This window comes from Frondihabitans sp. VKM Ac-2883, from assembly GCF_015350875.1.
Lineage (GTDB): Bacteria > Actinomycetota > Actinomycetes > Actinomycetales > Microbacteriaceae > Frondihabitans.
Genome location: NZ_JADKSF010000006.1, coordinates 1 through 113,192, shown reverse-complemented (window position 1 = coordinate 113,192; position 113,192 = coordinate 1). Strand labels below are relative to the sequence as shown.

The 113,192-nt window shown below is 67.8% G+C and carries 105 protein-coding genes and 1 tRNA gene (1 of these 106 running past the window's edge); 69 read left to right on the top strand and 37 right to left on the bottom strand.

Annotation, left to right across the window (positions count from 1 at the left end):
* Positions 1–643: the 5' portion of a YqjF family protein gene (locus tag ITJ49_RS12390; RefSeq protein ID WP_194605747.1), read on the bottom strand. It extends 146 nt beyond the left edge of the window; the window shows 643 of its 789 coding nt (coding positions 1–643); it begins with the start codon at positions 641–643; the stop codon falls past the left edge of the window.
* Between the two features lie 104 nt (positions 644–747).
* On the opposite strand from ITJ49_RS12390, the gene ITJ49_RS12385 reads away from it, so the two are divergent.
* Positions 748–1,413: a peroxiredoxin-like family protein gene (locus ITJ49_RS12385; RefSeq protein ID WP_194605745.1), complete on the top strand. Its 666-nt coding sequence runs from the start codon at positions 748–750 to the stop codon at positions 1,411–1,413.
* Positions 1,414–1,521: 108 nt separating this feature from the next.
* Positions 1,522–1,740 (top strand): hypothetical protein, encoded by a 219-nt coding sequence (locus tag ITJ49_RS12380; protein WP_055959041.1) that lies wholly within the window; start codon positions 1,522–1,524, stop codon positions 1,738–1,740.
* A 157-nt stretch (positions 1,741–1,897) separates the two neighbouring features.
* Here ITJ49_RS12380 and ITJ49_RS12375 read toward each other — a convergent pair whose 3' ends face one another.
* Both ITJ49_RS12375 and ITJ49_RS12370 read right to left on the bottom strand, forming a co-directional pair.
* Entirely contained in the window at positions 1,898–2,098 is a 201-nt protein-coding gene (locus ITJ49_RS12375) for a hypothetical protein (RefSeq protein WP_194605743.1), read from the bottom strand.
* Complete coding sequence (locus tag ITJ49_RS12370) at positions 2,095–2,253, bottom strand: hypothetical protein (RefSeq protein WP_157510008.1); 159 nt, start codon at positions 2,251–2,253, stop codon at positions 2,095–2,097. The genes ITJ49_RS12375 and ITJ49_RS12370 overlap by 4 nt, the downstream gene beginning before the upstream one ends.
* Positions 2,254–2,480: 227 nt before the next feature.
* Here ITJ49_RS12370 and ITJ49_RS12365 point away from each other — a divergent pair, with 227 nt between their 5' ends.
* Positions 2,481–2,996 carry a MarR family winged helix-turn-helix transcriptional regulator gene (locus ITJ49_RS12365; RefSeq protein ID WP_055959036.1) on the top strand — a complete coding sequence of 172 codons (516 nt, stop codon included), beginning with the start codon at positions 2,481–2,483 and terminating at the stop codon, positions 2,994–2,996.
* Between the two features lie 519 nt (positions 2,997–3,515).
* Here ITJ49_RS12365 and ITJ49_RS12360 read toward each other — a convergent pair.
* From ITJ49_RS12360 to ITJ49_RS12350, 3 genes are read right to left on the bottom strand one after another with little or no spacing between them, the layout of a single operon-like run.
* The gene (locus tag ITJ49_RS12360) at positions 3,516–4,001 is read right to left on the bottom strand and encodes a cupin domain-containing protein (protein ID WP_194605741.1); all 486 of its coding nucleotides are present in this window, start codon (positions 3,999–4,001) and stop codon (positions 3,516–3,518) included.
* The gene (locus tag ITJ49_RS12355; RefSeq protein ID WP_370544502.1) at positions 3,998–5,335 is read right to left on the bottom strand and encodes an amidohydrolase family protein; all 1,338 of its coding nucleotides are present in this window, start codon (positions 5,333–5,335) and stop codon (positions 3,998–4,000) included. Before ITJ49_RS12355 ends, ITJ49_RS12360 begins: the two co-directional genes overlap by 4 nt.
* Positions 5,332–6,906 (bottom strand): adenosylhomocysteinase, encoded by a 1,575-nt coding sequence (locus ITJ49_RS12350; protein WP_194605739.1) that lies wholly within the window; start codon positions 6,904–6,906, stop codon positions 5,332–5,334. Before ITJ49_RS12350 ends, ITJ49_RS12355 begins: the two co-directional genes overlap by 4 nt.
* Positions 6,907–7,142: 236 nt before the next feature.
* On the opposite strand from ITJ49_RS12350, the gene ITJ49_RS12345 reads away from it, so the two are divergent.
* The 5 genes from ITJ49_RS12345 to ITJ49_RS12325 all read left to right on the top strand — a co-directional run bounded on the left by ITJ49_RS12345 (position 7,143) and on the right by ITJ49_RS12325 (position 11,663).
* The gene (locus ITJ49_RS12345; RefSeq protein ID WP_194605737.1) at positions 7,143–8,018 is read left to right on the top strand and encodes an ABC transporter substrate-binding protein; all 876 of its coding nucleotides are present in this window, start codon (positions 7,143–7,145) and stop codon (positions 8,016–8,018) included.
* A complete protein-coding gene (locus tag ITJ49_RS12340) occupies positions 8,015–8,887 on the top strand; it encodes an amino acid ABC transporter permease (RefSeq protein WP_194605735.1) in 873 nt (290 codons plus the stop codon). The genes ITJ49_RS12345 and ITJ49_RS12340 overlap by 4 nt, the downstream gene beginning before the upstream one ends.
* Positions 8,884–9,684: an amino acid ABC transporter ATP-binding protein gene (locus ITJ49_RS12335; RefSeq protein WP_194605733.1), complete on the top strand. Its 801-nt coding sequence runs from the start codon at positions 8,884–8,886 to the stop codon at positions 9,682–9,684. Before ITJ49_RS12340 ends, ITJ49_RS12335 begins: the two co-directional genes overlap by 4 nt.
* A 75-nt stretch (positions 9,685–9,759) precedes the next feature.
* Positions 9,760–11,010 (top strand): Nramp family divalent metal transporter, encoded by a 1,251-nt coding sequence (locus tag ITJ49_RS12330; RefSeq protein WP_194605969.1) that lies wholly within the window; start codon positions 9,760–9,762, stop codon positions 11,008–11,010.
* An 11-nt stretch (positions 11,011–11,021) separates the two neighbouring features.
* Complete coding sequence (locus ITJ49_RS12325) at positions 11,022–11,663, top strand: metal-dependent transcriptional regulator (RefSeq protein WP_194605731.1); 642 nt, start codon at positions 11,022–11,024, stop codon at positions 11,661–11,663.
* Between the two features lie 114 nt (positions 11,664–11,777).
* On the opposite strand, the gene ITJ49_RS12320 is transcribed toward ITJ49_RS12325, so the two are convergent.
* From ITJ49_RS12320 to chvE, 4 genes are all read right to left on the bottom strand, one after another.
* Complete coding sequence (locus ITJ49_RS12320; RefSeq protein ID WP_370544501.1) at positions 11,778–12,791, bottom strand: LacI family DNA-binding transcriptional regulator; 1,014 nt, start codon at positions 12,789–12,791, stop codon at positions 11,778–11,780.
* Between the two features lie 145 nt (positions 12,792–12,936).
* Positions 12,937–14,175 (bottom strand): multiple monosaccharide ABC transporter permease, encoded by a 1,239-nt coding sequence (gene mmsB / locus ITJ49_RS12315; RefSeq protein ID WP_123944493.1) that lies wholly within the window; start codon positions 14,173–14,175, stop codon positions 12,937–12,939.
* Positions 14,159–15,712 carry a multiple monosaccharide ABC transporter ATP-binding protein gene (gene mmsA / locus ITJ49_RS12310; RefSeq protein ID WP_194605727.1) on the bottom strand — a complete coding sequence of 518 codons (1,554 nt, stop codon included), beginning with the start codon at positions 15,710–15,712 and terminating at the stop codon, positions 14,159–14,161. Before mmsA ends, mmsB begins: the two co-directional genes overlap by 17 nt.
* A 91-nt stretch (positions 15,713–15,803) precedes the next feature.
* On the bottom strand, positions 15,804–16,928 hold the full coding sequence (chvE, locus tag ITJ49_RS12305; RefSeq protein ID WP_194605725.1) for a multiple monosaccharide ABC transporter substrate-binding protein: 1,125 nt from the start codon (positions 16,926–16,928) through the stop codon (positions 15,804–15,806).
* 326 nt (positions 16,929–17,254) lie between these two features.
* On the opposite strand from chvE, the gene ITJ49_RS12300 reads away from it, so the two are divergent.
* Together ITJ49_RS12300 and ITJ49_RS12295 are read left to right on the top strand one after the other, a co-directional pair.
* Positions 17,255–17,716 (top strand): DUF2510 domain-containing protein, encoded by a 462-nt coding sequence (locus tag ITJ49_RS12300; protein ID WP_194605723.1) that lies wholly within the window; start codon positions 17,255–17,257, stop codon positions 17,714–17,716.
* Between the two features lie 104 nt (positions 17,717–17,820).
* The gene (locus ITJ49_RS12295; protein WP_194605721.1) at positions 17,821–18,264 is read left to right on the top strand and encodes a VOC family protein; all 444 of its coding nucleotides are present in this window, start codon (positions 17,821–17,823) and stop codon (positions 18,262–18,264) included.
* Here ITJ49_RS12295 and ITJ49_RS12290 read toward each other — a convergent pair.
* From ITJ49_RS12290 to ITJ49_RS12275, 4 genes are read right to left on the bottom strand one after another with little or no spacing between them, the layout of a single operon-like run.
* Entirely contained in the window at positions 18,261–19,103 is an 843-nt protein-coding gene (locus ITJ49_RS12290; RefSeq protein WP_370544500.1) for a glycosyltransferase family 2 protein, read from the bottom strand. The genes ITJ49_RS12295 and ITJ49_RS12290 overlap by 4 nt on opposite strands.
* Positions 19,100–20,128 (bottom strand): glycosyltransferase, encoded by a 1,029-nt coding sequence (locus ITJ49_RS12285; RefSeq protein ID WP_194605719.1) that lies wholly within the window; start codon positions 20,126–20,128, stop codon positions 19,100–19,102. Before ITJ49_RS12285 ends, ITJ49_RS12290 begins: the two co-directional genes overlap by 4 nt.
* On the bottom strand, positions 20,125–21,312 hold the full coding sequence (locus tag ITJ49_RS12280; protein WP_370544499.1) for a glycosyltransferase: 1,188 nt from the start codon (positions 21,310–21,312) through the stop codon (positions 20,125–20,127). Before ITJ49_RS12280 ends, ITJ49_RS12285 begins: the two co-directional genes overlap by 4 nt.
* Before the next feature lie 2 nt (positions 21,313–21,314).
* On the bottom strand, positions 21,315–22,424 hold the full coding sequence (locus ITJ49_RS12275; protein ID WP_194605717.1) for a glycosyltransferase: 1,110 nt from the start codon (positions 22,422–22,424) through the stop codon (positions 21,315–21,317).
* Between the two features lie 130 nt (positions 22,425–22,554).
* On the opposite strand from ITJ49_RS12275, the gene ITJ49_RS12270 reads away from it, so the two are divergent.
* The 3 genes from ITJ49_RS12270 (at position 22,555) to ITJ49_RS12260 (ending at position 25,889) form a co-directional block, all read left to right on the top strand.
* Positions 22,555–23,580: a hypothetical protein gene (locus ITJ49_RS12270; RefSeq protein ID WP_194605715.1), complete on the top strand. Its 1,026-nt coding sequence runs from the start codon at positions 22,555–22,557 to the stop codon at positions 23,578–23,580.
* Positions 23,577–24,866, top strand: a complete 1,290-nt coding sequence (locus ITJ49_RS12265) for a glycosyltransferase (protein ID WP_194605713.1) — start codon at positions 23,577–23,579, stop codon at positions 24,864–24,866. Before ITJ49_RS12270 ends, ITJ49_RS12265 begins: the two co-directional genes overlap by 4 nt.
* Before the next feature lie 174 nt (positions 24,867–25,040).
* The gene (locus ITJ49_RS12260; RefSeq protein ID WP_055958996.1) at positions 25,041–25,889 is read left to right on the top strand and encodes an alpha/beta fold hydrolase; all 849 of its coding nucleotides are present in this window, start codon (positions 25,041–25,043) and stop codon (positions 25,887–25,889) included.
* A gap of 89 nt (positions 25,890–25,978) precedes the next feature.
* Here ITJ49_RS12260 and ITJ49_RS12255 read toward each other — a convergent pair whose 3' ends face one another.
* Positions 25,979–26,221 (bottom strand): hypothetical protein, encoded by a 243-nt coding sequence (locus tag ITJ49_RS12255; RefSeq protein WP_194605711.1) that lies wholly within the window; start codon positions 26,219–26,221, stop codon positions 25,979–25,981.
* A gap of 58 nt (positions 26,222–26,279) precedes the next feature.
* Positions 26,280–26,402 (bottom strand): ribosomal protein bL36, encoded by a 123-nt coding sequence (locus ITJ49_RS12250; protein WP_055958990.1) that lies wholly within the window; start codon positions 26,400–26,402, stop codon positions 26,280–26,282.
* 57 nt (positions 26,403–26,459) lie between these two features.
* Here ITJ49_RS12250 and ITJ49_RS12245 point away from each other — a divergent pair, with 57 nt between their 5' ends.
* Positions 26,460–27,545, top strand: a complete 1,086-nt coding sequence (locus ITJ49_RS12245; protein ID WP_194605709.1) for a GTP-binding protein — start codon at positions 26,460–26,462, stop codon at positions 27,543–27,545.
* Between the two features lie 135 nt (positions 27,546–27,680).
* Here ITJ49_RS12245 and ITJ49_RS12240 read toward each other — a convergent pair whose 3' ends face one another.
* From ITJ49_RS12240 to ITJ49_RS12225, 4 genes are all read right to left on the bottom strand, one after another.
* Entirely contained in the window at positions 27,681–28,343 is a 663-nt protein-coding gene (locus ITJ49_RS12240; RefSeq protein ID WP_194605707.1) for an SDR family NAD(P)-dependent oxidoreductase, read from the bottom strand.
* A 266-nt stretch (positions 28,344–28,609) separates the two neighbouring features.
* Positions 28,610–29,269: a methionine ABC transporter permease gene (locus ITJ49_RS12235; protein ID WP_194605705.1), complete on the bottom strand. Its 660-nt coding sequence runs from the start codon at positions 29,267–29,269 to the stop codon at positions 28,610–28,612.
* Entirely contained in the window at positions 29,269–30,309 is a 1,041-nt protein-coding gene (locus tag ITJ49_RS12230; protein WP_194605703.1) for an ATP-binding cassette domain-containing protein, read from the bottom strand. The genes ITJ49_RS12235 and ITJ49_RS12230 overlap by 1 nt, the downstream gene beginning before the upstream one ends.
* Positions 30,309–31,250 carry a MetQ/NlpA family ABC transporter substrate-binding protein gene (locus ITJ49_RS12225; RefSeq protein WP_194605701.1) on the bottom strand — a complete coding sequence of 314 codons (942 nt, stop codon included), beginning with the start codon at positions 31,248–31,250 and terminating at the stop codon, positions 30,309–30,311. The genes ITJ49_RS12230 and ITJ49_RS12225 overlap by 1 nt, the downstream gene beginning before the upstream one ends.
* Positions 31,251–31,574: 324 nt before the next feature.
* On the opposite strand from ITJ49_RS12225, the gene ITJ49_RS12220 reads away from it, so the two are divergent.
* The 5 genes from ITJ49_RS12220 to ITJ49_RS12200 are packed head-to-tail and all read left to right on the top strand — an operon-like array spanning position 31,575 to position 35,798.
* Complete coding sequence (locus tag ITJ49_RS12220; RefSeq protein ID WP_194605699.1) at positions 31,575–32,060, top strand: hypothetical protein; 486 nt, start codon at positions 31,575–31,577, stop codon at positions 32,058–32,060.
* On the top strand, positions 32,047–32,985 hold the full coding sequence (locus tag ITJ49_RS12215) for an FAD:protein FMN transferase (protein ID WP_194605697.1): 939 nt from the start codon (positions 32,047–32,049) through the stop codon (positions 32,983–32,985). The genes ITJ49_RS12220 and ITJ49_RS12215 overlap by 14 nt, the downstream gene beginning before the upstream one ends.
* Complete coding sequence (locus ITJ49_RS12210) at positions 32,982–34,553, top strand: FAD-dependent oxidoreductase (RefSeq protein WP_194605695.1); 1,572 nt, start codon at positions 32,982–32,984, stop codon at positions 34,551–34,553. The genes ITJ49_RS12215 and ITJ49_RS12210 overlap by 4 nt, the downstream gene beginning before the upstream one ends.
* Before the next feature lie 16 nt (positions 34,554–34,569).
* On the top strand, positions 34,570–35,094 hold the full coding sequence (locus ITJ49_RS12205; protein ID WP_055958967.1) for a sigma-70 family RNA polymerase sigma factor: 525 nt from the start codon (positions 34,570–34,572) through the stop codon (positions 35,092–35,094).
* Positions 35,091–35,798: an anti-sigma factor gene (locus ITJ49_RS12200; protein ID WP_194605693.1), complete on the top strand. Its 708-nt coding sequence runs from the start codon at positions 35,091–35,093 to the stop codon at positions 35,796–35,798. Before ITJ49_RS12205 ends, ITJ49_RS12200 begins: the two co-directional genes overlap by 4 nt.
* 136 nt (positions 35,799–35,934) lie before the next feature.
* On the opposite strand, the gene ITJ49_RS12195 is transcribed toward ITJ49_RS12200, so the two are convergent.
* Positions 35,935–38,550, bottom strand: a complete 2,616-nt coding sequence (locus ITJ49_RS12195; protein ID WP_194605689.1) for an MMPL family transporter — start codon at positions 38,548–38,550, stop codon at positions 35,935–35,937.
* Between the two features lie 90 nt (positions 38,551–38,640).
* On the bottom strand, positions 38,641–39,312 hold the full coding sequence (locus ITJ49_RS12190; RefSeq protein WP_194605687.1) for a TetR/AcrR family transcriptional regulator: 672 nt from the start codon (positions 39,310–39,312) through the stop codon (positions 38,641–38,643).
* A 129-nt stretch (positions 39,313–39,441) separates the two neighbouring features.
* Between ITJ49_RS12190 and ITJ49_RS12185 the strand changes: the two genes are divergently transcribed.
* Both ITJ49_RS12185 and ITJ49_RS12180 read left to right on the top strand, forming a co-directional pair.
* Positions 39,442–40,443, top strand: coding sequence for a patatin-like phospholipase family protein (locus tag ITJ49_RS12185; protein WP_194605685.1), 1,002 nt, complete (start codon positions 39,442–39,444; stop codon positions 40,441–40,443).
* A 135-nt stretch (positions 40,444–40,578) separates the two neighbouring features.
* Positions 40,579–41,190 carry a TMEM175 family protein gene (locus ITJ49_RS12180; protein WP_194605683.1) on the top strand — a complete coding sequence of 204 codons (612 nt, stop codon included), beginning with the start codon at positions 40,579–40,581 and terminating at the stop codon, positions 41,188–41,190.
* 115 nt (positions 41,191–41,305) lie between these two features.
* Here ITJ49_RS12180 and ITJ49_RS12175 read toward each other — a convergent pair whose 3' ends face one another.
* Positions 41,306–42,874 carry an amino acid permease gene (locus ITJ49_RS12175; protein ID WP_194605681.1) on the bottom strand — a complete coding sequence of 523 codons (1,569 nt, stop codon included), beginning with the start codon at positions 42,872–42,874 and terminating at the stop codon, positions 41,306–41,308.
* A gap of 147 nt (positions 42,875–43,021) precedes the next feature.
* On the opposite strand from ITJ49_RS12175, the gene ITJ49_RS12170 reads away from it, so the two are divergent.
* Together ITJ49_RS12170 and ITJ49_RS12165 are read left to right on the top strand one after the other, a co-directional pair.
* Positions 43,022–43,258: a hypothetical protein gene (locus tag ITJ49_RS12170; RefSeq protein ID WP_123944545.1), complete on the top strand. Its 237-nt coding sequence runs from the start codon at positions 43,022–43,024 to the stop codon at positions 43,256–43,258.
* A 19-nt stretch (positions 43,259–43,277) separates the two neighbouring features.
* Complete coding sequence (locus ITJ49_RS12165) at positions 43,278–44,444, top strand: mechanosensitive ion channel family protein (RefSeq protein WP_194605679.1); 1,167 nt, start codon at positions 43,278–43,280, stop codon at positions 44,442–44,444.
* Between the two features lie 81 nt (positions 44,445–44,525).
* On the opposite strand, the gene ITJ49_RS12160 is transcribed toward ITJ49_RS12165, so the two are convergent.
* Entirely contained in the window at positions 44,526–44,705 is a 180-nt protein-coding gene (locus ITJ49_RS12160) for a hypothetical protein (RefSeq protein WP_055958951.1), read from the bottom strand.
* 76 nt (positions 44,706–44,781) lie between these two features.
* On the opposite strand from ITJ49_RS12160, the gene ITJ49_RS12155 reads away from it, so the two are divergent.
* Positions 44,782–45,966 (top strand): SLC13 family permease, encoded by a 1,185-nt coding sequence (locus ITJ49_RS12155; RefSeq protein WP_194605677.1) that lies wholly within the window; start codon positions 44,782–44,784, stop codon positions 45,964–45,966.
* A gap of 42 nt (positions 45,967–46,008) precedes the next feature.
* On the opposite strand, the gene ITJ49_RS12150 is transcribed toward ITJ49_RS12155, so the two are convergent.
* Positions 46,009–46,707, bottom strand: coding sequence for a hypothetical protein (locus tag ITJ49_RS12150; RefSeq protein WP_194605675.1), 699 nt, complete (start codon positions 46,705–46,707; stop codon positions 46,009–46,011).
* Between the two features lie 143 nt (positions 46,708–46,850).
* Here ITJ49_RS12150 and ITJ49_RS12145 point away from each other — a divergent pair, with 143 nt between their 5' ends.
* Complete coding sequence (locus tag ITJ49_RS12145; RefSeq protein ID WP_370544498.1) at positions 46,851–48,071, top strand: HupE/UreJ family protein; 1,221 nt, start codon at positions 46,851–46,853, stop codon at positions 48,069–48,071.
* 125 nt (positions 48,072–48,196) lie between these two features.
* Positions 48,197–50,329: an Ig-like domain repeat protein gene (locus tag ITJ49_RS12140; RefSeq protein ID WP_194605671.1), complete on the top strand. Its 2,133-nt coding sequence runs from the start codon at positions 48,197–48,199 to the stop codon at positions 50,327–50,329.
* Between the two features lie 108 nt (positions 50,330–50,437).
* Here the strand turns inward: ITJ49_RS12140 and ITJ49_RS12135 are convergent, their stop codons facing one another.
* Both ITJ49_RS12135 and ITJ49_RS12130 read right to left on the bottom strand, forming a co-directional pair.
* Positions 50,438–51,268, bottom strand: coding sequence for a sugar phosphate isomerase/epimerase (locus ITJ49_RS12135; RefSeq protein ID WP_194605669.1), 831 nt, complete (start codon positions 51,266–51,268; stop codon positions 50,438–50,440).
* A gap of 52 nt (positions 51,269–51,320) precedes the next feature.
* A complete protein-coding gene (locus ITJ49_RS12130) occupies positions 51,321–52,289 on the bottom strand; it encodes a magnesium transporter CorA family protein (RefSeq protein ID WP_194605667.1) in 969 nt (322 codons plus the stop codon).
* Between the two features lie 208 nt (positions 52,290–52,497).
* Between ITJ49_RS12130 and ITJ49_RS12125 the strand changes: the two genes are divergently transcribed.
* From ITJ49_RS12125 to ITJ49_RS12045, 17 genes are all read left to right on the top strand, one after another.
* Positions 52,498–52,767, top strand: a complete 270-nt coding sequence (locus tag ITJ49_RS12125) for a hypothetical protein (RefSeq protein ID WP_194605665.1) — start codon at positions 52,498–52,500, stop codon at positions 52,765–52,767.
* 19 nt (positions 52,768–52,786) lie between these two features.
* Positions 52,787–53,557 (top strand): fructosamine kinase family protein, encoded by a 771-nt coding sequence (locus tag ITJ49_RS12120; RefSeq protein ID WP_194605663.1) that lies wholly within the window; start codon positions 52,787–52,789, stop codon positions 53,555–53,557.
* A gap of 127 nt (positions 53,558–53,684) precedes the next feature.
* Entirely contained in the window at positions 53,685–55,253 is a 1,569-nt protein-coding gene (locus ITJ49_RS12115) for a trehalose-6-phosphate synthase (RefSeq protein ID WP_194605661.1), read from the top strand.
* A complete protein-coding gene (gene otsB, locus ITJ49_RS12110; protein WP_194605659.1) occupies positions 55,250–56,068 on the top strand; it encodes a trehalose-phosphatase in 819 nt (272 codons plus the stop codon). The genes ITJ49_RS12115 and otsB overlap by 4 nt, the downstream gene beginning before the upstream one ends.
* Before the next feature lie 224 nt (positions 56,069–56,292).
* Positions 56,293–56,574 carry a type II toxin-antitoxin system RelE/ParE family toxin gene (locus ITJ49_RS12105; protein ID WP_194605963.1) on the top strand — a complete coding sequence of 94 codons (282 nt, stop codon included), beginning with the start codon at positions 56,293–56,295 and terminating at the stop codon, positions 56,572–56,574.
* Between the two features lie 40 nt (positions 56,575–56,614).
* Positions 56,615–56,911: a HigA family addiction module antitoxin gene (locus ITJ49_RS12100; protein ID WP_055958923.1), complete on the top strand. Its 297-nt coding sequence runs from the start codon at positions 56,615–56,617 to the stop codon at positions 56,909–56,911.
* Positions 56,912–56,963: 52 nt separating this feature from the next.
* Positions 56,964–57,770 (top strand): hypothetical protein, encoded by an 807-nt coding sequence (locus ITJ49_RS12095; protein WP_194605657.1) that lies wholly within the window; start codon positions 56,964–56,966, stop codon positions 57,768–57,770.
* A gap of 10 nt (positions 57,771–57,780) precedes the next feature.
* On the top strand, positions 57,781–59,565 hold the full coding sequence (gene ilvD / locus ITJ49_RS12090) for a dihydroxy-acid dehydratase (RefSeq protein ID WP_228514434.1): 1,785 nt from the start codon (positions 57,781–57,783) through the stop codon (positions 59,563–59,565).
* A 74-nt stretch (positions 59,566–59,639) separates the two neighbouring features.
* On the top strand, positions 59,640–61,502 hold the full coding sequence (locus ITJ49_RS12085; protein WP_194605655.1) for an acetolactate synthase large subunit: 1,863 nt from the start codon (positions 59,640–59,642) through the stop codon (positions 61,500–61,502).
* Positions 61,499–62,005: an acetolactate synthase small subunit gene (gene ilvN, locus ITJ49_RS12080; protein ID WP_055958918.1), complete on the top strand. Its 507-nt coding sequence runs from the start codon at positions 61,499–61,501 to the stop codon at positions 62,003–62,005. Before ITJ49_RS12085 ends, ilvN begins: the two co-directional genes overlap by 4 nt.
* Before the next feature lie 79 nt (positions 62,006–62,084).
* Positions 62,085–63,110 carry a ketol-acid reductoisomerase gene (gene ilvC / locus ITJ49_RS12075; RefSeq protein ID WP_194605653.1) on the top strand — a complete coding sequence of 342 codons (1,026 nt, stop codon included), beginning with the start codon at positions 62,085–62,087 and terminating at the stop codon, positions 63,108–63,110.
* A 122-nt stretch (positions 63,111–63,232) separates the two neighbouring features.
* Positions 63,233–64,405, top strand: a complete 1,173-nt coding sequence (locus ITJ49_RS12070; RefSeq protein ID WP_194605651.1) for a mannitol-1-phosphate 5-dehydrogenase — start codon at positions 63,233–63,235, stop codon at positions 64,403–64,405.
* Positions 64,402–64,914 (top strand): hypothetical protein, encoded by a 513-nt coding sequence (locus tag ITJ49_RS12065; RefSeq protein ID WP_194605649.1) that lies wholly within the window; start codon positions 64,402–64,404, stop codon positions 64,912–64,914. Before ITJ49_RS12070 ends, ITJ49_RS12065 begins: the two co-directional genes overlap by 4 nt.
* A complete protein-coding gene (locus ITJ49_RS12060; RefSeq protein WP_194605647.1) occupies positions 64,911–65,312 on the top strand; it encodes a hypothetical protein in 402 nt (133 codons plus the stop codon). The genes ITJ49_RS12065 and ITJ49_RS12060 overlap by 4 nt, the downstream gene beginning before the upstream one ends.
* Positions 65,313–65,766: 454 nt before the next feature.
* Complete coding sequence (gene serA, locus ITJ49_RS12055; protein WP_194605645.1) at positions 65,767–67,356, top strand: phosphoglycerate dehydrogenase; 1,590 nt, start codon at positions 65,767–65,769, stop codon at positions 67,354–67,356.
* Positions 67,357–67,485: 129 nt separating this feature from the next.
* Positions 67,486–68,559, top strand: coding sequence for a 3-isopropylmalate dehydrogenase (locus ITJ49_RS12050; RefSeq protein WP_194605643.1), 1,074 nt, complete (start codon positions 67,486–67,488; stop codon positions 68,557–68,559).
* A 12-nt stretch (positions 68,560–68,571) separates the two neighbouring features.
* Entirely contained in the window at positions 68,572–69,693 is a 1,122-nt protein-coding gene (locus tag ITJ49_RS12045; RefSeq protein ID WP_194605641.1) for a branched-chain amino acid aminotransferase, read from the top strand.
* Between the two features lie 91 nt (positions 69,694–69,784).
* On the opposite strand, the gene ITJ49_RS12040 is transcribed toward ITJ49_RS12045, so the two are convergent.
* On the bottom strand, positions 69,785–70,426 hold the full coding sequence (locus ITJ49_RS12040) for an MBL fold metallo-hydrolase (protein WP_194605640.1): 642 nt from the start codon (positions 70,424–70,426) through the stop codon (positions 69,785–69,787).
* Between the two features lie 130 nt (positions 70,427–70,556).
* Here ITJ49_RS12040 and ITJ49_RS12035 point away from each other — a divergent pair.
* Positions 70,557–70,629 (top strand) — tRNA-Glu (locus tag ITJ49_RS12035).
* Between the two features lie 455 nt (positions 70,630–71,084).
* Here the strand turns inward: ITJ49_RS12035 and ITJ49_RS12030 are convergent.
* Entirely contained in the window at positions 71,085–72,707 is a 1,623-nt protein-coding gene (locus ITJ49_RS12030) for a PQQ-binding-like beta-propeller repeat protein (RefSeq protein WP_194605638.1), read from the bottom strand.
* Between the two features lie 38 nt (positions 72,708–72,745).
* Positions 72,746–74,320 carry a PQQ-binding-like beta-propeller repeat protein gene (locus ITJ49_RS12025; protein ID WP_194605636.1) on the bottom strand — a complete coding sequence of 525 codons (1,575 nt, stop codon included), beginning with the start codon at positions 74,318–74,320 and terminating at the stop codon, positions 72,746–72,748.
* A gap of 124 nt (positions 74,321–74,444) precedes the next feature.
* Here ITJ49_RS12025 and leuC point away from each other — a divergent pair, with 124 nt between their 5' ends.
* The 6 genes from leuC to ITJ49_RS11995 all read left to right on the top strand — a co-directional run bounded on the left by leuC (position 74,445) and on the right by ITJ49_RS11995 (position 81,088).
* Positions 74,445–75,911, top strand: a complete 1,467-nt coding sequence (gene leuC / locus ITJ49_RS12020) for a 3-isopropylmalate dehydratase large subunit (RefSeq protein ID WP_194605959.1) — start codon at positions 74,445–74,447, stop codon at positions 75,909–75,911.
* Positions 75,911–76,537 carry a 3-isopropylmalate dehydratase small subunit gene (gene leuD / locus ITJ49_RS12015; RefSeq protein WP_194605634.1) on the top strand — a complete coding sequence of 209 codons (627 nt, stop codon included), beginning with the start codon at positions 75,911–75,913 and terminating at the stop codon, positions 76,535–76,537. The genes leuC and leuD overlap by 1 nt, the downstream gene beginning before the upstream one ends.
* Positions 76,537–77,904 carry a UDP-N-acetylglucosamine 1-carboxyvinyltransferase gene (gene murA / locus ITJ49_RS12010; RefSeq protein ID WP_055958884.1) on the top strand — a complete coding sequence of 456 codons (1,368 nt, stop codon included), beginning with the start codon at positions 76,537–76,539 and terminating at the stop codon, positions 77,902–77,904. The genes leuD and murA overlap by 1 nt, the downstream gene beginning before the upstream one ends.
* 94 nt (positions 77,905–77,998) lie before the next feature.
* A complete protein-coding gene (locus tag ITJ49_RS12005; protein WP_194605632.1) occupies positions 77,999–78,790 on the top strand; it encodes a 1-acyl-sn-glycerol-3-phosphate acyltransferase in 792 nt (263 codons plus the stop codon).
* Between the two features lie 49 nt (positions 78,791–78,839).
* On the top strand, positions 78,840–79,880 hold the full coding sequence (locus ITJ49_RS12000) for an NAD(P)H-dependent glycerol-3-phosphate dehydrogenase (protein WP_370544497.1): 1,041 nt from the start codon (positions 78,840–78,842) through the stop codon (positions 79,878–79,880).
* A 74-nt stretch (positions 79,881–79,954) separates the two neighbouring features.
* Entirely contained in the window at positions 79,955–81,088 is a 1,134-nt protein-coding gene (locus tag ITJ49_RS11995) for a D-alanine--D-alanine ligase family protein (protein WP_370544496.1), read from the top strand.
* An 84-nt stretch (positions 81,089–81,172) separates the two neighbouring features.
* Here the strand turns inward: ITJ49_RS11995 and ITJ49_RS11990 are convergent, their stop codons facing one another.
* On the bottom strand, positions 81,173–81,661 hold the full coding sequence (locus ITJ49_RS11990) for a DUF3515 family protein (protein WP_194605631.1): 489 nt from the start codon (positions 81,659–81,661) through the stop codon (positions 81,173–81,175).
* Positions 81,662–81,685: 24 nt separating this feature from the next.
* Here ITJ49_RS11990 and thiL point away from each other — a divergent pair, with 24 nt between their 5' ends.
* Entirely contained in the window at positions 81,686–82,678 is a 993-nt protein-coding gene (thiL, locus tag ITJ49_RS11985; protein ID WP_194605629.1) for a thiamine-phosphate kinase, read from the top strand.
* 117 nt (positions 82,679–82,795) lie between these two features.
* Here thiL and ITJ49_RS11980 read toward each other — a convergent pair whose 3' ends face one another.
* Complete coding sequence (locus tag ITJ49_RS11980; protein WP_194605627.1) at positions 82,796–83,365, bottom strand: RsmD family RNA methyltransferase; 570 nt, start codon at positions 83,363–83,365, stop codon at positions 82,796–82,798.
* 212 nt (positions 83,366–83,577) lie between these two features.
* Between ITJ49_RS11980 and ITJ49_RS11975 the strand changes: the two genes are divergently transcribed.
* The 11 genes from ITJ49_RS11975 to ITJ49_RS11925 all read left to right on the top strand — a co-directional run bounded on the left by ITJ49_RS11975 (position 83,578) and on the right by ITJ49_RS11925 (position 98,463).
* Positions 83,578–85,812, top strand: coding sequence for an ATP-dependent DNA helicase RecG (locus ITJ49_RS11975; RefSeq protein ID WP_194605953.1), 2,235 nt, complete (start codon positions 83,578–83,580; stop codon positions 85,810–85,812).
* 76 nt (positions 85,813–85,888) lie between these two features.
* Positions 85,889–86,416: a pantetheine-phosphate adenylyltransferase gene (gene coaD, locus ITJ49_RS11970; protein ID WP_194605625.1), complete on the top strand. Its 528-nt coding sequence runs from the start codon at positions 85,889–85,891 to the stop codon at positions 86,414–86,416.
* Between the two features lie 38 nt (positions 86,417–86,454).
* Positions 86,455–87,414, top strand: coding sequence for a MoxR family ATPase (locus tag ITJ49_RS11965; RefSeq protein ID WP_194605951.1), 960 nt, complete (start codon positions 86,455–86,457; stop codon positions 87,412–87,414).
* Between the two features lie 2 nt (positions 87,415–87,416).
* Positions 87,417–88,700: a DUF58 domain-containing protein gene (locus tag ITJ49_RS18235; RefSeq protein ID WP_194605623.1), complete on the top strand. Its 1,284-nt coding sequence runs from the start codon at positions 87,417–87,419 to the stop codon at positions 88,698–88,700.
* Positions 88,693–90,987, top strand: coding sequence for a DUF3488 and transglutaminase-like domain-containing protein (locus ITJ49_RS11955; protein WP_194605597.1), 2,295 nt, complete (start codon positions 88,693–88,695; stop codon positions 90,985–90,987). The genes ITJ49_RS18235 and ITJ49_RS11955 overlap by 8 nt, the downstream gene beginning before the upstream one ends.
* 47 nt (positions 90,988–91,034) lie before the next feature.
* On the top strand, positions 91,035–91,583 hold the full coding sequence (locus ITJ49_RS11950) for a DUF177 domain-containing protein (protein WP_370544495.1): 549 nt from the start codon (positions 91,035–91,037) through the stop codon (positions 91,581–91,583).
* Between the two features lie 74 nt (positions 91,584–91,657).
* The gene (rpmF, locus tag ITJ49_RS11945) at positions 91,658–91,861 is read left to right on the top strand and encodes a 50S ribosomal protein L32 (protein WP_055958861.1); all 204 of its coding nucleotides are present in this window, start codon (positions 91,658–91,660) and stop codon (positions 91,859–91,861) included.
* 30 nt (positions 91,862–91,891) lie between these two features.
* On the top strand, positions 91,892–92,617 hold the full coding sequence (rnc, locus tag ITJ49_RS11940; RefSeq protein WP_194605595.1) for a ribonuclease III: 726 nt from the start codon (positions 91,892–91,894) through the stop codon (positions 92,615–92,617).
* Positions 92,618–93,580, top strand: coding sequence for a bifunctional DNA-formamidopyrimidine glycosylase/DNA-(apurinic or apyrimidinic site) lyase (gene mutM / locus ITJ49_RS11935; RefSeq protein ID WP_194605593.1), 963 nt, complete (start codon positions 92,618–92,620; stop codon positions 93,578–93,580).
* Positions 93,581–93,744: 164 nt separating this feature from the next.
* Complete coding sequence (gene smc, locus ITJ49_RS11930; protein ID WP_194605590.1) at positions 93,745–97,431, top strand: chromosome segregation protein SMC; 3,687 nt, start codon at positions 93,745–93,747, stop codon at positions 97,429–97,431.
* A gap of 9 nt (positions 97,432–97,440) precedes the next feature.
* Positions 97,441–98,463: a PrsW family glutamic-type intramembrane protease gene (locus ITJ49_RS11925; RefSeq protein ID WP_194605588.1), complete on the top strand. Its 1,023-nt coding sequence runs from the start codon at positions 97,441–97,443 to the stop codon at positions 98,461–98,463.
* A gap of 79 nt (positions 98,464–98,542) precedes the next feature.
* Here ITJ49_RS11925 and ITJ49_RS11920 read toward each other — a convergent pair whose 3' ends face one another.
* The 4 genes from ITJ49_RS11920 to ITJ49_RS11910 all read right to left on the bottom strand — a co-directional run bounded on the left by ITJ49_RS11920 (position 98,543) and on the right by ITJ49_RS11910 (position 101,200).
* Positions 98,543–99,196, bottom strand: coding sequence for a hypothetical protein (locus tag ITJ49_RS11920; RefSeq protein WP_194605586.1), 654 nt, complete (start codon positions 99,194–99,196; stop codon positions 98,543–98,545).
* Between the two features lie 4 nt (positions 99,197–99,200).
* Entirely contained in the window at positions 99,201–99,335 is a 135-nt protein-coding gene (locus ITJ49_RS17885) for a hypothetical protein (protein WP_255521749.1), read from the bottom strand.
* Positions 99,336–99,491: 156 nt separating this feature from the next.
* Positions 99,492–100,121, bottom strand: a complete 630-nt coding sequence (locus tag ITJ49_RS11915; RefSeq protein WP_228514432.1) for a histidine phosphatase family protein — start codon at positions 100,119–100,121, stop codon at positions 99,492–99,494.
* Positions 100,122–100,198: 77 nt separating this feature from the next.
* Positions 100,199–101,200, bottom strand: a complete 1,002-nt coding sequence (locus ITJ49_RS11910) for a TerC family protein (protein WP_194605584.1) — start codon at positions 101,198–101,200, stop codon at positions 100,199–100,201.
* Between the two features lie 242 nt (positions 101,201–101,442).
* On the opposite strand from ITJ49_RS11910, the gene ftsY reads away from it, so the two are divergent.
* Together ftsY and ffh are read left to right on the top strand one after the other, a co-directional pair.
* Positions 101,443–102,312: a signal recognition particle-docking protein FtsY gene (gene ftsY / locus ITJ49_RS11905; protein WP_055958824.1), complete on the top strand. Its 870-nt coding sequence runs from the start codon at positions 101,443–101,445 to the stop codon at positions 102,310–102,312.
* 188 nt (positions 102,313–102,500) lie between these two features.
* Positions 102,501–104,063 (top strand): signal recognition particle protein, encoded by a 1,563-nt coding sequence (gene ffh / locus ITJ49_RS11900; protein ID WP_194605582.1) that lies wholly within the window; start codon positions 102,501–102,503, stop codon positions 104,061–104,063.
* 29 nt (positions 104,064–104,092) lie between these two features.
* Here the strand turns inward: ffh and ITJ49_RS11895 are convergent, their stop codons facing one another.
* Positions 104,093–105,247 (bottom strand): glutamate--cysteine ligase, encoded by a 1,155-nt coding sequence (locus tag ITJ49_RS11895; protein WP_194605580.1) that lies wholly within the window; start codon positions 105,245–105,247, stop codon positions 104,093–104,095.
* A gap of 145 nt (positions 105,248–105,392) precedes the next feature.
* On the opposite strand from ITJ49_RS11895, the gene aroA reads away from it, so the two are divergent.
* From aroA to rpsP, 5 genes are all read left to right on the top strand, one after another.
* A complete protein-coding gene (gene aroA, locus ITJ49_RS11890; RefSeq protein WP_194605578.1) occupies positions 105,393–108,545 on the top strand; it encodes a 3-phosphoshikimate 1-carboxyvinyltransferase in 3,153 nt (1,050 codons plus the stop codon).
* The gene (locus ITJ49_RS11885; protein ID WP_123944625.1) at positions 108,542–109,720 is read left to right on the top strand and encodes an acyl-CoA dehydrogenase family protein; all 1,179 of its coding nucleotides are present in this window, start codon (positions 108,542–108,544) and stop codon (positions 109,718–109,720) included. The genes aroA and ITJ49_RS11885 overlap by 4 nt, the downstream gene beginning before the upstream one ends.
* A 35-nt stretch (positions 109,721–109,755) precedes the next feature.
* Positions 109,756–110,616 carry an SDR family oxidoreductase gene (locus ITJ49_RS11880; RefSeq protein WP_194605576.1) on the top strand — a complete coding sequence of 287 codons (861 nt, stop codon included), beginning with the start codon at positions 109,756–109,758 and terminating at the stop codon, positions 110,614–110,616.
* Positions 110,588–112,702 carry an FAD-dependent oxidoreductase gene (locus ITJ49_RS11875; RefSeq protein ID WP_228514431.1) on the top strand — a complete coding sequence of 705 codons (2,115 nt, stop codon included), beginning with the start codon at positions 110,588–110,590 and terminating at the stop codon, positions 112,700–112,702. The genes ITJ49_RS11880 and ITJ49_RS11875 overlap by 29 nt, the downstream gene beginning before the upstream one ends.
* Before the next feature lie 233 nt (positions 112,703–112,935).
* Positions 112,936–113,192, top strand: a 257-nt coding sequence (gene rpsP, locus ITJ49_RS11870) for a 30S ribosomal protein S16 (protein ID WP_194605574.1), incomplete at its 3' end; no start/stop codon positions are given.

Below are 113,192 nucleotides of genomic sequence, written 5' to 3'. Positions count from 1 at the left end.
CCGGGTGGTTGTTGGGCCAGAAGCGCGTCCGGCCAGCACGCCCGACATGCATGCCCCAGCGCGCCGTCAAGAAGTCGGCGAGCGGGTCGCCCGTGATCGTCTCGGATCCTGCGCGGATCTTCACGTGCGTGCGGGGGAGAGGCGCGCCCGTCGTCGCCCGGGGCCAGCGCCGCCGGCTGTCGTAGGTGATGGTGCCGCCGCCACGGCCGATGCTCATGTCGGCCCAGGTGTAGGGCAGGCCGAGACCGAGGCGCGCCGTCAGCACGGGAACGAGCTTTGCAGCCTCGAGGGTGCGGAAGACGACGCTCCGACGGCCGTCCGGGCCGACGCCGTAGAGCCGGACGTTGGTCTCGGCGAAACGGCCGAAGTAGGGCACCGGCGGCAACGGGCCGAACGCCGATCGCGACAGCTCGAAGGGAATCAGCCCGACCCAGCTCGAGCCGTCGAAGACGTCGGGGCGGACTCCGGGCGGCAGATGCGGCTCGACGAGAGCGGCGTCGACGCGCCAGTGCAGAAAGGCGAGGTCGCCCCAGAACTGCGAGATGACGGCGGGTCCGGCGAGATCGGGTGCCTGCGTCGAGACCGGTTCGGCACCGTGTCGATCGGCGCCGTGTCGATCGGCGTTGGGCGGGGTGGCAGGCATACGCCGAGCGTACGCATGACTTCGCGTTACGGGCGGGAGGGCGGATCCTGAAGCGCAGTCGTACTGTCGATTCACCAGCTCACCCGACCCGAACAGGACGACCCATGACCGGCACCGCGACGACCACCCTGAAGACGCAGATCGACAAGTTCAACGACGGATTCACCGCGCAGATCGGACCGCGGCTGAGCGGCGTATTCGCTGACGAGCAGGCCGCCCTGACGGCCTCCGGTGTGCCGGATACCGCAGTGACGGTGGGGTCGCGGCTGCCGGACGCCAGCCTCGTCGCACCGGACGGCACGGCTGTGGCGCTCGCCGACGCTCTCGGCGATGGGGGAGCCGTCGTCGTCTTCTACCGAGGATCCTGGTGCCCGTACTGCAACCTGACTCTGAAGCACTACCAGGAGGCGCTGTTGCCGACTCTTCGCGAGCGGGGCATCGAACTGGTCGCCATCAGCCCGCAGACTCCCGAGGGCAGCGAGCTCTCGGTCGCGAACGGGTCGCTCGAGTACACCGTGCTCTCCGACCCCGGCAACGTGCTGGTCCGTCAGCTGGGGCTCCTGACCGAGCCCAGCGCCGACGCGCGCGCCGCCCACACCGACCTCGGATTCGACGTGGCCGACAGCAATGCCGATGCCACCGGCGACATCCCGTTCCCGACCGTGATCGTCGTCGACGCCGACCAGGTCGTCACATTCGCCGACGTGCACGTGGACTACACGACCCGCACCGAGGTCGACACGATCGTCGCCGCCCTGCCGGGCGTCTAGCGCTCGACGCTGGTCTGCTTCTCTCGGGCCGGAGACTTTTCTTGGACCGTGGCTAGCTCCGAGGAGTGGAGTGAAGCTATCTCGACCACCTCACTCCTAGGAGCTGCCATGAACCCCATCAAATTTCTCTCCGACGTCGGCATCAAGAGCGAGCACGCCTACTGGGGCGGTTTCGCCTCCATCGTGATCGCTCTCGTCGCCTGGCTCGCCTCGCAGGGTAAAGACGCGTCTGACAAAGCGCAGTCCGACCGCTGGGGCATCTTTATCGGGCACTGGGCGCCGACCTTCTTCGCCCTGGGTCTCGCCCTCAAGCACGAAGAGAAGTAGCTCCGGCTCCCTTCCGCCTCAGCTCTCCCGCCTGTCTGCCGCTGCGATGCGGTGGGGAGGTGCCGAGACTCCACGAATGGCCCATGCCGCTTGCGCGACATGGGCCATTTGTGGAGTTTCGACGCCCGGCCTAAAAGAGCAGGAGGGGCCGAAAGGGTCAGGCGGTTGCCAACTCCTCCGCCGCGGGGGCGAAGAAGTCGGCGTAGCAGACCTCGACGGGCTGCTTAGGGCGGGGCTGACGCACCGGCATCGTATCGACGGTGGAGAGTCGCACTTCGTTCAGAAAGCCGCGGTGGCGCTTGGGGTAACCGGAGATACGAACGGGCGGGACGTTCTCGGCGCGACGGTACATGCTCATGCGAGCACGCCCAGTGCCACGAGGACGGCAGTGATGAGGCAGCTCGTCGCGACGACTGTGGAGGCCGCAATGACCGCGAGGGTCTTGTTGCGCTCGATCTGGCGGATCTCGGAGAAGGGCGAGACCTGTGTGGTGGGGGGTCGGAGAAGGGACATCTGTTCATCTCATTTCTGACAGCCTGCACTGCCTGAGGGGAACTACTCGAAATTGACCCCGCCGTGAACCGGGGCCGGCACCGCCGTGAACCGGCGCCTGAGATGAGTATGGCCGGAGGTACCTAGCCGGTCTAGCTACAGCGACAAAGGTGCGTAATTCGGATAATCGCGCCCGGTAAGGCCCCGATTCTTCGATTCCTGCAGCGTCTAGCAATTACTGTGTGGCCATGGAGAATTCCACGCCATCAGCGGCCTCGGGCACCTTCGACGCGTCCGGTTTCTGGTACGACGTCACCGCCGAAGAACGTGCCACCGAGGTGCTCAACGCTCTTCGGCGTTACCGTCAGGCCGAGAAAGAGATGCGCGAGCGCACCCGCACGTCGATGAAGATGGGCGAGACGGATCTCGCAGCGATTCGCTTCCTCCTCCGGGCTCAGCGGGCTGGCGAGACGGTCTCGGCGAAGACGCTCTCGGAGCATCTCGCGATCACTACCGCGTCGACTTCGGTGCTGATCAACCGACTGGTGAAGAGCGGCCACCTGCAACGTCACGCGCACCCGACCGATCGGCGGGGCGTGCTGATCACCGCCACGGGCGGCTCGGATGACGAAGTGCGCGCCACGATGGCGGGAATGCACGCGCGAATGATCTCGGCGGCCGAGAACCTCGACGCTGATGCGGCCCGGGCCGTGACGGAGTTTCTGCGCGAGATGACCGCGGCAATCGACGTCACCGACCAGTGACTGCGCTCGGCCGAGAGCGCATCTGAATAGAGCAACTAGCTAAGTCAACTAGCTATCTCAACTAGCGAAAAGCGGACTTGACCTGGGATAAAGTACCGCGTGAGCAGCACGGTGTACAGGGGTAGAAATCGGATTCCGTTGTCTCGTACGGTGGGTGAGTCCGCCAAGTCTGGTCGGCAACGACGTTCCGCGGGCCCGTGGGTAGCTTCACGGCAGGGCACCGGGTTCGCGGACGTCTCGATCGCACCCGTTATCGACGGGTGACCGCATCACCGAAGCGACACGCTTCGGGCGATGAGAAGGGCCGCACCTCTCAACACGAGGTACGGCCCTGACGTTCGAGCGGGGCACTAGCTTCACGGGCAGGGGCGCCCGACGGTCGTCGCAAAGAATAAAATTCTTTGCACAGAGAAACCTACGCCGTTCTCGCTGCCCGGTCGAGCAGACTCCCACCGGGTATCCAGCGGAAAGCTCGGGCACCCAGCGGAAAGCACGGGCACCCAGCGGAAAGCCCGGGAGTCAGTCGGCCAGTGAGAAGTCGGCAAACGAGAAGCCCGGCGACACGACGCACGACACCAGCGCCTCGCCGTCCGAGGGCACGGTCCGTTGCCAAACTCCCGCAGGCACGAACCCCTGCGTCGACGAGCCATCGAGAAGGATCCCGGTCGACGCCCCGGGGGCCTCACCATCGCCGCCGAGTTCGAGCAGCACGGCATCCGGCCCGTGCCACAGCCAGATCTCGTCCGACGTCACCCGGTGCCACGCCGATGCCTCGCCGGGCGGCAGCAGGAACAGGATCAGCGTGGCTGCGGGGCGTTCGCCGCCGGGAGTCGAGATCGCGGCGCCGGAAGTCCAGGTACGTCGGTACCAGCCGCCCTCGGGGTGGGGTTCGAGGTCGAGGGCCGAGGCTCGCGGCGGGACGGCGAGCCACTCGAGGACGACGCCCTCGACCGAACGCCGGGCGACTGCACCGGCGAATGGGGGCACGGGGGGAACGGCGTTCATGTGGGCTCCTTCTGGTGGCGGACGACGCCGCGGATGATCGTGGCGACGCATCGACCGGCGCCGTCCTCGACGAGTTCGGCGTAGGCGTCGGGCACGGTGCGCGCATCGACGTCGAACACGGCGAGGTCGGCCCGGGCTCCCACGGCGAGATGGCCGACGCGGTCGGGCCCGACGTCGAGCCCCATCGCATGGGCGCCGCCGAGAGTCGCCGCAGTGAGCAGGCGCTCGTGAAGGTCGTGCCGGGCGTAGCCCTGCGACCGGGCGATCAGGTGCAACGCGGTCACATCGGCCAGCGGGTCGAGCGAAGGCGACGACGACAGCGAGTCGGTGCCCACGGCGATGGCACTGCCCTCGAGCAGGTAGTCGGCGACGGGGGGAGGATCGAGGCCGATCACCGCGTTCGATCGGGGGCACAGGGCGACCGTGGTGCCGCGGGCCCGGAGCAGAGCGCGGTCGTCGGCGGTCATGTAGACGCCGTGTGCCACGTGGCAGTCGGGGCCGAGCACGCCGAGCCGGTCGACGAACGCCGTGGCGCTGGCGCCGAACCCTAGCTCGCGGAGTGCCCGGAAGCTCGGCACGCCGACGAAATGCCAGGCGTCATGCCCACCCGCGGCCGAGTCGCCGGTCGACGAGCCACCCGGCTCCATTCCACGTTCGCCCTCGAACGCCGACTCGCCCAGGTGCAGGTGCAGGCGGAGCCCGCGCTGCCGGACGATGTCGGGCAGCTCGAGGAGCGGTTCGACGTCGAGCGAATACGGCGCGTGCGGCGAGAGGCCCACGCCCGGGTCCGCCGGGATCCTGGTCAGCTCGTCCAAGATCTGGTCGCGCCCGCGCTCGGCCCAGGCCTCGTTCTCCCAGTCCATCACCTCCCAGTAGGCGATGCCACCGAGCCCGGCGTCGCCGAGCGCCGAGGCCGCCTCCATGTCGGTGACAACGTCGGAGACGCTCGTGACGCCCGCGACAATGGACAGCTCGGCGCCGCGAGCGGCCTCGGCGGCCCAGTCGTGCGGGCCCGAGTAGACGGCTCCGAACGACTTCGCCCAGTCGTCGAAGCCTTCGTACGAGCCCTTGCCGACGCTCGCCATTCCGGTGTACTGCAGGTGCGAGTGTGCGTTCACGAGACCGGGCAGAATCGCTCCGGGCCAGTGCCGCTCGCTCCAGCGGAGCCGGCTCGCGCCGAGCCGATCGAGCACCCACGAACGCTCTCCGACGTGGAGGATTCGACCGCTCTGCACGGCGACCGCCCCGTCGAGGATCGGCGGCGCAGTCATCGGCACGACGATGCGTGCCGAGTGCACGACGACGGGCGAGAAGTCGCGGGCGGGGGTGGTCACGAGCGCGCCTCCGGGCCGAGGGGCCCAAAACGGGTGGTCCGAGGATCCGCGGAATCGCCGTCGGGATCGCCGTCGCGGGGCGCCCTGGCCTCGGCGACCGCCCCCGGAGCCGCGATGCCCTGCGCTGCCAGGGCCTCGGTCGCGATCACCCGATCCGCTTTCGGGCCAAGTGCATGCACCCCGGGCTCGAGCGTCGAGCCGCTGTCAACGAGCATGCGTACCGCCTCGAGCTGCACCGCGAACGAGAGATCCATGATCTCGATCGGGTTGCCCTCGGCGGCGGTGATGTTGATGCAGCCGCCGTCGTCGAGCAGGAGGAGGCTTGGGCCACCCGATATCGTCAGCCGTTCTATCTTGGGCACGACGGGCTCGCGAGTGGCCCCGGCCTCGGCAGCCGCGTCGATCGCGACCTCCTGGTCGACGCCGCCCGCGACAGCGACCACGGCGCCCTCGCGGGCGGCTCGCAGCACCTCGAGCGAGAGCGTTTCGCGAATGCCGGTCGCCGAGACGATCAGGTCAGACTGGCTGGCAGCGACCGTAAGCTCTGCGACGTCGTACCCCGCGTACACGGCCTGGAGCGCCCGCACCGGATCGGTCTCGGCCACGGTCACGGTGAGGCCCAGTGCCGCGAGCACCTGGGCGACGCCCTCGCCCACGGGGCCGAATCCGGCGACGGTGGCGCGGGATCCTGCTCGAACCGGCGTCTCGGGCAGCGTGTCGAGCAGATCGAGGATCGCGAACACGCACGACTGGCCCGTGCCGTAGCGGTTGTCGAAGTACGTCTTCGTTCGCGCGTCGTTCACCGCGATCACGGGGATCACGAGTTCGTTTCGCCGGGCGAGGATCCGCAACGGCCGCAATCCGCTCGTCGTCTCTTCTGCTGCTCCGACCATCGTGTCGAGCGCTGGATGTCCGATCTCATGAGCGAGCCGGATCACGTGCGATCCGTCGTCGAGAAGAATTGCGGGTCGTCGATCGAGCAACTGCACTGCGAGGGCGCGCTGCTCGGCGAGCGTGGCGCGGGAATCGGCGAACACTTCGAGCCCCTGCGTGCGGAGGGCGTCGGCGACCTCGTCGTCGGTCTCATCGGCGTGCGCGTACACGACGACCTCGGCGCCGGCGTCGCGCAGCAGGAGGGCGAGCACGGCGGTCTTCGGTTCGAGCACCATCGCGATGCCGATCCGTACTCCGCGCAGGATCCCGTCGTGGGTGAGCGCGGCTGCCAGCCGGCCCGACACCGTCATGTGTCGTCGAGCCCAGTCGATGCGGCCCCTCGCGTCGCCGCGGTCCGGGAGGGCGATGGTCGGCTCGGCGTCGTGGTCGATGGCCGCGAGCCAGTCGAGATCGGCGTCGTGCCCCGCGGCGGCCGGTCGGGCGCCGAGATCGCGCAGGAGTCGGTCGAGTGCGGGGGCGGTTGCGCGGATCCTGAAGGTCTTTCCGGCGATGACCTGGTTCGTCGCCCGAGCAAAGCGACGGACCGCGGCCGAGGAAAAGTCGGTGTCGGTCTTTCGGGTGGCGTCCGTGCGGGTGTCGGTCTCGTCGTATGGTGCGGCGGCATCCGGCTCGGGCATGGCATCAGTATGGCAAGGGTCGAGGCGTGCCCGGTCGTGGGGAGTAGCACCACGGCGGGGCCGACCCCCGCGAGATGGCCGAATCTGCGGGGAGCACCGGCAGAAGCCGTTGATAAGGCCATCTCGCGGCACACGTCCGGCACCCGCCATCCGAGACGCTCTATGACGCGACCGTCACACGCGTGGGGTGCGGGACGGTACTATCCAGACTTCACCCCCTGACCGAAGGCCCTCCCGTGACCCGACTCAGCCCCCGTTCCAGCCCCCGCACCCCGCGCCGCGTCAGCCGCCGCACCGCGGCCCTCGCCGGTGCCGCAGCGCTTCTCGCGGCCGTGGCCCTCACCGCCTGCTCGAGCGGCGGCACCGGCAACGGTGGCAATGGCAGCAGCGACACCGTCACCGACGGCAAGCTGACGATCGCGACCGGCCAGCCCGCCTACTCGCCTTGGATCGACGACAACAAGCCCGAGTCGGGCAAGGGGTTCGAGTCGGCCGTCGCCTACGCGGTCGCCGACGAGCTCGGCTACAAGAAGTCCGACGTGGTGTGGACGCGCACCACCTTCGACTCGGCCATTGCGCCCGGGGCGAAAGACTGGGATCTCAACATCCAGCAGTTCTCGATCACCGCTCAGCGCGAGAAGGCCGTCGACTTCTCTCCGGCCTACTACACGACCACGCAGGCCGTCGTCACGACGAGCAAGTCCGCCGCCGCGGGCGTCACCGACATCGCCGGCCTCAAGGGCCTCAAGGTCGGCGTCGCGACCGGCACGACGAGCCTCACCGTCGCCAAAGACGAGCTCGGCACGACCCCGCAGGTGTTCAACTCGAACGACGACGCCGTGCTGGCGCTGAAGTCCGGTCAGATCGATGCTGTCGTCACCGACCTCCCCACCGCGTTCTACATGTCGTCCGCCCAGCTCGACGACGGCAAGATCATTGGCCAGTTCGCCGACGACGGTAACGGCGACAAGTTCGGCATCGTCCTGCCCAAGGGATCGGCGCTCACTAACAAGGTGAAGACCGCGGTCGACACGCTGAAAAGCGACGGCACGTTGGAGGCCCTGACGAAGAAGTGGCTGTCGACCGAGGTCGACGTGCCGATCCTCAAGTGACAGCGGGCGATGGCGCCGCCGTCGTAGCGGCGCCTCCGTCTCAAATCGAGGTCGAGCGGCGTCTCTACCGGTCGCGGCGAGGGCGCCAGTCGATCCTGGTGAGCATCGTGTCGACCGTGGTCGTCGTGGCGCTCGTCTGGGTTGGTGTCGTCAACACCCCGGGCTGGGCGACGGTGCAGCAGTCGTTCTTCGATCCGGGCGTGGCGGTCGACACGTTCCCGAGCATCCTGCAGGGCTTGTGGCTCAACGTGCGGATCCTCTTCTTCGCGAGCATCGGCGTGGCGCTCTTCGCCACGCTCCTCGCCGTGATCCGCGGTCTTCGCAGCCCGGTGTTCTTCCCGCTGCGGGTCGTCGCCACCGGCTACACCGACCTCTTTCGCGGTCTGCCGCTGATCATCGTGCTCTATCTCGTCGGCTACGGAATCCCGGGGCTCGGCATCTTTCCGCGGCTCCCGGCCGAGGTGTGGGGCACGGTCGCGATCATCGTCACCTACTCGTCGTACGTGGCCGAGGTGCTCCGTGCCGGCATGGAGGCGGTTCACCCGTCGCAGCGTCTTGCGGCCCGGTCGCTGGGGCTCTCGCACGCTCAGACGCTCCGCCTGGTCGTGCTGCCGCAGGGGCTTCGCAAGGTCACGCCCGCGCTCATGAACGACTTCGTCTCGATGCAGAAAGACGTCGGTCTGGTGTCGATCCTCGGGGCGGTCGACGCGGTCCGCGCGGCCAACATCGCGCAGGCCGAGACCTTCAACTTCACGCCGTACTTCGTCGCGGGGCTCCTGTTCGTGCTGATCAGCCTGCCGTTGATCCGCCTGACGGACGGCCTAGCGAGACGCCAGCAGCGCCGCGAGCAGATCGGCGGTGCCGTATGAGCCCCGACACCCAGAGTCACCAGAACCAGAGCCGCGACGACGGGACATCAGGATCCGGCACACCCGCCCCCGTCCTTGAGCTTCGCGGCATCCGCAAGTCGTTTGGCGACGTCGCCGTGCTCCGCGGAATCGATCTGACGCTGCACGCGCACGAGGTGATCGTCGTGATCGGAGCCTCAGGATCCGGCAAATCCACGCTCCTCAAGACCGCGAATCTGCTCGAATCCATCGATGACGGCCAGATCCTGCTCCAGGGGGCCGACATCAGCGACCCCCGCATCGACGTCGACCGCACGAGGTCGCGCATCGGCGTCGTCTTCCAGCAGTTCAACCTCTTTCCGCACCTCACCGTGTTGGCCAATGTCACGCTCGCGGCGCGCAAGGTGCACGGCATGGCGAGGGCCGCGGCCGAGACGGAGGCCAGGCGATTGCTGGAGCGGGTCGGTCTCGGATCCTTCGCTTCGTCGTATCCGGACCGCCTCTCGGGCGGCCAGCAGCAGCGGGTCGCGATCGTGCGCGCTATCGCCACGAACCCCGAGCTGCTGCTGCTCGACGAGGTGACGAGCGCTCTTGACCCGCTGCTCGTGGGCGAAGTGCTCGACCTGGTGACCGAGCTCAAAGAGCAGGGCTCGACCATTCTGATGACGACGCACGAGATGTCGTTCGCCCGGAAGGTCGCCGACCGCATCGTCTTCTTGCATCTCGGGGAGGTCGTCGAGCAGGGCCCGCCCGCCGAGCTGCTCGACTCGCCGCAGCACCCCGCTTTGAAGGAGTTCCTGTCGCGCGTCTCGCACTGACAACCTCGGCGGCGCCGAGGTGGACGGACGCCGACAGTTTAAGTTAGCTTAACTTTCGTGAGCGACCCCGAGACGATGACCCTGGCGCGCGAGCGCGGCCCGAAGCCCGGTGCGCGCCCCGAGGCCCGACTGCTGTGGCTGCTCGGCCCCGCGTTCGTCGCCGCGATCGCCTACGTCGACCCCGGCAATGTCGCCGCGAACCTCACCGCCGGTGCCTCGTATGGCTACCTGCTCGTCTGGGTGCTCGTCGCCGCGAACGTGATGGCCGTGATCATCCAGTACCTGTCGGCGAAGCTCGGTCTCGTCACCGGCCGCAGCCTGCCCGAGCTGCTGGGGGAGCGACTGCCTCGACGGCGACGACTCCTCTTCTGGGCGCAGGCCGAGGTGATCGCCGCGGGCACCGACCTCGCCGAAGTAATCGGCGGCGCCATCGCGCTGCAGATCCTCTTCGGCCTTCCGCTACCCCTCGGCGGCCTGATTGTCGGCGTCGTCTCGATGGTGCTGCTGTCGATCCAGTCGCGTCGAGGGCAGCGACCGTTCGAGTTCGTGATCATCGCGCTCCTCGCAATCATCGCGATCGGATTCCTCGCCGGGGTCGTCGTCAGCCCGGTCTCGTGGAGCGACGCGGCCGCCGGCATCGTGCCGCGCTTCGAGGGCACGCAGACGGTGCTGCTGGCCGCCAGCATGCTGGGGGCGACGGTGATGCCCCATGCCATCTACCTGCACTCGGGGCTCGCTCGTGACCGGCACGGCGCCACCCTCGAAGAGCCCAGGATCCGACGGCTCCTCAAAGCGACACGCGTGGACGTCGTGCTCGCGCTCGTGCTCGCCGGCACGGTCAACGTCGCCATGCTGCTGCTCGCCGCCTCGAGCCTTCGCGGTGTCGACGGCACCGACACGATCGAGGGGGCGCACGCCGCGGTGGTGGCGGCCCTCGGCCCGGCCGTCGGGGTGATCTTCGGTGTCGGGCTCCTCGCGTCCGGCCTCGCCTCGACGTCGGTCGGGTGCTACGCCGGCTCCACGATCATGGCGGGGCTGCTGCACCTCCGAATCCCCCTCCTGGTGCGCCGAGTCGTCACCCTCATTCCGGCACTGGTGATCCTGTCGACGGGATTCGAGCCGACCCGGGCGCTCGTTCTCAGCCAGGTTCTGCTGAGCATCGGCATCCCGTTCGCGCTGGTGCCGCTGGTGAAGTACACCAGCGACCACTCGATCATGGGGGTGTTTGCAAACCACCGGATCCTGACCGTCGTCGCCTGGGTCGTCACTGCGCTGATCGGCCTGCTCAACGTGGTGCTCGTCGTGTTGACCGTGGCCGGGCCGTAGAGTCGACAGCCGTGGACACCGATTCGATCAGCTCCGTCGCCCAGGACTACGTCAAGGCGATCTGGGCGGCGACGGAGTGGGGCGATCCGCCGATCTCGGCCAAGGGCCTCGCCGAGCGGTTCGGCACGACTCCCGCCAACGTCACCGACACGATGCGCCGGCTCGCAACCCAGGGACTCGTCGACTACGAGCCCTATCGACCGGTCAGCCTCACGTCGCGCGGCACCGCCTTCGCGCTCGACATGGTTCGGCGACACCGGCTGATCGAGACCTTTCTCGTCACCAGCCTCGGCTACGGCTGGAGCGAGGTGCACGACGAGGCGGAGCGGCTCGAGCATGCTGTGTCGACGACGCTGATCGATCGGATCGACGACTTCCTCGGGCGGCCCGTCGCTGACCCGCACGGCGATCCGATTCCGTCGCGGGAGGGGGCGACGGCCGTGCCGGGTGGTGCCCTGCGTCTGGCGGTGGCGCCTCCCGGGGAGTACCGGGTCGTGCGCGTCTCGGACGCCGACCCGTCGGAGCTCGTGCGGGCGGAGGAGCTCGGCCTCGTGCCCGGGGCCGTCGTGCGCGCGGGTGTTGGCGCCGGCGAGGGTGTGGGCGATGTCTGGGTGGTTCCCGTGGCGCCGGCCCCTGCCGGGCCCGCGGCCTGACCTGATTCACCCCGGCGACCTCGCGTGTATCGGCCAGTGTCACAGCGCCGCGGCGCGCGAGGTCGGCCGATTCGCGTCACCTCGCCAACGAGCCCGCGTGCAGCCACCCACATGCTATCGAAGCGCCCGCACCGACTCCCGCACAACGAGCGACGGCACGAAGCGGGTCGGCGACGGAGCGGAAGGATCCCGCAGCACCTCGAGCAGATGCCCCATGATCTGGCGACCCAGCGCGTCGAAGTCCTGCTTCATCGTGGTCAACGGGGGAGTGAAGTACGCGGCCTCGGGGATGTCGTCGTAGCCGATCACGCTGATGTCGTCGGGCACGCGGATGCCGGCACGCTCGAGCGTGTGCATGAAACCGAGTGCCATCTGGTCGTTGGCGACGAACACGGCCGTGCCGCGATCGGACCGGGCGAGCAGTTCTGTGGCCGCGTCGGATCCTGAGTCGGGTGTCCAGTACCCCTGCAGGGGGCGCGGGGCCGCAATGCCGGCCTCACCGAGCTCGTCCCGCCAGCCGCGCAGTCGCTCGAGTGCGTCGAGGGAGTCAGAGGGCCCGGCCACGTGCTCGATGCGCGTGTGGCCGAGGTCGATCAGGTGCCGAACCGCCAGGCGGGCACCGCGGTACTGGTCGAGCGAGACGCTGTGGAACCCGGGCCGACCGGCCGACTCGATCGTCAGCAGGGGGATGTCGAGGTCGATGCCCGAGAGTGCCTCGAGACTCGCGGTGCGGGCAGCGATCACGACGATGGCCTCGACGTTCTGTCGCACGAACTGCACGATCACGGAACGAATGGACTCAGGATCCGACCCACCCGAGTTCGACATCGTCACGGTGTAGTTCGCGGGCCCCGCGGCCTCGCACAGACCGATCGCGATGCTCGCCGGACCGAAGTCGGCTGCCCCAGTGTTCAAGACCGCGATGGTGGCAGAGCGTCGGGTGACCAGCGCCCGCGCCGCGGGGGAGGGGGTGTAGCTGAGCTGCCGGATGGCGACCTCGACTTTTTCGCGGGTCGTCGGGCGGACGTTCGGCAGGTTGTTCAGTACGCGCGAGACGGTTTGGTGCGAGACCCCGGCCAGTCGCGCCACGTCGAAGATCGTCGCCTGTCGCGTCTTGAGTGCCTTCACGGGGTGTCCTTCGGGTGACATGTGATCGCTCACATCGGGCTGGCCGACGGGTGTCGGGTGAATCTCGGGTCGGGTCGTCCGACGAAAGGCGATCGGCCCCGAACGACGAGCGTTCGGGGCCGATAGACGGGGGTGGTGCGCTTCGCTACTTGATGGACGAGGCGGCGCGGCGCTTGTTGAAGACGTCGAACGCGACCGCGGCCAAGAGCACGAGTCCCTTGATGAGCGACTGGTACTCGGTTCCGACGCCGAGGATCGACATACCGTTGTTGAGGATTCCGATGATCAGACCACCGACGATGGCGCCCGGCACGGTTCCGATACCACCGGTGACGGCAGCGCCACCGATGAAGACGGCCGCGATGGCGTCGAGCTCGAAGCCGGTACCGGCCGACGGGCTGGCGAGGTTCAGCTGTCCGGTGAAGACCAGGCCGGCGAGAGCCGAGATGACACCCATGTTGACGAACAGGAGGAACGTGACGCGCTTCGTCTTGACACCCGAGAGGGCGGCGGCCTGGAGGTTGCCACCGATCGCATAGGTGTGGCGGCCAAAGACCGAGTTGCGCATGACCGAGGCGTAGATGATCACCAGCGCGCCGAGCACGACGAGGACGATCGGGGTTCCCGAGTAGCTGGCGAGCAGGAAGGCCACGTAGACGACGAGCGCCACGGTGAAGGCCATCTTGACGATGAACCACAGGAACGGTTCGTCTTCGAGTTCGTACTTGCGACGCACGGCACGACCGCGGAGACCCGACAGGATGATCGCGATCGCGGCCACCGCGCCGATGATGAGGGTCAGCGGCTCGTAGCCGCTTTCACCGATCGACGGGAGGAAGCCCGAGCCGAGGGCGCGGAACTGCGACGGGAAGGGCGAGATCTGCTGGTTCTGCAGGGCGATCTGCGCCGCTCCGCGGAACGCGAGCATTCCGGCCAGGGTGACGATGAACGCCGGTATGCCGAAGTACGCCACCCAGAACCCCTGCCAGGCGCCGACGAGGGCTCCGAGGATGAGACAAAGGATGATCGCAGCCCACCAGGGCAGACCCCACTGGGTGATCATGACACCGGACATGGCGCCGATGAACGCGACGACCGAACCGACCGAGAGGTCGATGTGGCCGGCGATGATGATCATCACCATGCCGATCGCGAGGATCAGGATGTAGCTGTTCTGGATCACCAGGTTCGACACGTTGATCGGACGGAGGGTGATGCCGTTGGTTGCGACCTGGAAGAACAGCACGATCACGATCAGCGCGATGAACAGGCCGATCTGACGGAGCTGGCCGGTCAGGTAGCTGACGGCAGAGCCGATCGGACCGGGCTGCTTTCCGGGGACCAGGTCTTGGCGGGGGGATTTGAGGTCAGATGTCGCGCTCATTGACCGGGGCCTCTCGTTCTTGAGTCATGTATTTAAGGAGGTACTCGGGGGTCGCCTGGTCACGGGGGACGTCCGCCGTGATGCGCCCTTCCGAGAGCGTGTAGATGCGGTCGCAGATGCCGAGAAGCTCGGGCAGCTCGGAGGAGATGACGATGACGCCCTTCCCCTGATCGGCGAGGCGGTTGATGATCGTGTAGATCTCGTACTTCGCGCCGACGTCGATGCCGCGGGTGGGCTCGTCGAGGATGAGGACCTCAGGATCCGAGTACATCCACTTCGAGAGGACGACCTTCTGCTGGTTGCCGCCCGACAGCTTGCCGGTGAGCACCGAGACGTTAGGGGCCTTGATGTTCATGTCTTTGCGGTACTTATCGGCGACGGTCGTCTCTTTCGAGGCATCGACGAAGCCGAGGTGCTCGAGCTTGTTCAGCGCCGCACCGGAGATGTTCCGCTTGATGTCGTCGATCAGGTTGAGTCCGTACCGTTTGCGGTCTTCGGTGGCGTATGCCAGGCCGTTCTCGATCGCATTCGAGACGGTGTTCGTCTTGATCGGTGTGCCCCGCTTGTAGACGGTGCCCGAGATGTTGGTGCCGTAGCTGTGGCCGAACACGCTCATCGCGAGCTCGGTGCGACCGGCGCCCATGAGGCCGGCGATACCGACGATTTCACCGGCGCGCACGTTGAGATTGGCGTGGTGAACGACCTCGCGGGTGGCGTCGAGAGGGTGGTGAACTGTCCAGTCCTCGATCCGCAGCAGCTCTTCGCCGATGCTCGGCGTGTGGTCGGGGTAGCGGCTCTCGAGGTCACGGCCGACCATCGCCTTGATGATTCGGTCTTCGGAGACCTCGTCGCCGTGCATGTCGAGCGTCTCGATGGTCTTGCCATCGCGGATGATCGTGACCTTGTCGGCGATCGCCTTGATCTCGTTGAGCTTGTGGCTGATGATGATCGACGTGATGCCCTGGCCCTGCAGGCTCTTGATGAGGTCGAGCAGGTGAGCCGAGTCGTCGTCGTTCAGCGCGGCGGTCGGCTCGTCGAGGATCAGGATCTTGACCTTCTTGGAGAGCGCCTTCGCGATCTCGACCAGCTGCTGCTTGCCGACTCCGATATCGACGATCTTCGTGATGGGGTTGTCGCGCAGACCAACCCGGGCGAGCAGCTTCGCCGCCTCGAGGTTGGTGTCGTTCCAGTCGATGAAGCCGCGCTTCGCTCGCTCGTTGCCGAGGAAGATGTTCTCGGCGATCGACAGGAACGGGCTGAGGGCCAGCTCCTGGTGGATGATGACGACGCCCGCGTCTTCGGAGTCGTTGATGTTCTTGAAGTCGACGGGCTTGCCGTCGAGGAGGATCTGGCCGTCGAAGCTTCCGGCGGGGTAGACGCCGGAGAGCACCTTCATGAGCGTCGACTTGCCGGCGCCGTTTTCACCGCAGATCGCGTGGACCTGGCCGCGTTCGACCTCCAGAGTGACGTCTTGGAGGGCTTTGACGCCGGGGAAGGTCTTGGTGATCTCACGCATCTCGAGGATGGTGTTCGCCACAGGGGCTCCTTGCTCGGGTTCTGAGTGGGGATGTGGGGCAGAAGAGCGAGGCGGGCCGCGGAGTGCGCGGCCCGCCTCGCCCCGGGGCGACCTACTTGAGGTCGGCCTCGGTGTAGTAACCGCTGTCGATCAGGACCTTCTTGTAGTTGTCCTTGGTGACGACGGTGGGCTGGAACAGGAAGGTCGGAACGACCTTGACCTTGTTGTCGTACGTCTTCGTGTCGTTGACCTCGGGGGTCTTGCCGGTCAGCAGGTCGTCGGCCATCGTGACGGACTCGGTCGCCAGCTGGCGCGTGTCTTTGTAGATGGTGGAGTACTGCTCACCCGCGATGATCGACTTGACCGAAGCGGCCTCGGCGTCCTGGCCGGTGATGACCGGGAGCGGCTTCGACGACGTGCCGTAGCCGGCGCCCTGGAGCGCCGAGATAATGCCGATCGAGATGCCGTCGTAGGGCGAGAGGACGCCGTCGACGTTCTTTCCGCCGGAGTACGACTTCGCGATGAGGTTCTGCATGCGCGCCTTGGCGGTTGCCGGGTCCCACTGCAGGGTTGCGGCCTGAGTGAAGCCGGTCTGGCCCGATCCGACGATGAGCGTGCCATCGGCGATGTAGGGCTTGAGGGTGTCCATCGCGCCGTTGAAGAAGAACGTGGCGTTGTTGTCGTCGGGGCTACCGGCGAAGAGCTCGATGTTGAGGCCCTTCTTGTCGCCGGTCTTCTTGCCGTCGGCGTCGAGGACGCCGAGTCCGGTCAGAAGGCTGGTGGCCTGGTCGACGCCGACCTTGTAGTTGTCGAACGAGACGTAGTAGTCGACGTTCTTGTTGCCCGTGAGAAGGCGGTCGTACGAGATGACCTTGATGCCGGCCTTCGCCGCCGCGTCGAGCTGGTCGCTGAGCGAGCCACCGTCGATCGAGGCCACGATGAGGACTTTGGCACCCTTGGTGATCATGTTGCTGACCTGCTGCGCCTGGGTGGGGATCTTGTTGTCGGCGTACTCGAGGTCGACCTTGTAGCCCTTTTTCTCGAGGTCGCTCTTGACGGCGTTGCCGTCTTTGATCCAGCGCTCCGAGACCTTGGTGGGCATCGCGACGCCGACGAGGGCGCCTTTGTTGTCGTCGCCACCGGTGTTACCGGAGCCGCCGCGACCACCGGAGCAGGCGGCGAGGGAGAAAGCGAGTCCGATGGCTGCGACGCCGACGAAGAACTTCTTTGTCTTCATGTTGTTCCTTTTGTGTTGTGTGGTGTTGTTCGGGAGGTGGTGATCTGTGATTGCGAGATGGGGCAACGCAGGGGTGCGCGACCCGGGTGAAGGTGGAGATGCGTGTGATCGCGGGTCTGCCTGGTGGCCGGACCGGAGCGGGCGAAGCGCGAGGAGTCTCAGGTGAAGACGAGTGTCGTCATGGCAAGACTCCAATGTCAAGGTGGCGATTCGGTCGTTGTGAGCGCTCACAAGCTGTGGGCAATCGTAAGCGGTATCGTCACCTGAACACAAACATCTGTGTCTCAATCAGGTAACGGCGGCGTCGCCGGAAAGGGGCGAGACTTGTGAGCGACCTTCCTCCGCCGGGTGCACCGGCGGGCTGGTACCCCGACGCCGACCCCGAGGTCGAGCGGTGGTGGGACGGCACGAGCTGGACCAATCGGACGCGGGCCGGATCCTCGTCGTCACCGGCTCCCTCATCACCCGAATTAGCCCCGGCCGCACCCGCCGCCACTCTCGTCGTCCGCGGCGTGACGGGGTACGTCGAGCTCGTCGGCGACACGCTCCTGTATCGGTCGAAGCTCGACCGACCGCCCCTCCAGCGCATCGCTCTCAGCACCGTTTCCGAGGTGCTCGTGTCGCGGAACGGCGACACGTTCGACCTTCTTCTCATAGGTGCGCGCCCGCGTTCTCGGCCGAGTCTGTTCTCTGAGACGTCGATCCGGCGGAGCAGCCGTACGACGCCCACCGAGTGGGGCACCTTTCTCGAGGCCCTCGGTCTGGCCGTGCTCCGCGCGCGCCCCTAGGGGTACATGGTGACGCGCTCGAAGCACCCCCGAGTGTCCAGGAAACCCTCGTCTGCCAGGGGTGCCGTGGCCATCCGAGGGTGCGTCGCGCTTAGCTGGAAAGCATGAACGACGCCATTGTCACGCCGAGCGGGTTCGCCCACGTTCGCCTCACCGTCACCGACATCCACCGCAGCAAGGCCTTCTACGAGCAGCTGTTTGGCATGGCACCGGGCAGCGACTTCAGCGACCAGATCGACGACCCGACCATTCACGACGACCCGTGGCGCACCTACGGCGGCTGCTCGTTCACGTTCCAGGGGCAGACGCTAGGCCTGCGTCCGGTGGCGAAGCCGGGCGATACCTTTGATCCGAACCGGGTGGGGCTCGACCACGTGAGCTTCCGGGTGGAGAGCGTCGACGACCTGCACCGGGCGGCCGAACGGCTTTCAGAGGCCGGCATCGAGCACGGCGAGGTCACCGACCTGCCGACGTTCAACCAGGTGGTGCTGTCGCTGCAGGATCCCGACGACATCAACCTCGAGCTCAGCGCCCCACGACGCCCCTAGCGCCTAGCCCAGCCCGCTCCCGTGCGCCGCACGAGCCCGTCACGCTCGAAGGCCTCCAGCCAGCCGAGCATCGGCCACTCGCCCCAGGTGCGCGCGAACAGGGCACCGTTCCGAAGAATGTCGTCGAGGTGCGCGACCGGAGGCGAGGTGGTCGGGTGATGCTGGTGGTAGGCGTCGGCGCCGCCCACCCAGGCCAGTGGCACCCCGGCCGATCGCAGTCGGTAGGCGAAGTCGGTGTCTTCCCCGCCGTACCCCTCGAACGTCTCGTCGAACCGCGGCCCAGTACTCCACGCGGTCGACGTCAGCGCGAACGACAGCGACCAGAACAGGCGGTAGTCGTCCGCCGGGGCCAGCACGACCTGGCCCTTCGGCGGTGCCGGGCGTGCCGCGTGGGGCGACCGGTGCCGGTCCAGGGCGGCCGGGTCGAGGGAGTCGACGCCGGGCGGAAGGTACGTCACCGGCCCGCACAGCACGGCCTCCGGGTGCGTGGCCGAGGCGGCGGCGTAGGCGGAGAAGAGCGAAGGATCCGGCACGCAGTCGGCATCGAGGAAGACGACGAGCCCGGCACCGTCTGCCACGGCCCGATCGGCGCCGGCGTTGCGGGCGGCGGCGAGGCGCAGGCCATCGGGCCCGGGCGGCACAGAGAGCACGACGTCGGCGTCGATGCCGGTGGGGGAGTCATTGCCGAGCCAAACGAGGATCCGGCGTACCTCGCTCGACCGACCGACCACCGCCAGCTGGTTGTCGACGTGGGCCCGCCGGGCTGCCGAGGCCAGCGTCACCACGGCGATCGCGGGTGGCGGGGATGGAACCGCCGGATCAGTCGTCGACGCCGTCACCGCGACCACTCCTGTGCCAGGTCGAGGATCGCAGCCGCGGCGCGCTCGGCCGCACCGGTCGTCTGCCAGGCCGACCACGTGGGATCCTGCGCTCGCGCCCGGTCGAGCACCGACGGCCACCGCCACGCTTCGGGCCAGCCGCCCTCGACGACTGCGAGTCCGGCGTGTTCGAGGGCAGTTGCCATCTCGACCTGTTCGTCGAAGGGGCGGTGCTGCGGAATCACGATGCCGCGCGCGCCGGCCGCGGCCAGGTCGGCGATCGAGTTCTGACCGGCCCACGAGACGACGATCTCGGCCGACGAAAGCGCCTGCCACGGGTCGTCCTGCCAGTCGCGTCCGGGCCCGAGCACGGTGATCGTCTCCTCGGGCAGGGCCTCGTCGAGGGCTCGCAGGTCGTCGTCGCTGACGTCGCCGCCGCCCGACCCGAGCATCACCAGCACTCCCGATCGTGTGTCGTCGGACAGGGGCTGCCGGCCGTCGTAGCGAGAAATGCCGCCCGTATGGACGACATCGACGCCGTCGCCGAAGTCCGGCTGGGTGACGACGCCCGCGGGCCACGGGGCGAGGATCCGACTGGCCGCCCGGAACGCCAGCCTGTGCGCCTCGTCGGTGCGACGCCCGGGCTGCCCGACGAGCACCACGGGGATTCCCAGCAGGCGCACGAACAGGGTCACCTCGGCTGAGACATCGACGACGAAGGCGGCTACGGGGCGCTTCACGGTCTCCGCCGCGATGCGGGCCAGCCGCGAGCGGTGCCCGCGATGGCCGAGCGGAGCCCAGTGCAGCAGACCCGTAGCGGTGGGGTCGGCGTCTGCCGGTTCGGAAAGGCTGCCGCCGGAGTCGGTCTCGGCCAGGTCGTCACGGTCGAGCTGGATCCAGGTTGTCCGATCGGGAAGCGGGCTCGGCGCTTCGAGAGTGCTGAAGCAGATCACGTCGGCGTCGAGCTGAGGCCGAATGGCGAGGAACCGAGTGATGTGCCCGTGGCCGTGATGGTGCACGTACCAGCCGATGGTCGGACGGCTCATGCGGCGGATGCTCGCTCGAGAGCACCGCTGTCGGAGTCGTCGTCGTCGTCGCTGCCGTAGTCCGGGCGACCGTTCTCCGTGAGGGCTTCGTCGGCGATAGCCTCGGCGAAGATCCGCTCGAGGGCCACGATGCGACTGGAGAGCGAGAATCGCAGGGCGGCGGCGTGACTCACCATCGCCCGGAACGCGGGGTCGGCGTCGCTCTGGGCGATGAGTGCGGTCGCGGCTGCGGCGAGAGCGGCGACGTCGCCGACCGGAACCGTCGTGAGTCCGATCGACCCGACGGCGAGCTCGGTGATGCCGCCGATCGCGAATGCGGCGACGGGGGTTCCCGAGAGGAGTGCCTCCGGGGTGACCAGGCCGAAGGGCTCTTCCCACAGCGGCGTCGTCAGGGCGCACGCACTCCGACGAACGAGGCTCGCGAGCTCGGTCGTACCGAGCGGTCCCACGTACTGCCGGTCGCCGTCGAGGAGGGGAGCGACCTCCTCGTCGAAGTACGTCTGATCGCCGATCCGCCCGGCGATGGTCAGCGGGCGCCCCATCAGGTGAGCGGCCTGCAGAGCGAGGTGAGGTGCCTTCTCGTGGTTGATCCGGCCGAACCAGACCAGGCCTTCTCCGCCGTCGCCCCGGGGCCACACGTCGGTGTCGACGCCGTTGTGCAAGACCTCCGAGTGGACGCCCTCGACCGACCAGGTGCGAGACGTGTGTCCGCTTACCGCGAGGAACCGGCTGCCGCGCCCCCGACCGGTGGCGTGCGAGGCGACGAGCTCCGGCACGATGGGCGTGTGGAGAGTGGACACCATCGGCACGCCGATCTCTCCGGCGCGGGCGAGGGGAAGGCCGTGCAGGCAGTGGTTGACGACGATGTCGATGTCGCCGGCCGCGGCGCGCTCGGCCACCACGGCGAGAGCGCGGTCGAGAGCGGGCAGGGCGCGGCCGAGGTACCCCGGCGGGTAGGTGTCGTCAGCGGCTGCGGGGTCGCCGTGCCAGTCGACCGCGGGCAGCACGAACTCGCGCGGGCCGCCCTCGAGGTAGTCGGATCCTTCGGTTGCGATCAGTTCGACCCGGTGCCCGCGGGCACGAAGCAGTCGGATCTCGTTCCAGACGGCCGATTCCAGGCCTCCCGCGAAGGGAGCGTGGATCGGAAAGCGCAGGGGGGCGATCATGATGATGCGCAGAGCCACCGTCACGATCGTTCGGCCAGAAGATCGGAGTAGAGGTCGGCGTGGGCGCGCGCCGTCATCTCGTCGGTCGTGGTGCGCTCTTCAAGGCGACGAACGGCCAGATCGTGACGCGCCTCGCTGCCGGGCTCGGGAGCCGAGTCGAGGAGACGCGCGATTGCGCCGGCCAGCGATTCGACACGATCGTCGTCGAGGCCCTGCCGCGAGAAGCCCGCGATCGTCGCTTCGTCGTCGTGCTGCTCGCGGAGGTACCCGACGTCGGGCACGGCGACGGCGACGCCGAGATCCCAGCAGAGTTCGAGCCAGCCCGAGTGGGTGCCCGAGTGATACGGCAGCACGCACACGTCGAGGTGCGCGAGGGCATCCGCGAGAGCCTCGTCGTCGAGGCGGTCGTGTTCGATCAGCACGACGTCGGAGCGCTCCGCGCAGAGAAGACGGATCTGCTCTCGCTGCTCGTCGTCGCGCACACGCCGGTGCAGGCGGACTTCACCGGTGGTGCTGACACCCCGGTCTCGGAGGATGTCGAGCGCGCCGAGGAGGATTCGCACGGAGGCGGCCCCATCAACGCTCGGGCGCAGGTCTTTCAGATGGACTCCGATCACGGGAAGGTCGTGCGCGAGACCGCGGGGCGGTTCGACATCGTCGGGCAGGAGGCGCGGGTGGGGGAGCACGAGGGCCGTCCGGCCCCAACGCTCTGAGATCTCTCTCGCAGCGCCGGGAGTGAGGGTCACCACAGCGTCGACGCGGGGAAGTAGCGCGTCGAGCTGTCGGACGTGGGGTGCCTGGTCGACCAGCTGGGGATTCTCGAGATCGTGCACGGTGTAGACGACCGGCCAGCCCGCGTCGTGAGCGGCATCCACTGCGGCGACGAGTTCGACGACGGTGAACGACTCCAGGCCGAAGTGGAGGTGCAGCAGGTCGGCGTCGGCGCGGTGCGAGTCGATCCACCCGGAACCGACGATCGCGGGCGGCCACCACTGGCCCGCCGGTGCACCCACGGGCTGGGGATCCGGCAGAACCCGAACCCGCACTGGACTACCGATCGGGGCTGCCAAAGCACGAGCGACGTAGGGATGACCTGCGGGTACGGAAGCGACGCAGAGGGTCTGCGTCATAGGGGCTCCATAGGGGTCGAGTCGGCACGCCCGGTAGGCACTCTGTGCACGCTACGCAGTGAATGTGAATTCGGATCTTCTTTGTCTACCCCCTTGACGAAGGGCCAGTGGCCGTGCAATGTTCGCCCGAGTGTCTACTTCACCTCCCGCCCAGATCCTTGTCGGCCCACTCCACCACGGGGTCACGGAATACGCCCGAGAAACGGCGGAGGCGGTGGCTCGCCTTCTGACGGGTGAAGACATCCACCATGTCGACTCGGCTGACGACGCCGAGGCGCTCATCCGTCGCTATAACCGCGTTCACCTGCACGTCACCGATGGTCTCTACGGCGCCACGCTAGAGGAGGCGACCGCCCGCGTAGTGCGCCTCCTCGGGGCCGGACGGGTCACGGTCACACTCCACGATGTTCCTCAGGCCTCCGACGGCGAGCGCAACGTGGCCCGGAGGTCGACGGCCTATCGGGCGATTGCCGACGCAGCGGCCGGCGTGGTGGTCAACAGCCACCACGAAGAGTTGCTCGTGCACGAGCATCTCGGTGCCGACCTCCGGGTGGCCGTGATCCCGCTGGGTACCCGTCACCCCCTGTCGCCTCCTACCCCGACAGTCCCTCCGACACCGGGCGCTATCGAAGTGCTCCTCGCCGGCTACGTCTACCCGGGTAAGGGGCACGAGGACGCGATCGAGGCGGCGGCCCTCGTGTCGGCGCGCACCGGCGCGTCGGCATCTGTCACGGCCCTCGGTGGAATCTCGCCAGGCCACGAGGTCGAAGCCGACCGGTTCGCGGCCCGAGCCACCGAACTCGGCGTCGACTTCACGGTCACCGGCTACCTCGAACCCGCCGAGTACCGTGCTCGTTGCCTCACCGCGGGCATCCCCCTGGTCGCGCACCGGCACTACTCGGCGTCCCGCTCGCTCCTCGATTGGGCCGAGCAGGGGCGGAGACCAATAGTGGTCGACACCCGCTACACCCGCGAGATGGCCGCACTGCGCCCCGGAACCCTGCATCTGACCGCCCTCGACGACCTGGCCGACGCGATACAGGCGAGACATCAGGATCCGGCGTCCACGTTCCTCTACCCGGGCCACCCCATCGGGCCGACGCTCGATGACGCCGCCGCCTCATACCTCACCTGGTGGGAGAGCATCGCGTGGTGACGAACGCCGCGGCTTCCAGGCCCTTGGGTATCGCTCTGCCGCGGAACGAGTGGGACCGTCTCGACGGCGTGCGACCGGACGAGCCACCCCTCATCTCGGTGATCATCGCCCACTACGAGCAGCAGAGCCAGCTCGACCGGACACTCCTCGCGCTGAAGCGACAGGACCACCCGCCCGAGCGGCTCGAGATCATCGTGGTCGACGATGGGTCGATCACGCCGCCGACTGTGCCGGACGGAGTCATCCTCATCGTGCAGGAGGACCGCGGGTTCCGGCTCGCAGCCGCTCGGAATGCGGGGGTGGCTCGGGCGTCGGGCCGGATCCTGTGCTTTCTCGATGCCGATACCGCGCCCGAGCCGTCGTATCTGATCGAGTTGACGAGGCTTCCGGCGCTCGCACCCGACGTCGTGACGGTCGGACGCCGCCTGCATGCCGTGTTCGACGAGGTCGACGCCGACGCACGCATCGAAGTCGTTGCACCGCTGACCGCGCTGCCCGCCCCGCGCTGGCTCGACGACGCCTACGCCCGCAGCCGCAACCTGCTCGACGCCGATGACCGCTCGTACCGCTTCGTGATCGGCGCCGTCGTCGCCTGCAGCGCCGAGCTGTTCGATGCCAGCGGCGGCTTCGACGAATCATTCGACCGCTATGGGGGAGAGGACTGGGAGTGGGCCTACCGCGCCTGGCTCGCCGGCGCCGTTCTCGCCCACGTGCCGACGGCGACCGCCTGGCACGACGGACCCGAGTGGTCGGGGCGCCCCGAAGCCGCGCTCGCGCGCAAGAACGAGGAGTCAGTGCGGCTCGCAGAGCTGATCCCGGTGCCGGGGTCGGGGCCACGCGGGCTGCCCGGGCGGTTCGCCGATGTGCTCGTGTCCGTGCCCGATGCCGTCACTGTGCCTGAGGGAGTCACCGGGTGGGATGCCGCGTGGTTCGTCACGCTCGACTCGCTAGCCGAGGCCTTGCCGCTGGCCGGGTTGCCCGGGGACGGTTCGTCGAGTGCGAAGTGCAGGATCCTCGTCGACGTCCTCCGCCCCCTCCGAGTCAGGGGCTCCGCGCTTGCCGAGGCCGTCGTCCGGCTCGGCGTCGAGTCGCTCGGATCGCTGGAGGTCGTGGATGCCGACGACGGCGAGCCGCTCTGTGTCGTGCGGTCGACGCGGGCCGCTGCCCGGGCCTCTCGCTGGGGTCGGGACGACCTGTTCGAGCGTGCGTCGGTCGTGCTGCCCGGCGTCACGGCGCTCGACCCTGCGGCCGTTGACGTCGAGGCGTACCTCGGCGGCTGGGGGTAGGGCGCGAGCGGGGTGTTCTGCTGTGCCCGGCTTGGCCCCGGTCGGCCCCGAGCCGCTCCGGGAGGCGCACCTTCAAGCCGGCCCGGGGGACAACCCTGCGCATCGCATCCGAGGGCAGGATTCCGCGCGGCGTACCGTCAGAAGTCCCAATCCCGACATGAGAAGGAGCATTCCATGCCTTTCGTCACCGTTCCCCAGTCTTCCGGCTCCGCCGTCGAACTCCACTACGAGGACTACGGCCAGGGCAAGCCCGTCGTCCTCATCCACGGTTGGCCGCTGAGCGGTCGCTCGTGGGAGGGCCAGGTTCCCGCCCTCGTCGAGGCCGGCCACCGCGTCATCACCTACGACCGCCGCGGTTTCGGCCAGTCGTCGCAGCCATGGAACGGCTACGACTACGACACCTTCGCCGCCGACCTCAAGGCTGTGCTCGACGAGCTCGACCTGCAGGACGTCACCCTTATCGGCTTCTCGATGGGTGGAGGCGAGCTGGCCCGCTTCGTCAGCCTCTACGGCACCGAGCGTATCGCCAAGCTGGTCTTCGCCAGCGCCGTGCCGCCGTACCTCTACAAGGCGAGCGACAACCCCGAGGGTGGCGTCGACGACGACCTCGCCGCGTGGTTCCACGATGGCATCGTCGGCGATCGACCCAAATTCCTCAACGAGTTCGTCAAGATGTTCTTCACGGCCGGCAAGCCGTCGCTGATCAACAAGCCGCTCGTAAGCGACGAGCAGGTCGCCTACAACCTGGCGATCGCCGAGCTGGCTTCGCCGAAGGGCACCCTCGACTGCACCGTTGCCTTCGCCACGACGGACTTCCGCGACGACCTCACCAAGATCGACGTGCCGACGCTCGTCATCCACGGAGACTCGGACGCCATCGTCCCGTTCGAGGTGAGCGGCAAGCGCACTCACGAGGCTGTTGCGAACAGCGAGCTCGTCGTCATCGAGGGCGCTCCCCACGGTGTCACCGTGAGCCACAAAGACGAGTGGAACGAGCACGTGTTGGCCTTCCTCGCGAAGTAGATCCGCCCGACACGAATTGATCCAAGGATTCCCGTTCCCCTCATCGCAGGCGATGGAACGGGAATTCCTTGGATCGACGTGGTTAAGCCCTAGGCGACCGAGGCGTCCCAGTCGTCGGCTCGCTCGAGGTAGCCGCTGAGCCGGGCGAGAAAGTCGTCGCTCGGCCGGTACGACGAGTCCGCTGTTGCCTTCGTGTATTCGCCCTGAAGCTCATCGAGCACCTGGTCGATCTGCAGTACCTCAAGGGCATTGCGCTGGGCGTCGTCGAGTGCAACGAAGAATCCGATAGCGCGGTCGATGTCTGCTGGGCCCTGATAGCTGTATTCGGACACGGTGCCTCCCGGTGTGCTTCTTGGGCGACCGTGATGTCGCCCGATACCGAGTCTGCTCCTAGCCCTGACGTCCTTTGCCGCGCGGGTTCAGCTTGTTGATGACGAACGTCCGTCCGCGACGGCGGACGACCTGCGCTCCGGGCAGCTTCTTGAGCGACGCGAGCGAGTTGCGGACCTTCATGGTGTTCCCTTCGGTGAAATGGCTAAGTGATAACCATTATCACTTAAGGTGACTGGTATGCGCACAGTTCGCCCTCTTCACCTCACGCTCCTGAGCTCGTTGCGACCTCGGGCGGCGGGTGACCTCGCCCGGGCATTCACCGGGGCGAGTGTCGACGTCGCCGACAGCGTCGCCGAGATCGGGTCTGACCTCCCCGACGAGAGCCCTGTCGCCGACATCCCCGCCGACAGCGCGGCTTTTGCCGCTGACCTGATCGACGACCTGCTCAGCCAGGTCGACCACGGCCTCTGCGGCGACATCGTCGTGCACCTCCCGTCGCGGGCGGATCCCCTCGAGGTCGGACTCGTCGTCGGAGCCGTCTGCGACGCGCGCGAACCGGACGAGGCTCCGGTGCTCGTGCGCGACATCGTCACGGTGGTCTCGCTCCTCGACGTTCGCGCGTGGCTCTTCGCGGAGAGGGACGAGGATCCGGCACGCCCCGACTACGACACCGCCGAGCGCCTGGCAGCGCAGATCGAATACGCGACCCTGCTGGTGGTCACCGATACGGGCGGTGTTTCGCCGTCGCTCCTGAACGAGACGCTCGGCCTGCTGCGGCGACTGAACGTCGTGGCCCGCATCGTCCCGGTCGAACGCGCGACCCAGGCTCGGCGTCCGGCGGCGGCCGTCGTGCCGGGGGTGGCAGCGCTGCTGGCGCAGAACCTCGGCTGGCAACGCGAGCTCTCCGACGGCAACTTGCTCGGGCGGGCCTCAACCGGCATCGACGCGGTCGTCTTTCGCGAGCCGCTGCCGTTTCACCCAGGGCGGTTGGCCGAGGCGGTCGCCGCGGAATTCGGGCAGCGACCCCGATCGATCCTGCGCTCACGCGGACTAGCGCGACTGGCCTCGAGGCCGTTCGCCGTCGGATCCTGGGCTTCGGCCGGTGACGTGTTCTCCCTCGATCCCACTACGATCGACAGCTGGGATTCGGACGCGCCGCTTGGGCAGGAGCTCGTGTTCTACGGACGCGACCTCGACGCCACTGCGCTGACCGCCAAACTCGGACGCTGTCTACTCACGCCGGACGAGCTGCTCGGCGGCCCGATGCTCTGGGCACGGTTCGACGATCCGCTGCCCGCGTGGGAGCTTCCGCACCGGCACTGAGCGGCAGTGCCCCCTTATAGCCCGGCCCGTGCAAATTTGAAGGAAAAACGCGCGTCGGCCTGCCGATTCATGCCGATCGGCGGGGGTCGCCCCATGGTTTCTCCTTCGAATTCGGCAGCGCCCCCGCGCGAAGCGTCAATCGAGGGGAGCGACGTAGGTGCGAAACTCACCCCGCTCGGAGTGCAGCCCCCAGATCGTGTCGGCGATCGCGTTCGGCTCGTGCGAGGGCTCGCCGCCGCCGATCCCGCGGGGGATGATCAGCTGAGCGACGTGGATGTTCTCGGGAGCGACGGCTTCGTGCAACAGCTCGACGTAGGCGCTTTCAGCGGCGAACGCGACCGATGTGCCGGTGACGGCGTCGCGCGGACGCACTGCGCTGGCGCCGTTCACGAAGATCATCGTGCCGCCCTTGAGCGCTCGCATGCCGGGCAGCACCTGCCGAGCCGCCGTCACCGGCCCGTAGACCGAGAACTCGATCGGCCCGACGAGATCGTCGGCGACCGTCTCGAGCGTGGGGCGCATGTACTCCTTGGCCGGAAGCGGGCTGTACTGGAGCACCTCGATTGGCCCGAGCTGCTCGGTGGCATTGACGAGCGCCGCCTGAAGCGACGCGGTGTCGCGGACGTTGGCAGCGAATCCCTGCGCGGTGAGTCCCTCCGACGTCAGCGTGGCGGCGAGGTCGTCGAGACGGCTCTGGTTGCGCGAGATGAGGGCGATGGAGAAGCCTTCGCGGCCGAAGCGGCGGGCGACCGCTGCTCCAAGCCCCGGGCCGGCTCCGATGATGGCGACGGTGGTCACGTGGGTGTCCTTTCGAGTGGATCGGCGGTCGACGGTAGTCGCTCGCCTGGGTGCCGCCCGAGAGCTGGCTCCAGCCCGCCAGCCGCCCGCACGTGCAAATTCGAAGGAGAAACCCGCGCCCAGGAACACAAACATCAGGATCCGCCGGGGTCTGCAGCACGGATCTCCTTCAAATTCGGGAGCAGCCCGAGGGGGAGCAGCCCGAGCGGGAACAGCCCGAAGGAAGCAGCCCGAGGGGGAGCAACCCGAGGGGGAGCAGCCCGAGGTCAGCGGCGCAGCGCCTTCCGAGCCAGCGCGTTCCCGGCGAACTGCCCGAGCTGCACGATTACGACGATCACCGCCACCGTGATGTACACGACCGGCCAGTTGTAGCGCTGCGAACCGTAGGCCACGGCGAAGTCGCCGAGCCCGCCGCCGCCGAGGATCCCGGCCTGCGCGCTCATGTCGACGATGCCCACGAAGATGAACGTGTAGCCGAGGATCAGCGGCCCGAGCCCCTCCGGGATCAGCACGGTGAAGATGATCCGCACCGGCCCGGCGCCGACCGCGCGGGCGGCCTCGATCACGCCGGGGTCGATGCCGACGAGGCTCTGCTCGACGATCCGCGACACGGCGAAGGCGGCGGCGAGCGACAGTGCGAAGGCCGCGGCGTTCGGCCCGATCGTGGTGCCGACGACCTGGGTCGTGAGCGGCTGAATCGCGGCGATGAAGATCACGAACGGGATCGGCCGCACGATGTTCACGACGACGTTGAGCACGGTGAAGATCGCGCGGTTCGACAGCAGGTTTCCGGGGCGGAACACGTAGAGGCCGATACCGAGGGCGAGACCGAGGATCCCGGCGACCACGATCGACACGACCACCATGAACAGGGTCTGGCCGATCGCCGTGATGAAGACGTCGGTGTTGCTGAGGAAGAAGTCCATCAGTTCTCCTCGATCCAGTCGATGCCGCGTGCGGTGAGGTCGGCGAGGGCCGCGTCGATCCGTGCGTCGTCACCTCTGAGCTCGTAGGTCAGGGCGCCGACGGGTCGCTGCTGCAATTCGCTGATTCCGCCGAAGATGAGGTCGGCGGCGACCTCCTGGCCCGTGAATGCGGAGGTGACCACCCCGATGAATCCGGGAATCTCGGCGACCTGCACCGTCGCGATCCTGCCGTCGTGGTTCTGCCGAAGGCGCGTCAGTGTCTCGGGCGAGGGGCGGTCTTGCAAGACCGACCGGACGAAGCGGGCGGCGGCGGGCGTCGTCGGCTTCGAGAACACGTCGTAGACCGGTCCGCTCTCGACGATGCGGCCGGAGTCCATAACGGCGACGCGGTCGGCGATGGCGCGGATGGCGTCCATCTCGTGGGTGATGACGATGATCGTCACGCCGAGATCGCGATTGACCTTCTTCAGCAGCGCGAGCACGTCGGCGGTGGTCTCGGGGTCGAGGGCGCTGGTCGCTTCATCGGCGAGGAGCAGTCGGGGGTTGGTAGCGAGAGCACGTGCGATGCCGACGCGTTGCTTCTGGCCGCCCGAGAGCTGTTCGGGGTAGCTGTGGGCACGGTCGAGTAGCCCGACGAAGTCGAGGAGCTCGGCGGTGCGGGCATCGCGCTCGGCCTTGCCGAGGCCGGCCACGCGCAGCGGGTACGCCACGTTGCCGGCGACCGTGCGCGAGCGGAACAGGTTGAACTGCTGGAAGATCATGCCGATGCCCTGGCGCACCGCGCGGAGCGACCGCTCGGGCAGGGCGGTCAGCTCGCTGTCGCCGACGAACACCCGGCCGCTCGTGGGGAGCTCGAGCGCGTTGATCAACCGCACCAGCGTCGATTTGCCGGCGCCGGAGTAGCCGATGACGCCGACGATCTCGCCCTCGTTGACCGTGAGCGAGACGTTGTCGACCGCGGTGCGCCGCCCGGCCGGGGTGTCGTAGACCTTGCTGACACCCTCGAGCCGGACGAGCGGAGTCGAAACCGCAGACGTCACTACTTCGCTGCTGCTTTCGCGTCGGACTCGACTGTGGCGAGCTCCTTCTGCAGGTCGGCGGCGGAGGTGTCGCGGAACACCGCAGTGTCGTTGTTGGCTTCCTGGACCCCCTTCTCGACGCTGGCCGTGTGGTACAGCTTCGCGAGGTCGAGATAGAGGGAGTTGTTCTTGTCTTTGTTCTGGGCGACGAAGACGTTGACGTAGGGAGCTGCGCTCGTCGACGACGGGTCGTCTTTGAAGATCGCCTCGTCTTTCTGGAACCCGGCCTGAGTGGCGAAGTTCTGGTTGACGATGGCGGCGGCGACGGAGTTGCTCTTGAGGGCGTTGGCGGTCTGCGAAGCGTCGAGGGCCGTGACGTCGACCTTCTTCGTCTCGATGTCGGTCACAGTCGAGAAGGCGTTGCCTCCGTCTTTCAGCGTGATCAGGTCGGCGGCCTGGAGTACCAGGAGGCCGCGCGCCTCGTTCACGGCGTCGTTCGGGATCGCGACCTTGGCACCTTCGGGGAGTTCGGACGGCGTGGAGTACTTCGTCGAGTACAGCGGCAGCGGGTAGACGGCTGTGGCGCCGATCGGCTGCAGGTCGCTCCCGGTGGTCACGTTGTAATTGGCCAGGTACTGGATGTGCTGGAACTCGTTGAGGTCGGTCTGCCCCTGGCTGAGCGCCGGGTTGGGCTGGCTGTAGTCGGAGAAGTTCACCAGCTTGATCGTGACGTTGTACTTGTCTTTGGCGAGGGTCGAGTAGGTCTTCCAGTACGGCTCGGAGGCATCGACGACACCGATCGAGACGGTCTTCGGTGCGGCGCCCGAGGCACTGTCGTCGGCGTTCGAGCGGTTCACGACGATGAGCACGATCACGACGACGATCACGACGATCGCCGCGATGATGCCGATCACGAGCGGCCGGCGGTTTCGCGCGCGGGCGGGGAGCTGGGGTGCAGACATGGGGGCCTCTTTCGATGCGGGGCGGGGCGGCGGAGCCCGGTGTGAGCGGGGACTGGTCTCGTGCTGATCCGAGGTCTCAACCCTGCCCGCTGCTCCCGGCGAGGCCCAATCGCGCTGACTCACCGCGTAACACGGCGGCGCCCTCTGCAAATTCGAAGGAGAAACGCGCGACGCACCCCGCCGGATCCTGATGCCCACGTTGCCGGCCGCGGGTTTCTCCTTCGAATTCGGAATCGAACCAAATTCCGCCTCGCGTGAACCTTCCGGTGCGCTACCTCGTCGTACGGGTGACAGCAGTTCCGCCCCAGACGAGAAGAGACCCCGATGGCCCCCCGTACCCGAGCAGCACTTCTGACCATGACCGGCCTCTCGGCGATCGGCGTGCTCGCCGGATGCGCCAGCAGCGGCACCGCCGACGCCGGATCAGGAACCGCAGGATCCGCCCCGGCCGCCACCACCACCACGCCCGCGGCCGGTTCTGGCGCGACGAGCGGCACGACCACCACATCCGGCGCTTACAAGGACGGCTCGTACACCGAGCAGGGCACCTACTCGTCGCCCGGTGGCAAAGAGGTCATCAGCGTGAACCTCGTGATCGCGAGCGACGCGGTCAAGGCCGTCACCGTGAAGACGGTCAAGGCCGATCCCACCGCGACTCAGTACCAGAACAAGTTCATCGGCGGCATCGGCGATGCAGTCGTCGGCAAGAAGATCGACGACCTCAACGTCACCAACGTGGCGGGTTCATCGCTCACCAGCCAGGGTTTCGCCGACGCCCTCGGCAAGATCAAGACCGATGCCAAGGCCTGACGTGCCGGAGGCACCGGCCGTGCTCGAGGCGCTCGAGACTTCGGCCGTTCTCGACGTGCCCGGCCAGCATCGCTTCAAGGCCATCGGCACCGTGTGGAGCATCACGACCGACCGCGCGCTCCCCGCTGACGTGCGCCGCGCGGTCGCCGAGCGTATCGAGCGGTTCGACCGCGACTGGTCGCGTTTCCGTGCCGACTCGCTGGTGAGCGCGATCGCCCGCACTCCGGGGCAGTACGTCCTTCCGGCCGATGCTGCGCCCTTGCTCGACCTCTACGCCCGGCTCGACCGCGCGACCGACGGCAGCGTCAACCCCCTGGTGGGGCGCCGCCTCGAGGGTCTCGGCTACGACGCCGCCTACTCGCTGGTCGCGTCGGCCGACCCGGTGGGCGTTCCCGTCTGGAGCGACGCAGCGACCTGGGACGGTCGGGTGCTCACCACCCGCGAGCCCGTGATGCTCGACATCGGGGCGGCCGGCAAGGGCTACCTCGTCGATCTGGTGGCCGGGATCCTTCGGTCTTTCGGGGTCGACGAGTACGTCGTCGATGCCGGGGGAGACCTGCTGCACCGTGGTGCCACGCCGGCCCGGGTCGCCCTGGAGCACCCCGACGACCCGTCGCTCGCCATCGGCGTCATCGAACTCGACAACGCCGCACTGGCTGCTTCGGCGCCGAACCGCCGCACCTGGGGTGACGGTCTCCACCACATCCTTGACGCGCGCACCGGCGAACCGACCCGTGACGTTCTCGCCACCTGGGCGCTGGCGCCGACGGCGCTCGAGGCCGACGGTCTGGCGACGGCGCTGTTCTTCGGCGGAGTCGACGAGCTGCGAGCCGCGGGGGTCGGTGATCGGTTCGAGGGGCTCAGGATCCTCCGCGGCCCGGTCGTCGAGGCCTCTCCCGTGTTCGAGGCGGTGCTCTTCGCATGACCGCCACCTCGCCCTCCGCGGCCCGGGCGTCGGTCGGCCGATCGCCCCGGAGCCTCTCGACCTGGCTCGACTCCGTCACCGCCCGCGTCACCATGTACCGGCTCGTGCTCCTCGCACTGCTGGTCGTGGTCGCGGCGGCCCTCGTGACGAGCGCCGCCGGGCTCATCGCCTACGAGCCCCTCGCGATTCTGGCGAACGGCGCGGCGGTCGTCGTCGCGACGCTCGTCAGCAATCGGCTGTTCGCGCTGGTCTTCCGCGTCCGACCGCACACCGAGTCGTCGCTCGTCACGGCGCTCATCCTGCTACTGCTCTTCCAGCCGTCGCTGACCACCCTCAGCGTGGGAGCGGTCGCCCTCGCCGGCGTGGTCGCCTCGGCGTCGAAGTACCTGCTGGCCGTTCGCGGACGCCACGTGGTCAACCCGGCCGCGTTCGCCGCCGTTGTGATCAGCGTCGCACTGCCGTCGGCCTTCCCCGGGTGGTGGGTCGGTGCTCCGGCTCTGCTCCCGGTCGTTCTGGTGGCCGCCCTCGTCATTCTCCACCGCACCCGCAAGCTGCCGCTCGGAGCCGTCTTCGTCGTGGTTGCCACGGTCGGCGTGACCCTCGCCGGGTTGTCGTTCGGCAGTTCGCTGTCGGCGGCTCTCTCGGCGGCCGTGCTCTCGTCGCCGATCGTGTTCTTCGCGGGCTTCATGCTGACCGAGCCCCTGACCCTGCCGCCTCGTCGCTGGCAGCAGCTCGCGTTGGCCGTGGTCGTCGGCGTGCTCTTCGCCGTTCCGTTCCACTTCGGTCCGCTCTACGGCACCTACGAGCTCGCTCTCGTTATCGGGAACATCCTGGCGTTCGCCGTCGGGCAGCGCCGCGGTGTGCGGCTGGAGTTCGTCGAGCGGCGTCGACTGTCGCCGTCGAGCTGGGAGCTGTCGTTCCGCCCCAGGAAGCCGATCCGTTTCCAGGCCGGCCAGTACCTGGAGCTCGGCCTGCCGCACTCCCGTGCCGACACCCGGGGTCAGCGACGCACCTTCAGCATCGTGTCGCCGCCCTCCGAGCGCGACGTCGTCCGCTTCGGCATCAAGACCGCTGATCGTTCGAGCAGCTTCAAGACCCGGCTGCTCGCCCTCGACCCCGGCGAACGAGTCACCGGAACCCTGGTGGGCGGCGACTTCCTTCTGCCGCGCGACGAGTCGGTTCCGCTCCTGCTCGTCGCCGGAGGCATCGGCATCACTCCGTTCGTCAGTCATCTTCGTGACGTGCAGGCCCGGTCTGCCTCCACCGACGCCGTGGTGATCTACTCGGTGTCGACGCCCGACGAGGCCGCCTACCTCGACGAGCTGCCCCTCGGCGGTCGGCTCCGCGGCGTCCTTCTTGCACCTGAGAGCCCGTCGGCGCTTCCCGCCGGGTGGACCTACGGCGGGAGCGGGCCCCTCAGTACCGACCTGCTGCAGAGCACCGTGCCGGACGCCGAGTCGAGGCGCACCTACGTGGCGGGATCGCCGCGGCTCGTGAGCGGCGTGCGCCGGATCCTACGCTCCTCGGGTGTGAAACGCGTCGTCACCGACGCCTTCACCGGATACTGAGACACAGGAGGCGACCATGCCCGAGAAACGAACGCCGCGCGGCGACCGCGGAGCGCTGCTCCAGGCGGTCCACGACGCGCATGCGCCCGCGCTCCACCGGTACGTCGCCCGGCTCACCAGCGATCCCGCTCTCGCCGAAGACATCGTGCAGGAGTCGCTGCTGCGGCTCTGGAAGAACCACTCGCTGCTCGAATCGGACGACCTGGCCGCGCGCCGGTGGCTGTTTACCGTCGCGCGCAACCTCTCGGTCGACGAAGCTCGCAGCGCCAGGAGTCGGCACGAGATCCAGGCGGAGCTCGTCCCCGAGCGCGCCAGCCCGGACGAGACCGACGCCAGCCTGTCGAAGTGGCTGCTGCAAGACGCCCTCAAATCGCTCAGCCGCGAGCATCGGGCCGTCGTGATCGGCGCCTATCACCTAGGGCTGCCGATTGCCGAGCTGGCCGCGCAGGCCGGCGTTCCCGAGGGAACGATCAAATCGCGCCTGCACTACGGCCTGCGGGCCCTCCGGCTGGCACTGCAAGAACGAGGAGTGACCCAATGACGAATCACCCCGACTCGGTTCCCGGCGATCATCCGAGGCGCTGGGACGCCGCGTACGTGCTCGGAGCGCTGACCCCCGCCGAGAGTCTCGAATACGAGGCGTACCTCGACGAGCACCCGGCGGCGCGCGACGACGTCGCCGATCTCGCTCGCCTTCCCGGCCTGCTCCGATCGATTTCGGTCGACGAGGCGGTGGCGTTGCTCGACGACGAGCCGACCCAGGACGTCGCCGCCGGCACCTGCACCGTGCAGGCGCTCGCCGCTCGCGTCTCGGCCCGCCGACGTCGCCGCCGTGTCGGAGCGAGCCTCGTCGCGGCCGCGGCGGTCGTCGCGCTGGTCGTCGGCGGCTACACGCTGGGAGGCCTCACGGCGGGGGCATCAGGATCCTCGGAACCCTCTGCCGCCATGACGCCCGCGGGCGGAAGCCAAGTCACCGCCGACATCGCCCTCGCCTCGACGAAGTGGGGCTCGCGTCTCGACTGGGAGTGCTCGTATGCCACGGCCTGGAAGGGCGGTTCGGGGTCGTACGACCTCCTCGTGACCGACGACAGCGGCGCCCAGACCGTCGTGGCCTCGTGGCAGGCGATCGGCGGGAAGGCGACGGGTCTGACGGCGGCGACCGCTATTCCCGCGGCGTCGATCCGGGCCGTGTCGATCACCGTGACGGGCAGCACCGTGCCGCTCGCGACGCGTCACTTCAAGTAGCTCGCGCCCCGCGTCGTCGCTGTCGCCTTCGAATTTGAAGGAGAAACGCGTGCAGCATCCCGCCGGACCCTGATGTTTCCGGTTCCGGCGGGGTGCTTTTCCTTCGAATTTGCAAGCAGGGCCCGGCTAGGCCTGGCTAGGCGCGGTGGTTCGGGTGCGGCTCGTGCGGCGCCGAGCCTGGCGCGTCGACGGGTGCCGGCGCGGCGTGAGCGTGGGCGTGCGAACCAGCAGCGGCCGAGGATCCCTCGCCAGCCGTCTCGGCATCGGGGTGTGAGCGCTCGAGCTTCGCGCCCTCCACATCGACGTCGGGCACGATGCGGTCGAGCCACTTCGGGAACCACCAGGCCGACTTGCCGAGCAGGTGCATCGCCGCCGGGATCAGCAGCATGCGCACGACGAAGGCGTCGAGGAGCACACCGAAGGCGAGCCCGAAGCCGATCGGGCGGATCGTCGACGACTCCGAGAAGATGAAGCCGGAGAACACCGAGATCATGATGATCGCCGCGGCCGTCACGACGGCGCGACCGGCGTAGAGGCCGCGCTGAACGGCGATCTTGGCGGGGGCGCCGTGGGCGTACGCCTCGCGCATGCCCGACACCAGGAACAGCTGGTAGTCCATTGCGAGACCGAACAGCACACCGACCTCGATCACGGGCAGGAAGCTCAGGATCGGGGCGGGGTCGTGCACGCCGAACACTGCGCTGGCCCAGCCGAACTGGTAAACCGCGGTGAGGGCGCCGAAGGTCGCGAGCAGCGAGAGCACGAAGCCGGCGGTCGCGGTGAGCGGCACGAGGATCGAACGGAACACGAGGATCAGGATCAGCAGCGACAGTCCGACCACGAGCACGAGGTAGATCGGCAGCGCGGTGGCGAGCTTCTCCGAGACGTCGATGTTGGCGCTGGCGTTGCCCGCGACACCGAGGGTGATGTCACCGGAGTCGGACGTGACGGGCGACATGTCGCGCAGAGCGTGCACGAGGGTCTCGGTTGATTCGCTCGACGGGCCGCCCTTCGGCACGACCTGGAACGCCACGAGAGTGCCGTCGTTCGAGGCGCCGATCGGCACGACCGCCGACACGTCGCTCTTGGCCGAGATGGCATCGCCGACCGTGATCTCCTGCTTAAGGAGGTCGTCGCCGGTCGCCTTCTCGGGCAGATTCGCCACGACGACGAGCGGGCTGTTCTGCCCGGCGCCGAACTCCTTCTCGAGGGCCTTGTAGGCCTTGTACTGGCTGGAATCGGTGGCCTCCGACGAGCCGTCGGGCAGGCCGAGCCGCATCTGCATGGCGGGCAGGGCGACGACACCGAGCACGACGACCCCGACGATGAGCGTGACCACGGCGCGCCAGGTCTTCATCGGCGAGTTCGGCACTCGGGTCGAGCCGGTGTTGCCGATGGCCGCGCGCTCTTTCTTGCGCAGGATCCGGATGCCCACCAGAGAGAGCATCGCCGGCGTGAACGTGATTGCCACGAGGATTGCCACGAGAACCGCCGCAGCACCGACCGTGCCCATCAGGCCGAGGAACGGAATGCCGGTGACATTGAGCGCGAGGAGCGCCACGATCACGGTCGAGCCGGCGAAGACGACGGCGTTACCCGAGGTGCCGTTGGCGAGGCCGATCGACTCGTGCAGCTCCATGCCCTGCTTGAGCTGCTTGCGGTGCCGGTTGAGGATGAAGAGGGAGTAGTCGATGCCGACGGCGAGACCCAGCATGATGCCGAGCACCGTCGTGACCGAGTTGAATTCGACGACGCCCGAGAACGCCATGGCGCCGAGCACGGATGCGCCCAGTCCGACGACCGCGCTGAGGAGCGGCAGGATGGCGCCGATGATGGTCGACAGCATGATCAGCAGCACGATCGCCGCCACGATCACGCCGACCACCTCGCCCGGCCCCACGATGCTCGGCACGCCCGCGGCGATGTCGCTCGAGACGTACACGTGCACGCCGTCGATGCCCTTGTCGGACTTCTCGACGATCGCGGTTTTGAGATCGGGGTCGACCTCGTAGGTTCCGGTGGTGAACTGGACGGAGCCGACGGCGGTGGTGTCGTCTTTCGAGACGAAGCGGATGTTCGACGAGAGGTCGAGCACCTTCGAGTTCAGTTCGAGCGTGGTGCTCTGGGCCTCGAGCTTGGCGGTGCCCTCATCGATCTTCTTCTGGTTGGCCTCGAGGGTCGCGGTCTGCGAGTCGAGCACCGACTGCTGCTGGTCGAGCTGGGCCTTGGCGGCCGCGTACTGACCGGCGGCCTTGGCCTGAGCGACCGCGGAGTCGAGCTGCTTCTGGGCGCCCGCGAGCTGGGTCGTGCCGGCGTCGAGCTGATCCTGCGAGTCGGCAAGGGTCGTCTTCGCGTCGGCGATCTGCGCGCGGCCATCGACGATCTTCTGCTTGCCGTCGTCGAGCCGCGCCTGCGTCGTGAACGGATCAGTGGTCGCCTTGACCCCCGACATGTCGCCGACGTCTTTCAGCCATGCCGAGATGTCAGACTTCTCGGTCGACGTGAACGCCTTCCCGTCGTCGGTCTCGAAGACGACGCTGCCCGACCCGCCCGACGCCTTCGGGAACTCGTCGGCGAGCTGGTTCGTCACCTTCTCGGTGGCCGTGCCGGGAATGCTGATCGACGACGAGATCGTGCCCTTGAAGAGCGAGAACCCGACACCGGCGAGACCGATGATCACGATCCAGGCGACGACGACGACCCAGTGTCGGCGCGCCGAAAAGCGCCCGAGACGGTAGAGGAGACCGGCCATTGTGGAGCCCGAGCCTTTCAGTTCTGTGCGGTGGAGGAGGTGGGGTGCGCCGGTGAACCCCGGGGAGCCGTCTGACGACGGACGAATAGGTCAGGAGCCCGAAGAGTAGCCGGATCGGAGTGTGCTCGTGAGGCGGTTCAACAGGTGTCGCCACTGGCTTCGCGACTCGTCGTCGAGCCGGACGCCGCAGAGCAGCACCCAGCGTTTCGCGATGACCAGGACGCCGCTCATCAGCGAGTGGACCAGGATCTCGACGTCGAGGTCGTCGACCCCGGGGTGGCGGCGGGAGGCTTCGACCAGCAGCCTCTCGGCCACTCGGGTGAATGCCTCGTCGCTGAGCGTGTCGCCGCGCGGATCGTCGACGTCGGGCGCGCCGAGCAGGCTGCCGATGCTGGCGATCGTCGCCGGCAGGTCGGTCGACTCCAGGCTGGCCGTGATCTCGTCGAACAGGGCGAGGAGCGTGTCGGCTCCGACCGGCCGGGTCGCCACGGCCGACACGAAGTCGTCGATGATCACGTCGAGGATCTCGGCGCACAGCGTCAAGAGGATCTCGTCGATCGACGCGAAGTGGTTGAACACGGTGCGCCGGGCGATGTCAGCCCGTTCGGCCAGTTCGTCGGCGCTGAAGAAGGGCCCGGAGCGTTCCGCGACGAGCCCCCGGGTGGCCTCGAGAATGGCCGAACGGTGTCGTGCCTTGAGGGCCGCTCGGCGATCGGGTGCGGTGGTCGCCGGGGCAGCGGATGAGGGGCGAGCGTCGGGCACCCGTTCACACTAGGTGCATCGATGCACCGAGTGCACAAGCATGCATGCGATTCGCAGGAAGACCCCGTCGATCTTGCTCTCACACGACCAGCAGTTGACAGATCCTTAGCTGTGGGCGATCGTCAGCCCATGCCAATGGCCGATCTCGTTCTCGAAGGTGGGGGAGTCAAAGGATCCGGTCTGGTCGGCGCGGTAGCGGCCCTCCAGTCCGGGGACGACCCCTACGTGTTCCAGCGCTGCGCCGGTTCCAGTGCCGGAGCCATCGTGGCCGCGCTCCTGGCAGCCGGGTACTCGGTCGGAGAGCTCAAGACCGTCATGGACGAGCTCGACTTCCGCCGCTTCCGCGATCTGCCGCTGCCCTGGCGTGTCATTCCCGGGGGCGCTACCGTCGGTGCCGCTTTCGGCCTGGTGTTCCGTCGCGGACTGTACCGGACCGCATTTCTCCACGCGTGGATCGCGGACAAGCTCGCGGCGAAGGGTGTGACGACATGGGCCGATCTGAGAGACGAGGATCCCGACAGCGCCCTCCCTGCCGCTAGCCGCTACCGGCTCGTCGTCGTCACCTCCAACGTCTCGGCCGGCCGCATGCTGCAAGTGCCGTGGGACGTCCGCGACCAGCTCGGCCTCGACCCCGACACGATGCTCGTCGCCGATGCCGTCACCGCGTCCGCGGCGATTCCCTTCTTCTTCCGGCCGAGGCGGCTCGGCCGTGCCCTCGTCGTCGACGGCGGGCTCCTCTCCAACTACCCGATCGCGATCTTCGACCGGCACGACGGGCGATCGGCGCGCTGGCCGACCCTCGGCATCAAGTTGTCCGCCCGGGAGGCGGCGGGCGCCGAGAAACCCAGGGAGGCGCGTTCGATCTTCGCGTTCGCGGTGTCGGTCGCACGGACCCTGATCGGTGCGCATGATCGCGTCTATGTCGCGGATCCTTCGTTCGCCTCCCGCACCGTCTTCGTCGACACGACCGGGTACTCCTCGATTCAGTTCGATCTGTCGGCCGCCGACAAGGAGGTGCTGTACCGGCGCGGAGTCGACGCGGGGGAGAAGTTCGTGCGCTGCTGGGACTACGAGAAGTGGAAGGCCGGCGACTACGCCTCGATCATCGCCGGGGTGCCCCGCGACGCCTGACCCGCCCCGCCCGAATGTGAAGGAAAAACGCGAGGTAGCGGCCCCCGATCGGCATGAATTCGTCGGCCGAGCGGCGTTTCTCCTTCGAATTTGAAGGAGGACCGGGTGCCCCGCGACCAGGGCTAGGGTTCGACCATGGAAGTGCGAACCGAACGCGGCCTCGATCGACTCGTGAACTTCTCCGACGCCACCGTGGCGATCGCGATCACGCTGCTCATCTTGCCGCTCGTCGATCTGGCAGGCGAGGTGAAGAGCGAGAGCCTCGGATCCTTCTTCCATGATCACCTGTCCGCCCTGACCAGTTTCGCGATCACCTTCGCCGTGATCGGTCGATTCTGGTCGGCGCACCATCGAGTCTTCGAGTTCGCGATCGCCTACGACCACCGCATCGTCACGGTGAACCTGGTCTGGCTCGCCTCGATCGTTTTTCTGCCGTTCGCGGCGAATATCCTGTCGAATTCGTCGGGGGAGCCGTCGATCTCGGCGCTGTATATCGGCACGATGATCGTGACGAGCGGGGCGGCGGCCGTTCTCGACTGGCTGCTCGTGCACACGCCGGGGCTCGGCAACCCGGAGACGATCGCCCGGTTGCAGGTGTCGACGGCCGTGGTGTTCACCTGCCTGCTCGTGCTGTCGATGCTGATCGCCGTGGTGTTTCCAGTCATCGGGCTCTATGCACTGCTGCTTCTCTTGCTGGCACCCGCCGTCGGGCACTTCTGGTCGGGGCGCCGCGCAACCCGCACCTGACCCGCCGCCCCGCCCGAATTTGAAGGAGAAACGCGAGGCGACGGCCCCCCGATCGGCATGAAGTCGTCGGCCGAGCGGCGTTTCTCCTTCAAATTCGGAGACGGGGCTCAAGTCGCTAGTCGCCGTCGCGCTTCGCCTGCTGGCCCGGGTCGCGTCCGGTGATGGGGAAGGGGCCGGTCACGCCCTCGCGGATCGCGGCGATCTGCAGGATCCGGTCGCGCTGCAAGAACCAGCCGAGAATCAGCAGCGGAATGATGATGACGAGCGAGGCGACCGTGATGGTGCCAATCGGCCAGTCGATGGCCATCAGCACCAGCACTGCGACGAGGAACGCCAGGGTGATCCACGAGGTGTAAGGCGCACCGGGCATCCGGAAGGTGGGTGCCTTCGCCTTGCCCTGTTTGACGAACTGGCGGAACTTCATCTGGCACAGGATGATCGTCGCCCACGCCGTCACGATGCCGAGCGCCGAGACGTTCAGCACGATCTCGAACGCCTGGTCGGGCACGATCGCGTTGAGCCCCACGCCGAGAAGGGTGATCGCCGCGGTGAACAGGATCCCGCCGTAGGGCACTCCGCCCTTCGACATGACCGTCGTGAACTTCGGTGCGGAGCCGTTCATGCCCATCGAGTGCAGCACGCGACCGGTCGAGTAGAGACCGGCGTTGAGGCTCGACAGGGCCGCGGTCAGCACGACGAAGTTCATGATCGAGCCGGCGATCTCACCCACCTGCGGGTTGCCGAGGCTGCCGAAGAAGGTGACGAACGGGCTTTCGCCCGCCTTGTACGACGTGTAGGGGAGGAGGAGCGAGAGCAGCACGAGCGAGCCGACGTAGAAGACGGCGATGCGGATGATCACCGTGTTGATCGCCCGAGGCACGACCTTCTCGGGATTCTGCGTCTCGCCGGAAGCCGTGCCGACGAGCTCGATCGCCGCGTAGGCGAACACGACGCCCTGGATGATCAGGACGGCCGGCAGCAGACCCTTCGGGAGGATGCCTCCGTTGTCTCGGAGCACGGCGAGACCGGTGTCGATGCTGTTGCCGTCTTGCGTGACAGGGAACGCTGCGGCAAGCCAGACGACGCCGATGATCAAGAAGACGACGAGGGCCGTGACCTTGATGAGAGCGAACCAGAACTCCATCTCGCCGAAGACCTTCACGGCCACGAGATTCAGGCTGAGCACGACGGCCAGCGCGATGAGCGCGAGAAGCCACTGGGGCGCCGCTGTGAAGGCACTCCAGTACTGCAGGTACAGGGCGACGGCGGTGGTGTCGACGATGGCGGTCATCGCCCAGTTCAAGAAGTACATCCAGCCGGCCGCGTAGGCGAACTTCTCACCGAAGAACTCGCGGGCGTACGAGATGAAGGATCCCGACGACGGGCGGTGCAGCACCAGCTCGCCGAGCGCGCGCAGGATGAAGAACGCGAACACCCCGCAGATGGCGAACACGATCGCGAGGGCCGGGCCCGCCGTCGCGAGGCGCCCGCCGGCGCCGAGGAAGAGCCCCGTGCCGATCGCACCGCCGATGGCGATCATCTGCAGCTGGCGCGGTTTCAGGCCCTGGTGGAAGCCCTCTTGCTCGTGTGAGAAATCTTGCGCGACGAACTCGTCACTCGGCGTGCTCTCGGGGCCGGCTGCGTTTTTCGGGGAGCCAGTGCCCCCCGTGGTGGGGGTCGTCATTGCGGCACGCTACAAGTCTTCTGACCTGAGCGCCAGTCGGCATTTAAGGATCCGCGGGGTGGTTCTCAGCAGGCACCGGGTGACAACCCGGCAATCGTCTCGGAAAACCCGGGTGTTCTCGAAGACGCCGTCACTAGGTTGATGAGCGTGTCACTAGCTCCCCTCGACCGGCCCCGCCGCCCCGTCTCCATCAGCACTCGCGCCCTTTCCGACGACCTCGCGCAGGTCTCCGTTCCCGGCCAGGTGCTCGGTTACGTCCGCTCCCAGTGGAACGGCTTCGCCGCCCTCCGTGGGGTACATCTGGCATCCGCTCAGCTCGTCGGAACGTACGCGACTCGCGGCCTGGCGCTCGAGGCTCTGCGGCTGCGCCCTCGCTCGATCTAGTACTCCGTAGGCTGGGTCGATGACCTGGTTACAGCCCGTCCTGTCCGTGGCCGCGGCCGTCGTGATCGCCCTCGTGGTGTCGGCGATCGTCTCCCTCGTGTTCACACTCGTCGCCAAAAGGGAGGAGTGGGCGTCGCGCCTCGTCACACGGGTGCGTCGGCCGTTCCGAGTGACCCTGCTGGTGGCCCTCGTGTGGATCGCGTTCTCGCTGTCGATGGACGACGTGGCACCGAATTACCAGGGGCACGAGATCGTGGCCCAGGTGTTCCGGTGCCTGTTGATCGTCGTCGTGGCGTGGCTCATCGGATCCTTGGCCATCTTCTTCGAAGACCTCGGGCTCGCCCGTTACCGTCTCGATCAGCCCGACAACCGGGTCGCCCGGCGTCTGCGCACGCAGGTGCTGATCATCCGGCGTCTGACGGTCGCGTTGATCGTGATCATCGCGGGTGGCGCGATCCTGCTCGGCTTCCCGGGCGTCGAGGCAGTCGGTGCCAGCGTTCTGGCGAGCGCCGGCCTCGTCTCGGTGATCGCCGGTCTCGCGGCCCAGTCGACGCTCGCGAACGTCTTCGCCGGGATCCAGCTCGCCTTCAGCGATGCGCTCCGGGTCGACGACGTCGTGGTGGTCGAGACCGAGTGGGGCCGCATCGAAGAGATCACCCTCACCTACGTGGTCGTGCACATCTGGGACGACCGCCGCATGGTGCTGCCTTCGACGTACTTCACGACGACCCCGTTCCAGAGCTGGACGAGGCGCAACTCGGAGCTGCTCGGCTCGGTCGACTTCGACCTCGACTGGAGAGTGACGCCGGGATCGATGCGACAGGAGCTCGACCGGATCCTCGACTCCACCGAGCTGTGGGATCAGCGTGTCAAGGTGCTGCAGGTGACGGATGCCGTGGGCGGTTTCGTGCACGTGCGCATTCTCGTGTCGGCGGTCGACTCGGCCTCGCTGTTCGACCTGCGATGCCTGGTGCGCGAGGAGCTGATCTCGTGGATGCACGAGCACAGTCCGCAGTCGATGCCGCGCACCCGCGTGCAGATGGTCGAGCAGGAGGCCACACCGCGCGGCACGAAGCCGAAGTCGACCGCGGGGGAGTCGGCCCTCTTCACCGGCGAAAACGCCGACGCCGACCGAGCCGCGCTGTTCACGACGTCCATTCCCGTGATCGATCGCGACGAGGTCTAGCCGCATAACGACGCGGTCCGGCCGAACCGACCTGGCGCGCCACGTCGATTCGGCCGAACCGCGTCGGTTCGCTCGTGCGGATCAGTCGGCGTCGTTGGCCGCGTCGACGACGTTGCCGACCGCGATCGCGGTCGATGCGGCCCAGGCGACCCAGAGCAACACGAGGCGCCAGTCACGCGGACCGCTCTTCGTGGCCTTCAGCGCGCTGAAGCCGCTGAACGCCGCGCTGATGATGGCTCCGTTGAAAAGAAACTTGCGCACGCAGTACTCCTAAAGTCGAGGAATTCCGAGCGTACCCGGACCCACGCCCGTCCTGCCCAATCACCGCTGTCCGTCCATGTCACTGCAACCCACTAGGGTTTCAATTCTCATGAAGACAGCCCTCATCGGCGCGGGTCTCGCTGTGGTCGGCATCGTCGCCGCGCTCACCGGTGTCCTGTCGCCCTCCGCCCTCCTCGAACTCCTCGACCGAGTCGCCCCCGTCCTCGGCTTCGTGATTGGCTTGACGATCGTCGCCGACCTCGCCGCCGAAGCCGGCCTCTTCTCCTGGCTGGCGAGCGCCGCCGCGCGCTTCTCGCTCGGCCGGGTGTGGGTGCTCTGGCTCCTGGTCGTCGTGCTGGCCGTTCTCTGCACGGTGTTCCTGTCGCTCGACACAACCGCCGTGCTGCTGACGCCGGTCGTCGTCCTGGTCGCCCGGCGTGTGGGCGCGTCGCCCCTGCCGTTCGCGTTCACCGCCATCTGGATCGCAAACTGCGGATCGCTGCTGCTGCCGGTGTCGAACCTGACCAACCTGCTGGCCGTGCATGCGCTCGGCAACCCCGCTCCGCTCTCGTACGCGGCATTGGTCGGCCCCGCGGCGGCGGTCGGGATCCTCGTCCCTCTCATCGCCATCGCCATCCGCTACCGCCGCGAGCTGTCGGGCCGCTTTCCCGCCGTGTCGTCCGAACCCGCCTCGGACCGCCCCCTGTTCATCGTCGCCGCCGTGGTCGTCGTGCTGCTCGTGCCCGCCCTCGTCTCGGGGATCGAGGTGTGGATCCCGGCGGCCGACGCGGCTCTCGTGCTCGTCGTCGCCTTCGCGATCCGACGTCGGGCCGCGCTGAAGCTCACGCTGGTGCCGTGGGGCACGCTGCTGTTCGCCTCGGGGTTGTTCCTCGTCGTGGCGGCGGCCCAGGCGCTCGGGCTCGCCCGGCTGCTCGGCGACCTCGTGGGCACCGGCGACGATTTCGGCTCGCTGCTGCGGCTCTCGGGCGGCGCCGCCCTGTCCGCGAACGCGGTCAACAACCTTCCCGCCTATCTGGCGCTCGAGCCGGTCGGCGGATCGGAGCTGCGTCTCGTCGCGATCCTGATCGGCGTGAACCTCGGCTGCATCGTGACCCCGTGGGCCTCGCTGGCGACGCTGCTGTGGCACGGCCGACTCGCCGCCCTCGACGTCGAGGTGCCGTGGAAGAGGTTCATCCTCGCCGGCCTCGTGCTTACCGTCGTGATGCTGCCCCTGTCGATCCTGGCCCTGGTCGCCTTCTAGCTGTCTCTCGACCCGCGAGGGGCGATTAGAGCTCAGGATCCGCTAGCGCACCCACACGACAGTGCCGTTGAGGTCGCTCAGCACGGCGGCGATACCCGCGCGCAGGGCCCGGCCCGCTCGGTCGTCGGTGAACGTGGAGGCGTCGTAGTGGCTGGGCGTGCCGAGTCCCTCGCCGCGGAACCCGGCGCCGGTCCAGTCAGCCGCGGTGACGTTCGAGGTCGGCTCGGCGATCTCAGCGCCGAGCACGAGGAACTGCTGATGCAGGGCGCTCGGTGAGAGGGCGGCGAGCGGATCGACCATGCCGTTGCCGACGCTGATCACGAGGTCGGCTTTCTTCTCGATCGCCGTCGTGACGGCAGCGAGCCGGTCGTCGAGGGAGGAAGCTACGACGGGCGTCACCGTGACGTCGGATGAGGCGGCCCACGACTTCACAGAGCTGATCAGCGTGCGCGTCGGGGCGTCGTCGCCGCTCGAGAGGAGCACGACGCGGTACCCGGCGGGCGGGTGCACGTCGTCCCACGAGCCGGGCTCGGGTCGGAGCGTGCCCTCGGGTGCGGGTGGCTTGTCGGGATCGTAGAACCCGGCACCGAGCGCCGAGGCCGAGCTCGTGGCAGTCGGCGCCGTATCGGCGGCGGTCGACGAGTCGATCCCGGTGGGCGAGAGCGCGCTGCCGCACCCGCTGAGGAGGAGCGCCGCGGTGACGGCGAGCGGCCCCAGGGCAAGGAATGCGCGGCTCTTCACGAGATCTCCCGACGTGTGATGGTGCGTGATCGCCACAATGCAATCACGACGGTCGGGCGCCGAAGGGCCGAGCGTCGATCTGTCTGCGGTCCGGTCACCAGCTGTTCCCCTCCCGTCCACCCGCACGCGCAATCGTCTTGCCAGTGACCCGTCTCAGCAGTGCCCTGCTCCTTCTCGCCCTCCTCGCAGCCTCCCTCTTCGTCGGCGCTTCGGCTGCCTCCGCTCACGGCTTCTCGTCGGTCGTGTACGCGCATGTCTCGTCGACCGAACCGGAGCGTGTGCAGGCCAAGCTCGCCCTCGAGTACGACCTGATGCTCGTGTCAGTGGGCACCAGCGAGAACGACGACGCGTTCTACCGCGTGGGCCAGAAGGCCTGGGATGACGGCGACTATCCCGGCATGGTCGAGGCGGCGGAGCAGAACCACGACGCCCTGGCCGACTACGTGTCGAAGCGGTTCAGCGTGAGGGCGGCCGGCGGCGAGCAGTGCACCGCCGAACTGCAGAAGAACGTCACCGTCGACCTCCAGGACGAGGTGCCCTACGCGAACCTCGTCGTCGACTACAGCTGCCCCGCCCCGTCGAAGACCCAGAGCGGGCACACGCTCACATCGACGCTCTTTCCCGACAGCGAGACGTTCGTGACAGGCACCAAGACGATCGTGGTCTACGCCGTCGACGGGAAACAAGGATCCGCGACCCTCGACGCGGGGCAGAAGTCATTCTCGACCGAGCAGACCTCGTTCCAGCGGTTCGGCGAGTTCTTCCGCCTCGGGGCCGAGCACCTGCTCGGCGGCATCGACCACCTGCTGTTCCTCGTCGCGCTGATCGCCGGATCGCGTCGGCTCCGGGAGGTCGTCCTGGCCGCGTCGGCATTTACCGTCGCGCACTCCATCACGTTCATCCTCGCCGCTCTCGGCGTCGTCAGTCCGCCGTCGATCGTCGTGGAGCCGCTCATCGCCCTGTCGATCGCCGCTGTCGCCGGGTGGTATCTGTGGCGGCTCTGGCGTCGTCGCTCCGGCGCGGATGAGCTCGTCGTGCCAGCGTCGGCAGGGCACTTCGCCCTCGATCGTGCCGGCTGGGCCCGACTCGCGGTCGTCTTCGCGTTCGGCCTCATCCACGGGCTCGGCTTCGCGGGAGCCCTGGGCATCCACGAGGCGTTCTCGGGGCAGTTGCTCATCTCGCTGCTGATCTTCAACGTCGGAATCGAAGCGGTCCAGCTGGCGATCATCGTCCTCGTCTTCCCGCCCCTGTCGGTGCTCCGCAAGCGGGCACACCGGGCGTCACTCGTCGTGACCGGCATCGTCACGGCGGGGGTGTTCGTGATGGGGATGATCTGGTTCGTCGAGAGAGTGGCCGCGGGCTGAGGTCGGCCGGGCCGGATCCTGCGTTCCGTGCAAGAAGGCCATTCAGCGTTTACTTATCGTTTGTGCGGCTTCGGCAAAGTCTTTCGTGCATGACCTCCTCTGATCACGAGAAACGGACCACACGCATGAGCTTCACCACAGTCGCCGCCAGCCGGCGCAGATCGACCTCACTCCGTGTCGGCGGGGTGTTCCTCGGGGCAGCGCTGCTCGCCGGCGCCTCCTTCGTCGGCACCAGCCAGGCGGAAGCCGCCACGAACACCCCCACCAGCAACATCTCGGCCACTGGCGCGCCGATCCACATTCTGCTCGGCGTCGGCGCAACTGAGAGCCAGCGCATCGCCTCGTGGTACTTCCCGACGAACGTCGACCAGTCGCTCGTGATTCAAAAGACCAGCGAGATGACCGGCGGCGCCTTCACTTCCGCCGCGCAGACCATCGCCGCCAGCAAGGCGCTGAACACGGCTGCCGACACGAGCACCACCGACTCGAACACGAAGTCGATCCCCGGCATCACCGCGGAGTCGGGCTACATCAACGCGCACGCGACGATCTCCGACCTGCAGCCGAACACCAGCTACACCTACCGCGTCGGCGCGGCGGACGGCAGCGCCTGGTCGACGTCGTACACGTTCACGACGAAGAGCTTCTCGGGTGACTTCGACTTCCTGTTCTTCGGCGACCCGCAGATCGGCTCGTCGGGCTTCACCGACGACGACGGCGCCGGCTGGGCTGCGACGCTCAACTACGCCACCACGAACACGCCGAACGCCGAGCTCCTCGTCTCGGGCGGCGACCAGATCGAGCACGCCAACAACGAGTACGAGTGGGGCGCCTTCGCCGACAGCTCGTCCATCCTGAAGCAGTACCCCTGGGCTTCGACGATCGGCAACCACGACGTGGGCGGCAAGTCGTACGAGCAGCACAACAAGGTGCCGAACTCGCTCAAGGTGCCGGACTTCTACCCGGGCGGCGCGACGACGACGACCTCGGGCGGCGACTACTGGTACATGTACAAGGGCGTCCTGTTCATCGACATCAACTCGAACGCCTACTCGGGCGGCTCCGACGCTCAGCACGTGAGCTACGTCCGCGACGTCATCAACCGCTACGGCGACGACGCGAAGTGGACGGCTCTCGTCTACCACCACTCGATCTACTCGCCGGCCGACCACGCGAACGACACCGACAACCAGCAGCGTCGCTTCGACTTCACGAAGGCGTTCTCGGATCTCGGCGTCGACGTCGTGCTCCAGGGCCACGACCACAGCTACTCGCGCAGCTACGCCATCAAGAACGGCAAGAAGGCCAACAAGGCTGAGCAGCCCGCAGCCCCCGAGGTCTTCGCCGGCCCCGGCGGAGTCATCTACGTGACCGCCAATTCGGCCTCCGGCTCGAAGTACTACGACCTCACCACGCCCGACGCCACGCAGGGCGGCTACGGAGCCGACCCGCTCGACCCCACCGGCAAGCGCCACTGGGCCAACTCGGTCGAGAACCAGGAGCACGTCCGCACCTACACGAAGGTGTCGGTCACCGATTCGAAGCTCAAGGTCGACACCGTCCGCGCCGGTGACTGCTCCGCTCCGAACTCGGCCGTCGTCAACGGCAAGGTCTCGAGCTGCGGCGTCACGCTCCAGCCGACGGCCACCGCCGACCCGGCCGCAATCGGTTCGCTCGTCGACAGCTTCACGCTTCTCGGAGCGCTTCCGAAGACCACCACCACGGTGAGCGTCTCGAAGTCGTCGCAGGCATACGGCTCGGCTTCGCCGGTGACTGTCACCGCGACCGTCTCGGGCGGAATCGGCACGCAGGGCGGCGAGGTCACCTTCTTCGAGGGCACCACGAAGCTCGGCACGGCGACCGCGACCAACGGCAAGGCCAGCCTCACGCTCCCGAAGACCTTCGCGATCGGCAGCCACGCCATCACGGCGTCGTTCGCGAACGACTCGGAATACTCAGGATCCGACTCGGCGTCGAAGAGCACGGCGGTCACGGTCACCAAAGCTCCCTCGACCACGACCCTGAAGTACTCGGCCAAGAAGGTCACCGTCTCGGTCAAGGCGTCCGGCCTCACGGTCGGCGGCACCGCGACGATCAAGGACGGCACGACGTCGATCAAGAAGGTCACGATCGCGTCCGGCACCGGGTCGGCAACGGTCTCGCTGAAGAAGGGCACGCACAAGCTGCACGTCGTCTTCTCGGCGACGCCCAAGATCGCCTCCAGCACCAGCTCCACGCTGTCGGTGACGGTCAAGTAGCCCGACTGGCACGACGGCGCTGAGTCGCCGAGAGTGCAGAAACGGCCCCCAAACTACGGTTCGGGGGCCGTTTTCGTGCACTCGCCAGGGCGCGAAAGGAAGGCGCGACTAGCGGGCGAGTTCGATGCGCGGGGCGGCAGCCGTGCGGCCTTCCTGCAGCGCCACGCGAGCGAATGCCAGCGTCTCGCGGAGCAGTGCAAGCCGGACCGTGTCGGATCCTGCCTTCTTCGTGTTTACCTCGGCGATGATGGATCCCGACCAGTCCCGTGCCGCCAACTCCCGAAGCACGGCGGCGACCGGCTCTTTGCCGCGGCCGGGTACGAGGTGCTCGTCGAAGATGCCGCCATCGTCCGAGACGCGCGAGCCGTCGCAGAGATGCACGTGGCGGAGACGCCCGTCGAGGGCCCGGGCCAGCTCGAGCGAGTCTCGGCCCGACAGCGAGGCGTGCGAGAAGTCGAGGGTGGCGGCGTCGCAGTCCATCAGGCTCGGATCCCAGCCGGGGGCGTACATCTTCATCGACCGACCCGCGATCTTCCACGGGAACATGTTCTCGACGGTGACGGTGACTTCGTAGCGGCAGGCCACCGCGCGCACGACGTCGAGGAACTCCTCGGCGTAGCCCTGCTGCCAGCGGAACGGCGGGTGCACGACGACCGTCGACGCACCCACTTCGCGGGCGAGTTCGGCCGACCGCTCGAGCTTGACTCGCTGGTCGCGGCCCCAGACGAAGTGCGTGAGCAGCAGCACGGGTGCGTGGATCGAGAGGACCGGTTGCCCCGTGTCGCGAGAGAGCTCGAGGATCCGAGACGCGCGGTGCGTCGCCGGATCGTTCGTGACCATGATCTCGACGCCGTCGAAGCCGACCTCGCGCGACAGCGAGAAGGCTTCGGCGAGGCCGAGGGGGAAGGCGCAGGAGGTGCTCATGCCGACGCGGATCATGGCGCCACGGTAGATCGTGCATGTGGCGTATCAGTGAACGCTACATGGCTTGTTACAGCCAGTCTCGCCGCTTGAACGAGGCATACAGCGTCAGCGACACCGCGACGATGGCGATGCTGGAGAAGATCACGCCGCCCTCGTGCCCGAATCCGGGGAACGGCACGTTCTGGCCGAAGTACCCCGTAATTGCCGTGGGCACCGCGATGATCGCGGCCCAGCTCGTCACCTTTTTCATCACCAGGTTCATGCGATTGCTCTGGATGCTGAGGTTCGTGTCGAGGATCGTCGACACGAGGTCCCGCAGGCTGTCGGTCTGCTCGATCACCCGCAGCACGTGGTCGTACACGTCCTGGAAGTACGGACCCATGTCGGGGGCGAACTTGGTGTCGTCGCGACGCAGCAGGGTGTTCAGGATCTCGCGCATCGGGTTCACGACGCGGCGGAGCGTCACGAGGCTCTTGCGCAGGGCGAACGACCGGCGCTGGATCTCCATCGTCTGCTGCTTGATGTCGAAGAGGTTCTCCTCGAGCCCGTCGATCGCGTCGTCGAGGGCGTCGGCCGTGTCGTACTGGTTGTCGACGATGCGGTCGAGGAGCCCCCAGACGAGAAAGGCCACGCCCTTCGACGAGAGGTCCTCGTTGTCGTCCCAGGTCTTCATGAGCTGGGTTGCGTCGAATCCCTCGTCGTGGATCGTGACCATCGCCCGCTTGGTGATGAACGCCTTGACCTCGTGCGTCGCCATAGTGCCCGAGTCCTGATCGAAGGCGACGTTGTACATCACCGCGAACAGGAAGTTCTCGTACCGGTCGAGCTTCGGTCGCTGGCTGGGCTCGAGGGCATCCTCGATCGCGAGCTCGTGCAGGTTCATCTCGTCGCCGACCTTGTCGATGTCGGCTTTCGTCGGATTCACGAAGTCGACCCAGATCATGCAGTCGTCAGATTCGAGGTAGTCGCTGACGTCGTCGATGGCGAAGTCTTCGCCGACGAGTTCGCCGGCGCGGTAGGCGCGGGTGCGGTGCATTCCGCGATCGTAGCCCGGCGCTGCTGTGCGACGCGTTTCGGCCAAACCGACCCGGCGCGCCACGTCATTTCGGCCGAATTGCGTCACTTTTCTTTTCGGAGAGCTGATCCCGTAACCCACAGACTGGTCGATTTGCCAAACACCAGGTATTAACGAGATATTTCTCAGGGATGCTCGGGTACCTCAGGTACCTGAGAACGGAGGCAGGATGAGCGAAACAGAGTCCGCACCGGCACGCGTCTTCGAGAAGCGCTGGTGGCTGTGGTGCATCGCGATCGCCACGTTGATCGCCATCTACGATTTCCGTAGCCGACTGAGTGAGAAATGGTCTCTCGTGTCTCAGGCCGAGGCAATTGCTGCTCTCGTCGGCCTGATCGTCGTGTCTGTCCTGTGGCGCGGCAAGATCGTCCAAGGCTTCCTCCTCATCAGCGCCGGCCTCTGCGTCTTCACAGCCATCCGGACGACGTTCGGGCACTGACACGGGCCAGACTGAAGCGATGAGCTTCGTCAAAACCCGCCCCGACGCATCCGACGGCTTTTTCGAGGCGGAGGCGGCTGGGTTGGCGTGGCTGGCCGAGGCCACCGTCGGCGGGGGAGCCCGCGTCGCAGGCGTCGACGAGGTGGCGCCCGGCCGCATCGCCCTCGAAGAGATCCACGAGACGCGCCCCACCGCCGACGCAGCGACGGCGTTCGGCAGAGCGCTCGCCGTCACGCACGCCGCGGGGGCCGCCGCCTTCGGCGCACCGCCCACCGGCTGGAGCGGCCCCACCTTCATCGGCAGCCGCCCGATGCGAACCGACCCGAAGCCGACCTGGGGCGTCTTCTACGCCCAGCAGCGAGTGCTGCCCTACCTCGACATCGCGGTTCGCGCCGGGACGGTCACCGAGACCGAAGAGCGCAGGATCCGAGACACCTGCGACGCGATCTCACACGGAGCGTTCGATGACGGCGAGACGCCCGCGAGGCTTCACGGCGACCTCTGGGCCGGCAATGTGCTCTTCTCGCACGGCGGCGTCGTGCTGATCGACCCCGCGGCCCACGGGGGCCACCGCGAGACCGACCTCGCCATGCTCGCCCTGTTCGGCTGCCCGTTCCTCGACGACATCGTCGCGGCGTACGACGAAGCCGCTCCGCTCCGGTCGGGGTGGCAGGAGCGCGTGCCGCTGCACCAGCTGCACCCGCTCGCGGTGCACGCGGCCGGGCACGGCCGGAGCTACGGCGTCGCGCTGGCCCGAGCTGCCGACGCGACTTTCGATCTGCTGACCTGATTTGCGGTCGACGCCCCGTCGGATCCTGCGCTCTCTCTTCACGCTGAACCGACCGGTTCGACCCGCTGATAGCCTTTGAGCGCCCGGGGCGACGCCCCCGAGAGATCGAGCGGAGCACCTCTTCACCATGTCTGACCAGGCCGAACACCCCGCCACCGAGCCGACCACCGGCGAGACCTACGGTTTCGTCGTCGTCTCGAACCGCCTTCCCGTCGACCACACCGTCGACGAGAACGGCGACGTGAAGTGGGAGCACTCCCCGGGCGGGCTCGTCACCGCGCTGGAGCCCGTCATGCGCGTCAACGACGGCGCCTGGATCGGCTGGGCAGGCAAGCCCGACCTCGAGTTCGAGCCTTTCGAGAACGACGGTATCAACGTCGTTCCGGTGCCTCTCAGCGCCGAAGAGGTCGAGCGGTACTACGAGGGATTCAGCAACGACACCCTGTGGCCGCTCTACCACGACGTCATCTCGGCGCCGACCTACCACCGCGTCTGGTGGGAGTCGTACGTCCAGGTCAACCGGCGCTTCGCCCAGCGTGCCGCCGAGGTCGCCGAGCAGGGTGGTGTCGTCTGGGTGCAGGATTACCAGCTCCAGCTCGTGCCGCAGTACCTCCGCGAACTGCGCCCCGATCTGACGATCGGCTTCTTCAACCACATTCCGTTCCCTCCCCTCGGCATCTTCTCGCAGCTGCCCTGGCGCGAGGCGATCCTGACCGGCCTGCTCGGGGCCGACGTGATCGGGTTCCAGCGCGCCGACGACGCCTCGAACTTCTCCCGGTCGGTTCGTCACCTCCTCGGCTACGCGACCACCCGCCCTTACATCGACGTGCCGGTCGACGACGAGTCGGCCCCGCTCGAGCGACGCGGCAAGAAGGTGCGCCGGGTGCTCGCGAAGCAGTTCCCGATCTCGATCGACTCCGCGGGCTACGAGGCGCTGTCGCGGCGCCCCGATATCCAGGCTCGGGCGCGAGAGATCCGCGAGGGTCTCGGCAACCCCAAAACGGTGATCCTGGGCGTTGACCGCCTCGACTACACCAAGGGCATTCGCCACCGCATGAAGGCGTTCGGCGAGCTCCTCCACGACGGCCGTCTGGATGTCGAAGACGCCACACTCGTGCAAGTGGCCTCACCGAGCCGTGAGCGCGTGACCGCCTACATGGAGCTCCGCGACGAGATCGAGCTGACCGTGGGGCGCATCAACGGCGACTTCGCGACGATGAGCCACACCGCCATCAGCTACCACCACCACGGCTACCCCCGCGAAGAGATGGTCGCGCTCTATCTCGCGGCCGACATCATGCTCGTCACGGCCCTTCGGGACGGCATGAACCTCGTCGCCAAGGAGTACGTGGCTGTACGCCACGACAACGACGGCGTGCTCATCTTGAGCGAGTTCGCCGGTGCGGCCGACGAGCTGCGAAGTGCGTTGCTCATCAACCCGCACGACATCGGCGGCCTCAAGAACACGATCATGCGCGCCATTGAGATGCCGAAGCGCGACCGGGTCACACGCATGCGCGCCCTCCGCCGCCGTGTGCTCGACAACGACGTCGCGGCCTGGTCGGCGAAGTTCTTGGAGGCGCTGGCCGATGTGCGGCCCGGCCATCGCGTCGCCGCTCCACCGAAGGGAACCGAGGTGGCGTCGAACGATGCCGCATCGACCGATGGCTCGGCCTCGTCGGAGCCCGCCGCATGAGCGCCGTGACACCGGGCGCCGCCTCGACCCCGGCCGAATCCTCTGACACCGCTTTCGCCGATGCCCTCGGCATTCTCGCGACGGCCCCCCGCCTCCTAGTCGCGCTCGACTTCGACGGCACCCTTGCCCCCGAGGTCGATGCGCCGCTCCACGCGCGTGCTCTTCCCGAGGCGCACGAGGCCATGCTCCGTCTGGCCGGACTGCCCGAGACGCACGTCGCCCTCGTCTCCGGTCGTGCTCTCGACAGCCTGATCGAGGTCTCGGAGGCTCCCGACTCGATCCTGCTGGTGGGCTCGCACGGGGTGGAGTACCGAATCGACGGCGACGCCGAGGTCGGGCTGGACGACGACGAGCAGGCGCTCCGGGCCGAGCTGCAGACGATCCTCACGGAGGTCGCCGCTCCCTTCGACGAGGTCCACGTCGAAGAGAAGCCCGCCGGGTTCGCTCTGCACACTCGGCTCGCCGACGCCGAGGTCACTGCCACCGTCGAGCGCGAAGCTCGGCGCCGTGTCGCCGAGACGGCCGCCGGCGCCACCGAGCGGGCGGGCAAGAACGTGCTCGAATTCGCGGTTCGAAGTGCCTCCAAGGGCGACGGCCTCGATCGACTCCGCGAAATGACGGGCGCAACGGCGATCTTCTTCGCGGGCGACGACGTGACCGACGAAGACGGATTCCGCGCTCTGACGGCCTCCGACTTCGGTCTCAAGTGCGGCCCCGGCGAGACCGCGGCGGGTTATCGAGTACCCGATCCGGCTGCTGTGGCTCACGTGCTGGCCGACCTCGCGGAGCTCCGCGCGCACCTCGGTCGCTCCTAGCTCCTGCCCGCGTCGCCGGCCGCCTAGGGCGTCCAGCGTCGGCTGTCGGCTGTCGCGGCGGCTTCGCCTCCCGTGCCGAGAGTGCCGAAGTTGCCGAGAGTGCCGAAGTGGGGGTCTTCGACGGCCTCAGGGCCCTATTCGGCCACTCTCGCCGTGCGGCAGGGCCGGTAGCGGCCGCCCTCGACAATCTTGACCCTAATAACGCCAAACGTTACTATTTAGACGTGATCCAATCCTTCTCCACAACCGAGACCGAGCGGGTCTGGCGTCGCGTCCGGGCCGCGCGACTCGGCCCCGATCTTCAGAGGATTGCCCACCGAAAGCTGCTGATGCTCGATGCCGCAGAGCTCCTCAACGACCTCCGAGTGCCGCCCGGCAACCGGCTCGAGCAACTGAGAGGCGATCGAGCCGGCCAGCACAGCATCCGGATCAACGACCAATACCGCATCTGCTTCGTCTGGAGCGCCCGGGGGCCGGGCGACGTTGAGATAACGGACTACCACTGATGAAACCAACCCGTCACGACATCGAGCCGAGGAGCGAGCGATGACCGAGATCCACGCACCCATCCACCCGGGAGAAATTCTCCTGGAGGAGTTCCTGGCACCCCTCAAGATCAGCCAGTACCGTCTCGCGAAGACGGTTGGGGTCCCGCCCCGCCGCATCAACGAGATCGTCCACGGCACGCGCGGCATCACTCCCGACACGGCCCTCCGCCTCGGAAGGGCCCTTGGCACCACGGCACGCTTCTGGCTGAACCTCCAGACGAGATACGACCTCGACATCGCGACCGAGTTGCACCGCGACGAACTCGTCGGCATCGTCTCCCTCGTCGGGGCCTGAACAATGCTCGGGGTAGCCCCCGAAACAGCCCGCAAAAGCGCACAATCGACCCATGGACGATCGTCGTCGTGATCTCGAGCGCCGGGTCTACGGCCAAGCGACGCCCGACCCGGCCGATGTCGCGGAGCTGAACCGTCTGCTCGGCGAGGCGTCAGTGACGAAGCGGGCAGCCCATGATCCTGCGCTCGCCCCCGCCGAAGGCGACGCCGGAGGGCAACCCGAGCCTTGGGCCCGCCCCGCTCGCGCCTGGCTGGCCGGGGGAGCGGTGGCCGTGATCGCTGCCGCCCTCATCGGGGCCGGCGTGTCGCATTCGATCCGTGCCGCGGGCACCGGCGACAGTCCGGGCACCCCCGTGTCGAGCGCCGATCAGCGGGCGGCCGAGGCCGACGGTGCCGTCGCCGAGACCCTGGGAGACGAGTACTTCGATCAGGTGCAGACGAAAGGCGACATCCCCGACGTGACTCTGCCCCGCATCGACGCGTCGAGCACGCGGCGCGTCTTGGCGCAGTGGGGGCAGTCCGACGACGGGGCCGGCATCTGGGTTGCCCGGGGCACCGATCGGTCGTACTGCCTCGTCATGAGCGTCGGATCCACGCGCGGAGCCAGCTCGTGCACGCCGCGGGCCCAGGCTGCGGCTACGGGTGTGCGCCTCGATCTGGTCACGGCCGGTGGCGCCTCGATCTCTGCGCGGTGGAACATCTCCGCCGGGATCCTCGAGGTCTCGCCGTTCCCCGCCGGGCAGAAATCGCCGGAGTCCGTCGACCTCTCGGCCACGCCGCAGGCGACCACCCATGTCACCCTCGACACGGGTTCAGGCGCCATCGTCGTCCGGTCCGGTGCGCCCTCGACGAAGCCCTAAACTGAGCGACATGTCTGAGAACTTCACGGCCAGGGCTTCTGACGACGGCGTCGACGCGGCAGCTACCGACGCGGCAGCCATCGACGCGGCCCTTATTGACGCGGCACCCATTGACATCAAGCCCCGTAGTAGAGACGTCACCGACGGCATCGAAGCCACCACCTCGCGAGGAATGCTCCGCGCGGTCGGAATGGGCGACGCCGACTGGGAAAAACCGCAGATCGGCATCGCATCGTCGTGGAACGAGATCACGCCCTGCAACCTGTCGCTCAACCGTCTTGCCCAGGGTGCCAAAGAGGGCGTCCACTCGGGCGGCGGCTACCCGCTGCAGTTCGGCACGATCTCCGTCTCGGACGGCATCGCCATGGGCCACGAGGGTATGCACTTCTCGCTCGTCTCGCGCGAGGTCATCGCGGACAGCGTCGAGACCGTGATGATGGCCGAGCGTCTCGACGGATCGGTCATGCTCGCCGGCTGCGATAAGTCGCTCCCGGGCATGCTCATGGCTGCGGCCCGTCTCGACCTCGCCAGCGTGTTCCTCTACGCCGGATCGATCGCACCCGGCTGGGTCAAGCTGAGCGACGGCACCGAGAAAGACGTCACGATCATCGACTCGTTCGAGGCGGTGGGCGCGGCGAAGGCCGGCACCATCTCGGAGGAAGACCTCTACGCCATCGAGTGCGCGATCGCCCCGGGCGAGGGCGCCTGCGGCGGCATGTACACGGCCAACACGATGGCCTCGGTCGCCGAAGCCCTCGGTATGTCGCTTCCAGGATCCGCTTCGCCGCCCTCCGCCGATCGTCGCCGCGACTACTTCGCCCACCGCTCGGGCGAGGCCGTCGTCAACATGCTCAAGAAGGGCATCACGGCGCGCGACATCCTCACCAAAGACGCCTTCGAGAACGCGATCGCCGTTGCCATGGCATTCGGCGGCTCCACCAACGTCGTTCTCCACCTGCTCGCGATCGCCTACGAGGCCGAGGTCGAGCTGACCATCGACGACTTCAACCGCATCGGCGACAAGGTGCCTCACATCGGCGACCTCAAGCCCTTCGGCAAGTACGTCATGAACGACGTCGACCGCCACGGTGGCGTTCCCGTCGTCATGAAGGCGCTGCTCGACGCCGGTCTGCTGCACGGCGACTGCCTCACCGTCACCGGCAAGACCGTGGCCGAGAACCTGGCCGACATCAAGCCGAAGCCGCTCGACGGCGAGGTGCTCCGCACCCTCGACAACCCGATCCACCCGACCGGCGGCCTCACGGTGCTCAGCGGATCCTTGGCTCCCGAGGGCGCCGTCGTCAAGACCGCCGGGTTCGACGCCGAGGTGTTCGAGGGCCCCGCCCGGGTCTTCGAGCGGGAGCGTGCCGCGATGGACGCCCTCACCGAGGGGCGTATCGCCAAGGGCGACGTGGTGATCATTCGCTACGAGGGTCCGAAGGGCGGCCCAGGCATGCGCGAGATGCTCGCCATCACGGCCGCGATCAAGGGCGCTGGGCTCGGCAAAGATGTACTACTGTTGACGGACGGACGATTCTCAGGCGGCACAACCGGCCTGTGCATCGGCCACATAGCACCCGAAGCGGTCGACTCCGGTCCGATCGCATTCGTGCGCGATGGTGATCTGATTCGGGTCGATATCGCAGCTCGTTCGCTCGACCTACTCGTCGATGCAGCAGAGCTAGAAGCCCGCCGTGACGGCTGGGCACCTCTGCCTCCCGTGTATACCCGGGGGGTCCTTGCCAAGTACGCACGCCAGGTGAGATCCGCGGCAGAGGGCGCCGTCACCTACTGACGCCCCGTCGTCGCCTGACACTGCCCGGGCGGGCAGCCTCTCGTCAATCACCAGCTCCCAAGGAATCGGCACCGATGCCTCCAGAAATCAGCCCCCTGCCCACGGCTCCGGCGCGCACGCGTCCGGCCGGCCCCGAGATCCTGACCGGTTCGGGCGCGATCCTCCGCTCGCTCGAGAAGCTCGGCGTCACCGACGTCTTCGGTCTGCCCGGTGGGGCGATCATCCCGTTCTACGACGAGCTGATGGCCTCGACGACGATCCGACACATCCTCGTGCGCCACGAGCAGGGCGCCGGCCACGCCGCCGAGGGCTACGCCTCGGCCTCCGGTCGGGTGGGCGTCGCGATCGCGACCTCCGGCCCCGGTGCGACGAACCTGGTGACGGCGATCGCCGACGCCTACATGGACTCGGTACCGCTCCTCGCCATCACCGGCCAGGTGTTCTCGACACTGATGGGAACGGACGCCTTCCAGGAGGCCGACATCGTGGGCATCACGATGCCGATCACGAAGCACTCGTTTCTCGTCACCAAGCCGGAAGACATCCCGGCGACCCTGGCGGCCGCGTACCAGATCGCCTCGACCGGCCGTCCCGGCCCGGTGCTCGTCGACATCACCAAAGACGCCCAGCAGCTCAAGGCACCGTTCGTCTGGCCCGAGTCGGTCGACCTGCCCGGCTACCGCCCCATCACGAAGGCGCACGGCAAGCAGATCACGGCGGCCGCCCAGATGCTGGCCGAGGCCAAGCAGCCGGTCTTCTACGTCGGGGGAGGCGTGATCCGCTCCGGCGCGTCCGCCGAGCTCAAGACGCTCGTCGAGGCCACCGGTGCCCCCGTCGTCACGACCCTCATGGCGCGAGGAGCTTTTCCCGACACCCACCAGCAGCACCTCGGCATGCCCGGGATGCACGGCACAGTGCCCGCCGTCCTCGGCCTCCAGGAGAGCGATCTGATCGTTGCTCTGGGCGCGCGGTTCGACGACCGCGTCACCGGCAAGGCCGACCTGTTCGCGCCGAACGCCAAGGTCGTCCACGTCGACATCGACCCCGCCGAGATCTCGAAGATCCGCATCGCCGACGTGCCGATCGTGGGCGACGCCCGCGAGGTCATCATCGACCTCACAGCGGCCTTCGCCGTCGCGACCTCGGGCGGCCAGCCCGACATCTCCGCGTGGTGGATGCGCCTCGACTCGCTTCGTGAGCAGTTTCCGCTGGGCTACACCGAGCCCGATGACGGCCTCCTCTCTCCGCAGAAGGTCATCCAGCGCATCGGTCAGCTCTCCGGCCCCGAGGCTGTCTACGCCTCGGGCGTCGGTCAGCACCAGATGTGGGCCGCCCAGTTCATCGAGTACGAGCGCCCGCACGCCTGGCTCAACTCGGGCGGCGCCGGCACGATGGGCTACTCGGTGCCCGCCGCGATGGGCGCCAAGGTCGGCCAGCCCGACCGCGTCGTCTGGGCGATCGACGGCGACGGCTGCTTCCAGATGACCAACCAGGAGCTGGCCACCTGCGTCATCAACGACATCCCGATCAAGGTCGCGATCATCAACAACTCGTCGCTCGGTATGGTGCGGCAGTGGCAGACGCTCTTCTACGAGGGGCGTCACTCGTTCACCGACCTGAACACCGGCCACGAGACCAGGATGGTCCCCGACTTCGTCAAGCTGGCCGACGCCTACGGTGCGCTCGGCATCCGGGTCACCCGCGAAGACGAGATCGACGCGGCGATCCAGCTCGCCCTCGCCACCAACGACCGCCCGGTCGTGATCGACTTCGTCGTGAGCCGCGACGCCATGGTCTGGCCGATGGTTCCGCAGGGCGTCTCGAACTCCGAGATCCAGCACGCGCGCGAACTCGCCCCCGAGTGGGACGACGAGGCGCCGGGCACCAGTGCGTCCGACACCACCCGTGACGGCGACATGACAGGAGAGCACGCATGAGCCACGTCCTTTCGCTGCTCGTCGAAGACAAGCCGGGTCTGCTGACCCGTGTCGCGGGGCTGTTCGCCCGTCGCGGCTTCAACATCGAGAGCCTCGCCGTCGGCAAGAGCGAGATCCCCGGCCTCAGCCGCATCACTGTCGTCGTCGACGTCGAAGAGCTCCCGCTCGAGCAGGTCACGAAGCAGCTCAACAAGTTGATCAACGTGATCAAGATCGTCGAGCTCGACTACTCGCAGTCGGTTCAGCGCGAGCACATGCTGATCAAGGTGCGCGTCGACAACAACTCTCGCTCCCAGGTGCTCGAGGCCGTCAACCTCTTCCGCGCCAGCGTGGTCGACGTGTCGACAGACGCCCTGGTGATCGAGGTCACCGGCGACACCGGCAAGACGACGGCTCTGCTCCGCGTGCTCGAGCCGTACGGGATCAAAGAGATCTCGCAGTCGGGCCTGCTCGCGATCGGTCGCGGTGCCAAGAGCATCACCGACCGCGTGTTCAAGAACTAGCAGTACCCAGCTGTTCTCGAACCAGACCAGATCTTCTCGAACTAGAACTGCTTCACCCAACACAAGGAGAACCACGAACGTGACTGAAATCGTCTACGACAAAGATGCCGACCTCTCGATCATCCAGGGCAAGAAGGTCGCTGTCATCGGCTACGGCTCGCAGGGTCACGCGCACGCGCTGAACCTCCGCGACTCCGGCGTCGAGGTCGTCATCGGTCTGAAGGAGGGCTCGAAGAGCCGCGCCAAGGCCGAAGAGGCCGGATTCCAGGTGCTCACTCCCGACGAGGCGTCCAAGTGGGGCGACGTCATCGTGATCCTTGCGCCCGACCAGGTGCAGCGCCACGTCTACAAAGACGACATCGCACCGAACATCGAGGCCGGCAACGCGCTCGTCTTCGGCCACGGCTTCAACATCCGCTTCGGCTACATCGAAGCTCCCGAGGGCATCGACGTCGTTCTCGTCGCCCCCAAGGGCCCGGGTCACACCGTCCGCCGTGAGTTCGAGGCCGGCCGCGGCGTCCCCGTGATCGTCGCCGTCGAAGAAGACGCCACCGGCTCTGCCTGGGATCTCGCCTGGTCGTACTCCAAGGGCATCGGCGGCCTTCGCGCCGGCGGTATCAAGACCACCTTCACCGAAGAGACCGAGACCGACCTCTTCGGCGAGCAGGCCGTCCTCTGCGGTGGCACCTCGCAGCTCATCCAGTACGGTTTCGAGACCCTCACCGAGGCGGGCTACCAGCCGCAGATCGCCTACTTCGAGGTGCTGCACGAGCTGAAGCTCATCGTCGACCTCATCTGGGAGGGCGGCCTCGCCAAGCAGCGCTGGTCGGTCTCCGACACGGCCGAGTACGGCGACTACGTCTCGGGCCCCCGTGTGATCACGCCCGACGTGAAAGACAACATGAAGGCTGTTCTCGCTGACATCCAGTCGGGTGCCTTCGCGAAGCGCTTCATCGACGACCAAGACGCCGGTGCCCCCGAGTTCAAGTCGCTCCGCAAGAAGGGCGAGGAGCACCCGATCGAGGCCACCGGCCAGGAGCTCCGCGCCCTGTTCGCCTGGAAGCAGCAAGACTCCGACTACGTCGACGGTTCTGCCGCGCGCTAGTCCCTTCCAGTCAGTTGTGACAGAAACGACACCGCTTTCGGGCCGAGACACCGGTGATCACCGGTATCTTCGGCCGAAGGCGGTGTCGTTTCGCTGCGCCTCACCCGTGCGATGATCGAAGGATGGTTGTGAGCAAGAAAGCCGTCCACTTCGGTGCCGGAAACATCGGCCGCGGATTCATCGGCCAGTACCTCCAGGCCAGTGGGTACGAGGTCGTCTTCGCCGACGTCAACACCGAACTGGTCCGCACTCTCAACTCGAGCCCGTCGTACGCCGTCCACGCCATCGGCGGCGACTCCGACAGCACCACCACGGTCAGCGGTTACCGCGCGATCGACAACCGGCTCGACGAAGCCGGGGTCGTGCACGAGACTTCAACAGCCGACATCGTGACGACTTCGGTGGGGCCGAGGATCCTGCCCTCCCTCGCATCGCTCCTCGCCCGCGGTCTCGCTCAGCGCCCCGCGCACCTGCCCCCGCTCACCGTGATCGCGTGCGAGACCGCCATCGGCGCCTCCTCCACCCTCGCCGCCGTCGTGGGTCGGGTCCACGACCACGGCGAGCAGCTCGTCCGCGAGCGGGCGGTTTTCGCGAACTGCGAGATCGACCGCATCGTGCCCGAGCAGACTCCGGGCCTCGACGTCACCATCGAGTCGTTCGCCGAATGGATCGTCGATCGGGGGGCGTTCGGCGCCGCCGAGCACCCGGCGATCGACGGCGTCACCTGGGTCGACGACCTTGAGCCGTTCATCGAACGCAAGCTCTTCACCGTCAACACGGCTCACGCTGCGGCCGCCTACTACGGCTGGTCGCACGGCATCGCCAGCATCCGTGAGGCTCTGGCTTCGCCCGACGTGCACTCCGAGGTGCTCTCGGTGCTGGCCGAGACGAAGACGCTGCTCGTCGCGAAGTACGGCCTCGATCCGGCCGAGCAGCAGGCGTACATCGACCGGAACCTCGAGCGAATCGCCGACCCGCACCTGCCCGATACGACCGGGCGTGTCGGCCGCAACCCTCTCAGCAAGGTCAGTCGTCACGAGCGGCTCGTCGGGCCTGCGGCCCAGCTCGCCGAGCGCGGGCTTCCGTTCGACTCACTGGTGCGCGCTGTCCGCGCGGCGCTCGACTTCGACGTGCCCGACGACGTCGAAAGCCGAGAGCTGCAGTCGCTGCTCCGCTCGGGCGCCGGTGCCCCGCTTCTCGCCGAGACACTGACCGGCGTGTACCCCGGCCATCCGCTCTTTCCCGCTCTCGTCGACGCGGTGGCCGACCGGGTCGCGGCGAGGGTTCCCGCATGAGCCGCCCCGACCAGGTGGGCTCCGAATCGGTCGACTCTAATCCGGTGGAGTCTGAGGCGGTCGACGCCGAGTCGGTCGACTCCGACGACGAGGCGCTGAGCTGGGGCACGTCGAGCGATAAGAGCTACGTCGAGGGCCCCGTGGGTTCCCGTGCGGCTCCCGCCCCCGATGACGAATTCGACGACGAAGAAGATGAAGACGACGAACTGCCCGAGGGTGTGCTCTCGTCGGGCATGCTCGTGGCACACGGAGTCTTCGGTGCTCTTCTACTGCTCTACACGGTGGCGTGGCTTCGCGGTGTCGGCAGCGTCCAGCCGTCGTTCGACAGCACCCTCGCCGCGGTGATGTGGCGCCTCGGCACCTGGTTGGCCGTCGCCGCACCGGCCATCTGGTTCGCCGCGACCGTGTGGCTGGTCCCGACGACTCGATCGCGCACCAGAATTCTGTCGTTCATCGCGGCCGTCGTGATGCTCGTTCCGTGGCCCTTTGTGATCGGAAACCTCCTGTGAGCAGCACCACCGACACCGACGCCCTCGACGTCGGGCCCACTGAAGAAGCCTCGCCCGGCTTCGTCGGCTTGGCGATCCTGTTCACCGTCACCGCGCTGATCTTCGCCTGGAGCGTCTGGGCGGCGGTCGGCAACCTGATCCAAGTGCCGGCGCTCTTCGACCAGTATCGGTCGTTCGTCACGCAGAACGGTGCCGGCGAGCTCGCCAAATCGACGCCGTGGCCCGCGCTCATCGCGACCCTGCTCCTCCCGGTGATCGGGTGGGGTGCGGCGTGGTGGCTGGGTCGGGGTCGCGGCCTGCGGGCTCGGATCGTGTTCTTCGTCGTCTCGTATGCCGGGGTCTGCGCGCTGACGGTCAGCCTGACGAGCTACGTCTTTCGGGCGTCGTCGGTGCTCTGACGCTCCTGAGATCAGGTTGCACTGGCTCTGAACGCGGGTGGGCGCCTCCTGAGTTCAGGTGCACTGAAGCCCGACTCAGGTTAGGCGCCCTTTTACGTTGCCTTTGCAGGACCCGCCTCCCGGTCGGATCCTGAACTCCGGTATGACGCTACCTCCCTCCTAAATGCAGGAGCCCCGGGCCGCACCTCGCACCAGATGTCAGGATCCGAGGCGCCCCGGCCACGGCGGTGGTCGCGTTCCAAGAGACACGCGGCCCGCGGCTCGCCTGAACAGGTGCACGGCATTGAGCGGCGCAAATCCTCTGGAAATGGCCGAGATGAATATGGTCCGGCCACGCTGGGCATGCACTGCGGATTCCCAGGAATGGCGTCGTGCCGGGGTCGGGTGGCCCGGATCCTCGTGGCCCCGTGGCTAGGGTGGAACGACTTCCACCCCGCAAGCGTTAGGACTCCTCGTGGCCAAGCCGATCGTGCTGATTGCCGAAGAACTGTCACCCGCCACCGTCGATGCCCTCGGGCCCGACTTCGACGTGCGCACCGTCGACGGCACCGATCGGCCCGCGCTGCTCTCGGCGCTGTCGGACGCGAACGCGATCCTCGTGCGCTCGGCCACGAAGGTCGATGCCGAGGCAATCGCCGCCGCCCCGAACCTGCAGGTCGTTGCGCGCGCCGGGGTCGGCCTCGACAACGTCGACATCAAGGCCGCGACGAACGCGGGCGTCATGGTGGTCAACGCTCCGACGTCGAACATCATCTCGGCCGCCGAGCTGACCGTCGGGCACATCCTGAGCCTCGCCCGCCACATCCCGGCCGCTCACAGCGCTCTGGCCCAGGGGCAGTGGAAGCGCTCGAAATACACCGGCGTCGAGCTGTTCGAGAAGACCGTCGGCATCATCGGCCTCGGCCGCATCGGCGCGCTCATCACCGCTCGCCTCCAGGCCTTCGGCATGAACGTCGTCGCCTTCGACCCCTACATCACGCCGACGCGAGCGCAGCAGCTGGGCGTGACCCTGCTAACCCTCGACGAACTGCTCGAGACCAGCGACTTCATCACTATCCACATGCCGAAGACGCCCGAGACCACTGGCATGATCTCGACCGAGCAGCTCGCGAAGATGAAGCCGACCGCCTTCATCGTGAATGTCGCCCGCGGCGGCTTGATCGACGAGGAGGCGCTTTACGAGGCGCTCACCAGTGACACCATCGCCGGAGCCGGCCTCGACGTCTTCGTCTCGGAGCCACCCACGAACCACGACCTCCTCGGTCTCGACAATGTGATCGTCACGCCGCACCTTGGCGCCTCCACTGACGAGGCGCAGGAGAAGGCCGGCGTCTCGGTCGCTCGTTCCGTTCGGTTGGCTCTCGGCGGTGAACTCGTGCCCGACGCGGTCAATGTCGCCGGGGGAGTGATCGACGAGTACGTCCGCCCCGGCATCCCGCTGGTCGAGAAGCTCGGCCAGGTCTTCGCCGGCCTCGCCGACAGCCCGCTCACCTCGATCGACGTCGAGGTGCACGGCGACCTCACCGAGTTCGACGTCAGCGTCTACAAGCTCGCTGCGCTCAAGGGGGTCTTCTCCGATGCCGTGCAAGAGACCGTGAGCTACGTCAACGCGCCGATCCTTGCCGAGCAGCGCGGCGTGACGGTGCGCCTCCTCACCGACTCGGTCTCGGAGGAGTACCGCAACATCATCACGATTCGCGGCGCGCTGTCCGACGGCCGCCAGATCTCGGTTTCGGGCACTCTGACCGGCACGAAGCAGGTCGAGAAGATCGTGGAGATCAACGGCTACGACGTCGAGGTGCCCATCGCGGCCCACCACATCGTCATGCTCTACACCGACCGGCCCGGCATCGTCGCCGTCTACGGCAAGGAGTTCGGCGAGGCCGGAATCAACATCGCTGGCATGCAGATCGCGCGGACGTCGCCCGGGGGAGTCGCGCTGAGCGTGCTGACCATCGACAGCCCGGCGCCGGAGGGTCTGCTGGAGAAGGTCCGTCGCGCAATCGACGCCGACGTGCTGCAAGAGATCGACGTCACCCTCTGACACCGCATCCGACCTCCTGAACCGCGGCCGGCACCCTGTGGAGAACGCTCCTCGGGTGTCGGCCGTCTCGGTAAGCTGGAATTCGATCCCGGCCGCGGAAGTCGCGGCGTCGATTCGACAGGAGAACGCATGAGTCGCACGGTCCGTCTGGCAAGCATTCCGGGCGATGGCATCGGCCCCGAGGTCGTCGCAGAGGCGCTCAAGGTGCTGCGGGCCGCGACTCTCGGTGGCGAGACAGATTTCGACGTGACCGAGTTCTCTCTTGGTGCGGCGCGCTTCAAGGCCACCGGCGACATCCTCACCGACGACGATCTCGCCGCCATCGCAGGGCACGACGCGATCCTGCTGGGCGCCGTCGGCGGAGACCCGCGCGACCCCGCACTCAAGGGTGGCATCATCGAGCGGGGGCTGCTGCTCAAGCTGCGCTTCGCGCTCGACCACTACGTCAACCTGCGTCCGACCAAGGTCTACCCCGGTGTGCCGTCGCCGCTATCGACGCCAGGCGAGGTCGATTTCGTCGTCGTCCGCGAGGGCACCGAGGGCCCGTACGTCGGCAACGGCGGGTCGCTCCGCACGGGCACTCCCCACGAGATCGCCAACGAGGTCAGTGTCAACACGGCCTACGGCGTCGAACGTGTCGTCCGCTATGCGTTTGAGCTGGCACAGAAGCGTCCGGCTCATCGGCTGACTCTCGTGCACAAGACCAACGTGCTCGTCTTCTCGGGTTCGCTCTGGCAGCGCACCGTCGACGCCGTCTCCGCCGAATACCCCGGTGTGGCAGTCGACTACCAGCACGTCGACGCTGCGACGATCCACCTCGTTGCAGATCCTGCTAGGTTCGACGTCATCGTCACAGACAACCTCTTCGGCGACATTCTCACCGATCTGGCCGGCGCGATCAGCGGCGGCATCGGCCTGGCAGCCTCGGGCAACATCAACCCCGACGGCACCTTCCCCAGCATGTTCGAGCCGGTGCACGGTTCCGCTCCCGACATCGCCGGTCAGCAGAAGGCCGATCCCACGGCTGCGATCCTCTCGACGGCACTCCTGCTCGACCACCTTGGTCTCGAAACCGAGTCGGCGCGGGTCACCGCGGCGGTCGAGAGCGACATTGCGGACCGCACTGCTGGGTCACCCCGCACCACGGCCGAGGTCGGCGACGCAATCGCCGCCGCCGTGAGCCTCACTTCTTCATCCCGATAGGTGGCAATCACAATGTCTACGAACACCACAACCCCCTCGAGCGATACCTTCCCGCTCCACTTCGAGCTGACCCCCTCTGCGGCATCGCGCGCCGACGCTGAGCGCGAGGTCATGCTCTCCGACCCCGGTTTCGGCAAGTTCTTCACCGACCACATGGTGCAGATCGAGTGGAACACCGAAGACGGCTGGCATGACGCCGCGGTGATTCCGTACGGCCCGCTGTCGCTCGATCCGGCCGCGTCGGTGCTCCACTATGGCCAAGAGATCTTCGAGGGTATCAAGGCCTACCGTCATGCCGACGGCTCGGTCTGGACGTTCCGCCCCGACGCCAACGGCCGCCGCCTGCAGCGTTCGGCAGCTCGCCTCGCGCTGCCGCAACTGTCGGTGGACGACTTCGTCGAGTCGCTGAAGCAGATAGTCCAGATCGATAAAGACTGGGTGCCCTCTGCCGAGGAGACGAGCCTCTACCTCCGGCCCTTCATGATCGCGACCGAGAGCTTTCTCGGGGTGCGCGCCGCCCACAAGGTGGGCTACTACGTGATCGCGAGCCCCGCTGGCGCGTACTTCCCCGGTGGTGTGGCTCCGGTCTCCATTTGGCTGTCGACCAACTACTCGCGTGCGGGCAAGGGGGGCACCGGAGCCGCCAAGACGGGTGGCAACTACGCCGCCTCGCTCCTCCCGCAAGAAGAGGCCTACGCGAACGGCTGCTCGCAGGTATTGTTCCTCGACTCGGTCGACACGACCTACATCGAAGAGCTGGGCGGCATGAACGTCGTGCTCGTCTACAAAGACGGCACTCTCGTGACGCCGCAATCCGACTCGATCCTCGAGGGCATCACTCGTGATTCGATCCTGCAGCTCGCCGAAGACCGTGGGCTTACGGTCGAGCGGCGCCGCGTCAGCTTGGCGGAGTGGAAAGAGGGCGTCGAATCCGGAGACATCGTCGAGGTGTTTGCGTGCGGTACCGCCGCCGTCGTTGTGCCCATCGGCGAGCTCAAGGGCGAGGGCTTCACGATCACGTCGCCTGTGGCTGGCCCCGATTCGCTCACCCTGGCTCTTCGGGCCGAGCTCACCGACATCCAGTACGGCCGTCGTCCCGACCCTCACGGCTGGCTGACGCGCCTCGACGCCTAGGTAGCCGAGCCGCAACGCCGAGATCGCACTTGTAGTCGGGTCCTCCCGACTGCAAGTGCGATCTCGTTGTGGTTGCTGCCTGACTAGCCGGCTACAGCTCGATGGACTCGCCGGCTGCGACGACCGTCGACGTACCGCCGACACCTTCGACGGCGGCCTTGAGCCGGTCGGCGTGCATGGCGAATCCGACGTCCGACAGGGTCGCCTCGTGAATAGGCAGGATCGACCCAGGTGCAACAGCCGTCACGTAGTCGATGGCCTCGCCGATCTTCAACCAGGGCGCGCCCACCGGGGTCGCGAGCACGGCGACGGGGAACTCCGGCACCGTGAACGAGTCTCCGGGGTGGAAGAGCGTGCCGTTGACGAGCACACCGGTGTTGTCGATCGTCGGAAGGCTTGAGTGGATGACGGCGTGTGTGTTTCCGGCGAAGCGCAACGTGAAGGGGCCGACCTCGACCGTGTCGCCGTCGGCCACCGTCTCGACCGTGAAGCCGGCCTTGCCCGCGGCGCTTGCCACTCCCAGCGGGCCCAAGATGCGGGCCTCCGGGTTCGAATCGAGGAGCGACTCGAGCTGCGCGGCCGTCCAGTGATCGGGATGTTCATGCGTGATCACGATCGCGGCGACGGAGGTGAGTGAACCGAGAGGGCGTGTAAACCCGCCGGGGTCGATGACGAGGGTCTGCCCCGACTCGTCGATGGCCAGCGCGGAATGCTCGAACTTCGTGACTCGCATGCGTTCAGCGTACGCTCGGAAACGGCTCGGGAACCCCGGCAAAGCGCCCAGGATCCGACGCCACAGACACGAGAGTGCCTCAATTTGTGGCGACTCCCGGCCTGTGGCATACTCGACGAGTCGCAAAAACGGCCCCATCGTATAGCGGCCTAGTACGCTGCCCTCTCACGGCGGTAACACCGGTTCGAATCCGGTTGGGGTCACGACCAAAATGGCTCTCCCTTACGGGAGGGCCATTTTCGTCTCTGTGCTTGTTTCACGACGCTAAAGGAAATAGCTTCTCCCTACGGGAGGAGCCATTTTTGTCTCAGTGCTTGTTTCACGACGCTAAAGAGAAAACGGCTCTCCCGTACGGGAGGGCCATTTTTCGTCTCTGTGCTTGTTTCACGACACTGAAGGGGTGGCTTCGCTGCATTGGGCGCGCGACCCGGTACTAGCTTGCGGTGTAAATGAGGCAAAACCCTCGCAAGCGGGACAGACCCTCGCGGGCGGCCTCCGAGGCGGTCCTAGGCCGAGGGTTTCTGCCGGTCGTGAGGGTTTAGCTGACGCCGACCCTGAACCAGACGCCGACCCTGAACCAGACACCGACACCGACACCGACACCGACACCGACACCGACACCGACACCGGACCCCACCCCGGCCGCGAACGCACGGAGTCAGTCCGCCAACCGCCGCACCAAACCGTCGAGGCCGACGTCGACGAGGTGCCCGCCCCAGAGCGACACCTGCAACTGCGAGGCGCGGCTCCAGAGCCGGCGGCCGCTCGACAGGTCGAAGGCGATCATGGTCGTGCGGGATCCTGAGATCCCATAGGCCAGCACGTAACCGACCGTCTGCCCGGTCGCGACGACGTACGAGCCCGACGAGACGTCAGCGCGATACCGCTCGCGGCCCGTCGCCCCCTCGAGCACGACGACCTGAGGAGTGTCGCTGGTCGACACGGTGTAGATGTCGTCGGAGCGCTGCCCAGGCGCGGAACCGGCGAACGAGATGGAGCCGACGTCGCGAGTCCAGAGCGCACGCCCGGTGCGGTAGTCGAGGCAGCTGAGACGGTCGCCCCGGAAGTTCGTCACGGCCAGACAGGAGCGCGTCAGTGAGAACGATCCCCGCAGCGTCAGATCGGAGGACCAGAGCACCGTGCCGTCGCGTGAGATCGCCGAGAAGCCGCCGGCCGCGGTCGTTGTGACGCCGGTGCCGGCGGTCCGTGGGGCGTAGACGATGCCGCCTCGGAAGGCGTAGCCGAGCGAGGTGTTGATGGGGCTGCCCCAGGCGGACGACCGACCCGTCGACAGGCGGATCTGTCGCGTGCCCTCCTCGCCGAGGAGCAGGCGGTCGTCGAGGGCGATCATCGTCGCGGTCGGATTGCCCTGACCGCGCCAGACCACCTCGCCGAGGTCGGACAGATTTCGGAGTTCGTACTCGTACGTCAAACCATCGTCCGATCGTCGACCGATGGCCACGACGTCGCCCTCGGCGGCGAATCTGTTCTCGGCGCTCCACGGCTGGCTGCCTGTCGACGACACCACGTCACCCGTGCGAAGCGAGAGCGATTCGACGACCGACGAGTCGGAGTCGGCCGCGTTCACGAGGAGTCGTTCGCCCTTCTGCACGATCGAGGCGGAGGTGATGGCGACTCCGCCGCCCCCGTCGAGGTCGCTCGAGGTGTCGTGCACCCAGTCGACTGTGCCGTCACCCGTGTCGAGCAGGGCGATGCGGGCCCGGAAGCCGTCGGGCACGACCGAACACGCCGAGTCGTCGGCGAAGCCCAGCGATCGCGACGATTCGGCCCGGACAGCGACGAGACCCCGGCCGACGTCGAGTGTCGTGAACCGCAGGCACTCGGCGGGCGCGCCGGGCGCCAGGGTGGCGGCGAGGTCTAGGGCCCAGAGTGACGCGGAGGGCTCGGCCCGCAGGTCGTCGATCGCGATGCCCCCGAGCGGTGACAGCGAGCCGTAGTTCGGCTGGAGGGCCGCGCCGAATCCGACGACTCCAGCGATCGCGGAGGCCAGGGCGACGTAGGCGACAAGGATCCGATGGGCCGACGACGCCCTCGACCACCGCCGCGCGAGCAGGCCGGGCCGCGGGGCAGAACGTGCAGCGGCCGGCGGCCGGCGCGGCGTGCGGGATCCGGGGGAGGCGGTGTGCGCTTGCGGCCGTGAGCCCAGGCCCGGGGCCGCGGATCCTCGCCGGGTCTCCGCTTTCTGGGTCTCCGCTCGCCAGACCTCCGCCTGCGAGGGCGGCCGCTCGGGCGACCAGGGCGCCGGGTCGATGTCGGCCATCGAGCCTCCTTGCGCGACGGGGTGGAACGGCGTGAACGTTAGTCGTTCGCGCCCAGCACGGTGGCGGATTGGTCGACGAGCTCGCGGGCGACCCCCCGAGAGTCAAGCGTCACCAGGTGACCGCCCCAGATCTCGGTGTCTCCGTCATCGAGGTCGCTGCGCCGCCAGAGGATCTCACCCGTCTCGGTGTCGAACGCGGTGATCGCGGTCGGCGTTCCGGTGAGGGTCGTCGACTGCAGGTAGCCCGTCGCGCGGGACGCGGCCAGGACCTGGGTCTGCGGCAGCAGCTCCAGGGCGAACTTGGTGCGCCCCGTTGATCCGTCGAGGATCTCCGCTTTCGCTTCGCCGCCGAGGTCGCGGGTCACGACGACATCGTCGGTCGTCTGCCCGTCGATGGCTGCGGGGGACCCCTCCGAAGCGAGGTCGCGGGTCCAGCGCATGTCGCCGGTATCACGGTCGAGGCAGGTGATGGTGGAGGTCCCTGGGAGGGTTGCGAGCACACAGCCCCGGCTGAGCCCTGAGATGTCGCCGAACCCGCTTCGCGTCCAGAGTTTCTTGCCCGAGGCGGCCCAGGCGGTGATCGAGATACCGCTCGTGACGACGCGAACGCCGAAGTAGGTGGTCGGACTCGACGGGCCGGTGCCGAGGAAGACCGACCCGTTGCCGAGAGGGGTCTGCTTGCCCGTGGTGCCGTCTATTCGGACGGATTGCCGGTTGACCGTGGCGAAAAGCGCGCCGCGGAGCAGGAGCGGGCTCTGCGACTGGCGTAAACGCCCCGTCCAGATGGTGTGTCCGAGGTCTCGCGTGTCGGCGAGGCTCCAGGTGGTGTCTCCCGCGTCGCCGGTCGTGGTGCCGTACAGCAGGAGGGTGCCCTGCACGTCGATCCATCCGGCGACCTGGCCCCGGTCGAACGTGCGAATGTCGACCATCTCGCCGCTCGACATCGACAGTGTCACGAGGGTGGGGCGGCCGTTGACGTTGAGTTGAACGACCACGCGCGAGGCCTCCTCGACGATCACCTCCTGGTCGAGAGTCACGGAGCCGGAGGCGGCGCCCAGCTCGTGTTCCAGATCGGTGCTCCAGAGAACGCGACCCCGCGCCGGATCGAAGAGCGCCACGGTCGACGAGATCTGCGATGCGGTCTGCGCCGAGCACCGTGACGACGAGCCGAGGGGCGGGCTCGAGGCGGTGAGCACGACGAATCGACCGACCGGGGATGAGGCCTGAAACGAGACACAGCGCACCGGCACCCCGGGAAGGACCTCCCGTGCGAGATCGACCGACCAGCCGTTCGGCCCGGGAGCGCTGCGCACGTCGGCCACCGGGGCGGCGCCGAGCGGTGTCAGGTCGCCGTACTGCGGCGTCACAGCGGCGCCCACCCCGGCGACGAGGGTGATGGCGAGGCCCAGGGCGGCGAAGACCGTGGCCACCCGCCAGGGCGGCGAGAGCCTGCGGAAGAGACTTCGGCGTGGACGACGGACCGCAGGATCCTGCGGCTCGCCCGGCAACGCATCGCCTGTCTCGCGAGTCGGCACGGCCGTCTGAACAGGCTGCGGGCCGGCGTTCCAGCCGGGCTCCGACCGCTCCGGTCGCGCAGGGGTCCAGCCGGACATCATCTGCCTCCCGCGTCGATTCCCGTCATGCTACCGAGCGGGGAAGAATGCCGGGGGACGCCGCGTTGGCCCTCCCAGAAACACGGCCGTAACACGGATAGACTCGGCAATCCGATAACCGATGATGGAGGGCACACCCTTGGGTAGAACGCTCGCAGAAAAAGTATGGGACGACCACGTGGTCGTCGAAGGCACCGACGGTGCTCCCGACCTTCTCTACATCGACCTCCATCTCGTTCACGAGGTCACGAGCCCCCAGGCGTTCGACGGCCTCCGCCAGGCCGATCGACCCGTGCGCCGGCTCGATCTCACCATCGCGACCGAAGACCACAACACGCCGACCCTCGCCATCGATCGGCCGATCGCCGACCTGACGAGCCGCACCCAGATCCAGACGCTCCGCAACAACGCCGAGGAGTTCGGCGTGCGCCTGCACTCGCTCGGCGATGCCGAGCAGGGCATCGTGCACGTCGTCGGGCCGCAGCTCGGCCTGACCATGCCGGGTATCACCGTCGTCTGCGGCGACTCGCACACCTCGACGCACGGTGCCTTCGGGGCGATGGCGTTCGGAATCGGCACGAGCGAGGTCGAGCACGTCCTCGCCACTCAGACGCTGCCCCTCAAGCCGTTCAAGACGATGGCCATCACGGTCGAGGGCACGCTCCGCCCCGGCGTCACCGCGAAAGACATCATCCTCGCGGTGATCGCCAAGATCGGCACCGGCGGTGGCCAGGGCTACGTGCTCGAATACCGCGGCAGCGCCATCCGCGCCCTCTCGATGGAGGGCCGCATGACGATCTGCAACATGTCGATCGAAGCGGGCGCCCGCGCCGGAATGGTCGCTCCCGACCAGACCACCTACGACTACCTCGAGGGTCGCGCGCACGCCCCCGAGGGCGACGACTGGACGTCCGCGGTCGAGTACTGGAACACGCTCGCAACCGACGACGACGCCGTGTTCGACGCCGAGGTGTTCCTCGACGCCAACACCCTCGAGCCGTTCGTGACCTGGGGCACCAACCCGGGCCAGGGCGTGTCGCTGAGCGAGGCCGTGCCGGATCCTGCCGTCATCGACGACCCGAACGAGAAGGCGGCCGCGTCGCGCGCCCTCGAGTACATGGCCCTCGAGGCCGGCACGCCGATGAAAGAGATCGCCGTCGATGCCGTGTTCATGGGCTCGTGCACCAACAGCCGCATCGAAGACCTGCGTGCCTTCGCCTCGATCGTCCGCGGTCAGAAGAAGGCCGAGGGAGTGCGCGTCATGGTCGTTCCGGGCTCGGCGCGCGTGCGCATCGAGGCCGAGGCGGAGGGGCTCGACAAGGTCTTCACCGACTTCGGCGCCGAGTGGCGCTTCGCTGGCTGCTCGATGTGCCTCGGTATGAACCCCGACCAGCTCGCACCGGGGGAGCGCTGCGCCTCGACCTCCAACCGCAACTTCGAGGGTCGACAGGGCAAGGGCGGGCGCACCCACCTGGTGTCGCCGCTCGTCGCCGCGGCCACCGCGATCCGCGGAACCCTCTCGAGCCCGTGGGATCTCTCGATCGGACAGACGACGGGTTCCGCCGCCGGCGAGCTGCAAGGAGCCAACTGATGCACAAGACCACCATCGTGTCGGGCCGGCCCGCGCCTCTCAAGCGCTCCAACGTCGACACCGACCAGATCATCCCGGCCGTGTTCCTCAAGCGGGTCACGAAGACCGGGTTCGAGGACGCCCTCTTCCACGGGTGGCGGCAAGACCCCGAATTCGTGCTCAACAAGCCCGAGTTCCAGGGTGCGAAGGTGCTTGTGGCCGGCCCCGACTTCGGCACCGGCTCGAGCCGTGAGCACGCCGTCTGGGCGCTCCGCGACTTCGGCTTCGAGGTCGTGCTGAGCCCTCGCTTCGGCGATATCTTCCGCGGCAACTCGGGCAAGCAGGGGCTTCTCGCCGCTGTCGTCGCCGAGCCCGACATCGAGAAGATCTGGGCGCTCATCGACGAGTCGGTTGCTGCCACCGGGGCGGCACCCGAGATCACGGTCGACCTGCCCGAGCAGACGGTCGTCGTGCGAACCGCCACGGGCCCCGGCCTCACGGTTTCCTTCGAAGTCGATGCTTACACTAAGTGGCGACTCCTCGAAGGGCTCGACGACATCGCCCTGACGCTTCGCGACGAGGCGGCCATCACAGAATTCGAATCACGCCGCGCAACCTGGCGGCCCAAGACATTGCCGGTGAAGTAGTGAACTCCCTTGTGCAGGATGCAGCAGCAGCAGGAGCCCGAGTGGGTTTGAAGTCCGACGAGATCGTCATCCGCGGCGGCAAGCCGCTGATCGGCCGCATCGAGGTTCGCGGGGCCAAGAACCTCGCGACGAAGGCCATGGTGGCCTCGCTACTTGGCGATACCCCGAGCATCCTCCGCGATGTGCCCGACATCAGCGACGTCAATGTTGTCCGCGGCCTCCTGTCGATCCACGGCGTTCGCATCACCGACCCCGCTCGCGGCGAGATGATCCTCGACCCCTCAAACGTCGAGACCGCGCACTTCGCCGAGATCGACGCCCACGCCGGCTCGAGCCGGATCCCGATCCTCTTCTGCGGCCCGCTCCTGCACCGCCTGGGCGAGGCCTTCATCCCCGATCTCGGCGGCTGCCGCATCGGCGACCGACCGATCGACTTCCACATGGACGCCCTCCGGGCCTTCGGTGCCGTTGTCGACAAGTCGTACAACGGCATCCATCTCACGGCCCCCAACGGCCTCAAGGGCGCCGACATCGAGCTGCCCTACCCGAGCGTCGGGGCCACCGAGCAGGTGCTGCTCACCGCGGTTCTCGCCGAGGGCGTCACCGAGTTGCGCAACGCCGCGATCGAGCCCGAGATCATGGACCTCATCGCGATCCTCCAAAAGATGGGCGCGATCGTCAACGTCGAGCCGAACCGCGTGATCTTCATCGAGGGCGTCAAGTCGCTTCGCGGCTACACGCACCGGGCCATCAACGACCGCAACGAGGCCGCCTCCTGGGCCGCTGCCGCGCTGGCGACCAAGGGCGACATCTTCGTCGAGGGTGCCAAGCAGCAAGACCTCATGACGTTCCTCAACGTCTTCCGCAAGGTCGGCGGCGAGTTCGACGTGCACGAAGACGGAATCCGCTTCTACCACCCGGGCGGCGAGCTCAAGCCCGTCGTCATCGAGACCGACGTGCACCCCGGCTTCATGACCGACTGGCAGCAGCCGCTCGTAGTGGCCCTGACTCAGGCGCACGGCGTCTCGATCGTGCACGAGACCGTCTACGAGAACCGCTTCCAGTTCACCGAGGCGCTCAACGACATGGGCGCGAAGATCGTCGTGCACAAAGACGGTCTGAAAGACGTGGAGCGCCGTGTCGCCCGTCGCGACTTCGAGCAGGCCGCAGTGATCACCGGTCCGACCCCTCTTCACGGCGCCGACATCCGCGTGCCCGACCTGCGTGGCGGCTTCAGTCACCTCATCGCGGCTCTGACGGCGGAGGGGGAGTCGAAGATCACCAACGTCGGCATCATCGCGCGCGGATACGAGCACTTCGTGGCGAAGCTGCGCAAGTTGGGTGCCGATTTCGACTTTGCAGGATGAGCGAAGCGATTCCTGCAAAAAATAGGCACGGCGTGGGCGGTAATAAACACAGCGCGAAGCGTCCTCTTTTCCTGAAGCTCTCAGTCACCCGCCAATGATCGATCCGGACGCCCCGCTCCCGCCATCGTCGGCGCGCCGCCGGAAGCGGCGCCGCGAACCCAACGCGGTCTTCGCGGTCGCCGGTCGCGTCGCGTACCTGCCCTTGCTCGCACTGTCGAGCTACGAGGTGCGCGGCGCCGAGAAGCTGCCCGAGACCGGGGCGTTCGTGCTCGCCCCGAACCACTACAGCAACTTCGATCCGTTAGCCAACGCGTTCGTGCTGTGGCGCCTCGGCCGCATCCCGCGGTTCCTCGCCAAGGCATCGCTCTTCAAGGCACCCGTGCTCGGCTGGATCCTCAAGCACACCGCGCAGATTCCCGTTGTCCGATCGGGGCATCACCGCGGCGCCGATCCGGTGGCAGCGGGCGTGGCCACTCTCGCCACGGGAGCCGGCGTGATCGTCTACCCCGAGGGATCCTTGACTCGCGAACCCGACCTCTGGCCGATGCGGGGCAAGGCCGGAGCGGTGCGCATGGCTCTCGAGGCCGGCGTGCCCCTGATCCCGGCGGCATCCTGGGGGATCCAAGAGATCCTTCCGGCGAGCACGAACCGCTTCAGCGTCTTTCCGCGCAAACGCCTGGTCTTTGCTTTCGGCGACCCGGTCGACCTCTCGGCCTACCGTGGCAGGCACGTCGACGGCCACGAGGTCGCCGAGGCGACCGAGCTCGTGATGCGACGAATCGAGTCGCTGCTGGCAGAGATCCGGGGCGGAACGCCGCCGGCCGTCCGCTACGACCCCGCGCACCACAACCAGAGTGAGATCGGACGTTTTGAACGCGACAGCTAGGGATTCATCGGGTCCGCAGGCCGGGCTCGACCGTCTGAACCGGGGATCGGTGACGACCGAGGCGATCTCGATCGTCCAGGCGGCCTCGCTCGAGCGTCGCGTCGCCGTGCTCGGTGCCGGCAGCTGGGGCACCACGTTCGCGAAGGTGCTCGCCGAGGGAGGCGCCGAGGTGCAGCTCTGGGCCCGACGCCCCGAGCTCGCCCGCGAGATCACCGAGACGCACCGCAACAGCGACTACCTGCCCGGCATCAACCTGCCGATCACCCTCACGGCGTCGCCCAAGATCCCCAGCGTGCTCGATCGGGCCGAGCAGATCTATGTCTCGGTGCCGAGCCAGACGTTGCGTCAGAACCTCGCCGAGATCCGCGACCTCGTTCCCGAGGGGGTGCCCGTCGTCAGCCTGATGAAGGGCGTGGAGAAGGGCACTGGGCTCCGCATGAGCGAGGTCATCATCGAGGCACTCGATATCGATCCGTCGCTCGTCGCGGTCGCGTCCGGGCCCAATCTCGCCCTCGAGATCGCCAAGCGTCAGCCGACGGCGGCCGTCGTGTCGTCCGAGAGCCTCGAGACCGCGACCCTCGTGGCCGCGACGGCGACCAACCCCTACTTCCGCTCGTTCGTCAACACCGACGTCATCGGGACCGAGTTCGGCGGCGTTCTCAAGAACCTCATCGCGGTCGCCATCGGCATCGTCGACGGCGTCGGCTACGGCGAGAACACCAAGGCGTCGATCATCACGCGCGGTTTGGCCGAGATGACGAGCTTCGCAGTCTCGTTCGGAGCGAAGCCCGAGACACTGGCGGGCCTGGCGGGGCTCGGCGACCTCATCGCGACCTGCCAGTCGCCGCTGTCGCGCAACAACACGGCCGGTCGTCTGCTCGGCCAGGGCTATCGGTTCGACGACGTGGTGCGGCAGATGAATCAGACGGCCGAGGGTCTCGCGTCGGTCGCCCCCATCCTCGACCTCGCCCGCTCGCGCGGCGTCGACATGCCCATCGTGCAGCAGGTCAGCGAGGTGCTCGCGGGTACTCTGGATCCGCGCAACATCGCGCCGCATCTCACCGAGACCGACGAGCCCCAGGGCGAGTGAAGCTCGGGGCCTCTCGGCCCCGACTCTTCGCCTGGGCAGGCTTCGAGGCCCCGCACCCCCGTCGAAAGGCGCCCGTGACCATCGCATCCTCGCTCTCCTCCACTCCGGCGGCAACCTCGCCGCGGCCGCGCGTCGTCCTGCTTTTCGGTGGCCGTTCCAGTGAGCACTCGATCAGCTGCGCCACAGCGGGCGGCGTTCTCGCGGCGCTCGATCGCGAGAAATACGAGGTGATTCCGGTCGGCATCACCCGCGAGGGTGCCTACACGCTTCAGCCGGACGATGCGGCGCACTTCACCCTCGACGCCGAGCGCCTGCCGTCGGTCGACGAGAACGGCACGCGCGTGCGCTGGCCCGACTCCGCCGCGACCCGTGAGCTCACCGTCGTCCACGACGACGGCCGGGTGGAGTCGCTCGGCGATATCGACGTCGTCTTCCCGATTCTGCACGGACCCTTCGGCGAAGACGGATCGGTGCAGGGCATGCTCGAGCTGGTCGGTCTGCCGTACGTGGGGGCCGGGATCCTCGGTTCCGCCGTCGGCATGGACAAGCACTTCTCCAAGACGGTGCTGCAGCAGGCGGGCATCGACGTCGCCCCCTGGGTCACGGTTCGCGCTCGAGAGTGGGCCGACCACCGCGCGGTGGTCGAGGAGCACGTCGAAGAGCTCGGCTGGCCCGTGTTCGTGAAGCCCGCCCGGGCGGGGTCGAGCGTCGGCGTCTCGAAGGCGTCGTCTCTCGCCGATCTCGACACGGCAATGCAGATCGCCCTCGCCGAAGACAACAAAGTGCTGATCGAGGCGGCCGTGGTGGGTCGCGAGCTCGAGATCGCCGTGCTCGGCGGTCGTGACGGTGCGGCACCGCGCACCTCGGTCGCGGGCGAGATCGTTCTTTCGGGCGACAGCTTCTACGACTTCGACGCGAAATACCTCGGAGCACCCGGCGCCGATCTCGTCTGCCCGGCCGTCATCACGGATGCCGAGCTCGCCGAGTTCCAGACGCTCGCGGCCGCGGCCTTCGATGCGATCGGGGGAGCGGGGCTTGCCCGGGTCGACGTCTTCCTCACCGAGACCGGTTTCGTGGTCAACGAGCTGAACACGATGCCCGGCTTCACGCCGATCTCGATGTTCCCGGCGTGCTGGCTGGCGTCGGGGCTCAGCTACCCGGCGCTGCTCGACGAGCTCATCGCGCTCGGGCTCGAGACCGAGCGCTAGGCCTCACGACACCGCTTTTCGGGGTCGGCACCAGCTATCGGCGGTGTCGTCGCCGAAAGTGGTGCCTTACCGCGAGGGGCGACGCTACGGCGCGGGCACGTCCGACGGCGACTGGCACTTGCGCGTCTGCGGAAGCGTGCCCACGGCGGTCGACAGGTCGAACAGCACGTTCGCGTTCGACGGCACGAGGGTCTTGTCGACGACCACCTGCACGCCGGGCTCGCGGCCGTAGGTCGTGTAGACGGCGATGGTGCCGCCTTTGCCCTTGTATTCCACGAGCCAGTCGACGCCGTCGACTGTGTTGCACGGCAGGTCGGAGACCCTGGGCGTCGTGATGCCGCACGTGAGCAGCACACCGGCGGGCGACCCCCACGCGCCCGTCGCCTGGGCGCTGGTGTCGCGGAGCGACTGACCCTCGAGCGTCGTCGGCAGCCGGACCGTCACGTCGGCGCAGCTCACCGTGTTCGCGGAGGGGGCCGGGCTCAGGGGAATCGTGGTGCAGCCGGCCAGCAGTGGCAGGCTGACGGCGGCGACGGCGAGGGCGGCGAGACGGCCGAGCGACAGGAGTGACATCGCGCCTCACGTTACCGTGAGTCCATGAGCGCTTCAGGATCCGAGACAGTCCGCTCCGTCGGCGAGACCGAAGCGCTGCGTCGTTTTCTGCCGCATCTCCCGGCGGGTGACGCGACCCTTCTCGGCCCGGGAGACGACGCCGCGGTGGTCTCCGCGCCCGACTCCCGTTTCGTCGTCACGACCGATCTGATGGTGCACGGGCCCGACTTCCGTCTGGCCTGGTCGACGCCGCACGACCTCGGCTGGAAGGCCGCCGCCTCGAACCTCACCGACGTGGCCGCGATGGGCGCCCGGGCGACGGCCCTCGTCATTGCGCTGGCCGTGCCGGGGGAGACCCCGGTCGGCTTCCTCGTCGAGTTCGCCGACGGGCTGCGCGACGGGTTGGCCGCGATGGCGCCCGGCTGCGGCGTCGTAGGCGGCGACATGTCGGTCTCGGGCACGATGACGATCGCGGTGACGGCGTTCGGTGATCTGGAGGGCCGCGAGCCGGTGCGTCGCGACGGAGCGCAGCCCGGAGACGTCGTTGCGGTGTCGGGCGTGCTCGGGCGATCCGGGCGGGGGCTCGACCGCCTGTTCGCCGAGGGGATCGACGGGGTCGGGGATCCTTCGGTTCGTCGGGGCCTCGAACTTCGCGACGACCCGGACGTCCTGTGGCATCTCGCGCCGACCCCGCCCGTGGCCGACGGCGTGCTGGCCGCGCTCGGAGGAGCGACGAGCATGCTCGACCTCTCGGACGGCCTGGCTCTCGACGCGGGGCGGATCGCTCGGGCTTCCGGTGTCGTGCTCGATCTGGCGGCGGAAGCGCTCGGGGGTGACCCTCTCGAGGCGCTGCGGGGCGGTGAGGATCACTCGCTGCTGGCGACGTTCCCCAAGAGCGCTGCGCTCCCCGGCGGATTCCGCGCGATCGGCCGGGTGCACCCCTCGGCCGGCGATCCGCGAGTAACGCTCGACGGCGCCGACCTCGCCGACGCGACCGGCTGGGACCCGTACCTCCGCTGGTCCGGCGCCGCCGGCTGAACCTGTCTCCGGGGACGCTCTCCGGAAGTTCTCCGGGCGGCGAAACTCCACGAATGGCCCATCCCGCCTACCCGGATGGGCCATTCGCGGAGTCTCGCGCTCCTTGAGCGGGGCCGGCTACTGCAGCCGAGCCGACCAGAGCACGGTGTCGCCGTACGATTTCGACGACTCGAGGCCGAGACCGTCGGGCCAGCCGGGTTCACCGCTGCGGGCGCGCCTCTCGACCACCACGAGGGCGTCTTCGTCGAGGGCCGGAACGAGGGCTTCGAGGTCGAGGCGCAGGTCGTCGTCGCTCAGCTCGTACGGCGGGTCGATGAGCACCAGGTCGAGCGAGCGAGCCGGCGCGTGGTGCAGGTACGAGCGCACGGCCTGAGCCGACACGGCGACCGTCGGTGCAGAGCCCCGAGGAGCCCGCGCGACCACGAGCGCCGCGTTCGCGCGGCAGACCCGGGCGGCCTGCTGCCCCTTCTCGACCAGGGTGACGTGCGACGCTCCGCGCGAGGCCGCCTCGAGCCCGAGCGCGCCGGTACCGGCGTAGAGGTCGGCGACCCGAAGCCCGTTCACCTCGTCGCGCGCCTCGAGAGCCGAGAAGAGAGCCTCGCGCACTCGGTCGCTGGTCGGCCGGGTGCCCGATTTCGGCACGCCGAGGGTCGTGGAGCCGGCGAATCCGGCGATGATACGAGTCACGCGTCCATCCTGTCAGCAGACGACACGAGGATCCGACTGCCCCTGTCGGTCGTGCCGGGTACCGTTGGCGTGTGGTCACCCCCGTCACCTCGTCCTCGGCCTCGAGCGCCGATGCTTCGGCGTCCGCTGGCGCGCCGTCTGCCCGCGGCACGAAGTCGAGCACTGCGACGCGCGCCGCCCGGCGCCCCGACCCGTCGCCGCTCGATGAGACGCTGACGAACGCACTCGGGGGTCGCACGGCGGGGGCGCTCAAGCGGGCGTTCGGCCACGAGACCGTCGGCGATCTCCTCGCCCACTACCCCCGCCGCTATGCGCGGCGCGGCGAGCTGACCGCGCTGAGCGAACTCGCCATCGGCGAGAGCGTCACCATCGTCGCCGAGGTGCTCGACGTACGGGAGCGCACGATGCGCGCGCGGCGCGGCTCGATTCTCGAGGTCCGGATCAGCGACGGGCAGGGTATCCTCACCCTCACCTTCTTCAACCAGGCGTGGCGGGCCAAAGACCTCGTCACGGGCGTCCGCGGCATCTTCGCCGGCAAGGTCGGCGATTACCGGGGCAACCGGCAGCTCGCGCACCCCGACTACGAGCTCTTCGAATCGGGCGACGACCGGGCGGCCGAGGCCGGCGACGCCGAGGCGCAGCGGTGGGCGAAGCAGCCCATTCCGATCTACCCGGCCAGCGCGTCGGTCGCGTCATGGCAGGTCGCCAAGTCGGTGGAGGTCGCGCTCGACACGCTGCCACCGCTGCCCGACTCGGTCCCCGAGGGCATCCGGGGCGAGCTGCAGCTCATGCCCCTTCGCGAGGCATACGAGAAGGTGCATCGGCCGGAGCGCGACCGCGACTGGAAGGCCGCCCGCGAGACGCTGAAGTTCGACGAGGCGTTCGTGCTGCAGAGCGCCCTCCTCCAGCAGCGTGCCGAAGTGCGGCAGTCGCCCGCGACGTCGCGCACGCCGAAGGCAGGGGGGCTCCTCGACGTCTTCGATCGGGCGCTGCCCTTCGACCTCACCGGAGACCAGTCGCTGGTCGGCTCCGAGATCGCGCGCGACCTCGAGGCCGACGTGCCGATGAACCGCCTCGTGCAGGGCGAGGTCGGCTCGGGCAAGACCCTGGTGGCTCTGCGAGCGATGCTGGCGGTCGCCGAGAGCGGCGGTCAGTCGGCGTTGCTCGCTCCGACCGAGGTGCTCGCCTCCCAGCACCTCCGCTCGATTGTTCAGACGCTCGGCCCCGATCTCGCTGCCCGTCTTCGGCCCGTTCTGCTCACCGGGCAGATGCCGGTGGCCCAGCGCCGCAAGGCGATGCTCGCCATCGTGAGCGGCCAGGCACACATCGTGGTGGGCACGCACGCGCTCATCAGCGACGGCGTTGAGTTCTACGATCTCGGGTTGGTCGTGGTGGACGAGCAGCACCGTTTCGGCGTCGAGCAGCGCGAGGCCCTGCGACAGAAAGGCGCGGCCGGCACGGCGAGGCAGTCGCCGCACGTGCTGGTCCTCACCGCGACGCCGATTCCGCGCACCGTCGCCATGACGGTGTTCGGCGATCTCGACGTCTCGACCATCGCCGAGCTGCCCGAGGGCCGCCAGCCGATCGAGTCGTTCGTGGTGCCGCTCGTCGATCGTCCGGGTTGGATCTCCCGGGTCTGGGAGCGGAGCGCCGAAGAGATCGCCCGGGGTCGTCAGGTCTTCGTGGTGTGCCCGGCCATCGATCGGGCGACTCCCGAGGCAGGAGACCCCGCCGACCAGTCGCCGACCGGCCCCAATGGCGACGACGGTGGCCGACCGGGGGAGCACGCCGGTGCCGACGACACAGCCGCCCCGCCCACGGCCGCGCGCCCGCCGATCGCCAGCGTCGAAGAGGTCCTCGCCGCGCTCCGGGTCGCGCCCGCCCTCCAGGGGCGTCGCATCGAGCCGTTGCACGGGCGGATGTCGTCGGCCGATAAAGACGAGACGATGCAGCGCTTCGCCCGGGGTGAGATCGACGTGCTGGTCGCGACCACCGTGATCGAGGTCGGCGTCGATGTGCCCAACGCCTCCACGATGGTCGTGCTCGACGCCGAGCGCTTCGGCGTCTCGCAGCTCCACCAGCTGCGCGGCCGAGTGGGGCGAGGCGGGTACGCCGGCCTCTGCCTGCTCGTGACCCACTCCGAAGAGGGCTCCCTCGCCCGCCAGCGGGTCGAGGCGGTCGCGTCCACCTCTGACGGCTTCGAACTGGCGCAGATCGACCTCGACCTGCGCCGCGAGGGCGATGTGCTCGGCAGTGTGCAGTCCGGCGGGCGCTCGTCGCTGCGCCTTCTACGCGTGGCCCACGACGGCGACGTGATCACTCTCGCGCGCGAGCATGCCGCCGAGGTGATCGAGTCGGATCCTTCGCTCGCAGACCACCCCGCGCTTGCCGCCGCTCTCGCTCGGCGCCTCGACGATGCCTCGCGCACCGCCCTGTCGAAGAACTGATGCCTCCCGTACCGCGCTGTCGAAGAACTGACGCCTCGCGCGGCGCGCTCCCGGGCAATTTGGCTAGGGTGAGCGAATGAGCACGATCGCCGTCGTCCCCGGGTCGTTCGACCCGGTCACCCTCGGGCACCTCGACGTCATCGTCCGCGCCGCCGGCCTCTTCGACGAGGTGCACGTCCTCGTTGTGCACAACCCTGAAAAGACCGCGTTCATCCCCGTCGAGCATCGGGTCGACTTCATCGCGGACGCCGTCGCCGAGGCGGGTGTCGATCTGCCCTCGCCACTCGAGAACGTCGTCGTGACGAGCTGGAGTGAGGGCCTCCTCGTCGACTACTGCTCCCGTGTCGGCGCGAAGGTGCTCGTCAAGGGCATCCGGTCGCAGGTCGACGTGGCCTACGAGACACCGATGGCGATCATGAACCGCAGCCTGGCGGGTGTCGAGACCGTGTTCATGCTGCCCGATCCGGCGCACGCGCTCGTCTCGAGCTCGCTCGTTCGGCAGGTCGCCGGGCTCGGGGGCGACGTCTCGCCCTACGTTCCCGCCGACGTGACCGCCTACCTCCAGTCGAGAAGCGACTCGGCTGCGAACACTGGAGCACGATGACGACCACGACCCAGACGACTGCCGCCGACTCGACTCTGATGGAGCTCGGCGAGGTCCAGCACCACGCCCGCACGATCCTGGATGCGATCGGCACGGTGATCGACGGCAAGGCGGGCGCGATCTCGACGGCGCTCACGGTCTTGCTCGCCGAAGGGCACCTGCTCATCGAAGACGTGCCGGGCGTCGGTAAGACGCAGTTGGCGAGGGCGTTGGCGAAAGCCGTCGACGCGTCGGTGAGCCGAATCCAGTTCACCCCCGACCTGCTTCCGAGCGACATCACCGGCGTCTCGATCTACGACCGCCAGTCGAACGACTTCGAGTTCAAGCCGGGCCCGGTGTTCGCGAACATCGTGATCGGCGACGAGATCAACCGGGCTTCGCCGAAGACCCAGTCGGCCCTGCTGGAAAGCCTCGAAGAGCGCCAGGTGACGGTCGACGGCATCTCGCACCCGCTGCCGACCCCGTTCCTCGTCGTCGCGACGCAGAACCCGGTCGAGATGGAGGGCACCTACTCGCTGCCCGAGGCGCAGCGCGACCGGTTCATGGCACGGATCTCGCTAGGTTATCCGGATGCCGAGAGCGAGTTGCGGATGCTCCGCCAGCGCGAGACCGGCAGCCCGCTCGACGCCCTGACACCCCTGGTGTCGCTCGAGCAGCTCCGCCGCATGATCGCGGCCGTCCGAGCGGTGTACGTCGCCCGCGTCGTGGAGCGCTACGCCGTCGACATCGTGCAGGCGACCCGTGTCCACCCCGACCTGCGTCTCGGCGCTAGCCCCCGAGCCACCCTGCAGCTCATGCGAGCGGCCAAGTCGTGGGCGGCTCTGAACGGGCGCGGTTTCGTGATTCCCGACGACGTCGACGCGCTCAGCGGTCCCGTGCTCGGGCATCGTCTGATCCTGGCCGGCCGGTCGGGTGCGGGCGCCGTCTTGGCGGCCTACGACATCGTCGAGTCGATCGTGCGGGCGACGCCCGTGCCCCTCGACGAACCCGCCTCCTGACCGTGCGCCGCCCGACCGTCCCCGCGCGACTCGTCGCGGTTGCGGGATCCTGGCCCCTCCCGACCCGGCGCGGCACCCTCGCGATCGTCGCGGGTCTCGTCGTGGCGGTCGTCGGCTACGTGCTGGCCGCCATGCCGCTGGTCTTCGCGGGCGTCGTGCTCCTTGCGCTCGTCGTCGCGTCCGTCGTCTCGGTCGCCGCATCGACGCCACGCGTGGTGGTCACCCGGCACTTCACTCCCGATCGTGCCGTCGCGGGCTGGTCGGTCGTCGAGACGATCACGCTCACGGCGCCTTCGGCTTCAGGATCCGTAGCGGTCCGCGTGCGTGAAACCGTGCCCTGGCGCATCATGGCGCCCTTCGAAGCCGTCGCCATGGTCATCGAGCCGGGCGGTCTTGCCCGCGTGGTCTTCGAGCACGTCGATCTGCCCCGTGGGAGGCACCGCGTCGGCCCGACGCTGGTCGACGTCATCGAGACGTTCGGCCTGGCCCGTCGCCGTCTTGCCATGCCGGGGCGAGACGAGCTGCTGGTGTTTCCGGAGGTCGTGAGTGTGGGCGGCGGGCGCGAATCCCGTTCGCTCGGGGAGGGTGCTCGACAGCGTCGCGACCACAGTCTCGCCGGGGGCCAGGACGACCCGATCACCCGGGAGTACCGGCGCGGCGATCCGATGCGGCGCGTGCACTGGCGCGCGACTGCTCGGCAGGGTGAGCTCATGGTGCGGCAGGAGGAGCAGCACGGCCTCCCAAGCGTCCGTGTGATCCTTCCGGTCGGTCGGTCGCACTGGCGCGACTGGCATCCTGCGCTCGGCTCGGGCGTTCCGGTCAGCGACGGCTTCGAGTGGGCGGTTTCGCTGACGGCCTCGATCGCCGTCGAATTCGGTCTCGCCGGATCGCAGACGCGCGTGGTGTCGCTCGACGGCGCGACCATCGCCCTGCACGACCCGTCGACCACGCCGATGTTCCTCGAGCTCCTCTCCGACGTGGTGTTGGACGACGAGATCGACGAACCGAGCCCCGAGGCGGCTCCGCGCGAGCCCGTCGTGGCCGTCGTCTCGAGCCTCACCGCCGCCGAGCTCGACCGACTGGGCCATGCGCGGGGGCCGGGTGTCGCGGGGGTGGCAATCGTGGTGCACCTCGATGCCGACCTGCTGACCCCCGACGACCGAGAGCGCGATTCGCCGCGAGATGTCGCGAAGGCCCTGGCCGAGAGTGGCTGGCGCGTGATCGAGACCGCGTCGAATGCCGACCGCGAACCCATTCTCCAGACGCCGGGGGTGCTCCGTGGTTGATCTGCGATCGCCGCTCCAGAGTCGAGAGGCTCCGATCAGCGGCACGTCGAAAGGCGACTCCTCCGACCGTTTCGCGCCGGGCAACGCCCGCTGGCTCCTCTCGGCCGTCCTCTGGCTGACGCTCGTCTTCGCGCTCGCCAGTCTCCACCCGCTCTTCCAGGGCGCCGTGTGGTGGTTCGTTCCCGCGCTGGTGTCGGCCGCGGTTCTCGCGGCGTCGGCCGCGGCCCGTGCAGCTCACTGGCCGTCCGCGGTCGCGTCGCTCGCCGGCCTCGTCGTCGGGGGCCTCGCCACGACGCTGGTCGTCTCGGGCGGAACGGCGATCCTCGGTGTCATCCCGACGGCCGAGACTCTCGAGCGTGCCCGCGTCCTCGCCGCTCAGGCGCAAAACTCGATCGTCTCCGATCAGGCGCCCATCGCTGTCAGTGACGCGATGCTCGGCGTCGTGGTCGTCGCCGTGGCGGCTGCCGCGGTGGTGCTCGACGTCGTCGCACGGGTGTGCAAGATGCCGGCGCTCACCGGCGTGCTCTTCGCCGTGGTGATCGTGGTTCCCTCGCTCATTCCCGATGTCGCGCCGAGCTGGGCGTGGGTGGTGGCCACCGTCGTCGGTTACCTGGCGCTGCTCATCGTGTCGAGCGGCCGTCGACCGTCCCGCGCGGGCGTCGTCTCGGGGCTCGCCGCCGTCGTCGTGGCGGGCGTGGTGACGAGTCTGCTGCCGACATCGCTCATCGCACCGATCACCGGCGTCGGGTCGGGCACGGGCATTTCGACCGGGGTCAACCCGGTCATCAACCTCGGTGACGACCTGCGTCGCGGCGATCCGATCACGGTCCTCAGCTATCGCAGCTCGGCTCCCGAGGGCGACTACTTGAAACTCGTCGATCTCGTCGACTTCTCGGGCACCCGCTGGAGTCCGGCCTCTACCCAGCTCGACCGCCGCAACTCGGTCGACGATCTGCCCGCCGCCCCCGGCATCTCCACCTCGACACGCCGAGACACCGTCACGACTGACGTCTCGGTGAATCTCCTCCGAAGCCCCTACCTGCCCCTGCCCGTGCCGGCGACGAAAATCACCGGCATCAGCGACGCCTGGAAGTACGTCGACGACTCCGGCGTCACGGTCCGAAGCACCAGCGAGGGATCCCAGGGGCTCGATTACCGGGTCACGTCGCGTCCGGTCGATCCCACCCGAGAGCAGATCGTCAGTGCGCTTGCACAGCCCTCCGACGACCTCTCCGCCTATCTCGACGTCGATGGCGTTCCCGCCTCCATCACACGGCTGGCATCGAGAGTGACGGCCGAGTCGGCCAATCCGTTCGACGCCGCCGTCGCACTCCAGAACTACTTCCGCAACGGCGAGTTCAGCTACTCCGAAGACACGCCCGTCCGCGAGGGATACGACGGAAGCGGTCTCGACATGGTCGAGACGTTCCTCCAGCGCAAGAGCGGCTACTGCGTCCACTTCGCCTCGGCGATGGCCGTCATGGCTCGTACTCTCGACATCCCCTCGCGCATCGCCGTGGGGTTCCTTCCCGGCACGAGGGTCGGCTCAGGGGAGGAGTGGACGGTGTCGAGCAACGACCTCCACACCTGGCCCGAGCTCTACTTCCAGGGGCTCGGCTGGGTGCCGTTCGAGCCCACGGTCGGCATGGGAACGACGTCGAGCTATCTGCAAGAGACAGGCGCCGAGGCGACACCAAGCGCCGGGGCCACCGATCCGGCGAGCCCGTCGGCATCCGCGACGCCGACCGCCTCGGCCCCGTCGGCCGCGACACCGACGTCGACCGCGTCGGATCCTTCGTCGACCGCGGGAGCATCCGCGAGCAGCGGTGCCGGCGGCATCGGTGGAACGCCGCTTGCCGTCGGGGGAGTGGCTGCACTCGTCGTCGTCCTGGCGCTGCCCTGGTGGCTGCGGATGGGCCGCCGACGACGCCGACTCGGTCAGGGTCCGCCCGACGCGGCTCTCTCGGCCTGGCGCGAGGTGATCGACACGGCCCGAGACCTGGGCATCAGCGTCGACCAGGCGGCGACACCGCAGCAGACCGCGACAGTTCTGCTCGCGAGTGTGGGCGCCCAGAGCTCCGCCGCGGCCGCGCTCGACACACTGACCGCGGCCCTCTCGCGGGAGCGCTTCGGCGGCGTTCCGGCCGGCGAAGAGGCCTCGCGGTCCGCGCGCGAGATCCTGTCCGCGCTGCGCTCAGGCTCGTCGGGCTTCGAGAGGGCCCGCGCTTCGGTCGTTCCCCGGAGTCTCTTCGTGCAGGCTCACCCGCGCATGGCGGAAGGCGCGTAGACTCGTCTCTCGTGCCTCATTTCACCCCGACTCCGTACAGCGTCTCCGTGTACGACCTGATGCGCCGCCCAGGCGAGATGCGCGAGAACGATCTCGATGTCGTTGTCCCGTCGAAGCTCGGTGAGGGTGTCATCGCGATTCCCGAGGGCGCACAGCTCACGGTCAATGCCCGTTTCGAGGGTCTGCACGAGGGCATCCTGGTGTCGGCGCACGTCTCCGGTGGGGCCGTCGGCGAATGCAGCCGCTGCCTGAAACCCATCTCCGAGAGTGTCGAAGTCGATTTCGCCGAGCTTTTCGCGTACTCTGACGACGAAGCTTTTGACTACACGGTTCAAGACGATCACGTGGATCTTGAACCCGTGGTCAGAGATGCAGTGGTTTTATCACTGCCCTTCCAACCGGTTTGCCGGCCAGACTGCCCTGGTCTCGACCCTGAAACGGGCGAGCGCATCGAAGATCTGGACGACTACCAGCCCCGTGAAGTGGTCGACCCCCGCTGGTCGGCGCTGTCCGAGCTCGTCGGTGATACGACGAGGCCGGCAGACTCGCAAAACGAGGCACCTTCACGCTCCACCGACTCCAAGCCAACCGATTGACGTCTGCCACCTGGCAGACACGGCCGTAGATTTCCTCCGGCTCCCAATCCTTACGAAATAGAGAAGAGACAGTCATGGCCGTTCCCAAGAGGAAGCAGTCGCGCGCTAACACGCACGCACGCCGTTCGCAGTGGAAGGCCACGCCCGCCACTCTCGTCAAGACCATCGAAGGCGGCAAGACCGTCTACAGCCTTCCGCACCGCGCCAAGGTCGTCGAAGACTCCGCCGGCACCGCCCTGTACATGGAGTACAAGGGCCGCAAGGTCGCCGATATCTGAATCTCGCTGCTTTCGCAGTAAGATCGCTATATGAGCCAGCCCGTGTCAGAACCCGTTTCTGACCGGGCTGATCTCGTTAAGCTCCTCGACGTCGCGATCACCCCCGACCTGCTCGAGCTGGCATTGACCCACCGCTCGTTCGCGTACGAGAACGGTGGCATCGGCAACAACGAGCGCCTCGAGTTCCTCGGCGATTCGATTCTCGGCCAAGCCGTGACGGTCATGCTGTTCCGTGAGAACCCCGATCTCGACGAGGGCGACCTCGCGAAGCGGCGTGCCAGCCTCGTCTCCACCGTCGCGCTGGCGGAGGTCGCCAAGCACATCGGTCTCGGGCAGTACCTCCGACTCGGGCGCGGCGAAGAGCTGACCGGCGGGAGGGCCAAGCAGTCGATCCTCGCCGACACCGTCGAGGCGATCATCGGCGCGACATATCTCGATGCCGGTCCGGTCGCCGCGACAAATCTGGTGATGCGACTCATCGCGCCCCTCCTGGCCGACCCCGAGCGCTTCGGTGCCGCGATGGACCCGAAGACGAGCCTGCAAGAGTTGGCTTCGGCGCAGGGGCGGAGCAATCCCAACTACGTGATCACCGATTCGGGCCCCGATCACGACAAGCGCTTTCACGCGGTCGTCCGCCTCGGCACCGACGAGATCGCCTCCGGCGTCGGCAGCAGCAAGAAGATGGCCGAGATGGCTGCGGCCCTCGAAGCCTGGACGACCCTCAGCACGCCCCCGTCCGCGCCCGACCAGATTTAGGTGCCCGAGCTCCCCGAGGTCGAGGTCGTTCGCGCTGGCCTCCACCCCGCCGTCACCGGCGCCGTGATCGAGCGTGTCGAGGTGCTCGAGCCGCGCAGCCTCCGTCGTCACGACGGCCCCGTCGACGACTTCGTCGACCGCTTGCGCGAGGCGACGATTCTCTCCGCGGTCCGTCGGGGCAAGTTCCTCTGGTTCCCGTTTGCGGCAGCCGATGGCGATACGTCGCACGCGCTCGTCGCTCATCTTGGAATGAGCGGCCAGGTGCTCCTGCGCGAACGCCACGCCGACGACGACCGCCTCCTTCGCATCCGCCTCGACCTCGCCCATCCGACCCACGGTGACATCCGCCTGGCCTTCGTCGACCAGCGCATCTTCGGCTCGATGGCCCTCGACACCCTCGAACTCACTTCTGACGGTGAGCCGGCGGGGTATTCGGGTTCGCGGCTGCTGGGTTACGACGCCGAGCAGGGCGACGAGCCCCAGGATCCTGCGCCCTGGCTTTCGTCGATACCGCACCAGGTGGCGCACATCGCGCGCGATCCGCTCGACCCGGCCTTCGATGAGCCAGCCTTCTTCGCGCGGATGGCGTCGCGCGGCTCCGGCGTCAAGCGGGCACTGCTCGATCAGGGGCTCGTGTCGGGCATCGGCAATATCTACGCCGACGAGTCGCTGTGGGCGGCGAAGATCCATTTCGATCAGCCGTGTTCGTCGCTCACCCGGAGTCGCGTGAAGCTGCTCCTCGTCGAGATTCGCGCCGTGCTCTACAAGGCCTTGGCAGAGGGCGGCACCAGCTTCGACGCGCAATACGTCAACGTGAACGGGCAGTCCGGCTACTTCGCCCACAGCCTCAACGCCTACGGGCAGCAGGGCAAGCCGTGCCCGCGGTGCGGCACCCCGATCAAGCGGGTGTCGTTCATGAATCGCGGGAGCCACTTCTGCCCTCGGTGTCAGCGGTTGCGCTGAGCTTTGCCGTCCCGCCGACTCGCCACCAGACGTCTCGCGGACAAACGTGCCTGCCGCGGCGCGTCTCGATGACCGCAAGACGTCTGCTAGCCCGCATCTCGCTAACCTAGGGGCATCGCGCGGCGCAGGGCCGCGCCCCAGCGAACGACCCGAAGGGCGGCGGCGTGTACCTCAAGAGCCTCACGCTCAAGGGCTTCAAGTCGTTCGCCCAGACCACGACCTTCGCCTTCGAGCCCGGCGTCACCTGCGTCGTCGGCCCGAACGGCTCCGGCAAGAGCAACGTCGTCGACGCGCTCGCCTGGGTGATGGGGGAGCAGGGCGTCAAGACGCTCCGCGGCGGCAAGATGGAAGACGTCATCTTCGCCGGCACGTCGACTCGTGGCCCCCTGGGCCGTGCACAGGTTGTGCTCACGATCGACAACTCCGACGGCGCCCTGCCGATCGACTACACCGAGGTGACGATCAGCCGCACGCTCTTTCGCAACGGCGGTAGCGAGTACGCGATTAATGGCGACAACTGCCGCCTCCTCGACGTCCAGGAGCTGCTGAGCGACTCGGGGCTCGGCCGCGAGATGCACGTGATCGTCGGGCAGGGTCAGCTCGATGCGGTCCTTCGCGCCACCCCGGAAGAACGCCGCGGCTTCATCGAAGAGGCGGCCGGCATCTTGAAGCACCGCCGCCGCAAAGAGAAGACCCTGCGCAAGCTCGATGCGATGCAGACGAACCTCACCAGGCTGTCCGATCTCGCCGGCGAGATCCGCCGCCAGCTGAAGCCGCTGGGGCGTCAAGCCGAGATCGCGCGGGAGGCGCAGGGCATCGCCAGCATTGTCCGCGATGCACGCGCGCGCTTGCTGGCCGATGAGGTCGTGGGGCTCCGCACGGTTCTGACGGCGCAGGCCGCCAGCGAGAACGAGCGCAAGAGCGAGCGCATCGTGCTGCAAGAGAAGCTCGACCAGAACAAGATCCGGGAGCAACGGCTCGAGCAGGCCATGGTCGGCGACGCCGTTGACGACGCCCGCCGGGTCGCCTTCGGGCTCGAGTCCGTCCAGGAGCGTCTCCGCAGCCTCGCCAGCCTGGCCAACCAGAAGCTGACCCTGCTGGCGCAGCAGGCCGACACGCCGGGCGTGGCGACCACCGTGTCGTCGGGGATGGTGGCCGACGCCCGCGATGAGGCCGAACGCCTGCAGGAGGGCGTCGCCGAGGCCGAGGTCGCTGTGGCGCTGGCCGCCGCTGAGCTTGCTACGTCGCGGGCTTCGCTCGACTCCCTCGACGACGAGATCGCCGCTCAGAGCGCCCTGGTCTCCGAGCATGATCTCGGAGTGGCGCGTCTGTCGAGCGCCGTCGAGGTCGCCCGATCGAAGCTCGCCGCGGTCAAGGGCGAGCAGCTCCGCCAGGCGAATGCGTTGGAGGCCTCCGAGGCCCGGCGCGAGAAGAGCCGCGCCGAGTTCGCCGCGCTCGAAGAGGAGTTCGCCGATGTCGACACCGCGGAAGTCGACCCAGCAGATGCCGACACAGCAGCAGCGGGCGAAAGCGCAGGATCCGACACCACACGACCCGAGACCGATCACGCGGCGATCTCGGCAGCCGCCGACGAGAGCGCCCAGTCCGCTCAGCAGGAGGTCGACGGGTTGCGCGACACCCTGCACCGCGCCGAGCGCGAGCGCGACGCCCTGGCTGCCCGCACGAGCGCCCTGTCGCTAGCCCTCGACCAGAAAGACGCCTCCAGCGCGCTCGTCAAGGCCGACCGGCCGGGCGTTCGCGGGCTGGTGGCCGAGCACGTGCAGATTCAGCCGGGCTTCGAGGTCGCCATCGCCGCTGCGCTCGGATCGGTGGCTGACGCCGTCCTCGCCGACGACCTCGATGCGGCCGTCGGGGCCGTCCAGCACGTGACGGCCGAGGAACTGGGGCGGGTCGAGGTCGTCGTCGCCGCCCCGGGGCGCGGAGTCGGTGCCACCGCGGTGCCCCTGCCCGCCGGGGTCGTCTCGGCGACGAGTGTCGTGACGGCGCCGGACGGGATCCTCGGCGTCCTATCGTCGACCGCGATCGCCGACGACCTCGATGCAGCTCGCTCGGCCTCGACGGCGTTGGCCGACCAGGCTGTGGCGTTCACAGTCATCACCAGGTCGGGGGAGGTGCTCACCGACTACGTCGTCCGCGGTGGTTCGGCCGGGGGGCGGTCTCGTCTCGAACTCGTCTCCGAGCGTGACACCGCGGCTGAGGCTCTGACGGCCGTCAGCCTCGAGATCGAACGCGTCGGGCCGCTGCTCGAGGCTGCGCGCGTGCGACTCGCCGAGGCGCGAACCGCCGCCAAGCAGGCGCAGGCCGCCGCGCGTGAGCACGAGTCGCGCGTCGCCGCTCACGGCCAGCGCGCGGGGCGCCTCCGGGCCCAGGTCGAGGCCGCCGAGGCCGAGGCGAAGCGCCTGTCGGCCTCGCTGGCTGCATCGGCCGAGACGGTCCACCAGGCCGAGCGGGCCGTCGTCGCTGCCGCGACCGCGCTCGACGAGTACAGCTCGACGCCCAGGCCGATTCTCGATGTCTCGGCGCGCGACGGAATGCTCGCGGAGGTCGAGAACGCACGCGGCGTCGAGATCGAGAAGCGCATCCAGCTCGAGACGATCCGCGAGCGGGTGCGGGCCGAAGTGGCCCGGGCGAAAGACCTGCAGCGGCAGCTCGACGAGCAGCGCGCCGCCGCCGAGGAGCACGCCCGGCAGACAGTCGTCCGCCAGCGGCAGATGGCTGCCACCACGAGCGTGCTCGACGCACTGCCCGCCGTGCTCGATGCGGTCGACCGATCCGTGGCCGAGGCTCGTGCTTCCCTTGCCGCGCGCGAGGCCGCTCGGTCCGAGCAGAACTCCGAGCTCGCCGCCCTCCGCCGCGACGAGCGCGAGCTGCGGGAGCGTCTCCACACCGTCACCGAGGGCGTACACGGACTCGAGATGGAGATCTACGAGAAGAAGCTGCACCTCTCGAGCCTCCTGGAACGCGCAGGATCCGAGCTGGGTCTCGTCGAATCGGTGCTCGTCGACGAATATGGGCCAGGCGTGTCGGTGCCTGGCGCCACCGAAGACGACGAGCCTGTGCCCTTCGATCGCGACGTTCAGAAGAAGCGGCTCGCCGCGGCCGAGCGGACCCTCGCTCAACTGGGCCGCGTCAACCCGCTGGCGCTCGAGGAGTTCGCTGCGCTCGAACAGCGCCACAAGTTCCTCACCGACCAGCTCACCGACCTCACGTCGACGCGCAAAGACCTCCTCACGATCATCGACGAGATCGACGAGAAGATGCAGGTCATCTTCAAGAGCGCCTTCGATGACACCCACGACGCCTTTAACCGGGTGTTCCCGATCCTTTTCCCGGGTGGCAGCGGCTCGATTCATCTGACCGAGCCCGAAAACCTCCTCGAGACGGGCATCGAGGTCACCGTCAAACCCGCCGGCAAGAAGATCGAGCGCCTGTCGCTCCTGTCGGGCGGCGAACGCTCTCTGGCCGCCGTCGCACTGCTGATCGCGATCTTCAAGGCCCGGCCGTCGCCGTTCTACATCATGGACGAGGTCGAAGCCGCGCTCGACGACGCCAACCTCGGGCGGCTGCTGACGATCTTCCGCGACCTGCGCGAATCGTCGCAGCTCATCGTCATCACGCACCAGAAGCGCACCATGGAGATCGCCGACGCCCTTTACGGCGTCTCGATGCGACAAGACGGCGTTTCGGCGGTCGTCGGGCAGCGCGTCGTACCACCCGACGAGAAACAACGGGTGGCTGCGGCGGCAGCCGTCGATGCCGGCGGCTCGGCCGACGCTGTCAGCGGGCCGGGCCCCGAACGGGGTCAGGATCCTGCGCCCTCCGCCGACTAGCCTCGGGTGATGCGCACCAACTGGCCACCGCCGATCTGGCTCGTCGGCGAGAAGCCCGTCGATCGCTGGATCGGCCGCTTCGGCGGACTCTGGATCGCCGCCGTCGGCGCTGTGTTCTTCGTCTTCTTGATCCTGGTCGGCGGCCTGCTGCTCGACAACGGCGCCGCCATCACTGTCGGACTTCTCGTCGGAGCCGTCACCGTCGCCGCGTCGTTCGTCTACACGATGGCCTACCGACTCGTGCCTCGCGACACCATGAGCCTGTCGCGCCTGTTGCTCGCCTTCGGCCTTGGCGGCCTGATAGCGGTCGCGCTGGGCTCCACCCTCGACAGCTCCGTGCTGAAGCTCACCGGTGGGGGATCGGCGCCGACCCTCACGGTGCTTGCCCTGGCCGGCATCACCGAAGAGCTCGCAAAGATCATCGCGGTCGTCGCCGTCTCGTACAAGCTCCGAGACAAGAGCATGCGCAACGGGCTGTTTCTCGGCGGCGCAGTCGGTCTCGGCTTCGCCGCGCTTGAAGACCTGGCCTACGCCGTCAACTTCTACCAGCACCCGCCCGAGCAGCTCCATCTGACGCCGATTCTGTCGGCCCTCGTGCTCGTACCGGTGCGTGGCCTTCTGACGCCGCTGCTGCATCCGCTCTACACGGCCTTGCTCGGTGCGGCCCTGTTCGCAGCGTCGAAGACCGGCCGGTTCCGCGTTCGTCCGCTTGTCATCGCCGCCTACCTCGCCGTCAGCTTCGCCCACGGCCTCTGGGATGCCTCGGCGGGGCTCCTCCAGATCGTGCCCCCGCGCCTCCAGCTCGTGCTGGCCCCGCTCGTCGTGCTAGTGATCTACCCGGGCATCATCGTCGGCTCCGGTCTCCTCTGGATCAAGGTTGCCCGCCGCGCCCGGCACGCATTCCACTCGCGGGTGCTGTGGTGGCTGGCTGCGCCCCCGGGTGGTGGCTCGGTTTCGCTGCCGCGGGATCCTGCGTTCCCGCCCCCGGCCGCGCCGTCGTGGGCGCCGCCCGCCCCGCACACTCGCGCCTGACGCCGCTCCGCGCCGACGCACCCCCGCCTGGCCATTTTCGGGCTGGCATTCCGGGGTTATTTGGCCACCCGGGGGTGCCTCACGGGCAGGCGGGCATACCTGCACGGTGGTTCGCCGGGACGCCCGAGGGTGCCACCGTCCGGCAGGTCTGCAGGATCCGATGCCCGTTCCGTTCCGCTCTGTTACCCGACCGATCTCGTGCACGCGCTCTGAAACAGAAGCGAGCTGAGGTCGGAGCTGATTTGACGCACGGGCCCTGCACGGTGATCGATGTGGTGCCCGTCGACGCGAAATAGCCGATCTCGGAGCTGTCGGGAACGGCGGCTGTGATTTCGATGGCATCGCCGGTATCGGCAACGGTCCTCACCGAGTAGTCGAGGGCTTGCCAATGGCGGGTCATCGTGTCGATCGTCTTCAAAGGGTCGTAGGTGGCTGGGCCGAAAAGGCTGAGGTCGTACTGCTCGGTCGACGAATCCGAGAGGCACTCCTGAGGCTTGTCGTTGAGAGCCTCACGAGCGGAGAAGGGAGTCGTCTTGTCGTCGAATGTCCAGTGGCCGCCGGACACTGCCATGGTGTCGGTCGCGAGATGGAGGAAGGACTCGTGGGGTGATGCGGATACCGGCTCGCGGGTGGTGTCTGTTGGCTGGAGGAGAACTGCTACGACTACCCCGCCGGCCGCAAGCGCGAGGACGCCGCCTGCCGCCAGCAGCTGGTGCTTCAGCGTCAAGGGCACGAGCTCAGTTCACTGCCTTCACGCAGGGTTCCTGGACCGTCACCGATGTGATACCGGTCGAAGCAAAGTAGCCGAACTTAGGGCCATCGGGAACGGCGGCGCCCTGCACCACATCAGGATCGACGCGGTAGTCAGCCATAGATCCCCCGATCTCGTGTCGCTCACCCCGTTACCCAACACGGGGCGCAGGATCCGGCCCCCGACGTAGGCACTGAGACCTACGATTTCGGGGCTTCCGCTGCCTGCCGGGCCACCCGCTGCCTCAGCGTCGCTCCGCCTCAGACGTCGCTCCGCCTCAGGCGTCGCTCCGCACGATCTCTTCGACGGGGGCGCCGTTGACCGTCAGAACGCGCCATTCGCCGTTCGCCCACTCGACCGTGTTCGCCGCCGCGTTGTCGATGTGGCCGACCTCGAAGCCGAGGATTGCTGACAGGGTGAACCGGATGATCGTGCCGTGGCACACCACGACGATGTTGCTGTCGTCGCCGTCGAGCGGAAGGCGCGTGTCGCGGATGTCTTCGAGCGCGCCGATGCCGCGCCGCGCAACCGACTCGCGAGGCTCGATGTCGGGAAAGTCCTCGTCCGGCTCGTCGGGGATCTTCGACGTCGCCACGGTGCCCTCACGCGAGGCGTAGTCGCGTTCGATGAGCTCCGGGTAGGCCGCGCCCAGCTCGATGCCGAGCTCGGCGGCGATGATCTCAGCTGTCTCGCGAGCCCGGGAGAGGGGAGACGACACGATCGCCGCCCAGTCGTAGGGAGCAAGGAGCGCGGCGGCGGTGTGAGCCTGGGCCCGCCCCGTGTCGTTCAGCGGAGTATTGCTCGACCCCTGCAGCTGGTCGTGGAGGTTCCAGTCGGTCTGTCCGTGTCGGATCAGTTCGAGGCGCATGCGATCGGTCTTCTTCTCGTGGTCGTTCGTGTCGGGCAAGGCCCGCAACACGAAAGATCCGAGGGCCGTGGGGCCCTCGGATCCGTCGGTGGATTTCGGCTACCGAGGCCGAGAAACTACTGCTTCGCTGCGACCTCGTCGGCTCGCTCGATCTGGGCCGACTTGCGAAGGCTGAGGATCGTCGAGACCGCGATCGTGAGCACGATGAACCCGAGAGAGAACCAGATGGGGATCTCGGGGATCCATTCGATCGGACGACCGCCATTGATAAAGGGTACTTCGTTCACGTGCAGGGCGTGGAACAGGAGCTTCACACCGATGAACGCGAGGATCACGGCGAGGCCCTGCGCGAGGTAGACGAGCTTCTCGAGCAGGCCCGAGATCAGGAAGTACAGCTGACGCAGTCCGAGGAGCGAGAACGCGTTCGCGGTGAACACGATGTAGGGGTCTTGTGTCAGGCCGAAGATCGCCGGGATCGAGTCGAGCGCGAACAGCACGTCGGTCAGACCAATGGCCAGCATCACCAGGAAGAGCGGGGTGAACAGGCGACGGCCGTTGATACGGGTGGTCAGGCGGTCTTCGACGTAGTCGTCGCTGGTCGGGACGATGCGGCGAAGGATCCGGATGAGGCGGCTATCAGCCTCGTCCTTCTCTTCGCCATCGTGTCCGCCCTTGACCTGGCTGTACGCCAGCCAGAACAGCAGGATGCCGAACAGGTAGAAGACCCAGGAGAAGTTCTCGATGATCGTGACACCGAGAGCGATGAACACACCACGCGACAGAAGCGCGATTCCGATACCGACGAGCAGCACTTTCTGCTGGTAGATCCGCGGCACGGCGAAGCTCGTCATGATGATGAGGAAGACGAAGAGGTTGTCGACGCTCAACGCCTTCTCGGTGATGTACCCGGCGAAGTACTCGCCGCCGGAGGTCCATCCACCGAAGACACCGACGCCGACACCGAACAGGAGGGCGATCGCGATATAGACGATCGACCAGGTGGCCGACTCGCGGATGGTCGGTTCGTGCGGCGTCTTGACGTGGCTGTAGAAGTCGAAGATCAGAAGGCCGAGGATGCCGGCGATCGTGATCAGCCAGACGAGAAGAGAGGTTTCCATTGGACTCTTTCAGTGCAGGGCCCTGCACGCCGTTCTACGGGTCGTTCAGGCAGGGCGATTCACCGAAGGTCTCTAACACCCTGGCCAGGACTGTAACGACCTGGATCAGGGCCGACGGTACGGAACCAGATCTTCCTGGAACGTATTGACGACACCGCCGCGTTGGGAATACTCCCCTTCAACGAAGACCACGCTACGTGACGGCGATTACCGAGGCAAGCCTCCCGGCTAAAGTTGCAGGCATGGCAAATCCCTGGTCCCTCTCCGGTGCCCTCCGAGGCGTTTTCGCCCGCAAGACGATCGACGACACCACCTGGGACGACCTCGAGACCTCCCTCATCGGTGCCGACTTCGGGCCCGACGTCACCGAGCAGATCACCGAAGACCTGCGCGAGAAGGTCGCGCGCTACAACACGACCGACCCGGCCGATCTCCGCCGCATGCTCCGTGAGACCCTCGAAGAGCGCCTCTCCAAGCTCGACTCCACCCTCAAGCTCACGAATCGCCCGGCCGTCGTACTCGTCGTCGGCGTCAACGGAGTCGGCAAGACCACGACCATCGGCAAGTTCGCCAAGTTCCTCCGCAACTACGACCGCACAGTCGTGGTGGGCGCGGCCGACACCTTCCGAGCGGCAGCGGTCGAGCAGCTGGCGACCTGGGCAGAACGCGCAGGGGTGCAGATCGTGAAGCCCCAGGCACAGGGGCAGGATCCTGCGTCCGTCGCCTTTCAGACCGTCGACCTCGCCAAACGCGAAGGCATCGAGATCGTCATCATCGACACCGCCGGTCGCCTCCAGACCAAGTCCGGGCTGATGGACGAACTCGGCAAGATCAAGCGCGTCGTTGAGAAGCAGTCCGAGATCGCCGAGGTGCTCCTGGTGCTCGACGCGACCACCGGGCAGAACGGCCTCGCGCAGGCGCAGGCATTCATCGAGCACGCGGGAGTCACCGGCCTCGTGCTGACCAAACTAGACGGATCGGCCCGAGGCGGGTTCGTGCTCGCCGTGCAGGAGCAGACCGGAATTCCGATCAAGCTCGTCGGGCAGGGGGAGAAGATCGGCGACCTGACGGGATTCACCCCGCACGTGTTCGTGCAGAACCTTATTGGTTGATCGGCGCCCGCGGCGCCGGGCCTTCGACAAGCTCCGGCCGTCCGGCGCTGCAAGCTCGTGCGGTCCCGCCTCCGAATGTGAAGGAGAAACCCTCTCGGTCCGACGACGACATGCGGATCGGCCGGGGACGCCTGCACGAATCTCCTTCGAATTCGGCGCGGGCACGAGTGCGTTAAGATCGGAGCACCATGGCAACCTTCGGATCCCTCTCTGACCGCCTCGCGGAAACCCTCAAAAACCTCCGCGGCAAGGGCAAACTCAGCCCGGCCGACGTCGACGGCACCGTCCGCGAGATCCGGCGTGCCCTGCTCGACGCCGACGTCGCACTCGACGTCGTCAAGTCGTTCACCGCGGCGATCCGCGAACGCGCTCTCGGCGACGAGGTCAACAAGGCGCTGAACCCAGCTCAGCAGGTCGTCCAGATCGTCAACGAAGAGCTCGTCGGCATCCTCGGTGGCGAGCAGCGTCGCCTCGAGTTCGCGAAGCGTCCGCCGACCGTCATCATGCTCGCGGGGCTCCAGGGTGCCGGTAAGACGACACTCGCGGGCAAGCTCGCCAAGTGGCTGAAGAAAGAGGGCCACACGCCCCTCCTCGTAGCCTCCGACCTCCAGCGCCCCAACGCCGTGACGCAGCTGCAGGTCGTCGGCGAGCAGGCCGGCGTGCCGGTGTTCGCGCCCGAGCCCGGCAACGGTGTCGGCGACCCGGTCAAGGTCGCTAAGAACGGCGTGAAGTTCGCCGCCGACAAGCTCTACGACACCGTCATCGTCGACACGGCCGGCCGCCTCGGCGTCGACGCCGACATGATGAAGCAGGCTGCAAACATTCGCAAGGCCGTCGATCCCGACGAGGTGCTCTTCGTCATCGACGCGATGATCGGTCAAGACGCCGTCGCCACGGCCAAAGCCTTCCAAGAGGGCGTCGACTTCACCGGCGTGGTGCTCACGAAGCTTGACGGTGATGCCCGCGGTGGTGCAGCCCTGAGCGTCGCGCACGTGACGGGCCGCCCGATCATGTTCGCTTCGACGGGTGAGGGGCTCGACGAGTTCGAGCCGTTCCATCCTGACCGCATGGCGTCTCGGATCCTCGACCTCGGTGACATCCTCACCCTCATCGAGCAGGCGCAGGGTGCCTTCGACGAGGCCGAAGCGCGCGAGATGGCCGAGAAGTTCGCCACCGACAGCTTCACGCTCGACGACTTCCTCAAGCAGATGCAGCAGCTCCGCAACATGGGCTCCATCAAGGGCATGCTCAGCATGCTTCCCGGGGCGAAGGGCATGCGCGAGCAGCTCGACAACTTCGACGAGAGCGAGATCGTCCGCACCGAGGCGATCATCCAGTCGATGACGAAGGCCGAGCGAGCCAACTCCAAGCTCCTCAACGGGTCGCGTCGCCTCCGCATCGCCAAGGGTGCCGGTTCGACCGTCACCGAGGTCAACCAGCTCGTCAATCGCTTCGAGCAGGCCGCGAAGATGATGAAGACCGTGGCGAAGGGCGGCGTGCCTCAGGTGCCGGGAATGGGGCCGATCCCCGGTGCCGGATTCGGCGGCGGTCGCAAACAGGTCGCCAAGAAAAAAGGATCCAAGGCGGGCAACCCGGCGAAGCGCGCGGCAGAGAACGCCCGGATCGCCAGTGGTGAGAAGGCTGCGCCCGCGGCACCCACCGGTGGCGGCTTCGGTCTCGGTGGCCGCAAGGGCCAGGCGGCTCCGACCGAAGAAGAGCTCGCGAGCCTGCAGAAGTTCCTCGGCCGCTAGGCCGGGCGGGCTCGCCGTTTCGAGCGCGTCTACCGGGTCGTCGTCACCCCGTCGCGAAGTTCGGCGACGAGCGAGGCGACGACGGCTCTCAGCGAGCCCTCGTTGCGGGCGGCCACTGCCAGCTGGCGCTGATACGAGGCCCCTCCCTCGATGATGGTCCGCACCGACTGCAGCTCGGCCTGGCAGCCGAGACGCTCGGCTGCCGGCTCGAGCCGGGCCAGCAGGTCGATCGTGTCGTCGGTGACGAGGCGCTCGTCTCCCTCGGAGTTCTGGATCACGATGGCGTCCATGCCGTAGCGGGCGGCGCGCCACTTGTTCTCGCGAACGAACCAGGGCTGCATGCGGGGGAGTTCCTGGCCGTGGTCGAGGCGCTCGGAGAGGTCGTCGACGAGGCACTGTACGAGAGCCGCGACACCCGCGACTTCGGCGACGCTCGAGATGCCATCGAAGACGCGCACCTCGAGGGTGCCCCACTTCGGTGAGGGGCGGACGTCCCACCGCAGCTCGGAGAAGTCGTCGATCACGCCGGTGTGGGTCATGTCGGCGACCATCGCCTCGTACTCGGCGTACGAGTCGAACTGGGGCGGCAGCCCCGCGGTGGGCAGTTGCTGGAACATCATCGCCCGGTTGGAGGCGTATCCCGTCGACTCGCCGACCCAGAACGGGCTCGATGCGCTGAGCACCTGGAAGTGGGGGAGGTAGGTGAGCAGTGCGTTGAGGATCGGGAGCACCTTGCGGTGATCCTCGATGCCGACGTGAGCGTGGACGCCCCAGATCATCATCTGGCGGCCCCACCAGCGGGTCCGGTCGATCAGCGTCTCGTAGCGTTCGGAGCCGGGGGTGACGTCTTGCTGGAACCACTGGCTGAACGGATGCGTTCCGGCGCACATGAGGTCGGCGTTCAGGATCTCCGCTTCGGCGCGCACGAGGTCGATCGTGCCGGTGAGGTCGGCGATCGCCTGGTCGACCCGGTGGTGCACCCCGGTCACGATCTCGACCGTGTTCGTCAGGAGCTCCTTGGTCACGCGATCGCCGTCGTCGTTCAGGTGACGCAGAGCCGGGAGGATCGCGGGTGCGTGTGGCGCAAGTTCGCCGCTCGCCCGATCGACGAGAGCCAACTCCCATTCGAGACCGAGCGTCGACCGCTCCGACGACGCGAACGGAATGGGCTGCGGTGCTCTCATGCGTTAATCCTGCCAGCCCCGGCCCCTGGAACGTGCAATGGAGGGCGTCAACAGGCGTAACGTGTTGTGGCGGGACCGCCGCATTCCGAGGTTCGCACTCCAATGACGTAGATGGGTCCCGTCGTAGCAGGAGGAGAACAGACAAATGCAGCTTGTCGTTCGTGGAACAACTACCCGCCTCGAGGGCGTTCTCGATGTGCCGGTCTCGAAATATCACGCGCACCGGGCGCTCGTGCTGGCGTCGTTGGCTCCGGGTCGAAGCGTCATCACGGGGGTCTCGACCACTCGTCAGGTGGAGTGGACGATCGGTACGCTCCGGGCCCTCGGAACGAAGATCACGGTCGACGGCGACCGCTACATTGTCGAGGGCGGGCCCTACCGGGCGACCGACGTGGTCGACCACGGTTCGAAAGGCGCCGAGGGTCTACTCAACATGGGCTCGTCGGGAACGACGCTCTACTTCATGGTCGGCCTCGCTTCTCTCGCCGACCAGCCGATGACGCTGACGGGAATGAAGTACTTCCGCAGGCGGCCTATCCGGGCTCTGCTTGACTCCCTCGAGCAGATGGGCGTCCAGCTCGAGGCCGATCAGGATCGACCGCCGGTCCATGTGCAGCCGGTCCGGCCCATCGGGGGCGAGGTCTCGATTGCGGGCACGCTCAGCCAGTGGCTGTCCGGCCTGCTTCTCGTCGCCCCCTTCGCCGAGAACGACACTGTCATCCACGTGACCGGCGGCACCCTCAACGAACAGCCCTACGTCGACCTGACCATCCGCATGATGCGCCTGTGGGGCCTCGAGGTCGAGCACGACGATGACTGGCTGACCTTCCGGGTCCGCGGGAACCAGACGGCGACCCCGCACGACTACGTGATTCCGCCCGACATCGGTTCGGCCGCCTTCGGTATCGCGGCGGCCGCGATCCATCCCTCCGACGTCCTGTTCCGCGGTCTCTCGGCGAAGACAACCGCGGAGACCGACCACCCCGAATCGGAGTTCCTCGACCTGGCGACTCAGATGGGCGTCGATCTCTCGATCGACGACGAGACCGGCTTCGTCCGGATCCAGAGCGACGGCTCCCCGCTTACGGCCATCGACATCGACTGTCAGCCGATCCCCGACCTGCTGCCGATCCTCGCGACGATGGCGACCTTCGCCGCGGGCACGTCGACTTTCCGCAACGTCGGGCACATCCGCCTCAAAGAGAGCGACCGGGTCTCGGCCATGCTCCAGCTCAACACTCTCGGCGGCAAGGCCGACCAGACCCACGACGAACTCCGCGTGACGGGAGGCACACGCGGCCTCACGGGGGCGCCTCTCTCGTCGTTCAACGACCACCGCGTTCTCATGTCGCTGGCCATCGCTGGCACGCGTGCCCGAGGTGCCACGTCTCTGACCTATCCGCGCGCCTACCGCATCTCGTACCCGACGTTCCTCGAGGCGATGACGTCGATTGGCCTCGACCTCGACATGGGCGATCCCAAGGCTCTTGAGAGCGCCGAGAACGTCGAGGTCGAGCGCGACACCCTCACCGAGGGCGCCGCGCTGCAGCAGGCCCCGCTCGAGTTGCAGGGGGTCGACGCCGATCCGCTCGTGCTCAGCGAAAAGGTTCGCCAGATGGCGGCGAGCCACCCCGACGACGCGGCCGTGATCGAGGTGGGCGGGATCGAACCCGTCACCACGACCTGGCGTCAGCTTCAAGACGAGGCCGACCGCGTCTCGCAGCTGCTCCTCGAGCTCGGGGTGCAGCGAGGGGAGTCGGTGGCGATGCAGCTGCCGAACTGGATGGAGTTCGTCGCGATCACGCTCGGCACCGTTCAGATCGGGGCCGTGGCCACGCCGATCATGCCGGTGTTCGGTCCGCGCGAGACCACCATGACGCTCGCGCGATCTCGTGCCCGGGTCGTCTTCCTCCCCAACGTCTTCCGCCGCCGTCGTCCCGCCCTCGAGCTTCTGGACGTCATCGACGAGGCCCACGCGCAGAAGCGACGACTCTCGGTCGAGCACGTCGTCGTGATCCGCAGCGAGAGCCGCGGCGAAGAACCCGGCCGAAGCGACGTGGCACCGATTCCCGCCGATGCGGCCAAGGCCGTGGAGGCGTCCGAATGGAACTGGCGCTACTACGACCGGGCTCTCGCGGCGGTGACCCCGGACGTCGAGCTCATCACCTCGCTCTCGCCTCGACCGGACGACGTCTGCCAGCTGCTCTTCACCTCGGGCACGACGGGTGAACCGAAGGGTGTGCAGCACCCGCACCGCACCCTGGGCCTCGCCACCGCGATGGAGGTGGCCCACCTCGGGCTCGGCGACTCTGACCGCATCTACATCCCGTCTCCGCTGGCGCATCAGACCGGCTTCCTCTATGGCATGCTGCTGTCGTGGCGGCTCGGAGTGGCAAGCGTCATCCAGCCCGTATGGGATTCCGGAGTCGCTCTCGAGCAGGCTTTCGGCCAGGCGAGAGCCTCCTTCGTCCAGTGCGCCACGCCCTTCCTCACCGACCTGGTCGAGGCGGTCGAACAGGGCGCCAACCCGCCCGAGAGTCTCCGCATCTTCGTGGCCACAGGGGCCGCCGTCCCGCGGGCCCTCGCGCAGAAGGCGACCTCCGTGCTCCAGACGAGCGTGCTCGGCGCGTTCGGCACCTCCGAGACCTGCCTCGGCGCACTCTCGACGCCTTCCGACGCGGCCGAAGACGCCTGGGGTGCCGACGGGCGCGCCCTGCCCGGCATCCGACTCCGCATCGTCGACGACGAAGGATCCGAGGTGCCCGCCGGTCAGGAGGGCAACTTCGAGCTCCTCTCGCCCACGATGTTCGGCGGGTACCTCGACCGTCCCGACCTCACCGACGACGTCTTCACCGCCGACGGCTGGTATCGCACGGGCGACCTGGCGAGCCTCGACGACCACGGGTTCCTGCACATCACCGGGCGGATCAAAGACGTCATCAACCGCGGCGGCGAGAAGATCCCGGTCGTCGAGATCGAGAACCTGCTTTACCAGCACCCGCTCGTGAGCGATGCGGCGATCGTGGCCATGCCGGATCCTCGTCTCGGAGAACGAGCGTGCGCGTTCGTCGTGGCTGCCAAGAACGGCGAGCAGCTCGATTTCGCCGCAATGCAGCACTACCTCGCCGAAGCCGGCGTCTCGAAGTACTACTGGCCCGAGCGGCTGGAGTTCCTCGACGAGATACCGCGCAACGTCGTCGGTAAAGTCCAGAAGAACGTGCTTCGCGAGCGGGCCGCCGCCCTGGTCGCCGACGAAGCCCGAACCTCCCACACCGCAGTCCAGGAGACACAGTCATGACCCTCACCGCTCCAGCCCCCGTCTCGTTCGACGAGGCCGAATTCCAGGCCATCAAGGCCGATATCACCGCGTGGGTCGAAGGCCCCGGCGAAGACATCGCCAACGAGATCGAGGCCACGGGCGCGGTGCCCGACCGTCTGCTGCCCGAACTGCGCGACCGCGGCTACCTGAGTCTCGCGGCGCCGGTCGAGCTCGGCGGCCGAGGCATCCCGTTCTCGCGCTACCTCGAGCTCATGGAGATCGTGTCGCGCTCGCACGCGTCGATTCGAATGCTCGTGCACGTGATCAACGGCACCTGGCGTGCCATGGTGCCGTTCGCGACGCCGGAGCAGATCGAGGAGGTCGTCAAACCGTCGATCGCCGGAACGAAGCTCGTCGCCTTCACGCTCACCGAGGCGACGGCGGGTACCGGCCAAGACCTCCGCACCACGGCACGCCTCGAGGGCGACACCTGGTACCTCAACGGCGAGAAGCACCTCATCACCTTCGGCGTGAAGTGCGACTACTGGCTCATCGCGGCGCGAATCGAAGGCTCGACCGATAAGAACGGCTTCGTTGCGTTCTTGATGCCCAACACGGGGCTTCCGGGCGCGGAGGTCATCGATGACTCCGAGACGATGGGGGTGCGCGGCACCGACCATGCGATCCTGCGGTTCACCGAGACGCCCGTTGCGGCATCGGCTCTCCTGGGGGAGCAGGGCGACGGCCTCGAGGTCGCGCTCGGCGGCTTCCTCCTGCCGAGCCGCGTCTCGGTCGCCATGAGCGCCGTCGGGCTCGCCGAGCGGGCTCAGCAGCTCGCCGTCGAATACGCCAACCGGCGCGAGACCTTCGGCAAGAAGCTCTCCAGCCGCCAGGCGATCCAGTTCTACCTGGCCGAGAACTACGCCGACATCGCCGCAGCTCGAGCTCTCGTCATCGAGGCAGCGAAAGCGTACGAGGAGGGCCGCGCCGATGCCGGCGCACTCTCCAGTGCCTCGAAGATGATCGCCGTCGACATGCTCGCGCGCGTCACCGACAAAGCCCTGCAGGTCCACGGCGGGCAGGGCTACTGGAAGCGCAACACGATCGAGCGTGTCTACCGCGATGCTCGGGCGCAGCGCTTCGAAGAGGGCACGAACGAGATCCAGAAGCTGATCGTCGGTCGGGCCGTCGTCACCGGCGCGGTCTCGTACTGACCTCCCTACCTCCCCTCTCTCCTGAAAGGCCCTCCTTGGCTCCCGAAACATCCACCCGACCGCTCGCTCTGATCACGGGTGCATCCCGAGGCATCGGCAAGGTGCTCGCGCTCAAGCTGGCGGCGCGCGGCGTCGATGTCGTCGTCACCTACAAGAAGAACGCCGACCTCGCCGACGAGACCCTGCGCGAGATCCGAGCCCTCGGGGCCGACGGCATCACGGTGCAGCTCGACGTCGAGCAGCCCGAGTCGATCGAGGCGCTCTTCGCGACTGTGACCGAGAAGTACGGCAAGCTCGACATGTTCATCGCCAGCGCGGCGGCCTCGGCGTTCAAGCCGGTCGCCGAGCTCAAGCTGCACCACCTCGACCGCAACTACGCGACGAACATCCGGTCGTTCGTGCTCGGTGCCCAGGCGGCGGCCGCGATCATGCCCGACGGCGGACGCATCGTGGCGATCACGAGCTACGGCTCGCTCCGCGCGTTCCCGACCTACGCCTCGCTCGGCGCCGCCAAGGCCGCCAACGAGGCCTACGTCAAGTTCATGGCCACCGAGTTCGGGCCCCGGGGCATCACGGTCAACGCCGTCAATGGTGGGCTCATCGACACCGACTCGCTCGACTACTTCTACAACTCGGTGCCGGGCATGGCACCGATCGAGACGGTGCTCGAGAAGATCCCGTTGCAGCGCAAGGGCACGGCCGACGAGGTCGCCGACGCCGTCGACTTCCTCCTCTCCGAGAAGGCCGGCTACATCACCGGTCAGACCCTCTCGGTCGACGGGGGACTGACCGTCGTCGCGCCGCCGTTCTGGGCCGACACCACGAGCCCGCTGCGCGAGGCCGTGCTCCGGTCGACCGTCGACGGCGATGGCTCCGGTGCTGCCGACGTCTCCTGAGTCGGAGCGCCTCGGCGTCACGATGACGCCGTGGTCGCTGGGCTCCCTCCGCCTGCCGCACCGCGTCGTCATGGGAAGCATGCACACGGGGCTCGAGGTGCGCGACGACGGCGGAGCCGCTCTGGCGGCGTTCTACCGTGAGCGCGTCGAGGGCGGGGCAGCGCTCATCATCACGGGTGGTCTCGCCGTGAACTCGGAGGCCCGTGGCGGGGCCGACTACGCCGTCCTCGGCGAGTCCGCAGCCGATGCGCGGTTCGCTCGCGCGGCGCAGGCCGTGCACGAGGCCGGGGGAGCGATCTCGGCACAGCTGTTCCACGCCGGTCGGTACGCTCTCACCGATGGCCTCGTCGACGAGGGGGGAGCGCCCGCGCAGGCCGTCGCTCCGTCGGCTGTCGCCTGGCGAGGCGCCCGCGGGGCCGTGCCGGTTGCGCTCGACGAGCGTGGGATCCTGCGCACCATCTCGTCGTTCGCCGACGCCGCGCGCACAGCGCAACGTCTCGGCTTCGATGCCGTCGAGATCATGGCGTCCGAGGGCTATCTCATCAATCAGTTCTGCTCGCCGATCACGAATCTGCGCGACGACGAGTGGGGTGGCGATGCCACACGTCGTCGACGGTTTGCCGTCGAGGTCGTCCGCGCGGTGCGAGACGCCGTGGGGCCGGAGTTCCCGGTGAGCATCCGCGTCTCGGGCGACGACCTCATGCCCGGTTCGTCGACCCCGTCCGACGTCGACGCGCTGGTGCTCGAAGTCGTCGAGGCCGGTGTCGATGCGGTCAGCGTCGGGGTCGGCTGGCACGAGTCCCGCGTTCCGACGGTTCAGGCGGCGGTGCCCCATGGCGTCTGGGTTCCGTACGCCGAACGACTCGCCGCGGTGGTCCGGTCGTCCGGTCGGCCCGAGGTGGCCGTCATCGCGAGCAACCGGCTGACCGACCTCCGTGATGCCGAGGACGTCCTCGTTCGCGGCGTCGTCGATGCGGTCGCCCTCGCGCGGCCTTTCCTGGCTGACCCCGACATCGTGCAGAAGAGCGCCGACCGACGCTTCGATCTGGTGACGACCTGCATCGGCTGCAACCAGGCGTGCATCGATCGCTCCCTGTTCGGAGAGGCCGTGTCGTGCCTCGTGAATCCCCGTGCCGCGCGAGAGCTAGAGTTTCCGCGTGTTCCGTCTCAGTTACGTCGATGGGTCGCCGTGGTCGGAGCAGGGCCCGCGGGTCTCGCCTCCGCGGTGGATCTCGCCCGACGCGGAAACGACGTCGTGGTCTTCGAAGAGCGCGCGGGTCTTGGTGGTCAGTTCGATCTGGCCGCGTCGATTCCCGGCAAGGAGGACTACGCGGGCCCCGTGCGTTCGTGGCGCGCCGAACTCGACCAGCTCGGCGCTCGGATCGAGACCGGTCGCCGGGTCGACGCCTCCGATCTCGTCGCGTTCGACCACGTCGTCGTCGCCACGGGCGTGCGTCCTCGTGTGCTCGATCTGCCCGGAATCGACCTCCCGCACGTCCTCTCGTACGAGCGTGCGCTTCGCGAGGGGGTGCCGGCAGGAACGGTCGCTCTGATCGGCTCGGGTGGCATCGCCATCGACACCGCGGCCTTCTTGGTCGAGTCAGGTCAGGAGTCAATCCGCGCGGAATCGTTCGTCCGCGAGAACGGATTGCCGGCCGACGGCGTGCGCGGATCCGCTTCCCCTCACCGTCACGACGCGACGCGCCCGCACCCGACCCGCCCAGGATCCTCCGTTTCGATCGTCTCGCGCTCTGAGCGCTTCGGCAGGGGTATCGGCCCCACCTCGCGCTGGGTCGCGGTCGGTCGGCTGCGGCAGGCGGGTGTCCACTTCGTCTCGGATGCCCAGTACCGAAGGATCCGGCCCGGCGCCCTCGAAGTCGAGGCCGACGGCGGGGTTCTCGTCAGCATCCCCGCCGAAACGGTCATCGTCTGCGCCGGTCAGGAGTCGCGCGGCGACCTCGCCGTGGCGCTCGACGCCGCGGGCATCGCTTACACCGTGATCGGGGGCGCTCTCGATGCGCGCGCTGTCGATGCCGTGCGTGCGACGTCGGAGGGTCTGGCCGCATCTCGACTGATCTCTCCCTAGCGCGATTTGGCGGCGGGTCCGAGCCGTCGTGCAGGAGTCGCGCCACCAGGGCGACACGGCCTCGGCAAAGATTCGCCAGAACGTTGCCGGTCTGCAACAATGAGAGGTCGAGTCCGCGGCACCCGACCCTCTAATCAGGTGTCAGTGCGACTTCATCAGAGCTTTCGAGCCGAGTGTGCCCCCACGCTCACGGCTAGCAACTCGCCCCAAAAAGAAATTCCTACAGGAGAATTGTGGCTGTCAAGATCCGTCTGAAGCGTCTCGGTAAGATGCGCGCTCCCTACTACCGCATCGTCGTTGCCGACTCGCGCACCAAGCGCGATGGTCGTGTCATCGAAGAGATCGGTAAGTATCACCCCACCGAAGAGCCCTCGTTCATCGAGGTCGACTCCGAGCGTGCACAGTACTGGCTCGGCGTCGGCGCTCAGCCGACCGAGCAGGTCGCTGCGCTCCTCAAGCTGACCGGCGACTGGGGTCAGTTCAAGGGCGA

What these genes read in the sequence shown, in the direction of transcription:
- thiL (WP_194605629.1), top strand. Translation starts at nt 81,686, where the DNA reads ATGAGCGCTTCAGGATCCGAGACAGTCCGCTCCGTCGGCGAGACCGAA.
- ITJ49_RS12205 (WP_055958967.1), top strand. Translation starts at nt 34,570, where the DNA reads ATGCCCGAGAAACGAACGCCGCGCGGCGACCGCGGAGCGCTGCTCCAG.
- ITJ49_RS12085 (WP_194605655.1), top strand. Translation starts at nt 59,640, where the DNA reads ATGCCTCCAGAAATCAGCCCCCTGCCCACGGCTCCGGCGCGCACGCGT.
- ITJ49_RS12335 (WP_194605733.1), top strand. Translation starts at nt 8,884, where the DNA reads ATGAGCCCCGACACCCAGAGTCACCAGAACCAGAGCCGCGACGACGGG.
- leuC (WP_194605959.1), top strand. Translation starts at nt 74,445, where the DNA reads ATGGAGGGCACACCCTTGGGTAGAACGCTCGCAGAAAAAGTATGGGAC.
- ITJ49_RS12050 (WP_194605643.1), top strand. Translation starts at nt 67,486, where the DNA reads ATGAGTCGCACGGTCCGTCTGGCAAGCATTCCGGGCGATGGCATCGGC.
- ITJ49_RS11885 (WP_123944625.1), top strand. Translation starts at nt 108,542, where the DNA reads ATGACCCTCACCGCTCCAGCCCCCGTCTCGTTCGACGAGGCCGAATTC.
- ITJ49_RS12070 (WP_194605651.1), top strand. Translation starts at nt 63,233, where the DNA reads ATGGTTGTGAGCAAGAAAGCCGTCCACTTCGGTGCCGGAAACATCGGC.
- ITJ49_RS12155 (WP_194605677.1), top strand. Translation starts at nt 44,782, where the DNA reads ATGTCACTGCAACCCACTAGGGTTTCAATTCTCATGAAGACAGCCCTC.
- coaD (WP_194605625.1), top strand. Translation starts at nt 85,889, where the DNA reads ATGAGCACGATCGCCGTCGTCCCCGGGTCGTTCGACCCGGTCACCCTC.
- otsB (WP_194605659.1), top strand. Translation starts at nt 55,250, where the DNA reads ATGAGCGCCGTGACACCGGGCGCCGCCTCGACCCCGGCCGAATCCTCT.
- ITJ49_RS12185 (WP_194605685.1), top strand. Translation starts at nt 39,442, where the DNA reads ATGCCAATGGCCGATCTCGTTCTCGAAGGTGGGGGAGTCAAAGGATCC.
- ITJ49_RS12065 (WP_194605649.1), top strand. Translation starts at nt 64,402, where the DNA reads ATGAGCCGCCCCGACCAGGTGGGCTCCGAATCGGTCGACTCTAATCCG.
- aroA (WP_194605578.1), top strand. Translation starts at nt 105,393, where the DNA reads ATGCAGCTTGTCGTTCGTGGAACAACTACCCGCCTCGAGGGCGTTCTC.
- ITJ49_RS12360 (WP_194605741.1), bottom strand. Translation starts at nt 4,001, where the DNA reads ATGAACGCCGTTCCCCCCGTGCCCCCATTCGCCGGTGCAGTCGCCCGG.
- ITJ49_RS12385 (WP_194605745.1), top strand. Translation starts at nt 748, where the DNA reads ATGACCGGCACCGCGACGACCACCCTGAAGACGCAGATCGACAAGTTC.
- ftsY (WP_055958824.1), top strand. Translation starts at nt 101,443, where the DNA reads ATGGCAAATCCCTGGTCCCTCTCCGGTGCCCTCCGAGGCGTTTTCGCC.
- ITJ49_RS11875 (WP_228514431.1), top strand. Translation starts at nt 110,588, where the DNA reads ATGGCTCCGGTGCTGCCGACGTCTCCTGAGTCGGAGCGCCTCGGCGTC.
- ilvN (WP_055958918.1), top strand. Translation starts at nt 61,499, where the DNA reads ATGAGCCACGTCCTTTCGCTGCTCGTCGAAGACAAGCCGGGTCTGCTG.
- ITJ49_RS12370 (WP_157510008.1), bottom strand. Translation starts at nt 2,253, where the DNA reads ATGTCCCTTCTCCGACCCCCCACCACACAGGTCTCGCCCTTCTCCGAG.
- ITJ49_RS12095 (WP_194605657.1), top strand. Translation starts at nt 56,964, where the DNA reads ATGGACGATCGTCGTCGTGATCTCGAGCGCCGGGTCTACGGCCAAGCG.
- ITJ49_RS11895 (WP_194605580.1), bottom strand. Translation starts at nt 105,247, where the DNA reads ATGAGAGCACCGCAGCCCATTCCGTTCGCGTCGTCGGAGCGGTCGACG.
- ITJ49_RS12175 (WP_194605681.1), bottom strand. Translation starts at nt 42,874, where the DNA reads ATGACGACCCCCACCACGGGGGGCACTGGCTCCCCGAAAAACGCAGCC.
- ITJ49_RS12330 (WP_194605969.1), top strand. Translation starts at nt 9,760, where the DNA reads ATGACCCTGGCGCGCGAGCGCGGCCCGAAGCCCGGTGCGCGCCCCGAG.
- ITJ49_RS12195 (WP_194605689.1), bottom strand. Translation starts at nt 38,550, where the DNA reads ATGGCCGGTCTCCTCTACCGTCTCGGGCGCTTTTCGGCGCGCCGACAC.
- ITJ49_RS12045 (WP_194605641.1), top strand. Translation starts at nt 68,572, where the DNA reads ATGTCTACGAACACCACAACCCCCTCGAGCGATACCTTCCCGCTCCAC.
- ITJ49_RS11925 (WP_194605588.1), top strand. Translation starts at nt 97,441, where the DNA reads ATGCGCACCAACTGGCCACCGCCGATCTGGCTCGTCGGCGAGAAGCCC.
- ITJ49_RS12295 (WP_194605721.1), top strand. Translation starts at nt 17,821, where the DNA reads ATGAACGACGCCATTGTCACGCCGAGCGGGTTCGCCCACGTTCGCCTC.
- ITJ49_RS12165 (WP_194605679.1), top strand. Translation starts at nt 43,278, where the DNA reads ATGACCTGGTTACAGCCCGTCCTGTCCGTGGCCGCGGCCGTCGTGATC.
- ITJ49_RS12135 (WP_194605669.1), bottom strand. Translation starts at nt 51,268, where the DNA reads ATGATCCGCGTCGGCATGAGCACCTCCTGCGCCTTCCCCCTCGGCCTC.
- leuD (WP_194605634.1), top strand. Translation starts at nt 75,911, where the DNA reads ATGCACAAGACCACCATCGTGTCGGGCCGGCCCGCGCCTCTCAAGCGC.
- ITJ49_RS12250 (WP_055958990.1), bottom strand. Translation starts at nt 26,402, where the DNA reads ATGAAGGTCCGCAACTCGCTCGCGTCGCTCAAGAAGCTGCCCGGAGCG.
- ITJ49_RS12100 (WP_055958923.1), top strand. Translation starts at nt 56,615, where the DNA reads ATGACCGAGATCCACGCACCCATCCACCCGGGAGAAATTCTCCTGGAG.
- ITJ49_RS11990 (WP_194605631.1), bottom strand. Translation starts at nt 81,661, where the DNA reads ATGTCACTCCTGTCGCTCGGCCGTCTCGCCGCCCTCGCCGTCGCCGCC.
- mmsB (WP_123944493.1), bottom strand. Translation starts at nt 14,175, where the DNA reads ATGAGCGCGACATCTGACCTCAAATCCCCCCGCCAAGACCTGGTCCCC.
- ITJ49_RS12245 (WP_194605709.1), top strand. Translation starts at nt 26,460, where the DNA reads ATGCGCACAGTTCGCCCTCTTCACCTCACGCTCCTGAGCTCGTTGCGA.
- ITJ49_RS12025 (WP_194605636.1), bottom strand. Translation starts at nt 74,320, where the DNA reads ATGTCCGGCTGGACCCCTGCGCGACCGGAGCGGTCGGAGCCCGGCTGG.
- ITJ49_RS12115 (WP_194605661.1), top strand. Translation starts at nt 53,685, where the DNA reads ATGTCTGACCAGGCCGAACACCCCGCCACCGAGCCGACCACCGGCGAG.
- ITJ49_RS17885 (WP_255521749.1), bottom strand. Translation starts at nt 99,335, where the DNA reads ATGGCTGACTACCGCGTCGATCCTGATGTGGTGCAGGGCGCCGCCGTT.
- ITJ49_RS12285 (WP_194605719.1), bottom strand. Translation starts at nt 20,128, where the DNA reads ATGAGCCGTCCGACCATCGGCTGGTACGTGCACCATCACGGCCACGGG.
- ilvD (WP_228514434.1), top strand. Translation starts at nt 57,781, where the DNA reads ATGTCTGAGAACTTCACGGCCAGGGCTTCTGACGACGGCGTCGACGCG.
- ITJ49_RS12120 (WP_194605663.1), top strand. Translation starts at nt 52,787, where the DNA reads ATGAGCTTCGTCAAAACCCGCCCCGACGCATCCGACGGCTTTTTCGAG.
- ITJ49_RS12220 (WP_194605699.1), top strand. Translation starts at nt 31,575, where the DNA reads ATGGCCCCCCGTACCCGAGCAGCACTTCTGACCATGACCGGCCTCTCG.
- ITJ49_RS12260 (WP_055958996.1), top strand. Translation starts at nt 25,041, where the DNA reads ATGCCTTTCGTCACCGTTCCCCAGTCTTCCGGCTCCGCCGTCGAACTC.
- ITJ49_RS12350 (WP_194605739.1), bottom strand. Translation starts at nt 6,906, where the DNA reads ATGCCCGAGCCGGATGCCGCCGCACCATACGACGAGACCGACACCCGC.
- ffh (WP_194605582.1), top strand. Translation starts at nt 102,501, where the DNA reads ATGGCAACCTTCGGATCCCTCTCTGACCGCCTCGCGGAAACCCTCAAA.
- ITJ49_RS12030 (WP_194605638.1), bottom strand. Translation starts at nt 72,707, where the DNA reads ATGGCCGACATCGACCCGGCGCCCTGGTCGCCCGAGCGGCCGCCCTCG.
- ITJ49_RS12375 (WP_194605743.1), bottom strand. Translation starts at nt 2,098, where the DNA reads ATGAGCATGTACCGTCGCGCCGAGAACGTCCCGCCCGTTCGTATCTCC.
- ITJ49_RS11910 (WP_194605584.1), bottom strand. Translation starts at nt 101,200, where the DNA reads ATGGAAACCTCTCTTCTCGTCTGGCTGATCACGATCGCCGGCATCCTC.
- ITJ49_RS11965 (WP_194605951.1), top strand. Translation starts at nt 86,455, where the DNA reads ATGGAGCTCGGCGAGGTCCAGCACCACGCCCGCACGATCCTGGATGCG.
- ITJ49_RS12210 (WP_194605695.1), top strand. Translation starts at nt 32,982, where the DNA reads ATGACCGCCACCTCGCCCTCCGCGGCCCGGGCGTCGGTCGGCCGATCG.
- rnc (WP_194605595.1), top strand. Translation starts at nt 91,892, where the DNA reads ATGAGCCAGCCCGTGTCAGAACCCGTTTCTGACCGGGCTGATCTCGTT.
- ITJ49_RS12130 (WP_194605667.1), bottom strand. Translation starts at nt 52,289, where the DNA reads ATGCACCGCACCCGCGCCTACCGCGCCGGCGAACTCGTCGGCGAAGAC.
- ITJ49_RS12215 (WP_194605697.1), top strand. Translation starts at nt 32,047, where the DNA reads ATGCCAAGGCCTGACGTGCCGGAGGCACCGGCCGTGCTCGAGGCGCTC.
- ITJ49_RS12225 (WP_194605701.1), bottom strand. Translation starts at nt 31,250, where the DNA reads ATGTCTGCACCCCAGCTCCCCGCCCGCGCGCGAAACCGCCGGCCGCTC.
- rpmF (WP_055958861.1), top strand. Translation starts at nt 91,658, where the DNA reads ATGGCCGTTCCCAAGAGGAAGCAGTCGCGCGCTAACACGCACGCACGC.
- ITJ49_RS12140 (WP_194605671.1), top strand. Translation starts at nt 48,197, where the DNA reads ATGAGCTTCACCACAGTCGCCGCCAGCCGGCGCAGATCGACCTCACTC.
- ITJ49_RS12235 (WP_194605705.1), bottom strand. Translation starts at nt 29,269, where the DNA reads ATGGACTTCTTCCTCAGCAACACCGACGTCTTCATCACGGCGATCGGC.
- chvE (WP_194605725.1), bottom strand. Translation starts at nt 16,928, where the DNA reads ATGAAGACAAAGAAGTTCTTCGTCGGCGTCGCAGCCATCGGACTCGCT.
- ITJ49_RS12125 (WP_194605665.1), top strand. Translation starts at nt 52,498, where the DNA reads ATGAGCGAAACAGAGTCCGCACCGGCACGCGTCTTCGAGAAGCGCTGG.
- ITJ49_RS12005 (WP_194605632.1), top strand. Translation starts at nt 77,999, where the DNA reads ATGATCGATCCGGACGCCCCGCTCCCGCCATCGTCGGCGCGCCGCCGG.
- ITJ49_RS12380 (WP_055959041.1), top strand. Translation starts at nt 1,522, where the DNA reads ATGAACCCCATCAAATTTCTCTCCGACGTCGGCATCAAGAGCGAGCAC.
- ITJ49_RS12365 (WP_055959036.1), top strand. Translation starts at nt 2,481, where the DNA reads ATGGAGAATTCCACGCCATCAGCGGCCTCGGGCACCTTCGACGCGTCC.
- ITJ49_RS12040 (WP_194605640.1), bottom strand. Translation starts at nt 70,426, where the DNA reads ATGCGAGTCACGAAGTTCGAGCATTCCGCGCTGGCCATCGACGAGTCG.
- ITJ49_RS12180 (WP_194605683.1), top strand. Translation starts at nt 40,579, where the DNA reads ATGGAAGTGCGAACCGAACGCGGCCTCGATCGACTCGTGAACTTCTCC.
- ITJ49_RS12275 (WP_194605717.1), bottom strand. Translation starts at nt 22,424, where the DNA reads ATGACGCAGACCCTCTGCGTCGCTTCCGTACCCGCAGGTCATCCCTAC.
- ITJ49_RS12200 (WP_194605693.1), top strand. Translation starts at nt 35,091, where the DNA reads ATGACGAATCACCCCGACTCGGTTCCCGGCGATCATCCGAGGCGCTGG.